The 110,862-nt window shown below is 75.3% G+C and carries 112 protein-coding genes and 1 pseudogene (1 of these 113 only partly in view); 56 read left to right on the top strand and 57 right to left on the bottom strand.

Annotation, left to right across the window (positions count from 1 at the left end):
* The 6 genes in view from Sya03_RS23060 to Sya03_RS23035 are tightly spaced (each overlapping or abutting the next) and all read right to left on the bottom strand, a layout consistent with a single transcriptional unit that may run on beyond the window.
* Window positions 1-269 carry the start of an NAD-dependent epimerase/dehydratase family protein gene (locus tag Sya03_RS23060; RefSeq protein ID WP_239107783.1) on the bottom strand. Its footprint begins 655 nt before the window's first position, so the window shows 269 of its 924 coding nt (coding positions 1-269); the start codon lies at window positions 267-269; the stop codon falls past the left edge of the window.
* Window positions 266-1,333 carry a cytochrome P450 gene (locus Sya03_RS23055; protein ID WP_203940462.1) on the bottom strand — a complete coding sequence of 356 codons (1,068 nt, stop codon included), beginning with the start codon at window positions 1,331-1,333 and terminating at the stop codon, window positions 266-268. The genes Sya03_RS23060 and Sya03_RS23055 overlap by 4 nt, the downstream gene beginning before the upstream one ends.
* Entirely contained in the window at window positions 1,330-2,061 is a 732-nt protein-coding gene (locus tag Sya03_RS23050; RefSeq protein ID WP_203940461.1) for a glycosyltransferase, read from the bottom strand. Before Sya03_RS23050 ends, Sya03_RS23055 begins: the two co-directional genes overlap by 4 nt.
* Window positions 2,058-3,494, bottom strand: coding sequence for an AMP-binding protein (locus Sya03_RS23045; RefSeq protein ID WP_203940460.1), 1,437 nt, complete (start codon window positions 3,492-3,494; stop codon window positions 2,058-2,060). Before Sya03_RS23045 ends, Sya03_RS23050 begins: the two co-directional genes overlap by 4 nt.
* Window positions 3,494-4,216: a glycosyltransferase family 2 protein gene (locus Sya03_RS23040; protein ID WP_203940459.1), complete on the bottom strand. Its 723-nt coding sequence runs from the start codon at window positions 4,214-4,216 to the stop codon at window positions 3,494-3,496. Before Sya03_RS23040 ends, Sya03_RS23045 begins: the two co-directional genes overlap by 1 nt.
* Window positions 4,213-5,223, bottom strand: a complete 1,011-nt coding sequence (locus Sya03_RS23035) for a 3-oxoacyl-ACP synthase III family protein (protein WP_203940458.1) — start codon at window positions 5,221-5,223, stop codon at window positions 4,213-4,215. Before Sya03_RS23035 ends, Sya03_RS23040 begins: the two co-directional genes overlap by 4 nt.
* Window positions 5,224-5,338: 115 nt before the next feature.
* Between Sya03_RS23035 and Sya03_RS23030 the strand changes: the two genes are divergently transcribed.
* The 3 genes from Sya03_RS23030 to Sya03_RS23020 are packed head-to-tail and all read left to right on the top strand — an operon-like array spanning window position 5,339 to window position 7,697.
* Window positions 5,339-6,904, top strand: a complete 1,566-nt coding sequence (locus Sya03_RS23030) for a Na+/H+ antiporter (RefSeq protein ID WP_203940457.1) — start codon at window positions 5,339-5,341, stop codon at window positions 6,902-6,904.
* Between the two features lie 28 nt (window positions 6,905-6,932).
* On the top strand, window positions 6,933-7,196 hold the full coding sequence (locus Sya03_RS23025) for a UBP-type zinc finger domain-containing protein (protein WP_203940456.1): 264 nt from the start codon (window positions 6,933-6,935) through the stop codon (window positions 7,194-7,196).
* 51 nt (window positions 7,197-7,247) lie between these two features.
* Window positions 7,248-7,697, top strand: coding sequence for a hypothetical protein (locus Sya03_RS23020; RefSeq protein ID WP_203940455.1), 450 nt, complete (start codon window positions 7,248-7,250; stop codon window positions 7,695-7,697).
* Window positions 7,698-7,703: 6 nt separating this feature from the next.
* On the opposite strand, the gene Sya03_RS23015 is transcribed toward Sya03_RS23020, so the two are convergent.
* Both Sya03_RS23015 and Sya03_RS23010 read right to left on the bottom strand, forming a co-directional pair.
* Window positions 7,704-8,972: a glycosyltransferase family 4 protein gene (locus Sya03_RS23015; RefSeq protein ID WP_370872064.1), complete on the bottom strand. Its 1,269-nt coding sequence runs from the start codon at window positions 8,970-8,972 to the stop codon at window positions 7,704-7,706.
* A complete protein-coding gene (locus tag Sya03_RS23010) occupies window positions 8,969-10,864 on the bottom strand; it encodes a glycogen debranching enzyme N-terminal domain-containing protein (RefSeq protein WP_203940454.1) in 1,896 nt (631 codons plus the stop codon). The genes Sya03_RS23015 and Sya03_RS23010 overlap by 4 nt, the downstream gene beginning before the upstream one ends.
* 183 nt (window positions 10,865-11,047) lie before the next feature.
* Between Sya03_RS23010 and glgX the strand changes: the two genes are divergently transcribed.
* Genes glgX through treZ form a run of 3 tightly spaced genes read left to right on the top strand, consistent with a single transcriptional unit; the run spans window position 11,048 to window position 17,168 of the window.
* Complete coding sequence (gene glgX, locus Sya03_RS23005; protein WP_203940453.1) at window positions 11,048-13,159, top strand: glycogen debranching protein GlgX; 2,112 nt, start codon at window positions 11,048-11,050, stop codon at window positions 13,157-13,159.
* Window positions 13,160-13,167: 8 nt separating this feature from the next.
* Window positions 13,168-15,438: a malto-oligosyltrehalose synthase gene (treY, locus tag Sya03_RS23000; protein WP_203940452.1), complete on the top strand. Its 2,271-nt coding sequence runs from the start codon at window positions 13,168-13,170 to the stop codon at window positions 15,436-15,438.
* Complete coding sequence (gene treZ, locus Sya03_RS22995; RefSeq protein WP_203940451.1) at window positions 15,435-17,168, top strand: malto-oligosyltrehalose trehalohydrolase; 1,734 nt, start codon at window positions 15,435-15,437, stop codon at window positions 17,166-17,168. The genes treY and treZ overlap by 4 nt, the downstream gene beginning before the upstream one ends.
* On the opposite strand, the gene Sya03_RS22990 is transcribed toward treZ, so the two are convergent.
* Window positions 17,149-17,841, bottom strand: coding sequence for a hypothetical protein (locus Sya03_RS22990; RefSeq protein WP_203940450.1), 693 nt, complete (start codon window positions 17,839-17,841; stop codon window positions 17,149-17,151). The genes treZ and Sya03_RS22990 overlap by 20 nt on opposite strands.
* A 44-nt stretch (window positions 17,842-17,885) precedes the next feature.
* Here Sya03_RS22990 and Sya03_RS22985 point away from each other — a divergent pair, with 44 nt between their 5' ends.
* Complete coding sequence (locus Sya03_RS22985) at window positions 17,886-18,842, top strand: TIGR03885 family FMN-dependent LLM class oxidoreductase (protein ID WP_203940449.1); 957 nt, start codon at window positions 17,886-17,888, stop codon at window positions 18,840-18,842.
* A 7-nt stretch (window positions 18,843-18,849) separates the two neighbouring features.
* Here Sya03_RS22985 and Sya03_RS22980 read toward each other — a convergent pair whose 3' ends face one another.
* Window positions 18,850-19,299: a DUF3307 domain-containing protein gene (locus Sya03_RS22980; RefSeq protein ID WP_203940448.1), complete on the bottom strand. Its 450-nt coding sequence runs from the start codon at window positions 19,297-19,299 to the stop codon at window positions 18,850-18,852.
* Between the two features lie 73 nt (window positions 19,300-19,372).
* Window positions 19,373-20,014: a class I SAM-dependent methyltransferase gene (locus tag Sya03_RS22975; protein WP_203940447.1), complete on the bottom strand. Its 642-nt coding sequence runs from the start codon at window positions 20,012-20,014 to the stop codon at window positions 19,373-19,375.
* Window positions 20,015-20,102: 88 nt separating this feature from the next.
* On the opposite strand from Sya03_RS22975, the gene yidD reads away from it, so the two are divergent.
* From yidD to Sya03_RS22945, 6 genes are all read left to right on the top strand, one after another.
* A complete protein-coding gene (gene yidD / locus Sya03_RS22970) occupies window positions 20,103-20,468 on the top strand; it encodes a membrane protein insertion efficiency factor YidD (RefSeq protein WP_203940446.1) in 366 nt (121 codons plus the stop codon).
* A 74-nt stretch (window positions 20,469-20,542) separates the two neighbouring features.
* Window positions 20,543-21,538: a transporter substrate-binding domain-containing protein gene (locus Sya03_RS22965; RefSeq protein WP_203940445.1), complete on the top strand. Its 996-nt coding sequence runs from the start codon at window positions 20,543-20,545 to the stop codon at window positions 21,536-21,538.
* Window positions 21,535-22,524 (top strand): hypothetical protein, encoded by a 990-nt coding sequence (locus tag Sya03_RS22960; RefSeq protein WP_239107782.1) that lies wholly within the window; start codon window positions 21,535-21,537, stop codon window positions 22,522-22,524. The genes Sya03_RS22965 and Sya03_RS22960 overlap by 4 nt, the downstream gene beginning before the upstream one ends.
* Window positions 22,525-22,639: 115 nt before the next feature.
* Window positions 22,640-23,359, top strand: a complete 720-nt coding sequence (locus Sya03_RS22955) for a PP2C family protein-serine/threonine phosphatase (protein ID WP_203940443.1) — start codon at window positions 22,640-22,642, stop codon at window positions 23,357-23,359.
* 124 nt (window positions 23,360-23,483) lie between these two features.
* Window positions 23,484-25,703: a putative bifunctional diguanylate cyclase/phosphodiesterase gene (locus Sya03_RS22950; RefSeq protein WP_203940442.1), complete on the top strand. Its 2,220-nt coding sequence runs from the start codon at window positions 23,484-23,486 to the stop codon at window positions 25,701-25,703.
* Window positions 25,704-25,820: 117 nt separating this feature from the next.
* Complete coding sequence (locus tag Sya03_RS22945) at window positions 25,821-26,219, top strand: MmcQ/YjbR family DNA-binding protein (RefSeq protein ID WP_203940441.1); 399 nt, start codon at window positions 25,821-25,823, stop codon at window positions 26,217-26,219.
* A gap of 28 nt (window positions 26,220-26,247) precedes the next feature.
* Here the strand turns inward: Sya03_RS22945 and Sya03_RS22940 are convergent, their stop codons facing one another.
* On the bottom strand, window positions 26,248-27,009 hold the full coding sequence (locus Sya03_RS22940; RefSeq protein ID WP_203940440.1) for a DinB family protein: 762 nt from the start codon (window positions 27,007-27,009) through the stop codon (window positions 26,248-26,250).
* A 416-nt stretch (window positions 27,010-27,425) separates the two neighbouring features.
* On the opposite strand from Sya03_RS22940, the gene Sya03_RS22935 reads away from it, so the two are divergent.
* Window positions 27,426-27,797 (top strand): iron chaperone, encoded by a 372-nt coding sequence (locus tag Sya03_RS22935; RefSeq protein ID WP_203940439.1) that lies wholly within the window; start codon window positions 27,426-27,428, stop codon window positions 27,795-27,797.
* Between the two features lie 186 nt (window positions 27,798-27,983).
* Window positions 27,984-28,649 (top strand): Type 1 glutamine amidotransferase-like domain-containing protein, encoded by a 666-nt coding sequence (locus tag Sya03_RS22930; RefSeq protein ID WP_203940570.1) that lies wholly within the window; start codon window positions 27,984-27,986, stop codon window positions 28,647-28,649.
* 259 nt (window positions 28,650-28,908) lie between these two features.
* Here the strand turns inward: Sya03_RS22930 and rnhA are convergent.
* The 6 genes and pseudogenes from rnhA to Sya03_RS22900 form a co-directional block, all read right to left on the bottom strand.
* Window positions 28,909-29,361, bottom strand: a pseudogene (gene rnhA / locus Sya03_RS31200) (ribonuclease HI); the annotation flags it as partial.
* Between the two features lie 9 nt (window positions 29,362-29,370).
* A complete protein-coding gene (locus Sya03_RS22920) occupies window positions 29,371-30,255 on the bottom strand; it encodes an NmrA/HSCARG family protein (RefSeq protein ID WP_203940437.1) in 885 nt (294 codons plus the stop codon).
* A 137-nt stretch (window positions 30,256-30,392) separates the two neighbouring features.
* Window positions 30,393-31,091 carry a cyclase family protein gene (locus tag Sya03_RS22915; RefSeq protein WP_203940436.1) on the bottom strand — a complete coding sequence of 233 codons (699 nt, stop codon included), beginning with the start codon at window positions 31,089-31,091 and terminating at the stop codon, window positions 30,393-30,395.
* On the bottom strand, window positions 31,091-31,393 hold the full coding sequence (locus tag Sya03_RS22910; protein WP_203940435.1) for an MmcQ/YjbR family DNA-binding protein: 303 nt from the start codon (window positions 31,391-31,393) through the stop codon (window positions 31,091-31,093). Before Sya03_RS22910 ends, Sya03_RS22915 begins: the two co-directional genes overlap by 1 nt.
* Window positions 31,390-32,643, bottom strand: a complete 1,254-nt coding sequence (locus Sya03_RS22905; protein ID WP_203940434.1) for an enolase C-terminal domain-like protein — start codon at window positions 32,641-32,643, stop codon at window positions 31,390-31,392. Before Sya03_RS22905 ends, Sya03_RS22910 begins: the two co-directional genes overlap by 4 nt.
* On the bottom strand, window positions 32,640-33,482 hold the full coding sequence (locus tag Sya03_RS22900; protein ID WP_203940433.1) for an NAD-dependent epimerase/dehydratase family protein: 843 nt from the start codon (window positions 33,480-33,482) through the stop codon (window positions 32,640-32,642). The genes Sya03_RS22905 and Sya03_RS22900 overlap by 4 nt, the downstream gene beginning before the upstream one ends.
* Before the next feature lie 138 nt (window positions 33,483-33,620).
* Here Sya03_RS22900 and uraD point away from each other — a divergent pair, with 138 nt between their 5' ends.
* The 8 genes from uraD to Sya03_RS31635 are packed head-to-tail and all read left to right on the top strand — an operon-like array spanning window position 33,621 to window position 40,411.
* On the top strand, window positions 33,621-34,115 hold the full coding sequence (gene uraD / locus Sya03_RS22895) for a 2-oxo-4-hydroxy-4-carboxy-5-ureidoimidazoline decarboxylase (RefSeq protein ID WP_239107781.1): 495 nt from the start codon (window positions 33,621-33,623) through the stop codon (window positions 34,113-34,115).
* Window positions 34,105-34,461 (top strand): hydroxyisourate hydrolase, encoded by a 357-nt coding sequence (gene uraH, locus Sya03_RS22890; RefSeq protein ID WP_203940432.1) that lies wholly within the window; start codon window positions 34,105-34,107, stop codon window positions 34,459-34,461. The genes uraD and uraH overlap by 11 nt, the downstream gene beginning before the upstream one ends.
* Window positions 34,462-34,463: 2 nt before the next feature.
* Window positions 34,464-35,321, top strand: coding sequence for a factor-independent urate hydroxylase (pucL, locus tag Sya03_RS22885; RefSeq protein ID WP_203940431.1), 858 nt, complete (start codon window positions 34,464-34,466; stop codon window positions 35,319-35,321).
* The gene (locus Sya03_RS22880; protein WP_203940430.1) at window positions 35,321-36,172 is read left to right on the top strand and encodes an FAD binding domain-containing protein; all 852 of its coding nucleotides are present in this window, start codon (window positions 35,321-35,323) and stop codon (window positions 36,170-36,172) included. The genes pucL and Sya03_RS22880 overlap by 1 nt, the downstream gene beginning before the upstream one ends.
* A complete protein-coding gene (locus tag Sya03_RS22875; protein WP_203940429.1) occupies window positions 36,169-36,630 on the top strand; it encodes a (2Fe-2S)-binding protein in 462 nt (153 codons plus the stop codon). The genes Sya03_RS22880 and Sya03_RS22875 overlap by 4 nt, the downstream gene beginning before the upstream one ends.
* Window positions 36,627-37,982: an 8-oxoguanine deaminase gene (locus Sya03_RS22870; protein ID WP_203940428.1), complete on the top strand. Its 1,356-nt coding sequence runs from the start codon at window positions 36,627-36,629 to the stop codon at window positions 37,980-37,982. Before Sya03_RS22875 ends, Sya03_RS22870 begins: the two co-directional genes overlap by 4 nt.
* Window positions 37,979-40,282 (top strand): xanthine dehydrogenase subunit D, encoded by a 2,304-nt coding sequence (gene pucD / locus Sya03_RS22865; RefSeq protein WP_203940427.1) that lies wholly within the window; start codon window positions 37,979-37,981, stop codon window positions 40,280-40,282. Before Sya03_RS22870 ends, pucD begins: the two co-directional genes overlap by 4 nt.
* Before the next feature lie 6 nt (window positions 40,283-40,288).
* Entirely contained in the window at window positions 40,289-40,411 is a 123-nt protein-coding gene (locus Sya03_RS31635) for a hypothetical protein (RefSeq protein ID WP_275411475.1), read from the top strand.
* A gap of 72 nt (window positions 40,412-40,483) precedes the next feature.
* Here the strand turns inward: Sya03_RS31635 and Sya03_RS22860 are convergent, their stop codons facing one another.
* Window positions 40,484-41,569, bottom strand: coding sequence for a fibronectin type III domain-containing protein (locus tag Sya03_RS22860; RefSeq protein WP_203940426.1), 1,086 nt, complete (start codon window positions 41,567-41,569; stop codon window positions 40,484-40,486).
* 198 nt (window positions 41,570-41,767) lie between these two features.
* Here Sya03_RS22860 and aceB point away from each other — a divergent pair, with 198 nt between their 5' ends.
* The 4 genes from aceB to alc are packed head-to-tail and all read left to right on the top strand — an operon-like array spanning window position 41,768 to window position 46,765.
* Window positions 41,768-43,300: a malate synthase A gene (aceB, locus tag Sya03_RS22855; protein ID WP_203940425.1), complete on the top strand. Its 1,533-nt coding sequence runs from the start codon at window positions 41,768-41,770 to the stop codon at window positions 43,298-43,300.
* Window positions 43,300-44,406, top strand: a complete 1,107-nt coding sequence (locus tag Sya03_RS22850; RefSeq protein ID WP_203940424.1) for a DUF6986 family protein — start codon at window positions 43,300-43,302, stop codon at window positions 44,404-44,406. The genes aceB and Sya03_RS22850 overlap by 1 nt, the downstream gene beginning before the upstream one ends.
* A gap of 35 nt (window positions 44,407-44,441) precedes the next feature.
* Window positions 44,442-45,749 (top strand): allantoinase AllB, encoded by a 1,308-nt coding sequence (gene allB / locus Sya03_RS22845; protein ID WP_203940423.1) that lies wholly within the window; start codon window positions 44,442-44,444, stop codon window positions 45,747-45,749.
* Window positions 45,746-46,765, top strand: coding sequence for an allantoicase (alc, locus tag Sya03_RS22840; RefSeq protein ID WP_239107780.1), 1,020 nt, complete (start codon window positions 45,746-45,748; stop codon window positions 46,763-46,765). The genes allB and alc overlap by 4 nt, the downstream gene beginning before the upstream one ends.
* Here the strand turns inward: alc and Sya03_RS22835 are convergent.
* From Sya03_RS22835 to Sya03_RS22825, 3 genes are read right to left on the bottom strand one after another with little or no spacing between them, the layout of a single operon-like run.
* Complete coding sequence (locus Sya03_RS22835) at window positions 46,657-47,934, bottom strand: MFS transporter (RefSeq protein ID WP_239107779.1); 1,278 nt, start codon at window positions 47,932-47,934, stop codon at window positions 46,657-46,659. The genes alc and Sya03_RS22835 overlap by 109 nt on opposite strands.
* A 24-nt stretch (window positions 47,935-47,958) precedes the next feature.
* Window positions 47,959-48,405, bottom strand: a complete 447-nt coding sequence (locus tag Sya03_RS22830) for a hypothetical protein (RefSeq protein ID WP_203940422.1) — start codon at window positions 48,403-48,405, stop codon at window positions 47,959-47,961.
* 32 nt (window positions 48,406-48,437) lie between these two features.
* Window positions 48,438-49,223 carry a transglutaminase-like domain-containing protein gene (locus Sya03_RS22825; RefSeq protein WP_239107778.1) on the bottom strand — a complete coding sequence of 262 codons (786 nt, stop codon included), beginning with the start codon at window positions 49,221-49,223 and terminating at the stop codon, window positions 48,438-48,440.
* A 137-nt stretch (window positions 49,224-49,360) separates the two neighbouring features.
* Between Sya03_RS22825 and Sya03_RS22820 the strand changes: the two genes are divergently transcribed.
* Window positions 49,361-50,548, top strand: a complete 1,188-nt coding sequence (locus tag Sya03_RS22820; protein ID WP_203940421.1) for a phosphotransferase family protein — start codon at window positions 49,361-49,363, stop codon at window positions 50,546-50,548.
* Window positions 50,545-51,690: a protein-L-isoaspartate O-methyltransferase family protein gene (locus Sya03_RS22815; protein ID WP_239107777.1), complete on the top strand. Its 1,146-nt coding sequence runs from the start codon at window positions 50,545-50,547 to the stop codon at window positions 51,688-51,690. Before Sya03_RS22820 ends, Sya03_RS22815 begins: the two co-directional genes overlap by 4 nt.
* On the opposite strand, the gene Sya03_RS22810 is transcribed toward Sya03_RS22815, so the two are convergent.
* The 3 genes from Sya03_RS22810 to Sya03_RS22800 form a co-directional block, all read right to left on the bottom strand.
* Complete coding sequence (locus tag Sya03_RS22810) at window positions 51,639-53,216, bottom strand: phospholipase D family protein (RefSeq protein ID WP_203940420.1); 1,578 nt, start codon at window positions 53,214-53,216, stop codon at window positions 51,639-51,641. The genes Sya03_RS22815 and Sya03_RS22810 overlap by 52 nt on opposite strands.
* 247 nt (window positions 53,217-53,463) lie before the next feature.
* Window positions 53,464-54,414 carry a pirin family protein gene (locus Sya03_RS22805; protein ID WP_203940419.1) on the bottom strand — a complete coding sequence of 317 codons (951 nt, stop codon included), beginning with the start codon at window positions 54,412-54,414 and terminating at the stop codon, window positions 53,464-53,466.
* A gap of 13 nt (window positions 54,415-54,427) precedes the next feature.
* Window positions 54,428-54,889 carry a MarR family winged helix-turn-helix transcriptional regulator gene (locus Sya03_RS22800; RefSeq protein WP_203940418.1) on the bottom strand — a complete coding sequence of 154 codons (462 nt, stop codon included), beginning with the start codon at window positions 54,887-54,889 and terminating at the stop codon, window positions 54,428-54,430.
* A 59-nt stretch (window positions 54,890-54,948) separates the two neighbouring features.
* Between Sya03_RS22800 and Sya03_RS22795 the strand changes: the two genes are divergently transcribed.
* The gene (locus tag Sya03_RS22795) at window positions 54,949-55,869 is read left to right on the top strand and encodes an aminoglycoside phosphotransferase family protein (RefSeq protein ID WP_203940417.1); all 921 of its coding nucleotides are present in this window, start codon (window positions 54,949-54,951) and stop codon (window positions 55,867-55,869) included.
* Here the strand turns inward: Sya03_RS22795 and Sya03_RS22790 are convergent.
* A complete protein-coding gene (locus Sya03_RS22790; RefSeq protein ID WP_203940416.1) occupies window positions 55,858-56,550 on the bottom strand; it encodes a copper homeostasis protein CutC in 693 nt (230 codons plus the stop codon). The genes Sya03_RS22795 and Sya03_RS22790 overlap by 12 nt on opposite strands.
* A gap of 51 nt (window positions 56,551-56,601) precedes the next feature.
* Between Sya03_RS22790 and Sya03_RS22785 the strand changes: the two genes are divergently transcribed.
* The gene (locus tag Sya03_RS22785; RefSeq protein ID WP_203940415.1) at window positions 56,602-56,979 is read left to right on the top strand and encodes a nuclear transport factor 2 family protein; all 378 of its coding nucleotides are present in this window, start codon (window positions 56,602-56,604) and stop codon (window positions 56,977-56,979) included.
* Here the strand turns inward: Sya03_RS22785 and Sya03_RS22780 are convergent.
* The 3 genes from Sya03_RS22780 to Sya03_RS22770 form a co-directional block, all read right to left on the bottom strand.
* The gene (locus tag Sya03_RS22780) at window positions 56,976-57,545 is read right to left on the bottom strand and encodes a Clp protease N-terminal domain-containing protein (protein WP_203940414.1); all 570 of its coding nucleotides are present in this window, start codon (window positions 57,543-57,545) and stop codon (window positions 56,976-56,978) included. The two genes, Sya03_RS22785 and Sya03_RS22780, sit on opposite strands and share 4 nt — an antisense overlap.
* A complete protein-coding gene (locus Sya03_RS22775) occupies window positions 57,545-57,781 on the bottom strand; it encodes a helix-turn-helix domain-containing protein (protein WP_203940413.1) in 237 nt (78 codons plus the stop codon). The genes Sya03_RS22780 and Sya03_RS22775 overlap by 1 nt, the downstream gene beginning before the upstream one ends.
* Before the next feature lie 79 nt (window positions 57,782-57,860).
* On the bottom strand, window positions 57,861-58,079 hold the full coding sequence (locus Sya03_RS22770) for a DUF3072 domain-containing protein (RefSeq protein ID WP_203940412.1): 219 nt from the start codon (window positions 58,077-58,079) through the stop codon (window positions 57,861-57,863).
* A gap of 82 nt (window positions 58,080-58,161) precedes the next feature.
* Between Sya03_RS22770 and ybiA the strand changes: the two genes are divergently transcribed.
* A complete protein-coding gene (ybiA, locus tag Sya03_RS22765; protein ID WP_370872063.1) occupies window positions 58,162-58,755 on the top strand; it encodes a riboflavin biosynthesis intermediates N-glycosidase in 594 nt (197 codons plus the stop codon).
* Here ybiA and Sya03_RS22760 read toward each other — a convergent pair.
* A complete protein-coding gene (locus Sya03_RS22760) occupies window positions 58,676-59,953 on the bottom strand; it encodes a cation:proton antiporter domain-containing protein (protein ID WP_203940411.1) in 1,278 nt (425 codons plus the stop codon). The two genes, ybiA and Sya03_RS22760, sit on opposite strands and share 80 nt — an antisense overlap.
* Window positions 59,954-60,052: 99 nt before the next feature.
* Here Sya03_RS22760 and Sya03_RS22755 point away from each other — a divergent pair, with 99 nt between their 5' ends.
* Entirely contained in the window at window positions 60,053-60,277 is a 225-nt protein-coding gene (locus tag Sya03_RS22755) for an SDR family NAD(P)-dependent oxidoreductase (RefSeq protein WP_203940410.1), read from the top strand.
* Window positions 60,278-60,316: 39 nt separating this feature from the next.
* Here Sya03_RS22755 and Sya03_RS22750 read toward each other — a convergent pair whose 3' ends face one another.
* Both Sya03_RS22750 and Sya03_RS22745 read right to left on the bottom strand, forming a co-directional pair.
* On the bottom strand, window positions 60,317-60,775 hold the full coding sequence (locus Sya03_RS22750) for an SMI1/KNR4 family protein (RefSeq protein ID WP_203940409.1): 459 nt from the start codon (window positions 60,773-60,775) through the stop codon (window positions 60,317-60,319).
* 17 nt (window positions 60,776-60,792) lie between these two features.
* Entirely contained in the window at window positions 60,793-67,683 is a 6,891-nt protein-coding gene (locus tag Sya03_RS22745) for an RHS repeat-associated core domain-containing protein (RefSeq protein ID WP_203940408.1), read from the bottom strand.
* A 459-nt stretch (window positions 67,684-68,142) separates the two neighbouring features.
* Here Sya03_RS22745 and Sya03_RS22740 point away from each other — a divergent pair, with 459 nt between their 5' ends.
* Together Sya03_RS22740 and Sya03_RS22735 are read left to right on the top strand one after the other, a co-directional pair.
* Window positions 68,143-69,204, top strand: a complete 1,062-nt coding sequence (locus Sya03_RS22740) for a Dyp-type peroxidase (RefSeq protein ID WP_203940407.1) — start codon at window positions 68,143-68,145, stop codon at window positions 69,202-69,204.
* Between the two features lie 130 nt (window positions 69,205-69,334).
* Window positions 69,335-69,886, top strand: a complete 552-nt coding sequence (locus tag Sya03_RS22735) for an SDR family NAD(P)-dependent oxidoreductase (RefSeq protein ID WP_239107776.1) — start codon at window positions 69,335-69,337, stop codon at window positions 69,884-69,886.
* Between the two features lie 12 nt (window positions 69,887-69,898).
* Here the strand turns inward: Sya03_RS22735 and Sya03_RS22730 are convergent, their stop codons facing one another.
* A complete protein-coding gene (locus Sya03_RS22730; protein ID WP_203940406.1) occupies window positions 69,899-72,040 on the bottom strand; it encodes a SpoIIE family protein phosphatase in 2,142 nt (713 codons plus the stop codon).
* Between the two features lie 525 nt (window positions 72,041-72,565).
* Between Sya03_RS22730 and Sya03_RS22725 the strand changes: the two genes are divergently transcribed.
* Window positions 72,566-74,461 carry a cellulose binding domain-containing protein gene (locus Sya03_RS22725; RefSeq protein ID WP_203940405.1) on the top strand — a complete coding sequence of 632 codons (1,896 nt, stop codon included), beginning with the start codon at window positions 72,566-72,568 and terminating at the stop codon, window positions 74,459-74,461.
* Window positions 74,462-74,495: 34 nt separating this feature from the next.
* Here the strand turns inward: Sya03_RS22725 and Sya03_RS22720 are convergent, their stop codons facing one another.
* Window positions 74,496-74,849 carry a DUF6401 family natural product biosynthesis protein gene (locus Sya03_RS22720; protein ID WP_203940404.1) on the bottom strand — a complete coding sequence of 118 codons (354 nt, stop codon included), beginning with the start codon at window positions 74,847-74,849 and terminating at the stop codon, window positions 74,496-74,498.
* A gap of 103 nt (window positions 74,850-74,952) precedes the next feature.
* On the opposite strand from Sya03_RS22720, the gene Sya03_RS22715 reads away from it, so the two are divergent.
* The gene (locus tag Sya03_RS22715) at window positions 74,953-75,390 is read left to right on the top strand and encodes a hypothetical protein (RefSeq protein WP_370872062.1); all 438 of its coding nucleotides are present in this window, start codon (window positions 74,953-74,955) and stop codon (window positions 75,388-75,390) included.
* A 13-nt stretch (window positions 75,391-75,403) separates the two neighbouring features.
* On the opposite strand, the gene Sya03_RS22710 is transcribed toward Sya03_RS22715, so the two are convergent.
* Window positions 75,404-75,625, bottom strand: coding sequence for a hypothetical protein (locus tag Sya03_RS22710; protein WP_203940402.1), 222 nt, complete (start codon window positions 75,623-75,625; stop codon window positions 75,404-75,406).
* A gap of 67 nt (window positions 75,626-75,692) precedes the next feature.
* Between Sya03_RS22710 and Sya03_RS22705 the strand changes: the two genes are divergently transcribed.
* Together Sya03_RS22705 and Sya03_RS22700 are read left to right on the top strand one after the other, a co-directional pair.
* Window positions 75,693-76,364: a toast rack family protein gene (locus tag Sya03_RS22705; RefSeq protein WP_203940401.1), complete on the top strand. Its 672-nt coding sequence runs from the start codon at window positions 75,693-75,695 to the stop codon at window positions 76,362-76,364.
* Between the two features lie 33 nt (window positions 76,365-76,397).
* A complete protein-coding gene (locus tag Sya03_RS22700) occupies window positions 76,398-77,567 on the top strand; it encodes an MFS transporter (RefSeq protein WP_203940400.1) in 1,170 nt (389 codons plus the stop codon).
* Here Sya03_RS22700 and Sya03_RS22695 read toward each other — a convergent pair.
* From Sya03_RS22695 to Sya03_RS22680, 4 genes are all read right to left on the bottom strand, one after another.
* Window positions 77,564-77,857 carry a DUF2218 domain-containing protein gene (locus tag Sya03_RS22695; protein ID WP_203940399.1) on the bottom strand — a complete coding sequence of 98 codons (294 nt, stop codon included), beginning with the start codon at window positions 77,855-77,857 and terminating at the stop codon, window positions 77,564-77,566. The genes Sya03_RS22700 and Sya03_RS22695 overlap by 4 nt on opposite strands.
* Before the next feature lie 9 nt (window positions 77,858-77,866).
* A complete protein-coding gene (locus tag Sya03_RS22690) occupies window positions 77,867-78,103 on the bottom strand; it encodes a hypothetical protein (protein WP_203940398.1) in 237 nt (78 codons plus the stop codon).
* Between the two features lie 88 nt (window positions 78,104-78,191).
* A complete protein-coding gene (locus Sya03_RS22685) occupies window positions 78,192-78,656 on the bottom strand; it encodes an SRPBCC family protein (RefSeq protein ID WP_203940397.1) in 465 nt (154 codons plus the stop codon).
* A gap of 28 nt (window positions 78,657-78,684) precedes the next feature.
* Window positions 78,685-79,047, bottom strand: coding sequence for a DUF2795 domain-containing protein (locus tag Sya03_RS22680; protein WP_203940396.1), 363 nt, complete (start codon window positions 79,045-79,047; stop codon window positions 78,685-78,687).
* A 113-nt stretch (window positions 79,048-79,160) separates the two neighbouring features.
* Between Sya03_RS22680 and Sya03_RS22675 the strand changes: the two genes are divergently transcribed.
* Window positions 79,161-80,753, top strand: a complete 1,593-nt coding sequence (locus Sya03_RS22675) for a phytoene desaturase family protein (RefSeq protein ID WP_203940395.1) — start codon at window positions 79,161-79,163, stop codon at window positions 80,751-80,753.
* Window positions 80,754-80,763: 10 nt separating this feature from the next.
* On the opposite strand, the gene Sya03_RS22670 is transcribed toward Sya03_RS22675, so the two are convergent.
* Genes Sya03_RS22670 through Sya03_RS22650 form a run of 5 tightly spaced genes read right to left on the bottom strand, consistent with a single transcriptional unit; the run spans window position 80,764 to window position 83,993 of the window.
* Window positions 80,764-81,774, bottom strand: a complete 1,011-nt coding sequence (locus Sya03_RS22670) for an SDR family oxidoreductase (protein WP_203940394.1) — start codon at window positions 81,772-81,774, stop codon at window positions 80,764-80,766.
* Entirely contained in the window at window positions 81,771-82,214 is a 444-nt protein-coding gene (locus Sya03_RS22665) for an SRPBCC family protein (RefSeq protein WP_203940393.1), read from the bottom strand. Before Sya03_RS22665 ends, Sya03_RS22670 begins: the two co-directional genes overlap by 4 nt.
* 10 nt (window positions 82,215-82,224) lie before the next feature.
* On the bottom strand, window positions 82,225-82,653 hold the full coding sequence (locus Sya03_RS22660; protein WP_239107775.1) for a VOC family protein: 429 nt from the start codon (window positions 82,651-82,653) through the stop codon (window positions 82,225-82,227).
* Window positions 82,643-83,485, bottom strand: coding sequence for a helix-turn-helix domain-containing protein (locus tag Sya03_RS22655; RefSeq protein ID WP_239107774.1), 843 nt, complete (start codon window positions 83,483-83,485; stop codon window positions 82,643-82,645). The genes Sya03_RS22660 and Sya03_RS22655 overlap by 11 nt, the downstream gene beginning before the upstream one ends.
* Before the next feature lie 4 nt (window positions 83,486-83,489).
* Entirely contained in the window at window positions 83,490-83,993 is a 504-nt protein-coding gene (locus tag Sya03_RS22650) for a hypothetical protein (RefSeq protein WP_203940391.1), read from the bottom strand.
* A 103-nt stretch (window positions 83,994-84,096) separates the two neighbouring features.
* On the opposite strand from Sya03_RS22650, the gene Sya03_RS22645 reads away from it, so the two are divergent.
* The 3 genes from Sya03_RS22645 to Sya03_RS22635 are packed head-to-tail and all read left to right on the top strand — an operon-like array spanning window position 84,097 to window position 89,329.
* Window positions 84,097-85,662, top strand: a complete 1,566-nt coding sequence (locus Sya03_RS22645; protein WP_203940390.1) for a death domain-containing protein — start codon at window positions 84,097-84,099, stop codon at window positions 85,660-85,662.
* 24 nt (window positions 85,663-85,686) lie between these two features.
* A complete protein-coding gene (locus tag Sya03_RS22640; protein WP_203940389.1) occupies window positions 85,687-87,558 on the top strand; it encodes an ABC transporter ATP-binding protein in 1,872 nt (623 codons plus the stop codon).
* Window positions 87,551-89,329, top strand: coding sequence for an ABC transporter ATP-binding protein (locus Sya03_RS22635; RefSeq protein ID WP_203940388.1), 1,779 nt, complete (start codon window positions 87,551-87,553; stop codon window positions 89,327-89,329). The genes Sya03_RS22640 and Sya03_RS22635 overlap by 8 nt, the downstream gene beginning before the upstream one ends.
* Here the strand turns inward: Sya03_RS22635 and Sya03_RS22630 are convergent.
* Genes Sya03_RS22630 through Sya03_RS31630 form a run of 3 tightly spaced genes read right to left on the bottom strand, consistent with a single transcriptional unit; the run spans window position 89,326 to window position 92,127 of the window.
* Window positions 89,326-90,966, bottom strand: coding sequence for a RecQ family ATP-dependent DNA helicase (locus Sya03_RS22630; protein ID WP_203940387.1), 1,641 nt, complete (start codon window positions 90,964-90,966; stop codon window positions 89,326-89,328). The two genes, Sya03_RS22635 and Sya03_RS22630, sit on opposite strands and share 4 nt — an antisense overlap.
* A 50-nt stretch (window positions 90,967-91,016) precedes the next feature.
* Window positions 91,017-91,967, bottom strand: coding sequence for a TIGR03557 family F420-dependent LLM class oxidoreductase (locus tag Sya03_RS22625; RefSeq protein ID WP_203940386.1), 951 nt, complete (start codon window positions 91,965-91,967; stop codon window positions 91,017-91,019).
* Window positions 91,968-91,998: 31 nt separating this feature from the next.
* Window positions 91,999-92,127: a hypothetical protein gene (locus tag Sya03_RS31630; RefSeq protein ID WP_275411474.1), complete on the bottom strand. Its 129-nt coding sequence runs from the start codon at window positions 92,125-92,127 to the stop codon at window positions 91,999-92,001.
* A 187-nt stretch (window positions 92,128-92,314) separates the two neighbouring features.
* Between Sya03_RS31630 and Sya03_RS22620 the strand changes: the two genes are divergently transcribed.
* On the top strand, window positions 92,315-93,877 hold the full coding sequence (locus Sya03_RS22620) for a glycoside hydrolase family 3 protein (RefSeq protein ID WP_203940385.1): 1,563 nt from the start codon (window positions 92,315-92,317) through the stop codon (window positions 93,875-93,877).
* A gap of 4 nt (window positions 93,878-93,881) precedes the next feature.
* Here Sya03_RS22620 and Sya03_RS22615 read toward each other — a convergent pair whose 3' ends face one another.
* Window positions 93,882-94,163, bottom strand: a complete 282-nt coding sequence (locus Sya03_RS22615; protein ID WP_203940384.1) for a GNAT family N-acetyltransferase — start codon at window positions 94,161-94,163, stop codon at window positions 93,882-93,884.
* A 90-nt stretch (window positions 94,164-94,253) separates the two neighbouring features.
* Here Sya03_RS22615 and Sya03_RS22610 point away from each other — a divergent pair, with 90 nt between their 5' ends.
* The 7 genes from Sya03_RS22610 to Sya03_RS22580 all read left to right on the top strand — a co-directional run bounded on the left by Sya03_RS22610 (window position 94,254) and on the right by Sya03_RS22580 (window position 98,181).
* Window positions 94,254-94,589, top strand: a complete 336-nt coding sequence (locus Sya03_RS22610) for a hypothetical protein (RefSeq protein WP_203940383.1) — start codon at window positions 94,254-94,256, stop codon at window positions 94,587-94,589.
* Between the two features lie 60 nt (window positions 94,590-94,649).
* Window positions 94,650-95,471 (top strand): DUF1206 domain-containing protein, encoded by an 822-nt coding sequence (locus Sya03_RS22605; RefSeq protein ID WP_203940382.1) that lies wholly within the window; start codon window positions 94,650-94,652, stop codon window positions 95,469-95,471.
* A 20-nt stretch (window positions 95,472-95,491) separates the two neighbouring features.
* Window positions 95,492-96,655: a mechanosensitive ion channel family protein gene (locus Sya03_RS22600; RefSeq protein WP_239107773.1), complete on the top strand. Its 1,164-nt coding sequence runs from the start codon at window positions 95,492-95,494 to the stop codon at window positions 96,653-96,655.
* Between the two features lie 51 nt (window positions 96,656-96,706).
* Entirely contained in the window at window positions 96,707-97,141 is a 435-nt protein-coding gene (locus Sya03_RS22595) for a phage holin family protein (RefSeq protein ID WP_203940381.1), read from the top strand.
* Window positions 97,138-97,488 (top strand): DUF3618 domain-containing protein, encoded by a 351-nt coding sequence (locus tag Sya03_RS22590; RefSeq protein WP_203940380.1) that lies wholly within the window; start codon window positions 97,138-97,140, stop codon window positions 97,486-97,488. Before Sya03_RS22595 ends, Sya03_RS22590 begins: the two co-directional genes overlap by 4 nt.
* Window positions 97,485-97,754, top strand: a complete 270-nt coding sequence (locus tag Sya03_RS22585; RefSeq protein WP_203940379.1) for a DUF4235 domain-containing protein — start codon at window positions 97,485-97,487, stop codon at window positions 97,752-97,754. Before Sya03_RS22590 ends, Sya03_RS22585 begins: the two co-directional genes overlap by 4 nt.
* Before the next feature lie 223 nt (window positions 97,755-97,977).
* Entirely contained in the window at window positions 97,978-98,181 is a 204-nt protein-coding gene (locus tag Sya03_RS22580) for a cold-shock protein (protein WP_067306996.1), read from the top strand.
* Between the two features lie 135 nt (window positions 98,182-98,316).
* Here Sya03_RS22580 and Sya03_RS22575 read toward each other — a convergent pair whose 3' ends face one another.
* Together Sya03_RS22575 and Sya03_RS22570 are read right to left on the bottom strand one after the other, a co-directional pair.
* Window positions 98,317-98,514, bottom strand: coding sequence for a hypothetical protein (locus Sya03_RS22575; protein WP_203940378.1), 198 nt, complete (start codon window positions 98,512-98,514; stop codon window positions 98,317-98,319).
* A gap of 10 nt (window positions 98,515-98,524) precedes the next feature.
* Entirely contained in the window at window positions 98,525-99,508 is a 984-nt protein-coding gene (locus Sya03_RS22570) for an aldo/keto reductase (protein ID WP_203940377.1), read from the bottom strand.
* 55 nt (window positions 99,509-99,563) lie between these two features.
* Between Sya03_RS22570 and Sya03_RS22565 the strand changes: the two genes are divergently transcribed.
* The gene (locus Sya03_RS22565) at window positions 99,564-100,358 is read left to right on the top strand and encodes a trans-aconitate 2-methyltransferase (RefSeq protein WP_203940376.1); all 795 of its coding nucleotides are present in this window, start codon (window positions 99,564-99,566) and stop codon (window positions 100,356-100,358) included.
* Window positions 100,355-101,374 carry an adenosine deaminase gene (locus Sya03_RS22560; RefSeq protein ID WP_203940375.1) on the top strand — a complete coding sequence of 340 codons (1,020 nt, stop codon included), beginning with the start codon at window positions 100,355-100,357 and terminating at the stop codon, window positions 101,372-101,374. Before Sya03_RS22565 ends, Sya03_RS22560 begins: the two co-directional genes overlap by 4 nt.
* Window positions 101,375-101,381: 7 nt before the next feature.
* Here Sya03_RS22560 and Sya03_RS22555 read toward each other — a convergent pair whose 3' ends face one another.
* The 4 genes from Sya03_RS22555 to Sya03_RS22540 form a co-directional block, all read right to left on the bottom strand.
* Window positions 101,382-101,645 (bottom strand): hypothetical protein, encoded by a 264-nt coding sequence (locus Sya03_RS22555; RefSeq protein WP_203940374.1) that lies wholly within the window; start codon window positions 101,643-101,645, stop codon window positions 101,382-101,384.
* Window positions 101,646-101,670: 25 nt separating this feature from the next.
* The gene (locus tag Sya03_RS22550) at window positions 101,671-103,833 is read right to left on the bottom strand and encodes an RICIN domain-containing protein (RefSeq protein WP_239107772.1); all 2,163 of its coding nucleotides are present in this window, start codon (window positions 103,831-103,833) and stop codon (window positions 101,671-101,673) included.
* A gap of 388 nt (window positions 103,834-104,221) precedes the next feature.
* Window positions 104,222-105,610 carry a sensor histidine kinase gene (locus tag Sya03_RS22545; protein ID WP_203940373.1) on the bottom strand — a complete coding sequence of 463 codons (1,389 nt, stop codon included), beginning with the start codon at window positions 105,608-105,610 and terminating at the stop codon, window positions 104,222-104,224.
* Between the two features lie 17 nt (window positions 105,611-105,627).
* Complete coding sequence (locus Sya03_RS22540; protein WP_203940372.1) at window positions 105,628-106,317, bottom strand: response regulator transcription factor; 690 nt, start codon at window positions 106,315-106,317, stop codon at window positions 105,628-105,630.
* A gap of 174 nt (window positions 106,318-106,491) precedes the next feature.
* On the opposite strand from Sya03_RS22540, the gene thrS reads away from it, so the two are divergent.
* Complete coding sequence (gene thrS, locus Sya03_RS22535) at window positions 106,492-108,504, top strand: threonine--tRNA ligase (protein ID WP_203940371.1); 2,013 nt, start codon at window positions 106,492-106,494, stop codon at window positions 108,502-108,504.
* A gap of 34 nt (window positions 108,505-108,538) precedes the next feature.
* Here thrS and Sya03_RS22530 read toward each other — a convergent pair whose 3' ends face one another.
* Window positions 108,539-108,865 (bottom strand): TraR/DksA family transcriptional regulator, encoded by a 327-nt coding sequence (locus Sya03_RS22530; RefSeq protein WP_203940370.1) that lies wholly within the window; start codon window positions 108,863-108,865, stop codon window positions 108,539-108,541.
* Window positions 108,866-108,990: 125 nt separating this feature from the next.
* Here Sya03_RS22530 and Sya03_RS22525 point away from each other — a divergent pair, with 125 nt between their 5' ends.
* Together Sya03_RS22525 and Sya03_RS31195 are read left to right on the top strand one after the other, a co-directional pair.
* Window positions 108,991-109,575 carry a dihydrofolate reductase family protein gene (locus Sya03_RS22525; RefSeq protein WP_203940369.1) on the top strand — a complete coding sequence of 195 codons (585 nt, stop codon included), beginning with the start codon at window positions 108,991-108,993 and terminating at the stop codon, window positions 109,573-109,575.
* 154 nt (window positions 109,576-109,729) lie between these two features.
* Complete coding sequence (locus Sya03_RS31195; protein WP_239107771.1) at window positions 109,730-109,888, top strand: hypothetical protein; 159 nt, start codon at window positions 109,730-109,732, stop codon at window positions 109,886-109,888.
* Window positions 109,889-109,955: 67 nt separating this feature from the next.
* Here the strand turns inward: Sya03_RS31195 and Sya03_RS22515 are convergent, their stop codons facing one another.
* Both Sya03_RS22515 and Sya03_RS22510 read right to left on the bottom strand, forming a co-directional pair.
* The gene (locus tag Sya03_RS22515; protein WP_203940368.1) at window positions 109,956-110,603 is read right to left on the bottom strand and encodes a maleylpyruvate isomerase family mycothiol-dependent enzyme; all 648 of its coding nucleotides are present in this window, start codon (window positions 110,601-110,603) and stop codon (window positions 109,956-109,958) included.
* The coding region (locus Sya03_RS22510) for a MarR family winged helix-turn-helix transcriptional regulator (protein ID WP_203940367.1) at window positions 110,600-110,862 on the bottom strand (263 nt) is incomplete at its 5' end. The genes Sya03_RS22510 and Sya03_RS22515, both read right to left, overlap by 4 nt.

Here is a 110,862-nt window from a genome sequence, read left to right as displayed (position 1 = left end):
TCGACGTTGACCGCGCGGAACGCCGCCTCGGCCGCCGCGCCGCGCCCCGGGTCGCCCACGGCGGCGGCCAGGTGCACCACGACGTCGGCGCCGGTCAGGTCCGGCGGGTGCGCCGACGCGTCCCACGGCACGTGGGCGCCGACCGGTCCCGGCCGGCGGCCGAGGCACACCACGTCGGCGCCGGCGGCCGCGGCGAGCCGGGCCACGGCGGCCCCGCAGAACCCGCTGGCCCCGGTGACCGCCACCCGCACCCCCGCCAGCGGGCTCACCGGACCACCAGCGACGCCCAGCCGGGCAGGGCCGCGCGCCGGTCCGCCCGGGCGCGCACCACGGCCGGGCGGTGCGGGGCCAGTGCCGCCAGCACGTCGGTGAGCTGCAGCCGGGCCATCCGGGCGCCCGGGCAGGCGTGCGCGCCCGCCCCGAAGACGAGGTGCGCGACGCGGGCGGGCGCCGGGTCGGCCGGGTCCGGGTCGCGGGTGTGCGCGCCGACGGCGTGCCGGGCCACCAGCGCCAGCCGGTCGCCGGCGCGCACCGGGCAGCCGCCCACCGTCCCGTCCGCCGCGGCCACCCGGGGCAGCAGCGGCGTCGGCGCGACCACCCGCATCAGCTCACCGGCCAGCGCCGCCGCGTCGTGGTCCCACAGCCGCGCGTCGGCGCACCACGCCACCGCCCGCGGCAGCGCCGCGACCGTCGTGTTCACGGCGGCCACCGCCAGCATCACGGCGAGCGGGTCGCCGCCGGCCAGCGCGGCCAGGTCGGCGGCGGCCTCCGCCAGGCGCCGTTCCGTCCGGGCCCGGTGCGGGCCGGGCAGCCGGTGCGGGCCGGGCAGGTGCGCCCGGGCCGCCGTCGCGCCGACCCGGCGGGCCGCGGCGGCCAGCGCGACCGGCGGCACCCGCAGCCCCAGCAGCGCGACGGCGGTCGCCCCGGCCAGCTCGGCCGCCACGGGCACCAGGTCGACGGCGCCGCCGGAGCGCAGCGGCGCCAGCCGCTCGGCCAGCAGCGCCGTCCACACCGGGCGCAGCCGGTCCGTGCCCGCGGCGCCGAGCAGTTCGGCGACCTGGCGGCGGGTGCGGCGGTGCGCGTCGCCGTCCTGGTCGAACAGCAGCCCGCCGCCCGCCAGCCGGCTCGCCGCGCCGCCCGTGGTGCCCTCGGCGGTGCGGTCCAGCGGCAGCCGGGTCAGCGCCTCGGCATAGGCGTCGCGGCCGTGCACCAGCACCGTCCCGCCGACCCGCCGCACGGGCGCGGCGCGGGTGGCCGCCAGCAGGCCGAACAGCACCGGGTGGCTGAGCAGGTAGACGCGCCGGTCACGGCGCCGGGCCCGGGCGTGGCTCACCGGACGTGCACCTGCGCGGCGGTGGCGGGCCGCCACCGCCGGTCCCAGTGCCACAGCAGGGTGCGGCGGGCGCCCCACGCCCGCAGCCGGCGCAGGCTGGACTCCACCACGAGGTGCTCCGCGCGGCGGATCGCGGCGGTGTGCCGGCGGGCCCGGTTGAGCAGGGTGACGTCCTCGGCGCCGTCCTCCAGCCGCTCGCGCGGGGCGCCGCCGCAGCGCACGTACAGGTCGGCGGTCAGGGCGATGTTGTGGCCGTGCACCAGCACGTACGGGTGCAGCGCCGCCGGGTCGCGCTGGATCCACCGGCCGGCCAGGGCGGCCAGCCGCACCGCGGCCGGGTACGCGTGCCGCTCCAGCGCGGACGGCCGCTCGTCGCGGCGGGGCACGCTGCGCCCGCACACGAACTCGGCGCCCCCGGCGAGCAGCCCCCGGGCGGTGGCGACCCAGTCGGGCCGCGGCCGGCAGTCGGCGTCGGTGCGCAGCAGCCCCGTCGCGCCGAGGGCGATGGCGTGCCGGAACCCGGTGTCCGCGGCCGTCCCGGCCCCCATCGCCGGCTCGGCGACGACCCGGGCGCCGGCCGCCGCCGCGATCGCCGCGGTGTCGTCGGTGGACGCGTTGTCGACCACGACCAGCGTGAAGTCGCGGTCGGTCTGCGCGGCCAGGGCGGCGAGCAGCCCGGGCAGCTCGGCCGCCTCGTCGTGGGCGGGCACCACCACCGCGAGCCTCATCGGATCCGCTCCGCCGCGAGCCGGGCCGCCGCCGCCCGGTCCGGCTTGCGGGACCGCCCGGCGAGCGGGACGGCGGCGAGCACCACGGCGTCCGGCCGGGCGGCGCCCATCCGGTCCAGCGGGCCGCGCAGCGCCGCGCGCACCGCGGCCGGGTCCGCCCCGCCCGCCGGCTGCACGACCGCGACCAGCCGCTCGTCGCCGTCGCCGCCGGGCACGCCGACCAGCACGGCCAGCTCGACGCCCGGCACGTGCAGCGACGGCTCGTACAGGCCGGGGTAGATGTTCTCCGCGCCGCGCAGCACCATGTCCTTCAGCCGTCCGGCCAGGACGATGCGGCCGCCGTCCAGCCGGGCCGCGTCGCCGGTGCGCTTCCACTCGGCGGGCTCCTCGCCCAGGTAGCGGTCGGCGGCGTTCGGCCCGGCCAGCAGCAGCTCGCCGTCGCCGGCCAGCCGGGTGCGCACCCCGGGCAGCGGCGCGCCGACCAGGTCGCCGTCGCCCGTCCACGCCGCCTTCTCGGCGGCCTCGGCCGCGGCGGCGGGGAACATCTCGGTGAGCGCGTACACGCACCACGCCTCGTCGGCGCCCGCCGCCCGCACCGCCCGCAGCAGCGGCGCCCCGACCGGGGCGGAGCCGCTGTAGACGCGCCCGGTGAACCGGGTGCCGGCCGCCAGCGCCGCCCGCAGCTGCGGCGGGGTCAGGTAGGTGGCCTGCGGGCGCAGCGCCGCCGCCTGCCGGGCCAGCGCCGCGGGGCGCCGGGCCGGCAGCGCCACCGGGGCGCCCGCGGCCAGCACCGGCACCAGCACGAAGAACGTGCCGCCCAGCACCGGCGCGTCCGGCCGCGGCCGGACCAGGTCGTGGGCGGCGCGCATGCCCGCCGACACGCTCGCCCGGGTGTGCACGACGGCGCGCGGCCGGCTCGTGGTGCCCGAGGTGAACACCACCACGGCGTCGCCGTCGCCGTCGTGGCGCGGGGCCGGCCCCGCCTCGGGCGCCAGCCGCGGCGCGCAGCCGGGCAGCCGCCGGCCCGCCGTGACGGTGGGCGCCAGTGCCGCCAGGTCCGGCAGCGCCAGGTGGGCGCGGCGGGCCAGCGGCGCCGCCCAGCCCGCCACCGCCTGCGCGGCCGCGTCGGCCACCACCAGGTCGGGCGGGGCCGCGGCGAGCCGGGCCGTGAGCACGTCCGGGCCCGCCGTCGGGTCCAGCACCGCGATCCGCACCCCCAGCCGGTACGCCGCCAGCAGCACCGCCAGCGCGTGCGCCCCCGGCCGCACCGCAAGCCCCAGGGTGCCGCCGGGGCCGAGCCCGCGCCGGTGCAGCGCCGCCGCGTACCCGCCGGTCAGCTCGGCCAGCTCGCCGCGGCGCAGCACCCGCCGGCCGCGCAGCAGCGCGGGGGTGTCGTCGCCGGGCCGCAGCCCGGTCAGCAGCTCGTCCAGCATCAGCGCGGGTCCGCCGTCAGGCCGCCGGCGCCCCGGTCCAGGTACCAGCGGGCGGTGCGCACCACCCCGTACGCGCGGATCCGCCGGGTCGAGTTCTCCACCACCATGTCGCGCCGGTGCGTGATGACGTCGGTGGTGCGCCGCACCCGGTTGAGGAACGTGCGGTCGGTGGGGGAGGGGCGGCGCGGCATCCCGCCGCACGCCTCGTACAGCTCCGCCGTGATCGCCATGTTGTTGCCCGCGTGCATCCGGTACGGCGCCTTGTAGCCGGCGTCGCGGTGCGCGGGCCGCAGCCGCCCGAACGCCGCCGCCGTGCGCACCAGCGCCGCGAACACGAGCCGGCCCAGCGGGCCGTGCTCGTCGCGGCGGGCGGTGATGTGGCCGCAGACCAGCCCGCCGCGCTCGGTCAGGGCGGCCCGCGCGGCGGCGACCCAGCCCGGCCGGGGCAGGCAGTCGGCGTCGGTGCGCACCAGGAACCGGGCGCCGTGCGCGATGGCGTGCCGGAAGCCGGTGTCCACCGCCGACCCGACGCCCTTCTCGGGCTCGACCAGCACCTCGTCGGCGTACCGGCGGGCGATGTCCGCCGTGGCGTCCGCCGAGCCGTTGTCGACCACCAGCAGCGTGAAGTCGCGGTCGGTCTGGGCGCGCAGGGCCCGCAGCGTCGCCTCGATGCGCCGCTCCTCCTCGTAGGCCGGCACGATCACCCACAGCTCGGTGCTCACGGCGTCTCCCACACCATCGTCATGACGCTGACGCCGCCGCCCAGGCCGACCAGCAGCACCTTCTCGCCGCTGCGGGGGCGCGCCCGGGCCAGCTGCACCCCGAGCGTCGCGCTGGCCATGTTGCCCAGCCGGTCGACGGTCACCACCAGCTTGTCCCGGGGCACCCCGGTCACCTCCACGAACCGCTCCAGGTACGGCACGGTGACCTGGTGCACCAGCACCGCCGCGTAGTCGTCCCAGCCGAGGCCGGTGCGGTGCCGGACCCGGTCGAGGATGCCCATGCCGATCTTCTCGAAGACGCCGCGCAGGGAGTGCCCGTCGCCGGTGAAGTAGGTGTGCTCGTCGCCGCGCGGGTGCCGCGACCCGCCGCCGAAGATGCCGCCGACCGCCCAGTGCTCCGAGTGCGTCTCGCTGTCGACGTCGAGGATGCCGCCGGAGGTCACCGGCTCCACCAGCACCGCCGCGCCCGCGTCGCCGAACGTGTAGCCGGCGAACGCGCGGCGGGCCTGCGCCATCCCGTCGAGCTGCCAGCGCATCGCCCGGGTCGGGGTCTCGCCGGTCACCACCAGGGCGCGGGTGGCCCGCCCGGCCAGGATCATCGCCCGGGCGACGTCGATGCCGTTGACGAAGCTGTTGCAGGCGTTGGTCACGTCGAAGGCGTGCGCCCGGCCGCCCAGCGCCGCCTGCACGATGTGCGCGGTGGCCGGCTCGATCACGTCGCGGGTGGCCGAGGCGTAGACCAGCAGGTCGACGTCGGCGATGTCCAGGCCGGCGTCGGCGAGCACCTGCCGGGCCGCCCCCACCGCCAGGTCCGAGGCGTACTCGCCCGGGCCGGCCAGCCGGCGGCGGGTGATGCCGGTGGCGGCGGCGAACATGCCGGGCGGCAGCGCCAGGCCGCTCGCCGCGGCGACGCGGTCCTGCAGGTCGTCGGTGTCCAGCTCGGTCGGCGGCAGGCACGACGCCGCCGCGGTGATGCCCACCCGGGACGGGGCGTTCGGCGCGATCATGCGGTCAGCCTTCCGGTCCGCCGGGTCGGGCGGCATGAGTAGGGACGCTCATTGTGCGGGGGGCCACGCCCCCAGCCACGGCCGGGAGCGCCGCGCGGCGCATAGGCTGCCGACCGTGGAGAGCATCGTCGACGCCGTGCTGCTGCTGGCCATCGCCACCATCGGCGCCGCCCTGGCCCGCCGCCTCGGGCTGCTGGCCCCGCTGCTGCTGCTGGTGACCGGGCTGATCCTGTCGTTCGTCCCGGGCCTGCTGGAGATCCACCTGGATCACGAGCTGGTGCTGGTCGGCATCCTGCCGCCGCTGCTGTACGTGGCCGCGCTGCAGACCTCGCTGCCGGCGTTCCGGTTCAACCTGCGCCCCATCCTGTCGCTGGCCGTGGGCCTGGTGGTCGTCACCGCGGTGGTGATCGGGTTCGCCCTGCACGCCATCGTCCCGGCCGCGCCGCTGTGGTCCTGCCTGGCGCTGGGCGCGATCGTCGCCCCGCCCGACGCCGTCGCCGCGACCGCCGTGGCCCGGCGCATCGGCCTGCCCCGGCGGGTCGTCACGATCCTCGAGGGCGAGAGCCTGCTCAACGACGCCACCGCCCTGGTGATGCTGCGCGTCTGCCTGGCCGCCGCGGCCGGCGCCGTCGGCGTGCTCGACATCGGCCTGGAGATCGCCCAGGCGGCCGGCGGCGGCGTGCTGCTCGGCCTCGCCGCCGCGGTGCTCGCCGCCAAGCTGCACCGGCGCATCGAGGAGCCGCTGCTCGACGACGCCGTGTCGCTGCTCACCCCGTTCGTGGTGGTGCTCGTCGCCGAGGCGCTGCACCTGTCGAGCATCGTCGCCGTCGTCGTCGCCGGCCTCTACCTGGGCCACCGCATCCCGCAGCTGCTGTCGGCGGCGGCCCGGCTGCAGATGGACGCGGTGTGGCGGCTCATCACGTTCCTGCTGGAGGGCACCGTCTTCCTGCTCGTCGGCCTCCAGGTGCGCGACGTCCTGCGGGCCATCGAGACCCCGGCGCCGACGGTGGTGCTGGCCACCGCCGTGACCATCGCGCTGCTGCTGGCCGTCCGGTTCGCCTGGCTGCTGCCCGCCGCGTACCTGTCGCGGCTGGTCCCGGCGATGCGCCGCCGCGACCCGGCGCCGGACCCCGGCGCGTCCGCGGTCATCGGCTGGGCCGGGATGCGCGGCGTGGTCACCCTCGCCGCCGCGCTCGCGCTGACTCCGGTCGAGGTCCTGGGCGTCGAGTACCCGCGCGAGCTGCTCATCTGGATCGCCTTCGCCACGATCGTGGTCACCCTGCTGCTGCACGGCACCACGCTGCCGGCGTTCGCCCGGCTGATGCGGCTGCGCCGCGACGACCCGATGCAGGACGTGCTCGCCGAGGCGGGCGTCCAGCAGCAGGCCAGCGCCGCCGCCCGGGCCCGGCTGGACGCGCTCGCCGACGGCGCCCCGGAGGAGGTCGTCGAGCGGCTGCGCAGCCTGTCGGAGATCCGCGCCAACCTGGCCTGGGAGCGGCTCGGCAGCCAGGAGCAGGAGACCCCGTCGCGGGCGTACGCCCGCCTGCGCCGCGAGATGATCGACGCCGAGCGCGAGGTGTTCCGGGTGGCCCGCGACGAGGGGCGCATCGCCGAGGAGGTGCTCGACCGGGCACAGCGCGGCCTCGACCTCGAGGAGACCCAGCTGCGCAAGTACGAGTGACGCCGGGCGCTGAGGCACAATCGTCGCCATGAGCTGTCAGCACCTCACCGCGGCCGGCGACCCCGCCCCGCAGGTGTCCTTCGCCCACGGCTGCCAGGACTGCGTCGCCGCGGGCGAGCGCCGCTGGGTCCACCTGCGCGTCTGCCTCGACTGCGGCCACGTCGGCTGCTGCGACTCCTCGCCGGGCCGGCACGCGTCGGCGCACTACCGCGCCGACGGCCACCCGGTGATGCGCTCGTACGAGCCGGGCGAGACCTGGCGCTGGTGTTTCGCCGACGACCAGCTGGGCTGACGCGGAAACGGGGCAGCGGGACGCGGTCCTGCTGCCCTAGGCTGCCCGGCCGTGGGATTCCTCGGCAAGATCAGTGAATGGCGGGCGAAGATCTTCCTCTGGGCAGGTCTGCCGCTCATCGCCGCCGGCGGCATCATTTTCGGCGGGCTCGACGTCGTGCCCGCGTGGCAGGCGCACAACGGTGCCGGCACTGCCGGGGTGTTCACCGCGCTGCGTGAGGAGTGCGGCCGGCGCTCGTGCAGCTTCCACGGCTCGTGGACGGCCGCCGACGGCGGCTCGTCGCGGCCCGACGTGATCCTCTACGACGAGCCGGCCTCGCTGGCGGTCGGCGGCACCACGCCGGCGATTGACTCCGGCGCGCGCACGGGCGTCTTCGCCACCGCGGGCGGCCCGACGTACCTGTTCGTCACGGCCTTCCTGGTGGCGGGCCTGGCGGCCGCGGCCGGCTGGGTGTTCGTGCTGCGCCGGGCGCTGCGCCGGCGGCGGGCCGCGGCGGCCTGACCCTCGTCAGGCCCGCCCGGCCTCCTGCAACCGCCCCGGCCGGCCGGCGGGCTCGGCCGGCGGCTGAGCCGGCGACTCGGCCGGCCGGGCCTGCGGCGCCGGGCCGGCCGCCGCGGCGTAGACCGCGGCGGTGCGGGCGGCGATGGCCGGCCAGTTGAACTCGTCGCGGACCCGGCGCCGGGCGCGCCGGGCCAGCGCCCGGGCGTAGTCGGTGTCGAGCAGCAGCGAGCTGACCGCGTCGGCGAGGCCGTCGGGGTCGCCCGGCGGGAACTGCACGCCCGTGCCGCCCGGCTCCACGATCTCGGCGAGGCCGCCGGTGGCCGCCACCGCGACCGGGGTGCCGGCGGCCGCGGCCTCCAGCGCCACCATGCCGAACGGCTCGTAGATGCTCGGCACGACGTAGCAGTCGGAGGCGGCCATCAGCGCGGGCAGGTCGTGGCCGCCGAGGAAGCCGGTGAAGTCCACCGCGTCGGCGACGCCCAGCTCGGCGGCCTGCGCCTGCAGCGCCGCCCGGTGCGGGCCGTCGCCCGCGACCACGAGCCGCAGCCCGGGGTGGCGCAGCCGCAGCCGGGGCACCGCCGCGACGGCGTGCTGCACGCCCTTCTCGTAGACGAGGCGGCCGGCGAACGACACGAGCGGGGCGCCGGCGGGCGCGAACCGGGCCCGGGCGGCGGCGACCGCGCGCGGCCGGGCCTGCCAGCGCAGCGCCTCGACGCCGTTGGCGACGACGTCGATGCCGTCCGCGGGCACGTCGAACTGCCGGGACACCTCGGCGCGCATGTAGTCGGAGCAGACGATCACCCGGGCCGCCGACGCGGACAGCCAGCGCTCGACGCCGTCGATGGTGCGGTTGTGCGGGTGGGGCAGGTGGCCCTGGTGCCGCCCGGCCTCGGTGGCGTGGATGGTGGCGACCAGCGGCGTGCCGGCCGCCTCGTGCACGGTCATCGCGGCGTGCGCGACGAGCCAGTCGTGGGCGTGCACGACGTCGTGGCCGCCGCCGGCGCCGAGCGCGGCCCGGGTCAGCGCGTGGTTGAACGCCAGCGCCCAGGGCAGCAGGTTCGCCGGGTCCATGGGCAGGCCGACGGGGTCGGGGGTGGCGCGGACGACCCGCACCCCGTCGGCGACCTCGTCGGCGGGCGCGCCGGGCGCCTGCCGGGTCACCACGGTCACGGCGTGGCCGGCGGTGGCGAGGCTGGTGGCCAGGGCGTGCACGTGCCGGCCGAGGCCGCCGACCAGCGCGGGCGGGTACTCCCACGACAGCATGAGGATCTTCACGCCGCGTACCCCCGGACCCGCAGGACCTCGGCGACGGCGCGGGCGGAGAACGGGCTGCCCGTGGCCCGGTGCGGCGCGTCGCCGTCGGCCGACTCGCTGATGGACCCGACTCCCCACTCGCGCACGTGCGCCTCCAACCCGGCCAGCAGTCCCTCGGTGGGCAGCCCGGTCGCCCGGCAGGCGTCCGCGTACGGCCCGATCAGCCAGGGCCACACGGTGCCCTGGTGGTACGCGATGTCGCGCTCGCCGGGCGGGCCGGCGTGGGCGCCCTGGTAGCCGTACTCGCCGGGGGCGAGCGTGCGCAGGCCCATGGGGGTGAGCAGCGCGGCGCCGGCGGCGCGCACCCCGCCGGCGTGGGTGCCGGCCAGCGGGGCGTGCGGCAGCGACCAGGCGAGCAGCTGGCTGGGCCGCAGCGTGGGGTCGTCGTGGGTGGCGCCGGCGCCGAGCGGGTACGGCGCGGGCGGCCCCTCGACGACGTCGTGCAGCCAGCCGTCGGGCGCGGCGAACTTGTCGGTGAACGCGGCCGCCGCCACCCGGTGCCGGGTGCGCAGCCTGCCGCCGTCGCGCCCGGCCTCCTCGCTCAGGGCGGCCATCGCGCCGAGCGCGTTGACCCACAGCGCGTTGATCTCGACGGGCTTGCCGGTCCGCGGGGTGCCCGGCGCGAGGCGCACGAGCTGGTCGGCGGGGTCGACGGTGAGCGGGCCGGTGCCGTCGAGGCTCGCCCGCAGCAGCCGGCCGAGCGGGCGCAGCAGGGCGGCGGCCAGGTCGGTGTCGCCGGTGCGGGCGACGTGCCGGTCGACGGCGTGCACGAGCCACAGCGGCGCGTCGGGGGAGGCGGCGGACCGCCACGGGCCGGGCTCGGGCGCCTGCCCGGTGACGGCGGCGGTGAGCAGCTCGCGGCCCTCGCCGGCGCGCCCGGTGCACAGGAACAGGCCCTCGTAGGCGGCCATGGTGTCGCCGGCGTGGCTGCCGGACCAGGGGTAGGCGGCGACGACGTCGGGGCCGGTCACGACGAATGCGTCCGCGGCCAGGACCAACTGCGCGGCGAGGTCGTCCACCGGCTTGGCGGCGGCCACGAGCCGGTGCGCCCGCTCCCGGGCGGCGGCCACGACGGTGGCGGCGGGCGGCGGCTGGACGGCCAGGTCGCCGGCCCAGGCGGAGATCTCCATGGCCGCGCCGGCGCCGAGCCGGGCGGTGAACCGCCCGGCCAGCCACAGGTCCTCGACGGCGTCGTGGCCGCGGGCGGCCTCGGCGCGGGCGAAGGCGTCCAGGTACCACTCGCCGGTGGGCTGCCAGCCGGGCCCGGCCAGCCGGTAGGCGTCCTCGACGACGACGCCGCCGGCGACCTGCCGGGTGACGGGGGCGGGGCCGGACGCGCGCCGGGTGCTGTGGGCGTCGCGCCAGGTGCACAGGGCGGCGACGCTGAGCCCGACGGGGCCGGGCGCGGCGACGACCCGGTGCACGACGGCCAGCGACGGTGACCCGTGCGCGTACGCCAGCTCCCGCTCGACGACCACGTCGCCGACCCGCCAGCGCCACCGGGGCAGGCCGTCGGCGAGGGTGAACGTCTCCAGGTGCCGGTGGCCCTGCGGGGCGACGGCGCCGGAGGCCCACTCGTGGGTGTGCAAGGCTACGGTGGCGCCGGACGGCAGCGTCACCGTCAGGTCGAGGCTCGCCAGGCCGGCGTGGCGCACCCCGGTGCGCGGGTCGGCGACGACCAGCAGCGCGTGGTAGCGCCGGGTCCGCAGCCCGGAGACGGTGCCGGTGGCGTAGCCGCCGAGGCCGTCGGTGACGAGCCATTCGCGGTCGGCGCCGCCGCCGGACAGGGTGGCGCAGGTCTGCGGTCCGACGGTGACCGGCGGCGTGAGCGGCACGGGCCCTCTGTTGATCATGTGAAAACTCCAGCGAACCCGGCCGGGGAAAGTATCTGTGTGTGACCGGTCGGTCGCGCAGACGGTAGCAGGCTGATCGGTGAGAATGACCGCTGACGCGGCCGCGCAGGATTAATCCGCACCCCCACAGGGAATGTGCGGCACCCCGGGCGGGACCGGGCGACGATGGGAGCACGAACCGACATGCAGGTGTGGCCAGGCCAGCGGTACCCGCTGGGCGCGACGTACGACGGCACCGGGACGAACTTCGCGATCTACTCCGAGATCGCCGAGGCCGTCGAGCTGTGCCTGTTCGACCCGCAGGGCAACGAGCAGAAGGTCCAGCTGCACGAGGTCGACGCCTTCGTCTGGCACGCCTACCTGCCCGGCATCGAGCCCGGCCAGCGCTACGGCTACCGCGTCCACGGCCCGTACGACCCGGCGCGCGGGCTGCGCTGCAACCCGCACAAGCTGCTGCTCGACCCGTACGCCAAGGCCGTCGACGCCGACATCGACTGGCACCCGTCGCTGTACGCCTACGAGTTCGACAACCCCGACGTGATGAACGACGAGGACTCCGCGCCGCACATGGCCAAGGGCGTCGTCGTCAACCCGTACTTCGACTGGGGCAACGACCGGCGGCCCGACACCCCGTACCACCACTCGGTGATCTACGAGACGCACGTCAAGGGCCTGACCCAGCGGCACCCGTCGGTGCCGGAGGAGATGCGCGGCACGTACGCCGGCCTCGGCCACCCCGACGTGGTGCAGCACTTCCTCGACCTGGGCGTGACCGCGGTCGAGCTGATGCCGGTGCACACGTTCGTGCACGACCACCGGCTCGTCGACCTGGGCCTGCGCAACTACTGGGGCTACAACACCCTCGGCTTCTTCGCCCCGTACCACGGCTACTCGGCGATGGGCTCGCTCGGCCAGCAGGCCCAGGAGTTCCGCGGCATGGTCAAGACGCTGCACGCCGCCGGCATCGAGGTCATCCTCGACGTGGTCTACAACCACACCGCCGAGGGCAACCACCTGGGCCCCACGCTGAGCCTCAAGGGCATCGACAACCGGACGTACTACCGGCTCGTCGACGACCAGCCGCAGTTCTACATGGACTACACCGGCACGGGTAACAGCCTCAACGTGCGCAGCCCCCACAGCCTCCAGCTGATCATGGACTCGCTGCGCTACTGGGTGCAGGAGATGCACGTCGACGGCTTCCGCTTCGACCTCGCCTCCACCCTGGCCCGCGAGTTCTACGACGTCGACCGGCTGAGCACGTTCTTCGAGGTGGTGCAGCAGGACCCGATCGTCGGGCAGGTGAAGCTCATCGCCGAGCCGTGGGACGTCGGCCCCGGCGGCTACCAGGTCGGCAACTTCCCGCCGAACTGGACCGAGTGGAACGGCAAGTACCGCGACACCGTGCGCGACTTCTGGCGCGGCGAGCCCGCCACGCTGGCCGAGTTCGCGTCCCGCATCACCGGCTCCGCCGACCTGTACCAGGACGACGGCCGCAAGCCGTTCCACTCCATCAACTTCGTCACCGCCCACGACGGCTTCACGATGAACGACCTGGTGTCGTACAACGACAAGCACAACGAGGCCAACGGCGAGGAGAACCGCGACGGCGAGAGCCACAACCGGTCGTGGAACTGCGGCGTCGAGGGCCCCACCGACGACAAGGCGGTGCTCGCCCTGCGCGCCCGCCAGCGGCGCAACTTCATCGCCACCCTGATGCTCAGCCAGGGCGTGCCGATGCTCTGCCACGGCGACGAGCTGGGCCGCACCCAGCTCGGCAACAACAACGCCTACTGCCAGGACTCCGAGCTGAGCTGGATCGACTGGGACGAGCACGACGAGCAGCTGCTCGCGTTCACCCGCAAGGTGATCCACTTCCGCCGCCGGCACCAGGTGTTCCGCCGCCGCCGGTTCTTCACCGGCCTGCCCGTGGTGGCCCGCGGCGCCGGCGCCCCGCTGCCCGACCTGGAGTGGTTCACCCCGGACGGGCGCCAGATGACCGGCGACGACTGGCACAACGACTTCGGCCGGGCCATCGCCCTGTTCGTCAACGGCGAGGGCATCCGCGAGCGCGGCCAGTACGGCCAGCGCCACGTCGACCACTCCTTCCTGCTGTGCTTCAACGCACACGACGCGCCGATCGAGTTCGTCACGCCGCCGGCCGAGTACGGCGAGAAATGGGAGAAGGTGATCGAGACGGCCGAGCCGTCCGGAGACAAGCTGCTCGTCATCGAAGCCGGTGCCACGATCAAGGTGCCGGATCGCTCACTCGTCGTTCTGGACAGGACGGTCTGACGAACCCCATGACGCCCCCCACCGGCACCTACCGCATCCAGGTCCGCCCGGAATTCGGCCTCGACGCCACCGCGCAGCTCACCGGCTACCTGCGCGACCTCGGCGCCAGCCACCTCTACACGTCCCCGCTGCTCACCCCGGCGCCCGGCTCCGAGCACGGCTACGACGTCGCCGACCACCGCGGCGTCGGCCCCGAGATCGGCGGGGAGGACGGCCGGCGCGCGCTGGTCGCCGCCCTGCGCGACGGCGGGCTCGGGCTGGTCGTCGACATCGTGCCCAACCACGCCGGCATCGCCGCCCCGCACGCCAACCCGGCGTGGTGGGACGTGCTGCAGCACGGCCGCGACGCCCACCACGCGTCCTGGTTCGACATCGACTGGTCGCGCGGCCGGCTGCTCGTGCCGATCCTCGCCGACGAGCCGGACGCCCTGGCCGCCCTCAAGGTCGAGGGTGAGGAGCTGCACTACTACGAGCACCGGTTCCCGATCGCGCCCGGCACCGGCGGCGGCTCGCCGCAGGAGATCCACGACCGGCAGCACTACGAGCTGGTGGCGTGGACCCGCGGCGACGCCGAGCTGAACTACCGGCGCTTCTTCGCGATCACCACCCTGGCCGGGCTGCGCGTCGAGGACCCGGCCGTGTTCGAGGCCACCCACGCCGAGATCCTGCGCTGGTACGCCGACGGCGAGCTGCAGGGCATCCGCGTCGACCACCCGGACGGCCTGCGCGACCCCGGCGACTACCTGCGCCGGCTGCGCGAGTCCGCCCCGGACGCGTGGCTGGTCGTGGAGAAGATCCTCGAGCCGGGGGAGAAGCTGCCGGACTGGCCGGTCGACGGCACCACCGGCTACGACGCCCTCGGCGAGGTCGGCGGCGTCTTCGTCGACCAGACCACCGAGCAGTTCTTCAGCACCCTCGACCACCACCTGACCGGCGACATGCGCTCGTGGACCGACCTGGTGCACGACTGCAAGCACGCCGCCGCCACCACCCTGCTCGCCGCCGAGCTGAGCCGGATGGCGGCCCTGGCCCCGGAGATCCGCAACGCCAAGGAGGGGCTGGCCGAGCTGGCCGCCTGCTTCCCGGTGTACCGGTCGTACCTGCCGTTCGGCGGCCGGCACCTCGCCGCCGCCCGCAGCGAGGCGGGCCGGCGCCGCCCGCACCTGTCCGCCACCCTCGACCAGCTCACCGGGCGGCTGCGCAACCCGGCCGACGAGCTGGCCGCCCGCTTCCAGCAGTACACGGGCGCGGTCATGGCCAAGGGCGTCGAGGACACCGCGTTCTACCGCTGGACCCGGTTCACCGCCCTCAACGAGGTCGGCGGCGACCCATCCCGGTGGGGGCTCAGCGTGGACGAGTTCCACGCCGCCGCCCACGAGCGGCAGGAGCGGTGGCCGGCGTCGATGACCACCCTGTCGACCCACGACACCAAGCGCGGCGAGGACGTGCGGGCGCGGCTCGCGGTGCTCGCCGAGGTGCCCGGCGACTGGACGACCGTGGTGCGCCGCTGGGTGCGCCAGGCGCCGCTGAGCGACCCGGCCCTGGCCCACCTGGTGTGGCAGGCCGCCGTCGGGGCGTGGCCCATCGAGCGGGAGCGGCTGCAGGCGTACGCGCTCAAGGCCGCCAAGGAGGCCGGCGCCTCCACCACCTGGCAGCAGCCCGACGCCGACTTCGAGCGGGCGCTGCGGGAGATGGTCGACCGCATCTACGACGACCCGGACATCGGCGCGGACGTCGCCGCGTTCGCCGCCGAGATCACCACCGCCGGCTGGCACAACTCGCTCGGCCAGAAGCTGCTGCAGCTGACCATGCCGGGCGTGCCGGACACGTACCAGGGCACCGAGCTGTGGGACAACTCGCTGGTCGACCCGGACAACCGGCGGCCCGTCGACTTCGCGGCCCGCCGCGAGATGCTGGCCTCCCTCGACGGCGGCTGGCAGCCGCCCGTCGACGAGACCGGCGCGGCCAAGCTGCTCGTCGTCAGCCGCACCCTGCGGCTGCGCCGGGACCGGCCCGACCTGTTCACCGGCTACACCCCGGTGTACGGCGACGGCGTCTGCGCCGAGCACCTCGTCGGCTTCGACCGGGGCGGCGCGGTCGCCCTCGCCACCCGGCTGCCCGTCGGGTTGTCACGCCGCGGTGGCTGGCAGGACACCACCGTGACGCTGCCCGGACACACGTACACGGAAGTCTTCACCGGGGCCACCGTCGCCGGCTCGCGGACCTCCGTGGCGTCGCTTCTCGAGACCTACCCCGTCGCGCTGCTGGTGAGGCAATGACAACGTTCGAAGTATGGGCCCCCGCGAAGCGGGTCCGGCTGCGCGCCCTCGGCGCCGACCACGACATGACCCGCCGCGACGACGGCTGGTGGGAGGCCGAGGTCGAGGGCGCCGGCCCCGGCACCGACTACGCCTACCTGCTCGACGACCACGACACGCCGCTGCCCGACCCGCGCTCGCCGTGGCAGCCGCAGGGCGTGCACGGCCCCAGCCGGCTCTACGACCACGGCGCGTTCGCGTGGTCCGACGACGCGTGGACGGGCCGGCAGCTGCCCGGCGCGGTGCTGTACGAGATGCACGTCGGCACCTTCACCCCCGAGGGCACCTTCGACGCCGCCGTCGAGCGCCTCGACCACCTCGTCGACCTGGGCATCGACCTGGTCGAGCTGCTGCCGGTGAACGCGTTCAACGGCGAGTACAACTGGGGCTACGACGGGGTGTGCTGGTACGCGCCGCACGAGGCGTACGGCGGCCCGGACGGGCTGAAGCGCTTCGTCGACGCCTGCCACAACCGGGGCATCGGCGTCGTCCTCGACGTCGTCTACAACCACTTCGGCCCCAGCGGCGCGTACGCCCCGATGTTCGCGCCGTACCTGGCCGAGGCCGGCAGCAACCCGTGGGGGGCGTCGATCAACCTCGACGGGCCGCAGTCGGGCGAGGTGCGCCGCTACATCATCGACAGCGTGCTCATGTGGCTGCGCGACTACCACGTCGACGGCCTGCGCCTCGACGCCGTGCACGCCCTCGTCGACCACACGGCCACCCACCTGCTGGAGCAGCTCGCCGCCGAGGTGGAGGTGCTGTCCACGCACGTCGGGCGGCCGCTGACGCTGGTCGCCGAGAGCGACCTCAACGACCCGCGGCTCATCACCCCGCGCGAGGGCGCCGGCTACGGCCTGCACGCCCAGTGGGACGACGACGTGCACCACGCCCTGCACACGCTGCTCACCGGCGAGCGGCAGGGCTACTACGCCGACTTCGGTTCGCTGGAGTGCCTGGAGGCGGTGCTGACCGGCGCGTTCTTCCACGCCGGCACCTGGTCCAGCTTCCGCCAGCGCATCCACGGCCGGCCCGTCGACCGCAGCCGCACGCCGGGGCACCGGTTCGTGGCGTACCTGCAGAACCACGACCAGATCGGCAACCGGGCGATCGGCGACCGGCTGTCCGCGTCGCTGTCGCCCGGCATGCTGCGCGTCGGCGCCACCCTGCTGCTCACCTCCCCGTTCACGCCGATGCTGTTCATGGGCGAGGAGTGGGCGTCCAGCGCGCCCTGGCAGTTCTTCACCAGCCACCCCGAGCCGGAGCTGGCCGCGGCCGTCAAGACGGGCCGGCGCCGCGAGTTCGCCGACCACGGCTGGGCGGAGGCGGAGGTGCCCGACCCGCAGGACCCGGCCACCTTCGAGCGCTCGAAGCTCGACTGGCAGGAGCTGGGCAAGCCCGGCCACGCCGAGACGTACGACCTCTACCGGCGGCTCATCGCGCTGCGCAAGGCGCACCCTGACCTGTCCGACCCGCGCCTCGACACGGTGCGGGTGCGCCACGGCCACCAGCACCTGGTCATGCAGCGGGGCCGCTGCGCCGTCGCCGTCAACCTGGCCCGCGAGCCGCAGACGGTGAGCCTGCCGGGCGCGCCGCGCGCGGTGCTGCTCGCCACCGAGCAGGGCATCGGCCTGCAGCGCGACCGGGTCGAGATGCCGCCGGAGTCGGCGGTCATCGTCGCGTTCCGCTGACCCGCCCGTCCGCCGCGTCCCCGCTCCCGCGGGTGACGCGGCGGGCGCCGCGCCACCACTGCGACAGCGGGTACGCGTACCTCCGCGAGCCGTGGATCAGCCCGGCCGGGTGCAGCCCCGGCGTGGTGTTGCGGACCGGGTCGAACGTCAGCGCCGCGTCCGCCTGCTCCGTCAGCGGCTCGCCCAGGGTCACCCGCCCGTACACCCGCCGCTCGCGGTGGTCCTGCGCGCTGAGCAGCATCCGGCCCGGCAGCGGCCCGCGCGCGGCCGCCCCGGGCTCGGGCGCCGCCCACAGGTACACGTGGCCGCCGCCGGTGCGGTAGCCCATGATCGAGCCGTAGTCGGTGTGGAAGTCACGCCGCGGCGTGGGCAGGTGCCGGGTGAACCGGCCGCGCCCGGCGGTCGAGTACAGCAGGTCGCGGTCGCCGCCGGGGGCGTGCACCCGCACCGCGAAGCCCAGCAGGTCCGCCCGGCCCGGCCGCAGGCCGACGCCCTTGGAGAACCGCACCGTCGCCGGGTACCGGCCGGCCGCCTCCGCCGCGTCGCCGAGCGCGCCCCACAGCTCCACCTCGCCGGCGAACGTGCGCCCCGCCGGGTGCAGCACCCGCCGGCGCCGCCCCCGCACCGCCACGGCCACGACCAGCGCCGCCCCCACCGCCAGCTTCCATCTCATGACAGGGCGCGTACCCGGCACGCCGCGCGGGTAACGGGACCCCCATGACGGAGTACGGCATCCACGCCTCCCACGAGCAGATCCACCCCTCCGCCCTCCTCGAGGCGGTCACGGCCGCCGAGCGGGCCGGCTTCACCCGGGCCATGTGCTCCGACCACTTCTCGCCGTGGAGCGCCCGGCAGGGGCAGTCCGCGTTCGCCTGGTCGTGGCTCGGCGCCGCGCTGCAGGCCACGAACCTGCCCTTCGGGGTCGTGAACGCGCCCGGCCAGCGCTACCACCCGGCGATCATCGCCCAGGCCATCAGCACGCTGGGCGCCATGTACGAGGGCCGCTTCTGGGTCGCCCTGGGCACCGGGGAGTTCAGCAACGAGCACATCACCGGCGAGCGCTGGCCCCGCAAGGAGGTCCGCAACGCCCGCCTGCTGGAGTGCGTCCAGATCATCCGGGCGCTGCTCGCCGGCGAGGAGGTCAGCCACGACGGCCTGGTCACCGTCGACCGCGCCAAGCTGTGGACCCGCCCGCAGACCACGCCCGCCCTCATCGGCGCCGCCGTCAGCGTGGAGACCGCCCGCTGGTGCGCCTCCTGGGCCGACGGCCTGGCCACCGTGAACGCCCCCGTCGATCACCTCAAGGCGATGATCGGCGCCTACCGGGACGCCGGCGGCGCCGGGCCGCTCGCCCTGCAGGTGCACCTCAGCTGGGCCCCCGACGCCGAGGACGCCGAGCGGATCGCCCTCGAGCAGTGGCGCAGCAACGTCTTCCCGCCGCCGGTCTGCTGGGACCTCGACACCGCCGAGGCGTTCGACGTGATCAGCGAGAACGTGACGATCGACCAGGTCCGCTCGTCGGTCAACGTGTCGTCCGACCTGGGCCGGCACACCGCGCTGCTGCGCGAGTACGCCGACCTCGGCTTCGACCACATCTACCTGCACCACGTCGGGCAGGACCTGACCCCGTTCATCGAGACGTTCGCCGCGGAGGTGCTGCCGCAGCTGCGCTGAGCGGGCCCTACAGGGTGGCGATGAGCAGGGCGGAGATCAGCAGGCACAGCCAGTGCAGGGCCTGGTCGGCCACGTACATGCCGCACACCGGCGTGGTCTGCTCGGCGAACCGCGGCGACCCGGTGCGCTGCAGCACCACGCGCACCAGGTGCCGCCGGTCGAGCAGGCCGTGCGTCACCGCGGAGAAGGCCAGGCCCGCTACCACCCCCGGCACGCTCAGCGGCAGGTGCAGCACGAACGCCACCACGGCCAGCACCGCGCCGACCGCCAGGTGGTAGGCGAGCAGGTGCCCGGCCATGGCGCGCAGGGCGGCCCGGCCCGGGCCGCACTTCTCGGCGGCCTGCCGGTCGCTCTGCAGGACGTGGTCGCCGACCTGGTGGCCGACGAGCAGCGCCAGCAGCGTCACCACGAAGGTGACCTGGCGGGCCAGGTCGGCGGCGTCGAGCGACTCGGTCATCCTGCGATGGTGCGCGTCCGGCGGCCGCGCCGCCACGGATTGTGACGCGCGCCAACCCTGCGTGTGATGGAGGTCAAACGCGCCTGGCCAGCACGAACAGCTGAACCTCCGGCGGGGCGGCGGGGTGCGCGGGCGCGTACGAGCGGACGTCCTCGGCGAGCACGGCGAAGCCGGCGCCCGTCACGACCCGGCGCAGCTCGTCGCGCGGGAAGCCGCTGACCCGCACCGGCCGGCCAAGGAACGGCACCTCCACGTCGTCCATGTCCGCCTCCACCATGCCGAGCGCCAGCAGCCCGTCCGGGTGCAGGGCGGCCCGCAGCTCCGCCAGCGTCCCGGCGATCTCGGCGCGCGGCAGCATCAGCAGCGAGAAGTACGCCACGATCGCGTCGAACACGCCCAGCGCGGACACGTCGACGGCGTCGTGGACCACGACGGTGGCCTCCGGGACGTTCGCGCGGGCCAGGTCGACCATCACCGGCGAGATGTCCGCGGCGGTGACGGCGCACCCGGCGTCGGCGAGCCGGCGGGCCGTGGGCAGCCCCGTGCCGCAGCCGAGGTCGAGCACCGCGGCGCCCGGCTTCAGCTCCGCCAGGAGCCGGTCGGTGAGGTCCCGCTGGCCGTCCTTGTGCGGGAACACGTCGTCGTAGCGGGCGCCGATCGCGTCGAACGCGGCCGCCTGCGCGGCCTGACGGGCCGCGAAACCATCCGTGGTCATGGCGACCATCGTGCCATCACCCCCGGCGCGCCGCGCCGGACGTTCCGATCTGGACGGTGGGCTGTTCGGCCGGTGGCACAATCCCGGCATGCACGTGCGCAAACACAAGAACAAGAAGAAGAAGAAGGACCACTGGTACGACGGCTGCGACTGCGACGGCTGCGACGGCTGCGACCTGCCCTGCTGCGACCTCGGCCTGCTGTCGACGGCGCTCACGGCGGTGGCGGTGCTCGCGCCGCGGGCCGACCGGTTCGGTGCGGGGGCGATCCGGTTCTACCGCCGGCGGGTGTCGCACCGGCTGCCCGTGTCCTGCCCGTACACCCCGTCGTGCAGCGCGTACGGCCTCGAGGCGGTGCAGCGCCACGGCATGGGCGCCGGCGGCCGGCTCGCGGCGGCGCGGCTGCGCCGGTGCCGCCACGGCGTCCCCCGGGGGACGGCCGACCCGGTGCCCTAGGCCGGGCCGGAGTCCATGGTGCACGATGGGGCGCGCCGGGGCACGGGCCCCGGCGCGCGGGGGAGGGGCGGCACATGGTCGAGCGGGCAACGGGCACCGACGAGCCCGGCACCGGCCCCGGCCCGCTCGGCTCCGGCCGGGCCATGGCGGTCCGGCTGGTCGCCGTCGCGGTCACGCTGCTGCTGGCCCTCGTCGTCGCGTACGTCGTGGTGATCCTGTCCGGCCCGCCCACCGTTGACGACCTACGCGACCGGGCCGGCCTGGACGGCAAGCGCGAACTGCTGGTCGGCGTCAAGGACGACCAGCCCGGCGTCGCCGAGTACCGGCCCGACGGCACGTGGGCCGGTTTCGACATCGACATCGCCCACCTCATCGCCGAGGAGCTGGACTTCCGGCGCAGCGAGGTCCGGTTCCTGGCGATCGAGAGCGAGGACCGCGCCCGCATGCAGGCCGTCGGCACCGACCGGCGCCGCATCGGCGTCGACCTGGTGATCGCCAGCTACAGCATCACCCCCGAGCGGGAGGCCACCGCGGGCGTGACCTTCTCTGCGCCGTACCTCTACACCGAGCAGTCGGTGGTGACGCTGAAGGCGCACGCCCCGGTCGCCACCCTGGAGGACCTGCGCGGGCGCAAGGTGTGCAGCCTGGCCACGGCCACCAGCGAGGGGCCGGCGCAGCGGGCGGGCGCGCAGGTGATCAGCCGCAAGCGGATCAGCGAGTGCTTCCGGGCGCTCGACGCGGGCGACGTGGAGGCGGTCAGCACCGACGCGGCGATCCTGGCCGGCTTCGTGCACCGCGACCCCGGCAAGTACACCCACCATGACATCGGGCTCGACGCGATCGAGGCGTGGGGGGTCAACGTGGGCGAGAACGAGGCCCTGCGTGACCTGGTGGACCTGGCGCTGTACCGCAGCCGCAACGACGCCGGCGACGCCCGCTGGGAAGAGGCCTACGACCGGCACCTGCGGCGTGAGCAGACCGCCGACGACACCGCCTCGATCGCGGTGGACCAGCAGCCCACCGTCGGCGAGGTCGCGGTGCGGCAGTGGCCGTGGGAGCGGGTCGGGTGAGGCGGAGCCGGGCGCAGCAGAACTGGCTGCTCTCCGTCCTGCCGGCGTTCCCGCTGATCCTGCTGGCGCTGCGGCTGTGGTACCTGAGCCGGCAGGACCTGCCGACGATGCTGCTGCTGGTGCAGTACGTGAGCCCGTTCGGGCTGATCAGCGCGCTGGTCATCACGCTCATCTGGACGGTGCCCGCGGTGGTGCTGCCGCTGCGCGCGCTCGGCGGGCTGCTGCTGGTCAGCGCCCGCGACCCGCTGGACGCCGGGCGCAGCCTGCTGGCGGTGACGGCGTTGCGGATGCCGGACTGGGTGGTGGTGCTCGCGGCGCTGCTGGCGGCGCTGACGTGGCAGCTGCGGTTCCTGCCGGCGCTGGTCATGCTGCTGGTGGCGATCATCGGGCTGACGGCGTGGCAGCGGCACCGCGACGAGCGGCTGGTGCTGGTCGTGCTGACGGTGGCGGTGCCGGCCGCGGCGGCGCTGCTCGTCTACGCCTGGGTGGGGCCGGGCGTCGTCGCGGCCCTGCGGGAGCGGGAGTGGAGCACCGCGGTGCTGCTGGCCGTGCCGCCCGCGCTGGCGCTGCTGCTGACCGGGCCGGTGCCGGCGCGGTCGGCGCGGCTGGCCACGCACTGGCCGGCGGTGGGGGCGGCGCTGCTGGCGCCGTTCGCGATCGGGGCGGTGTTCCTGCGCGCGCCGATCCTGCCCAGCGCCGCCGTCGAGCTGGACCGGCCCGGCGGCCCGCCGGCTGTCCTGAACGGCCACATCGTCACCGTGGACGACACCACCACGACGCTGCTGGACCGGGCCGGGCGGGTGCGGTTCCTGCCGAACGGCGAGGTGCGCTCCAAGACGCTGTGCCCGGAACGCGCGCAGGCGCCCGCCGCGGCGGTGCGGGTGCGCGGCTGGCACGTCGAGCAGTCGGCGCTGGAGTGGATCGCCCCGGCGCGGCGCCCCGAACCGGCCGATCCCCGCTGCCTCGGCCGCCCGCTGACCCCGTGACACCGCCCGTGACACCGCCCGTGACCTGCGCCGGGAGTGCCGAGTTGAGCACGGCGACCCGTCGATGTCCGACCGCGTGCAGACACCGTGCGCGGAACCTGGAAAGCTGCACGCCATGACCTTGCACCTTCGCTGGGCCGCCCGCACCGACCGTGGTCTGGTCCGCAGCGGAAACCAGGACTGCCTGTACGCCGGGCCGCGCCTGCTGGCGGTGGCGGACGGCATGGGGGGCATGGCCGCGGGCGACGTGGCGAGCCGCATCGTCATCGAGTCGCTGGCGCCGCTCGACGTGCAGGTCGACGACGACCACCAGATGGAGGCGCTGCACAAGGCGCTGGAGACGGCGAACGGCCGGATCGCCGAGCTGGTGGCGGGCGACGCGGCGCTGCAGGGCATGGGCACGACGCTGACGGTGGTGCACTTCAACGGCACGCAGGCCGCGCTGGCGCACGTCGGCGACTCGCGGGCGTACCTGCTGCGCGACGGCACGCTGAACCAGCTGACCAAGGACGACACGTACGTGCAGATGCTCGTCGACCAGGGCGTCATCCAGCCCGAGGAGGCGAACAGCCACCCGCGGCGCGCGGTGGTGACCCAGGCGCTGCAGGGCGAGCCGGTCACCCCGGCCTACCTGGTGGTGCCGCCCCGGCCCGGCGACCGCTGGCTGCTGTGCAGCGACGGCCTCACCACGGTCGTCTCCGCCGACAGCATCGCCGACACGATGCGTGAGCACGCCGACACCGAGGCGTGCGCAGCGCGGCTGCTCGATCTGGCGCTGCGCGGCGGCGGGCCCGACAACATCACGGTCATCCTGGCCGATGTGATCGACGGGTGACGTAACCCGCCAGAACGCCCGCGACCTGCGGATCGACCGAATCCCGATACGCCGGCCGGGCCGGCGCTGCGGTAGGTTACGCACGGCCGCGCGGGTGCGGCCGCCGGCGCACGGTGGGTGGGTGATGACGGTCGTCCTGGACGGTGGCGTGCAGCTCGCCGCAGGGCTCGGCGCCGCCGCGGCCTGCTGGCAGGCCACCCGCTCGCGCCCCGGCCCCGGCGACGTGTGGCGCCGGCTGATCCTGGGGGGACTGGCCGCCTGGTCCGCGGGGCAGGCCGTCGCCCTCGGCTACGACCTGGCCGACCCGGGCGGCGACCACGTCCCGTCCGCCGCCGACGTGGGCCGGCTGGCGCTGCCGGTGTGCGCGCTGCTGGCCCTGCTGGCGATCGTCGGCCGGGCGCACCGCCAGCCGGGCGGCTCGCCGCGGCGCGAGCGGGTCGTGCTGGTGCTGGACACCCTGCTGGTCTCCGGGTCGCTGCTGGCGCTGACGTGGTCGGCGCTGCTCCGCCCGCACCTCGCCGAGGCGGGACCGGCGGTGGCGTACCCGGTGCTCGGGGTCTTCCTCGTGGTCATGGTGCTGCTGCTCCTGCTGACCCGGCCCACCCCGCCGCCGCTGCGGCGCAACCTGGCGCTGCTCGGCGCCGGGTTCCTCGCCCTCGCCGGCGCCGACCTGGTGCGGGTGCGCGAACTGGCCGCGGGCGGCCCCGGCCCGGCCGGCACCGCCCTGGCGGTCGCCGCCGTGGCGCTGCTGGCCGTGGCGGTGCGGCTGCCCGAGGGCGCCGACGGCCCGCCCGCCCGCACCCACGCGGCGGCGCTGCTGCTGCCGTACGTGCCGGTGGCCGCCACGGGCGCGTTCATCGCGGTGCGGGCGTTCGCCGGGCGGCCGCTGACGGCGTTCGAGGCGTACCTGGGATGGTTGGGCCTGGGTCTGGTCGTGGCCCGGCAGTGGCTGACGATCGTGGACCACAGCACGCTGCTCGCCCGGCTGGCCGAGGGCCGGCTGCGCTTCATGCACCAGGCGCACCACGACCCGCTGACCGGGCTGGCGAACCGCACCCTGTTCAAGGACCGGCTGGCCCACGCGGTCGAGCGGCACCGCCGCCAGCGGCTGCCCGTCGCGGTGCTCTTCGTCGACCTGGACGACTTCAAGCAGGTCAACGACCAGCTCGGGCACGCCGCGGGCGACCGGCTGCTGCGCGAGGTCGGCGACCGGCTGCTCGGCTGCGTGCGCCGCGACGACCTGGTGGCCCGGCTCGGCGGCGACGAGTTCGCGATCCTCATCGAGGGCCAGGCCGCCGACGTGGAACCGGTGGGCCAGCGCATCCTGGCGGCGCTGCGCGAACCGTTCGCCATCGAGTCCAGGGTTGTGACGGTCGGCGCCAGCGTCGGCCTGGTCATCCCCGACGACGGCGACGGCGACGGCCTGTCCGCCGACGCGCTGATGCGCCGCGCCGACACCGCCATGTACGCGGGCAAGCGCCGCGGCAAGGGCGCGCTGGTCCGCTACGCCGGCGGCGGCCGCACCGACCTCGACCTGCCGCTGCTGCTCGCCCGCGCCCTCGCCGACACCCCGGCGTCGTCGGGCTTCGAGGTCCACTACCAGCCGGTGGTGCGGCTGACCGACGGCGCGACGGTGGCGGTCGAGGCACTGGCCCGCTGGCGCGACCCGGTGGCCGGCGTCATCGACCCCGACGTCTTCGTGATCGTGGCCGAACGCACCGGCATGGTCGCCGCCATCGACGACTTCGTCCTGGACCGGGCCTGCGCCGACGCGCCCCTGCTGGCCGAACGCCACGGCACCCCGGTCGACCTGCACGTCAACGTGTCCGCGGGCCGCCTCGGCGAACCGGAACTGGAACGCGCCGTCGCGGCCGCCCTGCGCCGGCACGCCCTCGACCCCCACCGGCTCGTCCTGGAGATCACCGAAACCCGCCGCATCCACGACCTGACCGCCGCCGCGGCCGCCGCGACCCGCCTGCGCGCTCTCGGCGTCCGCCTGGCCCTGGACGACTTCGGCAGCGGCTTCAACGCCCTCGCCCAGCTGCACGCCCTCCCGGTCGACATCGTCAAGCTCGACGCCTCGCTGACCGCGGTCGAACGGGAGCCGGACCGGGCGGGCGCCCTGGTCCGCTCCGTCGTCGCGATCTGCGCCGAACTGCGGGTGGCGGTCGTGGCCGAGGGGATCGAGCGGGAGGACCAGGCGGGGGCGCTGGCCCGGCTCGGGCTCGACCTGGGGCAGGGCTACCTGTTCGGGGCGCCTCGGCCGGTGGACCGCGGGCCCGCGCCGATCGCGCCGGTTCCGGCGCCTTCGCCGGCGGCCGCGCCGGCCACCGAGCCCGCCTGAGCCGAGCCCGGGCCCGAGCAGCCCGTGTCGGGTTCAGCCTCGCAACGCTTGAGCCCCAACATTCATCCCCAGCATGCATGTCGTACCCGGCGGGGAGGATGGGCGCGGGAGGTACAGATGAGCGACATCGCGGACGTTCCACCCGCCGTTGTGGGCCGGCTTCGGGTGATCTGCGGGGAACTGCCCGAGGCGTACGAGGAGCCGGCGTGGATCGGCCTGCGGTGGCGGATTCGCCGGCGGACGTTCCTGCACGTCTACACCACCGACGAGAGGCGGTCGGCGTACATCGATCTGGACGATCCGGCCATCCTGATGACCTTCCGGGCGCCGCCCGGAGAGTTGGCCGCGCTGGCGCATGCCGGCCCTCCGTTCTTCCGGGCCGACTGGGGTTTCAATGTCGTGGGAATGGTGCTGGACGACGACACGGACTGGGTCGAGGTTGCCGAGCTGGTGACGGACAGCTATCGCGTACAGGCGCCCCGCCGCCTCGCATTCCGGCTGAAGGCAGGTGAATGAACCGCCGGCTACCTCCCCACGTTTTCGCTCATCCAGGTTCGGCCTCGAGCACGGTGAGGTCGCGCACCGCGTACCGGTGATGCTCGGCCTCTTCCTTGAGCACGACGCTGAGGCAGCGGCGTACGACGTAGTCCTTGTCCGGGTAGTGGTCGGCCGGCTTGCGACCACAGACCCGGTCCAGCTCGGCCTCGGTGAGCTCGTCGACGACCCGGCGCACCGTGGCCATGCGGGCGAGCCGCGGCGCGAGTACCTCGTCGAGCGTCGGGATGGCGTCGAGGGTGAGCCCGAGGAGCTTCGCCGATGCTTCGGCCGGCGTGCCGCCGCCAGGAAGGCCCAACGGGTGGTACGGCGCATCCTCCTCGAGCACGGCGTTGCCGATCCAGGCATCGCCGGCCATCAGCAGATGCCGCTGCGTTTCGACGAACGACCACTCGCCGTCGATTCGCTCCTGCAGCTTCGCCTCCGGTAGGCGCCTGGCACGGTCAAGCGTCTCCCGCCATTGCTTCTCGATGGCATCCCAAGCGGCCCGGTATTCGGCGACGGACGTTGCCTCACGGGCCAGCACCCGGTTGGGATGCAGCCGATCGAGCTCGGCCTCGACGTAGGCGGTCACGTCGACGTCATTGACAACGACACGCTCGAAGCCGCCACCAAGGGAGACGTCACCCCCATAGCAGTCCACAATCTTCAGACCGGTGACGTCGCAATCGCGAATCTCGAGATCAGAGAGGTCGCACAGATGGATGCGGGCACCACGGAACTGGTCACCTTGGGTGTACTCAGCTGGCATCGGGACAGCTTTCCGTAGCCGTCCCGCCCCCGCAAGTGAATGGCACAACGTGAGGGTTGCGTATTCGTCCGGGTGGGAGAGTGCGGGATCGAGCATCGGTGTCCTCGCGCAACAGTGCCGCCGCGTCGACCACGCCTCGGCATGCGCGCGGGTTGTGCTCCACCTCGCCGATCTCGACCCGGCTGAAGCCGAACGTGCGGCCGGGATGGCCGAGACAGCCTCTGGCAAGACCGGCGCCGGCCAGGTACATCTGGCCGCCGCGACGCGCGCGTTCGGCCAGGCTCCCAGACGTCCGACTCTGCCGAGATCCGGATGTCCGTCGAGACCGTCGACCGGTGAGCTGAAACAGCAGGTGAACCCGGCACGCCTCGCTCACTGCGGGCGCTGAGCCGGGCAGAGCGTGCCACACTGGCGCCATGGCCAGGCCTCAGACGGTCGACGAGTACATCGACGGCTTCACCGGACCGGGCCGCGAGCTGCTCGAGCAGCTGCGGGCACTGGCCCACGAGGCGGTTCCGGAGGCGAGCGAGGCGATCAAGTGGGGTTATCCGGCGTGGGTGCACCCCTCCGGAACGATCCTCTTCATGGTCAGTGGTCACGCTGGACACGCCGGCGTCGCGTTCACGCCCAGCACTCGCGAGGCGTTCGATGCCGAGCTCGCCGGCTTCGCCACCGGTAAGGGCACGGTCAAACTGCCCTACGGCCAACCTGTGCCGGGCGATGTGTTGCGCCGGATGATCGCGTTTCGCGTCCGCGAGCACGAGGACGATGGCGTGCTGTGGATGTGAAGGTCAGGGAGGCGCAGCCGTCGGTGTCGATGTCACCGCCGCCACGGTTTGCGCTGTCGAGTCCTACAGCCCGCCGCACCTCACGACCAGCGCCGGTCCCGCGCGCCGTGGCCGCGTACCCGTGTGGACGAAGCAGGATTGGTGCCGGCGCGGCCCTTGGTCGCCGGTGACGATTGCGGAGGCATCGTGAAGCTGTTGCTCACGTCCGGTGGTGTCACGAATCCGAGCATCCGTGCGGCGCTCGTGCGGCTGCTCGGCAAGCCGATCGAGGAGTGCCGCGCCCTCTGTGTGCCGACCGCCCAGTGGGGTCATCCGATGTGCGGTCCGGCGTCGGTGCGGGGCTTCGTCGCCGCCGAGCCCGAGGACAACTGGCGGTACCTGTCCGGGCTGGGCTGGGCGTCGCTCGGTGTCCTGGAGCTGACGGCGCTGCCCACCATCGGTGCGCAGCGGTGGGTGCCCTGGGTGCGGGAGGCCGACGTGCTGCTGGTCGACGGTGGTGACGCGACGTACCTGTGTCATTGGATGCGGGAGTCGGGGCTGGCCGAGCTGCTGCCGTCGCTGCCCGACACGGTGTGGGTGGGGGTGAGCGCCGGGAGCATGGTGATGGCGCCGCGGATCGGGGACTACTTCGTCGAGTGGCCGTCGGCGCCGGACGATCGCACGCTGGGCGTCGTCGACTTCGCGATCTTCCCGCACCTGAACCTGTTCCCGACGAACACGATGGCGGATGCGCAGCGGTGGGCTGCCGATGTCGGTGTGCCGGCGTACGCGATCGACGAGCAGACGGCCATCGCGGTCGTTGGCGGCTCGGTCGAGGTGGTGTCCGAGGGGGAGTGGACGAAACTCGCGTGATCGGCCGTCGTCAGGCGTGGGCGGGGCAGCGGCCGCCGCCGGTGGCGACGCCGCACCGGGTGCCGCGCCGGGTCGGGGCGCCGCAGAGGACGGCGGGGTCGTGGACGTGGCAGAAGCCGGACGGCCGGGCGGTGATCGGGCACGGCTTCCCGAGCTTCGTCGTGGCCCGGCATCTAGCCCCGTCGCCGGCCACCGTGGCCGGCCGTGCGGCTCGGCGCTGCGCTTTCGGCGGCGGCGGGACCGGGATGCCCGCGGCTTCCATGGCCTCCCGTTGGCCCCGGGCGGCGAGCCGGTCGGCGCGTTCGTTCTCGACGTGGCCGGCGTGGCCCTTCACCCAGTGCCAGGCGACCTCGTCGTGGCGGGCGACGGCGGCGTCGAGGTCGCGCCACAGGTCCTCGTTCTTGACCGGCTGGCCGTCCCGGGTGCGCCAGCCGTTGCGTTTCCAGTTCGCCACCCACGACATGATGCCGTTGCGGACGTAGGTGCTGTCGGTGTACAGGTCCACGACGGACGCCCGGGTCAGGGCGGTCAGCGCCCGGATGGGGGCGGTGAGTTCCATCCGGTTGTTCGTCGTGGGGGACGACTCGCCGCCGCACAACTCCTTCTCGACGTCGCCGTAGCGCAGCAGGGCGCCCCACCCGCCGGGGCCCGGGTTGCCGCTGCACGCGCCGTCGGTCCAGATCTCGACCCGTACCGCTCCCAGCCCCGCCACCCGGACAACCTACCGTGACCGTCCGCCTGCGCTGCGGACCAGCCGCCGGGTCAGCCACTGACGTACCGTCAGAGCCGCCGGAAGCAGTTCGCGGGTCGGCTCCGGGTCGATGTCGAACTGTGCCGTCCGCAGCCACCGCCACATCGTGATCAGGTCCGGGCCGACGATGCGCCGGAACATCCACGCCGGCATGGGGACGCGGCGCGGCGGGCGGCCGTGCAGGTCACGCCAGATCTCGCGGCACTGTGAGATCGACCGGACGTCCGCGGCGAGGGCCAGGTCGGCGCCGGCGAACCGGTCGGGCTCGGCGAAGACGCGGGCGGCGATCGCGCCGAGGTCGTCCGCGCAGATCCAGCCGACCGGCCGGTCGGGACCCATCAGCTTCGGCATCAGCGACCACGTCGACACCGGCGGGACGAAGTCCCGGTCGGTCATCAGCTCCATGAAGGCCATCGGCCGCAGCACGGTCAACGGCAGCCCCAGTGCCCGGATGTGCGCCTGCACGACGAGCTTGGAGTTCCACGAGCCGATGCCGGTGTCCGCCGCGCCCGTGCCGGCGGAGCCGTACACCACGTGTTCCACGCCGGTCGCCCCGGCGGCGTCCGCCACGTTCAGGCCCTGGGTGATCTCGGCCTCCGTGCCGCCCGGCAGGAAGTTCTGCACGCTGTACAGGCCGTACGCGCCGCGGAACGCGGCCACCAGGTCCGCGGGGGCCGTCATGTCGGCGCGTACCACCTCGGCGCCCAGCACGCCGAGGGCGCGGGCCGCCGGCCCGTCCGGCCGGCGGGTCAGCGCCCGCACCCGCCACCCGCCGGTCAGCAGGTGCCGCGCGACGGCGCCGCCCTGGCGGCCGGTGGCCCCGGTGACGGCGACGACGCGGTCACGGCCGGCCATCGGCGCTGCCCGCGGGACTCGCTTCCGTCGTCATGTGCCCATGGTGCGCCCTGGCCGGTCACCGCCGAACCGACGTCCGGCCGGACCCGGGTGGGTCGTTCGCCCGGCGTCGCCGTGCGACTGCGGGGCACCGCGGGTCAGGCGCGGTCGGGGATGAGGCCGTAGACGGTGGCGGGGCTGCCGCTGCCGCCGCGGTTGCGGACCCCGCCAGCCAGCACCCACGCCCCCGCCGGCGGCATCCGGTCCAGGTGGGCCAGGTTCTCCAGGGTGATCCGGTGTTCGCCGTAGAGGAGCCGGGACACCGCGTACGTCGGGTCGGCGCCCGGGTCGGGGCCGAACGTGTCGGTGCCCAGGGCGCCCTGCCGGCCCAGTCGGCCGGTGTCCAGCAGCCAGCGCACCGCGGCGACGCTGAAGCCGGGCTGGTGCGGCGTGCCGGACGCGTCGGCGTTGGCGTACGCGGGCGTGCCCCAGCGGGTGTCCCAGCCGGTCCACAGCAGCACCGCCGCGCCGTCGGGGATGCGGCCGTGGGACACCTCGAACGCCTGGAGTTCGGCGACGGTCACCGCGTGGTCGGGGTCGGCGGCGGCCTGCTCGCGCACGTCGACGACGACGGCCGGGCGGCACAGGTCGGTGGCGTCGAGCTGGTCGGCGGCGCGGCCGTCCGGGTCGAAGTGGACGGGTGCGCCCCAGTGGGTGCCGGTGTGCTCGCCCTGGTCGACGCGCTGCAGGTAGTAGCCCTCGGCGTGCACGGCGGTCAGCGTGAACGGCGGGTCGCCCGGGAACAGCGGCGTGGTGTCCGGGTCGTTGACGTGGGACAGGAAGACGGGGCGGAACATCAGCGGCCGCCGACGAACGCGGCCGCCTCGCGGGCGAGCGGTTCCCACGTCCGCGGGTCGGCGACGGTGACCCACTCGCGCATGGGGGCGCCGCGGCCGGACGCGAACGGCTCGCCGGCGCCGGACGCGATCAGCTCGCGGACCCGGTCGGCGGGCAGCTTGACGGTGAGCCCGCCGGGCATCTCCATCGCGAAGATCCGGCCGTGCACCTTCAGCGCGGACGCCCCGAAGGCGCGGCCGGCGCCGGGCGGGGTGACCCCGGGCAGCGCGGTCAGCGTGGTCACCAGCTCGGCCCAGGTCACGGCGCCTCGATGCCGCCGTCGGGCCGGCGCACCCGGGCGGTCCAGCGCTCGTGGGCGTGGAACACGGGCGGGTGCGCGGCCGCCAGCTTCTCGTCGAGGTCGACGCCCCAGCCGGGCGCGTCGGAGGCGTACGCGTAGCCGGCCTCGATGAGCGGCGTGCCGGGGAACATCTCGTGCACCGCCTCGGAGTAGACGGTGCCCTCCTGGATGCCGAACGCGGGGCTGCTCAGGTCGAGCGCCAGGTTGCAGGCGGCGCCGACGGGGGACACGTCAGCGGGGGCGTGCCACGCCGTCTGCACCCCGGTCAGCTCGCACAGGCCGGTGAGCTTGCGGGCCGGGGTGAGGCCGCCGACGGCGGACACGTGCAGCCGGATCAGGTCGACGCCGCCGCCGGTGATGAGCCGGGCCGCGTCGGGCACCGAGCCGGCCAGCTCGCCCACCGCCAGCGGCACGGGCGACGCGGCCCGCACCTCGGGCAGCCGGTCGTAGTGCTCCGGCGCGATCGGGTCCTCCAGGAAGAACAGCTGGTACGGCTCCAGCGCGCGGGCCAGCACGACGGCCTGCTTCGGGGTGAGCCGGCTGTGCACGTCGTGCAGCAGCTCGACGTCGTCGCCGAACCGGTCGCGGGCGGCCGCGAACAGCTTCGGCGTCTGGCGCAGGTACACCCCGACGTCCCAGCCGTCCGGGTAGGGCGCGCCGGGGTACGCGCCGGCGGTGCCCGGCGCGCCGTACGTGCCGAGGCCGGGCCCGCCGGTCTGCAGCCGCACGTGCCGGTAGCCGGCCTCGACCAGCGCGGCGGCGGCGTCCAGGGTGTCGCCGATGGTGGCACCGGACGCGTGCAGGTAGACCGGCACCGCGCCGCGCACCCGGCCGCCGAGCAGCTCGTACACGGGCATCTGCGCGCGCTTGCCGGCGATGTCCCACAGCGCCATGTCCACGCCGGACAGGGCGCTGTTGAGCACGGGCCCGTGCCGCCAGTACGACGAGAAGTGCACCAGCCGGGCGATGTCGGAGATGTCGGCGGGGGAGCGCCCGATCAGCAGCGGCGCCACGTGCTCCTCGACGGCGGCGACGACGGCGGCGAAGCGCTGGGTGAACGTGGCGCAGCCCAGCCCGTACAGGCCGGGCTCGTTGGTGTCGACCCGGACGACGACGAGGTTGACGCCCTCGGGCGCGGTGACGACGGTGCGCACCCCGGTGATGCGCAGCCCGTCGCGGGCGGGCCAGGGCGCCTGCGCCTCGTCGATCATCGGGTGCCCTCCACGGGGTAGGGGTGCGCGGCGGTGAAGCCGAGCAGGTCACGGGCGGGGTCCAGGTCGATCGGCACGGCACGGCCCGGGAAATGCGGGCGCGGCACGTCCGGATGGAACGCGTCGAGCAGCTCGTCGGTGGGCCGGTCGGTCAGTGTGTCGGGGGCCGCCACGTAGACGACGTGGCAGCCCGGCTCGGCCGGGGTCAGCGCGCGGACCAGGGCGTCGGCGGCGTCGCGGGCGTCCAGGTAGCTCCACACGTCGGACGCGCCGCTCGCCGGGTCGGCCGCGTACCGCCGGGCCATCGCCGGCAGCCGGTCGTCCACGGTGCCGACGAACGGCAGGCGCAGCGCCACCACCGTCGTCCCGTAGGTGCGGTGGACCATGTCGGCCGTCAGCTCGTCGGCCCGCTTCGCCAGCGCGTACGGGTCGGTGGCCTGCAGCGGCAGCGCCGCGTCGACCGGCAGGTACGGCATCCGCAGCGGCCGGGTCGCGAACGGCAGCCCGCTGATCGCGTAGCTCGACGCGATCGCCGCCGCGCGCACCCCGGCCCGGCCGGCGCCGTCGAGCACCGCGAACGTGGCCTGGGTGTTCGTCGCGAACAGCTCGACCGGCTCCACGCCGATCGGCGCCGGGATCGCCGCCAGGTGGATCACCCGGTCGACGCCGTCGAGCGCGTCGGCCACCACCGCCGGGTCGGCGGCGTCGCCCACCACCACCCGGCCGGCCGGCAGCTCCGCCGGTTCGCGCACCAGCGCGGTGACCTCGGTGCCGGACAGTCGGTCGAGCACCGCCCGGCCGATCAGCCCGGCGGCGCCGGTGACCAGGACCCGACCCACCCCGCGAACCTATCAACATCGGCGATCGGCGGCCGATACGTCGCGCCGTCGTTAATTCGTGCGCAAACCCGTGCACCGGGCGCGCACCGCTGCTTGACTGGCAGGGCGCGCAGGGCGGTCACGAGGGGGTGACGCGGGTTGCTGGAGGCGTTCAACGGGCTGCCGGCCGAGCACGCCGAGCGGGAGCTGCTGGCGTGCTGCGCCGCGCCCGCCTGGGCCGCCGCCGTCGCCGCGGGCCGCCCGTACCCGTCGACGGCGGCCCTGCTCGCCGCGGCCGACGCCGCCGCGCGCGACCTGAGCTGGGCGGACGTCGAGCAGGCCCTGGCCGCGCACCCGCGCATCGGCGAGCGCCCCGCCGGCGACTCCCGCGAGGCCGCCTGGTCGCGCCGCGAGCAGGGGGCGGCGGACGCCGGCGCCGCCATGGCCGCCGCGCTGGCCGAGGCCAACCGGGCGTACGAGGAGAAGTTCGGCCGGGTCTTCCTGATCTTCGCCTCCGGGCGCACGGCGGACGAGCTGCTCGCCGCCGCCCGGGAGCGGCTCGGCAACGACGAGCGCACCGAGCGCGCCGTCGTCGCCGGCGAACTGCGCAAGATCGCACTGCTGCGGCTGGAGAGGCTCATCGATGAGCGGTGACGGGACCACCGGGCACGTCGTGACCGTGTCCACCCACGTGCTGGACACGGTGCGCGGCGCGCCCGCCGCCGACGTGTACGTGCGGCTGGAGCGGCGCGACTCCACCGGCTGGCGGCAGCTGTCCGAGGGGCACACCGACGCCGACGGCCGGGTCGCGCACAGCGTGCCCATGCGCAGCTGGCAGGCCGGCGGCTACCGGCTGGTGTTCTACGTGGAGCCGTACCTGGGCGGCGGCGCGTTCTTCCCCGAGATCATCGTCGCGTTCCAGCTCACCGACACCAGCCGCGACTACCACGTGCCGCTGCTGCTCAGCCCGTACGGCTACACCACCTACCGCGGGAGTTGACAATGGCGATCGTGCTCGGGCCCAACCGCTACGGCAAGGCCGAGACCCGGCTCGTGCACGTCGCCCGCGGGCCCGGCCGGCACGCCCTGACCGACCTGAACGTCAGCACCAGCCTGTCGGGCGACCTCGCCGCCACCCACCTGACCGGCGACAACGCCGGGGTGCTCGCCACCGACAGCCAGAAGAACACGGTGTACGCGTTCGCCCGCGAGCACGGCGTCGGCGAGCCGGAGGCGTTCGCGGCGCGCCTCGCCCGCCACTTCACCGGCGCCCTGCCCACCATCACGGCGGCCACCGTCGCGATCGAGCAGTACGGCTGGACCCGGCTCGGCCCCCACTCGTTCCAGCGCGACGGCGGGCACACCCGCACCTGCCGGGTCACCGCGGACGGCGACGGCGTGACGGTGGTGTCCGGGGTGACCGGCCTGGTGCTGCTCAACACCACCGACTCGGAGTTCCACGGCTTCCCGCGCGAGCGGTACACGACCCTGCCCGAGACCACCGACCGGGTGCTCGCCACCGCCGTGGACGCCCGCTGGCGGCACCTGGGGGACGACGCCGACTGGGCGGCGTCCTGGGCCGGGGTGCGCGACGCGCTGGTGGAGGCGTTCGTGGACACCTACTCGTACTCGTTGCAGCAGACCCTCATGGCCATGGGCACCCGGGTGCTGAAGCGGCGGCCCGAGGTCGCCGAGATCCGCCTCGCCCTGCCGAACCGGCACCACCTGCTGGTCGACCTGGCGCCGTTCGGCCTGGACAACCCCAACGAGGTGTTCGTCGCCGCCGACCGGCCGTACGGGCTCATCGAGGGCACCGTGACCCGCGACGACGTCGCCGCCGCACCGGGACAGTGGTGGTGATGGATTTCCACGCACCCGGCACCCTCGCCGACGCGCTCGCCGTCAAGGCGGCGCACCCGGACGCGCTGCCCATCGCGGGCGGCACCGACGTCATGGTCGACCTGAACTTCGACCGGCGCCGCCCGCCCGCGCTGATCGACCTCACGCGGGTCGGCGAGCTGCGCGCGTTCGGCGCCGACGGCGCGCACCTGCGCATCGGCGCCGGCGTGCCGTACCGGCAGATCATCGACCAGCTCGCCGCCCGCGCGCCCGGCCTGGCGCTCGCGGCCCGCACCATCGGCTCCCCGCAGATCCGCAACCGCGGCACGCTCGGCGGCAACCTCGGCTCGGCGTCGCCCGCCGGCGACGCCCACCCGCCGCTGCTGGCCGCCGGGGCGGTGGTCGAGCTGGCGTCCGTGCGCGGCACCCGCACGGTGCCCGCGGCCGAGTTCTTCACCGGCCCCAAGCGCAGCGTGCTGGCCGCCGACGAGCTGGTCACCGCGGTGCTGCTGCCGGTCGCGCCCGGGCCGCAGCAGTTCGCCAAGGTCGGCACCCGCACCGCCATGGTCATCGCCGTCTGCTCGTTCGCCGTGGCCCTCGACCCGGTCGCGCGCACCGTCGGCACCGGCATCGGCTCGGCCGGGCCGACGCCGCTGCGCGCCACCGCCGCGCACGACCTGCCGCTGCCCTGGGACACCGCCGGGCCGCTCGACGACGACCTGGTCCGGCGCTTCGGCGAGCTGGTCGCGGCCGCCGCCCGGCCCATCGACGACGTGCGCGGCACGGCCGCGTACCGCCGGCACGCCCTCGGCGTGCTCGCCCGGCGCACCCTGACCTGGGCGTGGGACGACTACCGGAAGGGGCGCGCGTGAGGGTCACCTGCACCGTCAACGGCGAACCGCGCGAGGCCGACGACGTCTGGCCCGGCGAGAGCCTGCTCTACGTGCTGCGCGAGCGGCTCGGCCTGCCCGGCGCCAAAAATGCGTGCGAGCAGGGCGAGTGCGGCTCCTGCACCGTGTACCTCGACGGCACCCCGGTGTGCGCCTGCCTCGTCGCCGCGGGCCAGGCGCAGGACGCCGCGATCGTCACCGTCGAGGGGCTGCCCGCCGCCGGGGCGCTGGACCCGGTGCAGCAGGCGTTCCTGGAGACCGGCGCCGTGCAGTGCGGCTTCTGCACGCCCGGCCTGATCGTCGCCGTGCACGACCTGCTCGCCCGGGTGCCGCACCCCGCCGACCCGGAGATCCGCGAGGCGCTCGCGGGCAACCTGTGCCGGTGCACCGGCTACGAGAAAATCATCGACGCGGTCCGGCTGGCGGCGAGCCGCGCGTGATCGTCATCGAGAACTGCGCCGTCGCCACGGTGGACGCCGCGGGCACCGAGCACGCCGACGGCCACGTCGTCGTCGGCGACGACGGCCGCATCCGCGCGGTCGGCTCCGGCCACGCCGGACGGTTCCCGGGCCCGGTGCGCCGCATCGACGGCACCGGCTGCCTGCTCACCCCCGGCCTGGTGAACACCCACCACCACCTGTACCAGTGGGCCACCCGCGGCCTGGCCCAGGACGAGACCCTGTTCGGCTGGCTGAAGGCGCTGTACCCGATCTGGGGCCGGCTCGACGCCGAGGTCGTCGGCTCCGCGGCGGCCGCCGGGCTGGGCTGGCTGGCCCTGTCCGGCTGCACGCTCAGCACCGACCACCACTACGTCTTCCCGAACGACGGCGGCGACGTGCTGGAGGCGGAGATCGCGGCGGCGCGGCAGATCGGCCTGCGGTTCCACCCGTGCCGCGGCTCGATGGACCTCGGCGCGAGCGACGGCGGGCTGCCGCCCGACCGGATCGTCGAGGACACCGACGCCGCCCTGGCCGCCACCGAGGCGGCGATCGGCCGCTGGCACGACCCCGCGCCGGACGCCATGCTGCAGATCGGCGTCGCGCCGTGCTCGCCGTTCTCCGTCACCCCGCGGCTCATGACCGAGGCGGCCGAGCTGGCCCGCCGCACCGGGGTCCGGCTGCACACCCACCTCGCCGAGACCGCCGACGAGAGCGACTACTGCGCCGAGCAGTTCGGCTGCACCCCCGCCGAGTACGCCGAACGGCTCGGCTGGCTCGGCGACGACGTGTGGCTCGCCCACGGGGTGCACCTCGACGACGCCGCCGTCGCCCGGCTCGCAGCCACCGGCACCGGCGTCGCGCACTGCCCGTCGTCCAACGCCCGGCTCGGCGCCGGCATGGCCCGCCTGCGCGACCTGCTCGACGCGCGGGTGCCCGTCGGCCTCGGCGTCGACGGCGCCGCCTCCCAGGAGGCCAACCAGCTCTCCAGCGAGCTGCGCCAGGCCCTCTACACCGCCCGGCTGCGCGGCGGGCCCGCGGCGCTGACCGCCCGCGAGGCGCTGCGGCTCGGCACCGCCGGCGGCGCCCGCCTGCTCGGCCGCGACGCCGACCTCGGCTCCATCGAGCGCGGCAAGCTCGCCGACCTGGCGCTGTGGCGGCTCGACACCCTCGGCCACGAGGGCATCGACGACAAGGTCGCCGCGCTCGTGCTCGGCCCGCCCGCCCCGGTCGAGCTGCTGCTCGTCGGCGGCGCCCCCGTCGTCGAACGCGGCGCGCTGGTCACCGCCGACGCCGACGCCCTGGCCCGCGGGGCGCGGCGCGCCCACCGCAAACTCATGAAGGCGGCGCGATGACGACCACCGTGTCCACGACCCGCGGCGGCGTCGGCGACAGCGCCCTGCGCCCCGACGGCACCCTCAAGGTCACCGGCGAGTTCGCGTTCTCCTCCGACCTGTACGCCGACGACATGCTGTGGGGCGCCACCCTGCGCTCGCCGCACCCGCGCGCGCTCATCCGGTCCGTCGACATCGGCGCCGCCCTCGCCCTGCCCGGCGTGTACGCCGTCCTCACCGCCGACGACGTGCCCGGCGAGCGCCGCTACGGCCTGGAGGTCGTCGACCAGCCCGTCCTGGCCGGGCGCTCCGTGCGCTACCAGGGCGAGCCCGTCGCGATCGTCGCCGCCGACCACCCCGAGACCGCCCGCCGGGCCGTCGCCCGGATCACCGTCGACTACGAGGTGCTGGCGCCCGTCACCGACCCGGAGGCCGCGCTGGCGCCCGGCGCGCCGCAGGTGCACGAGGACGCCGACGACGACCCGCGCGCCGGGCACAGCGAGCCCGGCCCCGACCAGCCGCTCGGCACCGGCAACCTCACCCGGCACGTCCCGGTGCGCCGCGGCGACCCGGCCGCCACCGCGCCCGTCGTCGTCGCGGGCCGCTACGAGATCGGCATGCAGGACCAGGCGTTCCTCGGCGTCGAGTCCGGCCTCGCCGTGCCCGCCGAGGACGGCGGCGTCGACCTCTACATCGCCACCCAGTGGCTGCACGTCGACCAGAAGCAGGTCGCCGCCTGCCTCGGCCTGCCCGCCGACAAGGTGCGGCTCACCCTCGCCGGCGTCGGCGGCGCGTTCGGCGCCCGCGAGGACCTGTCCATGCAGGTGCACGCCAGCATGCTGGCCCTGCGCACCGGCCGCCCGGTCAAGATGGTCTACAGCCGTGAGGAGTCGTTCTTCGGCCACGTCCACCGCCACCCCGCCGTGCTGCACTACGAGCACGGCGCCGACACCGACGGCACGCTGGTCTACGTGCGGGCCCGGATCGTGCTCGACGGCGGCGCGTACACCTCCAGCACGCCCGCCGTCGTCGCCAACGCCGCCACCCTCGGCGTCGGGCCGTACACCGTGCCCAACGTGGCGATCGACGCCTACGGCGTCTACACCAACAACCCGCCCTGCGGCGCCATGCGCGGCTTCGGCGCCGTCCAGGCTTGCTTCGCGTACGAGTCGCAGATGGACGCCCTCGCCGCCGCCCTCGGCATGGACCCCGTCGAGCTGCGCGCCCGCAACGCCCTCACCACCGGCGGGCTCATGCCCACCGGCCAGCTCGTCGAGGGCCCCGCGCCCGTCGCCGAGCTGCTGCGCCGCGTCCGCGACCTGCCGCCCGCGCCCGCCGGCGCCGACTTCCTGCCCGGCGGCGTCGCCAACACCACCCGCGGCGAGGGCGTCGTGCGCGGCGTCGGCTACGCCATCGGCATCAAGAACGTCTGCTTCAGCGAGGGCTTCGACGACTACTCCACCGCCCGCGTCCGCCTGGAGGTGATCAACGGGCGGGCCGTCGCGCTCGTGCACACCGCCGCCGCCGAGGTCGGCCAGGGCCTGGTCACCGTCCAGCAGCAGATCGCCCGCACCGAGCTGGGCGTCGACCAGGTCACCGTCGCCACCGCCGACACCCGCGTCGGCAGCGCCGGCTCGTCGTCGGCGTCGCGCCAGACGTACATGACCGGCGGCGCCGTCCGCGCCGCCTGCCGCCTGGTCGCCGACCGCGTGTACGCCCGCGCGGGGGTCCCCGAGGGGCGGTTGCGCGACGGCGCCGTGCTCGACGCGTCCGGCGCGGTGGTGGCGTCCCTGGCCGACGTCGTCGGCGACGACCCGATCGAGCAGACCACCGAGTACCGGCACCGCCCCACGTCCCCCCTCGACCCGGAGACCGGCCAGGGCGACGCCCACGTCCAGTACGCCTTCGCCGCCCACCGCGCCACCGTCGACGTCGACGTGGAGCTGGGCCTGGTCAAGGTCGTCGAGATCGCCACCGCCCAGGACGTCGGCAAGGCCGTCAACCCGCAGGCCGTGGTGGGCCAGATCCAGGGCGGCACCGCGCAGGGCATCGGCCTGGCCCTGATGGAGGAGATCCAGGTCGTCGACGGCCTGGTGCGCAACCCGTCGTTCACCGACTACCTGATCCCCACCATCCTGGACATGCCACCGACCCGCGTGGACGTGCTCGAACTCGCCGACCCGCACTCCCCGTACGGCCTGCGCGGCGTCGGCGAACCCCCGACGATCTCGTCGACCCCGGCGGTGGTGGCGGCCATCCGCGCGGCCACCGGCCGGCCCCTGCCGCGCGTCCCGGTCCGCCCGGAACACATCGTCGGCTGACGGGCGGTGTGCCACGTCCGGCCGGTCGCCGGGGCGGGGGCGGCGCAGCTGCCGGTCACGCCGGAGCCGGTGCTGCACGCCGTCGCCGACGGGCAGCCGCCCGCGGGCGTGGCGCCCGCCGCGGCCTGACGGTGCCGGGCCCCGCCCGGGCCGCGCGCTCGGCGGGGCGGCGCGACCCGGACAGGGCGTTCCGGGGCGGGGTCAGGCCGGCAGCGTCGTCGCCCAGCTCGGCGCGGACCGCGGCGACTCGCCGCGCGCGTTGACCCCGGTGGCCTCGACGCGGTAGGTGCGGTCCCGGGCCAGGCCGTCGAGCTGCAGCGCCGGGCCCGGCACGCGGCGGGCGAGGACGCCGTCGACGTACACCGCGTAGCCGTCCGTGGCCGCCGCGACGGCCTCCCACGCCAGCCACAGCGTGCCGGCCGGGCCGGGCGTGGCGATCAGGTAGCGGGGGCCGGAGGGGGCGCTGTCCGCGTCGGCGGGGGTGGTGACCGTGACCGGGTCGGAGACGCCGCGCGCCAGGTACCAGTTCTCCGCGACGACCCGCAGCGTCTGGGTGGTCGCCTCGCCCACCGTGACGACCGCCGACGTGGCGCCGCCCGGGGCGCGGGCCACGACGGCGCCGGTGCCGTCGACGACGGCGTAGCCGGCGGCGCGGGCGGCGGGCTGCCACGACAGCACGACCGCCCGGCTGAGCACCCGCTCGGCGGTGACGCCGGTCGGGCGGGCCGGGGCGCCGGTCGGCGGGTCGCCGCGCAGCCAGATCTCGTCGGCGGCGTAGCGGCCCTGCGCGTACCAGCCGGAGACGGCGATCTCGACGGTGTGCGCGGTGGCGGCGGTGCGGAACGTGTGGGTGACGAACGTCCAGTCCGGCGCGGCGGGCACGCTGGTGGCGGAGCCGTAGCCGGTGACGCCGAGGTGCACCCAGTCACCCTTCACCCACGCGGACAGGGTGTAGGCGGTGTCCGGCCGGACGGCGACCGTCTGCGCGCACCGGCCGGTGGAGTTGGTGCTGGTGGTGCCCTCCAGCGCCCCGCGCCCCCAGCGGGCCGCGCCGGTCACGCGGGCGTCCTCGCAGGTCCAGTCGGCGAGGCCGCCGCTCTCGAAGCCGCCGCCGCGCACCAGCACCGGGGCGGGCGGGGTCGGCGGGGCGGGCGTCATCCGCGGCGCCGGCCGCGCGGGTGATCCGGCGGGTGATCCCGCGGCGGAGGCGGCGGGGGCGGCGAGGAGGCCGGCGGCGAGCGCCGCGGCGGCGGTCAGGGTGGCCAGGGCGGTGGCGGGTCGGTTCATGCGGGGCCTCTCCGGCCGGTGGGGGCGGGACGCTCGCAGTCAACGGTGTCGATGCCCGCGCGGTCCAGGGTCCTAAGGGAACAGTGCCGGGCCCGTTCGCGCCGCCCGCAAGGGCAGCGGCACATCGATCGCTTCCGGCCCGGCGCGCACACTCGACGGATACGGTACGGAGGCAGTCCGCGAAAGGAGCCGGGTCCCGTGACGGAGATCCTCACCGACGACGCCGTGGCGTTCGTCCTCGACCTCAACCGCCGCTTCGCCGCCCGCCGCGACGAGCTCGTGGCCCGCCGCGCCGGCCGCCGCTCCCGGCCGTTCGACTTCCTGCCCGAGACCGCGGACATCCGCGCCGGCGACTGGACGGTGCCGCCCGCGCCCGCCGACCTGACCGACCGGCGCGTCGAGATCACCGGCCCCACCGAGCGCAAGATGACGATCAACGCGCTGAACTCCGGCGCCAAGGTGTGGCTGGCCGACCTGGAGGACGCCAACACGCCGCACTGGTCCAACGTGGTCGACGGCCAGCGCAACCTGTACGAGGCCGTCCGGCGCACCATCGCCCTGGACACCCCGACGAAGCGCTACGAGCTCGGCGGCGGCCCGTACCCGACGATCGTGGTGCGTCCGCGCGGCTGGCACCTGGACGAGCGGCACCTTCCCGTGGACGGCCGGCCCGCCGTCGGGGCGCTGGTCGACTTCGGGCTGTACTTCTTCCACAACGCCCACGAGCTCCTCGAGCGGGGTTCCGGCCCGTACTTCTACCTGCCGAAGATGGAGTCGCACCTCGAGGCGGCGCTGTGGAACGACGTGTTCGACCACGCCCAGGACGCCCTCGGCATCCCGCGCGGCACGATCCGGGCGACGGTGCTGATCGAGACGATCCCGGCCGCGTTCGAGATGGACGAGATCATCTGGGCGCTGCGGCCGCACCTGGCGGGGCTGAACGCCGGCCGCTGGGACTACCTGTTCAGCATCATCAAGAACTTCCGCGACGACCCGGCGAAGATCCTGCCCGACCGGGCCGCGGTGACGATGACGGCGCCGTTCATGCGCGCGTACACCGACCTGCTGGTGGCGACGTGCCACCGGCGCGGCGCGTTCGCGATCGGCGGCATGGCCGCGTTCATCCCCAGCCGCCGTGACCCGGCGGTGAACGAGGTGGCCCTGGCGAAGGTCCGCGAGGACAAGGAGCGCGAGGCCGGCGACGGCTTCGACGGCTCCTGGGTGGCCCACCCCGACCTGGTGACGGTGTGCCGGGAGGTCTTCGACCGGGTGCTCGCCGGCCGGCCCAACCAGCTCGACCGGCAGCGCCCCGACGTCGCCGTCACCGCCGCCGACCTGCTCGACACCGCGTCGGCGGGCGGCGCCGTCACCGAGGCCGGGCTGCGCTCCAACGTCACCGTCGCCCTGCAGTACCTGGAGGCGTGGCTGCGCGGCAACGGCGCCGTCGGCATCAACAACCTGATGGAGGACGCCGCCACCGCAGAGATCTCCCGCTCGCAGGTGTGGCAGTGGATCCACAACGGGGTGCGCCTCGACACCGGCGCCACCGTCACGCCGGAGCTGGTGCACCGCATCGAGGACGAGGAGCTGGCCGCGCTGCGCGACGCGCTCGGCGAGCCCGCCTGGGCGCAGTCCCGGTTCGCCGACGCCCGCACCCTGTTCGAACGGGTCGCCCTCGCCGACGACTTCGCCGACTTCCTGACGAGGCCGGCGTACGAGCTGATCGACTGATGTCGCTCGACGACGAGGTCGACGCCCTCTGCGCGCCCGCCGACGCGGCCCTGGCCCGGTTCTACCCGGGGCCGCGCCGCGGCCGGCAGCCCGTGCACACCGTGTACGTCCCGGCCGACCGGATCGGCCCCGGCCTGGTGGACGAGTGGGGCGCGGCGGCGCTCGGCCTGACCGGCGCGCTCGGCGACGGCGACGTCCGGGCCCGGGTCGAGGCGAAGCTGCGCGCCGAGCCGATCGAGGACCTGCGGGTCGACTGCGAGGACGGCTACGGCCCCCGCGACACCGAGGACGCCGACGTGCGTGCCGCCGCCGCCGCCCTGCGCGACGCGGATCGCCGGCCGCCGTTCGTGGGGGTGCGGATCAAGTCGTTCGAGCCGCCGACGCGCCGCCGTGGCCTGCGCACCCTGGCGCTGTTCGCCGAGGCGTACGGCGGGCCGTTCACCGTCACGCTGCCCAAGGTGAGCCACCCGGCGCAGGTGGAGGCGCTGGTGCTGGCCTGCGACCGGCTGGCGCCCGGGGCCGTGTCCGTCGAGCTGCAGGTCGAGCTGCCCGCCGCGGTGCTCGGGCCGGCCGGGGCCGCCACCGTCGCCGAGCTGATCACCGCCGCGCGGGGCCGCTGCACCGGCCTGCACTACGGCACGTACGACTACAGCGCCGCCGTGGGCGTCGCCGCCGCGTACCAGTCGATGGAGCACCCCGCCGCCGACCACGCCAAGGCGGTGCTGCAGGTGGCCGCCGCCGGGCGCGGCGTGTGGGTGTCCGACGGCTCCACCAACGTGCTGCCGGTCGGCGACCCGGACGCGGTGCGCGCCGCGCAGCTGCTGCACGCCCGGCTGGTGCGCCGCTCCCTGGAGCGCGGCTTCTACCAGGGCTGGGACCTGCACGCCGGCCAGCTCCCGACCCGCTTCGGCGCCACGTACGCGTTCTTCCGCGACGGCCTGCCCGCCGCCCGGCAGCGCCTCGCCGACTACCTGGCCCGGCGCAGCGGCGGCATCGCCGACGAGCCGGCGACCGCCCGCGCGCTCGCGGGGTACCTGCGCCGCGGCCTCGACTGCGGCGCCCTCGACGCCGCCGAGGTCGGCATCGATCTGGAACCACTGCTCTGAGCTGTTACGCCGCCACCGGGCGTTAAGGTGATCGCATGGCGTTCGACCTCGTGGTCCGGTCGCGGCGCGCGGTCACCCCCGACGGGGTCCGCCCGGCGGCCGTCGCGGTCGCGGCCGGCCGCATCGCCCACATCGCCGCCCACGGCGACCCGCTCGACACCCGCGCCGAGCTGGACCTCGGCGACGTCGCCCTGCTGCCCGGCCTCGTCGACAGCCACGTGCACGTCAACGAGCCCGGGCGCACCGAGTGGGAGGGCTTCGCCACCGCCACCCGCGCCGCCGCCGCCGGCGGGGTCACCACGATCGTCGACATGCCGCTGAACAGCGTGCCGCCCACCGTGGACGTCGAGGCGCTGGCCGTGAAGCGGCGCGCCGCCGCCGGGCAGTGCCACGTCGACGTCGGGTTCTGGGGCGGCGCCGTGCCCGGCAACGCCGGCGAGCTGCGCGCCCTGCACGACGCCGGGGTGTTCGGTTTCAAGGCGTTCCTCGTCGACTCGGGCGTGCCCGAGTTCCCGCCGCTCGACCCGGCCGGCCTGGACGACGCCATGCGCGCCGTCGACGCGCTGTTCGCCGTGCACGCCGAGGACGCCGGCCGGCTCGCCGCCGCGCCGCGCTCGGCCGCGTACGCCGACTTCGTCGCGTCCCGCCCGCCGGACGCCGAGGTGGACGCCGTCGCCACCGCGATCGCCGCCGCCCGGGCCACCGCCGCCCGCCTGCACATCCTGCACCTGTCGTCCGCCCGCGCGGTGCCGCAGATCGCCGCCGCCCGCGCCGACGGCATCCGGGTCACCGCCGAGACCTGCCCGCACTACCTCACCCTCACCGCCGAGGACGTGCCCGACGGCGCCACCGAGTTCAAGTGCTGCCCGCCCATCCGCGACGCCGCCAACCAGGAGGCGCTGTGGCGGGCGCTCGCCGCCGGCCTCGTCGCCGTCGTCGTGTCGGACCACTCGCCGTGCACCCCCGAGCTGAAGCGGGGCGACTTCGCGTCGGCGTGGGGCGGCATCGCGTCCGTCCAGCTCGGCCTGCCGGCGGTGTGGACCCGGGCCCGCGCCCGCGGCCACTCCCTGGCCGACGTGGTGCGCTGGATGGCCACCGGCCCCGCCGACCTGGTGCACCTGCCGCACAAGGGCCGGCTGGTCGTGGGCGCCGACGCCGACCTGGTGGCGTTCGACCCGGAGGAGCAGTTCGTCGTGGACCCGGCCGCCCTGCACCACCGGCACCCCGTCACCCCGTACGCCGGTCAGCGGCTCACCGGCGTCGTGCGGCGCACCTGGCTGCGCGGCACGGAGGTCACCGGCGACGACCCGCGGGGCCGGCTGCTCGTCCGGGGGTCGCGGTGAGCACCGACATGCCCGACCTGGCCTCCCGCGCCCTCGGCGGCACGGTCGTCACCGCGAACGACGAGTTCTTCGCCGCCGCCGACAACCTCGTCACCCCGGCCCCGCCCACGTTCACCGCGCAGACGTTCGGCCCCAAGGGCCAGGTGTACGACGGCTGGGAGACCCGCCGCCGCCGCACCCCCGGCGACGACCACGCCGTCGTCCGCCTCGGCGCGCCCGGCGTCGTGCACGTCGTCGTGGTCGACACCGCGTTCTTCACCGGCAACTACCCGCCGCACGCCACCGTGGAGGGCTGCGCCCTGCCCGGCTACCCCGGCCCGGACGAGCTGGCCGCCGCGGCGTGGTTCCCGCTGGTGCCCCGCGCCGACCTGGACGGCGACACCCGCAACGTCTTCCCGGTGTCGGTGCCGTACCGGTGCACCCACGTCCGGCTCACCATCCACCCCGACGGCGGCGTGGCCCGCCTGCGCGTGCACGGCGAGGTGCTGCCCGACCCGGCCCTGCTGCCGGACACCGTCGACCTGGCCGCCACCGAGCACGGCGGCCGCGTCGCCGGCTGCAGCGACATGTTCTACGGCTCGCCGCAGAACCTGCTCGCCCCCGGCCTGGCCCGCGTCATGGGGGAGGGCTGGGAGACGTCGCGGCGCCGCGACGCCGCCAACGACTGGGTCACCGTCCGCCTCGGCCTGCCGGGCACGATCGCGTTCGCAGACCTGGACACCAGCCACTTCAAGGGCAACGCCCCGGGCAGCGCCCGCCTGCGCGGCGCCGACGCCCGGGCCACCCCCGACCTGGACGCCCCGTCGGCGTGGTTCGACCTCCTCCCGCCGACCCCGCTGCGCCCGGACACCCGGCACCGCTTCCCGACCCTGGGCACCCCGGCGGCCACCCACGTCCGCCTGGACATCTACCCGGACGGCGGCATGGCCCGGCTGCGCCTCCACGGCCGCCCCGACCCGGCGGCCCTGTCCGCCCTCGCCGCTCGGCTCGACGCCACCCGCCCGCCCGCCTCCTGACCGCCGCCGGGCGGGTGGGTCACGAGCAGCCGGACCGCCGTGCCCGCGCACGCCGCCGCGGCGAGCAGCAGGGGAGGGGCGCTGCCCAGGGTCACCGCGGCCGAGCCCAGCGGGATCGCCGCCGCCACCGGGGCGAACAGCAGCGTGCTCGCCGTGGCGGAGACGCGGCCCAGCAGGTCGCCCGGGGTGCGCAGCTGGACGGCGGTCATGGCGGCGACGAGCGTCAGGGGCAGGCCGACGCCGGCCAGGACGCTGCACGCCACGGCCGCCCAGCCGGCCGGGACGAGGCGGCCCAGGCAGCTCGCCGCGAACAGGGCCGCGCCGAGGGCCCCCGTGACGGCGGGGCCGCGGCGGGTCAACAGGGCGCCGGCGGCGAGGCTGCCCGCGATGGAGCCGGCGCCCTGGGCCGAGCCGAGGACGCCGGCGAAGCTGGCGGGCAGGCCGATGTCGCCGGTGATGGTCTCGTAGACGGCCGCGGTGACGAAGCCGGAGGCGCCGATGGTGACGCCGCCGGTCAGCACGAGGGTGCGCAGCGGCCGGTCGGCGCGCAGGAACGCCATGCCGTCCCGCGCGCGGACGCGGCGCCGGGCCGGGGCGGGCGGGTCCGGCGGCAGGCGCAGGAGGCGGTACAGGGTGGCGGCGCCGAGCAGCAGGGTGGCGCAGAGGGCGGCGACCGGCCAGGCGCCGTGCCAGGCGTACAGGGCGGCGCCGGCGGCGGGGGCGACGAGTTTGGTGCCCTCCTGGGCGGTCATCCGCAGGCCGTTGACCGCGCCGAGTTCCGCCGCGGCGACGGCGGCGGGCAGCAGGGCTGACTCGGCGGCGTCGACGAGGACGTAGCTGACGCCGTAGACGAGCATGACGGCGAAGATCAGCCAGGCGTCGCGGCCGGTGCGCACGAGCGGCAGCAGGAGCAGGGCGGCGGCGGTGAGCAGCGCCGTGGTGACGAGCAGGGCGCGGCGGGGGAGGCGGTCGGCGGCGGCGCCGAGCAGCGGGCCGGCGAGGGTGGGTGCGAAGACGCCGAGCCCGACGAGCCCGGCGAGGGCGCTGGAGCCGGTCAGGTCGAGGACCCACACGCCGGCGGTGAGGGACATGGCGGCGCCCCCGAAGCCCGACAGCAGGGACACCGCCACGAAGATCCGGGTGTTCCGCGTCAGGGACTTGAGCCGCACGGGCTCAATCCTGTCGCCACCCGCTCACCGGGTCAAGGCCGCGGCGGTGAAGCGGGCCGCCGCGGACCGGGTGGCGGCGGGCGCGGCGGTGAGGTCGGCGGCAGTCAGGTCGGCGGCCACGTGGGCCGCCAGGGAGTACAGGGCGCCGGGCGGGGCGGTGGCCGCCGCGTCGAGGGTGGCCAGGGTGAGCGCCGGGCCGGTGCCGGCCAGGGCGGCGCGCAGCCCGGCCGCGGCGGCCCGCAGCTCGGTCACCGGCGGGGTGTCACCGTCGTGGTGACGGGTGGCGCGGAGCAGGCGGGCGTGCCGCTGCTCGGCGGCCTGCCGGGTGGCGACGCCCAGGGCCGCGGCGATCTGGGCCCAGGTGGCGCCGGCGGCCCGGGCGGCGGTCAGCAGCTCCAGCTCCTCGGCGTCCAGCTGGGCGCGGCGGGCCCGGAGGCGGGCGAGGCCGGTCAGCGTCGGTTCGGCGGGCATGGGGTCGAGCGTGCGCACCGGTGGCGCGATTGTCAACGCAACGTTGACAAGGTGGTGTGGTCGTCGACCGGCAGGTCGCCCGCCGCCACCGCGCTGATCTCCATGCCGGTCATCGTCATTGCGCCCGTGACGCTGGTGGAGAACGCCACGTCGGCGGCGTCGCGGCCGGTGGCGATGCGCATCAGGGTGGGCCGCGGGGCCAGCCGGGTGGCGTCCACCACGCGCCAGGCGCCGTCGACCGCCGCCTCGGTCACCAGGTGGAAGTCCATCGGGGACAGGCCGGGGGCGTACACGGCGGCGACCCGCGCGGGCACCCCCGCCGCGCGGCACAACGCCGTGGTGAGGTGGGCGTAGTCGCGGCACACCCCCTGGCCGGCGAGCAGGGTGTCGACCGCGTCGGTGGTGGGCCCGCTGACCCCCGCGACGTACCGCAGCCGGTGGTGCACCCAGGCGGCGATGGCCGTGATGTCGCCGCCGACGTCGCCCAGCTCGCCGAGGGCGAAGCCGGCGATGCGGTCGCTCGGGCAGTAGCGGCTGGGGCGCAGCGCGCGGATCCGGTCCACGTCGGTCACCGGCGGCGGGCCGTCGCCCGCGCTCACCTCGGCCGTGTACGTCACGCTCAGCGGGCCGGCCGGGGCGTGCACGACGTGCTGGCGGCCGCCGTCGTCGGGCAGTTCGGTGACGTCCAGCGGGCGGCCGCCGGAGGTGACGGAGAGGCGTTCGCCGGCCGGGTGCGGCACGGCCACCCGCAGCACGATCTCGGCGGCGGCGGTGACGTCGTAGGACAGGGCGGCGGTGACGCTTCCGAGCACGGGCACGCCGCCACGCTAGATCGTCCGGGCCCGCCCGGCCAGCGGACCGGGGGTGCGGCACGGGCCCGGCGGGGCGGGCGCGGCGCGGATCGCCGGGCCGGCGCGGTGGCGGTGGTTGCGCGACCGGGATAGCGTCCGATCTCGTGGGCCGCACCGTCACTCTCGTCCTCGTCGACGACGCCGGCGTGCCGCTGGGAGCCCTCCCGCCGTTCAAGGTCCAGACGCCCTGGTGGCAGGAGGTCGGCGACGTCGTCGCCGGCGCCCGGCTGCGCTACGGCGTCGACGTGGACGTGCTGCGCCTGGTCGACGCCGAGCAGGCGGCCCCGCCCGGCGGTCCCGTGACGTACGCCGCGCAGCTGCGCTCCGGACGCCCCGACCGGCTGCTGCCGGTGCCGATGCCGATGGGCGTGCACCCGGCCCGGGCCGCGTACGCGCACCCCAACGGCCCCCGCGCCTCGGTGGACTGGGCGGCCGGGCAGCTCGCCGGGCTCGGCCGGCCCGACGTCACGGCCGTGCAGCTGCGCACCTGGAACCTGTCCGCGATCTGGCGCCTGGACGCGCGCGGCCGCCCGGTGGCCTGGCTGAAGCAGGTGCCGCCGTTCTACGAGCACGAGGCCGCGGTGCTGCGCGCGGTGGCCGACGCGCAGCCGGGCATCGTGCCGCGGGTGCTCGCGTCGGGCGAGCACGGCCGCATCCTGCTGGCCGACGTGGAGGGTACCGACCGCTACGGCGCCGACGCGGGGGAGTGCGCCGCGATCGCCGCCGACTGGCACCCGGTGCAGGTGGCGCTCGCGGACCGGGTCGACAAGCTGCTCGCGCACGGCGTGCCGGACCGGCGCGACCCGGTGGCGCGCATCCGCCAGGTGGCCGCCACCCGGCGCATCGACGTGCCCGGCCTCGCGGAGCTGGTCGACGGCCTGGACCGGCGGCTGGGCAAGGTCGCCGAGTGCGGGCTGCCCGACACGCTGGTGCACGGCGACCTGCACCCGGGCAACGTGCGGTCCGGCGGGCAGCGCCGGGTGCTGCTCGACTGGGGCGACGCGGGCGTGACCAACCCGGCGTACGACGTGATCCGGCTGACCGAGGGGCTCGCCCCGGCCGGCGCGGAGGAGGTCGTCCACGGCTGGGCGCTGCGCTGGCGCGCCGACGCCCCGGGCAGCGTGCCGGAGCGCGCGGTGGACCTGCTGCGCCCGGTGGCCCAGCTGCGGGCGGCCGTCACCTACGCCGACTTCCTCGGCGCCATCGAGCCGTCGGAGCGCCCGTACCACGCCGGTGACGTGCTGCGCTGCCTGCAGGCGGCGGTGACGGCGGCCCGGGCGGTGCGGCCGTGAGCGCCGACGCGCGGGCGCGGCTGGTCGCCGAGCTGCGCGAGCAGGTGCCGGGGATGAGCCCGGCGCTGGAGAAGGCGTTCGCCGCCGTGCCCCGCGAGGTGTTCCTGGCCGGCGGCTTCCACCGGCGCGAGGGCCGCGGGCGGGTCGCGCCGGGCGACAAGGACTTCCTCGGGCTCGTCTACACCGACGACGCCCTGGTGACGAAGAAGCGGGGCGGCGTGCCCGTCAGCTCGTCGAGCCAGCCGTCGCTGATGGCCACGATGATCGCCGCGCTGGACGTCGAGCCGGGCATGCGGGTGCTGGAGATCGGCGCCGGCACGGGCTACAACGCGGCGCTGCTGGCGGCGATGGGCGCCGAGGTGGTCAGCATCGACGTCCAGGCCGACGTGGCGCACCGGGCGGCCGTGGCGCTGGAGCAGGCGGGCGTGCGCGGCGTGACGGTGCGCGCGGGCGACGGCTACGAGGGCGTGCGCGGCGAGCACGTCGACCGGGTGATCGTCACCGTCGGCGTGGCCGGGGTGTCACCGCACTGGCTGGCGCAGTCGCGCGGCGGCCCGATCGTGGCCCCGGTGCGGCACGCGGGCACCAACCCGGTGATGGTGGTGCGCACCGAGGCGGGCGAGCACGTCGCGGAGCCGGTCTGCTCGGCGGGCTTCATGACGGCGTCCGGGCCGCTGACCGCGCATCATCCGTGGGCCCACCCCGACCCGGCGGCGCGCGGCGAGCTGCCGCCGCTGGACCCGGCCGGGCCGCCGCGCTGGGACCCGCCGCTGGGCCTGGTCGCCTACCGGGACCTGTGGTTCGCGGCCGGGGTGTGGCACCGCCGGGCGACGTTCGCCGCGGTGCCGGGCGTGCCGTTCGGCCGCCTGGCGCTGCTGGACGAGCACCGCTCCGGCGGGGCGGTGATCGAGCCCGACGGCCGGGTGCTGGCCGGCGGGGAGGACGCGGCCCGGTACGCGGGCGACGCGGTGGCCCTGCTGAACCGCTGGGAGGCGGCGGGCCGGCCGGAGCTGACGGCCTGGCAGGGCACGCTGAGCCTGGGCGGCGAGCCGGCCGCCCCGATCTTCGTGCCGGTCGACTGGAGCGCCGGTCACCAGACGCCGTTGCGCCGGTCCCGCCAGCCGCGCCCGTCCGGGTCGTAGATCAACCGGTACGCGGGCACCGCCCACAGCCGCTGCCACCACGGCAGCCGCTCGGGCTCGTGCGGCACCAGCCGCCCCGGCGGGCGCGGGCCGGTGCGGCCGCCGCGGTGCCACGCCTGCAGCGCGTCGGCGGCGTGCGAGATGGTGCGCACGGCGTCGTCCGGGTCGACGAGCCCGTCGTCGGTGTCCCGGTCGAGGTGCTCGCGCATCAGCTGCAGCCGCAGCTCGCGGGCGTAGCGGCGGGCGCCGTCGCCCAGGCCCGCCGGGTCGGCCGGGGCGCGCCCGTCGGGGGTCTCGTCGAGCACGGCGCAGGACAGCTCGCTGTCGTGCGTCCACGAGCGACGGTTGAAGTTGTCGCTGCCGACGCTGGCCCACACGTCGTCGACGACGCAGACCTTGGCGTGCACGTACACCGGGGTGCCGGCGTGGTTCTCCACGTCGAAGACGTGCACCCGGTCGCCGCCGGCGCTGCGGCACAGCGCGATGGCCTCGGCGCGGCCGACCTTGTTGGGCGGCAGCGCGAACCGGCCGTCCACATCGGGGTGCCGCGGCACGACGGCGACGAGGTGCAGGCCGGGGTTGTCGCGCAGCGCGTCGGCGAACAGCTGCGCGACCTCCTTCGACCACAGGTACTGGTCCTCGAGGTAGATGAGGCGCCGGGCGCGCTGGACGGCCTTGGTGTAGCCGCGGGCGATGGTCTGCTCGCCCTGCTTGGCGAAGTCGTACCCGGGGCGCATGGCGGGGTAGGTGCGCAGCACCTGCACGGCGTGCGGGCCGCACGCGGGCGGGTCGGGCGGCTGCGGCGGCAGCTTGTCGGCCTTCAGGTCCTCGCCGGCGAAGCGGTCCCGCACGTAGGCGATGGGGCTGGTCACGTCGAGCGAGGTGGGGTCGATCCAGCGCTCGCGGAACGTGGTGTCCAGGGCGCCGACGACGGGCCCGCGCAGCGCGAGCTGCACGTCGTGCCAGGGCGGGCGCTCGCCGTACGCGCTCGACATGGTGACCGCCTGCGGGTCGCCGCCGTGCCCGGCGTCGTCGCGGCGGCTGTGGCACAGGTCGATGCCGCCGGCGAAGGCGACGTCGGCCTCCGGGTTGTCCGGGTGGCGCAGCACGACCAGCTTCTGGTGGTGCGAGCCGCCGCGGCGGACCCGCTGGTCGAGCAGCACCTCGCCGCCGGCCTGCTCGATGGCGTCGCCGAGGTGGCGGTTCTCCTCCTCGCTGTAGGCGAGCTTGTCGAGGTGGGAGCGCCAGATCAGGCCCTTGACGACGACGCCGCGCGCGGCGGCCGCGGCGAACAGCTCCGCCACGGTCGGCCCGTCGTCGCGCATGCGCTCGTCGGGGTCGCCCCGCCAGTCGGTGAAGAACAGGTGGTCGCCCTTCGCCAGGGCCTCGACCTCGGTGACGAGCCGGTCGAAGTACGTGACGCCGTGCACGAGCGGCTCGGCATGGTTGCCCTCGACCCAGGTGGGTACAGACGTGTCGCCGTTGTCCCGTTCATCTGCGGTCAGGAACCACTCCTGCAGTGCCACGGGCAGCCCTCCGAGGTCGACGAAGCCCTCACCGTATGCCCGCCGCCCGCGGGTCCGCACGTCCGGCGTCCCGTCCGCCGTGATCTGGAAGGAATCGTCCCACCGTGAGCAGCGAACCCCTCGCCACCACGCCCGCCGACACCGCCGCGTCCGCCGACCGTGGCCTGCTGATCGCCGTCCTGCTGATGGTGCTGGCGGGCGTGGCGGGCATGTTCATGATCTAGCCCACGTCCGAGCCCGCGCCGGCTCAGTCGGTGTGCGGGAGCCGCCCGGCGGGAATGACGCCCAGCCGGCCCTTCTGGAAGTCCTCGAACGCCTGCATCAGCTCCGCGCGGGTGTTCATGACGAAGGGGCCGTAGTGGGCGACGGGCTCGCGAATCGGCTGGCCGCCCATGACGAACAGGTCGAGGGTGTCGGTCGCGTCGACCCGGATCGCCTCGCCGGGCCCGTGCACGGCGAGCTGGCCCTGCTGGATCGGCCGCCGCTCGGCGCCGACGGTGCCGCGGCCGCTGAGCGTGTAGACCAGCGCGTTGAAGGCGGAGTTCCACGGCAGGTCGAGCCGGGCGCCCGGCTGCAGCGTGATGTGCGTGATCGTGATGGGCGTGTGGGTGGTGCCCGGCCCGGCGTGCCCCGCGACCTCGCCGGCGATGACGCGGATGAGGCCGCCGCCGTCGGGCGTGGTCAGCAGGGCGGCCGCGCGCCCGCGGATGTCCTGGTACTTCGGGGCGATCATCTTGGCGACCCGGGGCAGGTTGACCCACAGCTGCAGGCCGTGGAACAGCCCGCCACTGGTGACCAGGTGCTCCGGCGGCGCCTCGATGTGCAGCAGCCCGCTGCCGGCGGTCATCCACTGGGTGTCGCCGTCGGTGATGCTGCCGCCGCCGCCGTGGGTGTCCTGGTGGTCCATGATCCCGTCGATCATGTAGGTGACGGTCTCGAAGCCGCGGTGCGGGTGCCACGGCGTGCCCTTGGGCTCGCCCGGCGCGTAGTCGACCTCGCCCATCTGGTCGAGGTGGATGAACGGGTCGAGCTCGGGCACGGGCACGCCGGCGAAGGCGCGCCGGACGGGGAAGCCCTCGCCCTCGTAGCCGGTGGGCGCGGTGGTGAGCCGGCGCACCGCGCGGAACTCGGTGGTGGCCGGGTCGAGCCGCGGCAGGCGCGGCAGCACGAGGACGTCGTCGACGGTGATGGCGGGCATGACGGACCTTCTCTCAGGTGGCCGACGGGGCGCGCAGGCGCGCGCCGAGGCGGGTGAAGACGCGGTCGAGGACGGCGATCTCGGCGTCGTCGAGGTCGTCGACGAGGGTCTGGCGGACGGTGGCGAGGTGCAGCGGGGCCGCGGCGCGCAGGGCGGCGAGGCCCTCGGCGGTGAGCACGGCCTCCTGGCCGCGCCGGTCGCCGGGGCAGTTCTCCTTCGCGACCAGGCCGCGGCGCACCATCGAGCTGATCTGGTAGGTGCACCGGCTCGGCGAGAAGACGAGCCGGCCGGCCAGCTCGCCCATGCGCAGCCGCCGCCCGGACGCCTCGGACAGCACCACGAGCACGTGGTAGTCGGACATGCTCAGCCCGGTCTGCGCCCGCAGGTCGTCCTCCAGCCGGTCGTGCAGCGCCCAGCTGCCCTCGATGAAGGCGCGCCAGGCCCGCTGCTGCGACTCGGTGAGCGGTTCGGCCATGCTCGAACCATACTTCTTTCAAATCTGAAATACCAGGGGGTACGGCTAGAGTCCGGCCGGTGATCTCCGTCCCGCCGCGGCTGCGCGCCCGGGCCGCCGCCGTCTGGGGCGCCGAGGGGGCCCGCTGGGCCGACGCGCTGCCCGCCACCGCGGCCGACGTCGCCGCCCGGTGGCAGCTCACCCTCGGCCCGGCGTACCCGCCGAGCCTCAACTGGGTCGCCCGGGCCCGGCGCGCCGACGGCACCCCCGCCGTGCTCAAGCTCGGCGTACCGTCCGCCGGGCACCTCGCCGGGGAGGCCGCGGCTCTCGCCGCCTGGGCCGGCCGCGGCGCGGTGCGGCTGCTCGCCCGCGACGACGAGCGCGGCGCGCTGCTGCTGGAACGCGCCGAGCCCGGCGGCACGGCCGCGGCGCTGGTCCCGGCCGACGACGACGCCGCCACCGACGCCCTGATCGCGGCGATCCGCCGGCTGCACCGGCCCGCGCCGCCCGGCGTGGCGCTGCCGGAGCTGGCCGCGCGGCGCGGCGCGTTCGCCGCGAACCTGCGCGAGTGGCCCGGCAGCGTGCCCGTGCCGCTGGTCCGCCGCGCCGACGCGCTGTTCGGCGAGCTGGTCGCGGCGCCCACCGGACGGGTCGTGCTGCACGGCGACCTGCACCACGACAACCTGCTGCGCGCCGGCCGCGAGCCGTGGCTGGCCATCGACCCGCACGGCCTCGTCGGCGACCCGTCGTACGAGCCGGCGGCCCTGCTGTACAACCCGCTCGGCGCCGCGGCCGGCGCCGTCGGCGCCGTCGACGCCGTCGCCCTGCTGCCCCGGCGGATCGAGCGGCTGGCCGCCGGGCTGGGCGCCGACCGCGACCGGGTCGTCGCCTGGGGCTTCGTGCAGGCGGTGCTGTCGGAGGTGTGGACGGCCGACACCGGCGGCCCGCCGGACGGGCGCCCGCTCGCCGTCGCTGAGGCGCTGCTGCCGCTACTGCGCTGAGGCGGCCGAGGTGATCGCCGCGCGCCAGCCCCGGACCAGCGCCGCGTCCACGGGCGCCGACCAGTCCCCGCCCGGCCGGGCCGCGCCGCCGGTGTGGAACGCGTCCACGCCGCCCGCGCGCAGCGGCCCGACGTGCTCCTCGCGCAGCCCGCCGCCCACCAGCACCCGCACCCCGTGGCGCTCGGCCACGTCGGCGAGCAGCACGCCGACGCCGTCGCCGACCCCGCCCGGGCAGCCGGACGTCAGCACGCAGTCCAGCCCCGGCAGGCCGCGCAGCGCCGCCCAGGCCGCCGAGCGGTCGGCCGCGTGGTCGATGGCCCGGTGGAACGTCCACGGGCTGCCGTCCAGGACCTCCAGCACGGCCGTCACCGCGGCGACGTCCACCGCGCCGGCCGGGTCGAGGAAGCCGAGCACGAACTCGTCCGCGCCCGCGTCGCGCAGGTCGCGGGCCGTGCGGCGCAGCGCGTCCACGTCGCCCGCCGCGAAGCCGTCGTCGGCGCGCACCATCGTGCGGATCGGCAGGCTCGTCGCCGCGCGGACCGCGGCCACCGTGCCGGGCGACGGGCTGAGCCCCGCCCGGGCCATGTCGCTGACCAGCTCGATGCGGTCGGCGCCGCCCTCCTGCGCCTGCCGCGCGTCCTCGGCGTCGAGCGCGATGACTTCCAGGAGGACCGGTTCCATGGTCGACATGGTCGCATCCGTGCCCGGGGGCGCGCTTGGTACGGTCCCGGGATGGAGGCGGAGGACTCACTGCGCGAGGCCGAGCGCCGGTTGCAGGCGGCCCAGCTGGCGGGGGACACCGCCGAGCTGGACCGGCTGCTCGACGACCGGCTCATCTTCACCGGCGGGCCGGACGGGGGCACCTACTCCAAGGCCGACGACCTGGCCAACCACCGCTCGCGGCGGCAGGCGATGACCCGCGTCGACGAGGAGGAGCTGACGGTGCTCGTCGCCGGCGACGCCGGGGTGACGTGGTTCCTCGGCACCCTGGAGGGCACGTTCGACGGCGTGCCGTTCGCGGCCCGGCTGCGCTACACCCGCACCTGGCTGCGCGACGGCGTGGGCGACTGGCGGATCGTCGCCGCCCACGCCAGCCCCGCCGCGGGCTAGGCGGCCCGGGCCGACAGGGCGCGTTCCAGCTCGCCGCGCACGACCGCGGGTTCGACGCCGGCGTCGGCCATGATCAGGGCGGCCAGGCCGCCGTCCTCGCGCAGCACGCCGAGCATGATGTGCTCCGGGGCGATGAAGTTCTGCTTGAGCCGGATCGCCTCGCGCAGCGACAGCTCCAGCACCTTCTTCGCCCGCGGCGTGAACGGCACGTGCCCGGACGCCCGCCGCCACCAGCTCTTCTTCGGCGCCGGGCGGGGCAGGTGCAAGGCGCCCACGCCGAAGTTCTCCTCGATGGCGCGGCGCACCTGGTCGAGGTCGATGCCGATGGCGCGCAGGGCGGCCGCGTCGGCCTCGTCGCGGTCGGGCTGCACGTCGGGGGTCACCCGCACCCGGTCGCGCACCTCGGCGCGTACCCGTTCGTAGGTGAGCCCGGGCACGGCGAGCCCGGAGCCGAGCAGCGCGAGCAGCAGGTGCTCGGTGCCGATGTGCCCGTGGTCGAGCGAGCGCGCCTCCGTCTGGGCGCGCACGACGGCGTCGCGGGCCGCCTGGGTGAATCGTTCGAACATCACGCCTCCCGGGGATCCTGCGCCGGCACCCGGCCGGCGTGCTTCTTGTGGACGCCCTGGCGGGTCACCTCGAGCGCGTCCGCGATCTCCTGCCATGACCAGCCCTGCCGGCGCGCGTTCGCCACCTGGAGGTTCTCCAGGCCCTCGAGCAGGCGGCGCAGCGCCACGACGGCGCGCAGCCCGACTCGGGGATCGGCGCTGCCGGCGGCGGCTGCCAGGTCCGTTGCCTCGGTCATGACTGTCAACTTACGTTGACGGGGGCGGCGCTGTCAACCATAGTTGACGGCACCGCCCCCTCCCGGGAGTGCGCGAACGTCAGCGGCCGCGGCCGGTGCGCTCCTGCAGCTCGTCGATCGCGCGCGAGGCGTCCGCCTTGGACAGGTCCGCCGGCACCTCCTCGTGCGCCTCCTCGGCCAGCGTCTGCAGGTACGAGCGCTGCGCGCCGGTCGCCGGCTCGTCGCCGGTCACCCAGTCCTCCGGGTCCTTGACGGTGTTCGAACCCGGGTCCTGCTCCTGCTTCACGTTGTCGCTCATCGCGGCACCCCTCCATCGATCATGTCGAACGGATGTTCCAATACCCTGGCGCGTCCGGCCCAATCCTTGGCAGGCTGCCCCCGTGACGAACGACGCGCTGGCCGCCCGCACCGCCGAGGAGCTGTGCGCCGCCGTGACCCGCGGCGCGCGCATGAAGTACCTCGCCTTCTGGGGCCACCGCCCCCGCTACCCCGGCGAGGTCGGGCCGTCCTGCCTCAGCCAGTGGTACGAGGCGCCGTTCGAGGCCGGCGGCGTGCGCTACCCCACCGCCGAGCACTACATGATGGCCGGCAAGGCCCGGCTGTTCGGCGACCACGCCGTCGCCGAGCAGGTGCTCGCCGCGCCCAGCCCCGGCGCCGCCAAGGACCTCGGCCGCCGGGTCGCCCGGTTCGACGAGGACACCTGGGTACGGCACCGCTTCGCGCTCGTCGTCGCCGGCAGCGAGGCGAAGTTCGGCGCGCACCCCGAGCTGCTCGGCTACCTGCTCGGCACCAGCGGCCGGGTCCTCGTCGAGGCGAGCCCGCTCGACCGCGTCTGGGGCATCGGCCTGGCCGCCGACGACCGGCGCACCGCCGACCCGCGGCAGTGGCGCGGGCTCAACCTGCTGGGGTTCGCACTGATGGAGGCGCGGACCCGGCTGTCGAGCGCTCGTGCGCCCGGTCCAGCATCCGCATGACCGGCGTCGCCGCCACCCCGTGCAGCACCACCGAGACCACCACCACCAGGCCCGCCGTCGCCCACACCAGGTCCGCGCGCGGGAACTCGGCGTGGCTCACCGCGTACGCGATGTAGTAGAACGTGCCGATCCCGCGGATGCCGAACGCGCCGATCACCCAGTGCTCCGCGCGGTGCCCCGGCGACCCCAGCAGCGACAGCCGGCCCACCAGCGGCCGCACCACGAACACCAGCGCCAGCGCCACCGCCACGGCGCCCCACGTCAGCGGCGCGAGCAGTCCGTCGATCAGCGCGCCGCCGAACAGCAGCAGCAACAGCATCGTCAGCAGCCGCTCGATCTGCTCGGCGAAGTCGTGCAGCACCTGGTGGTAGTCGTGGGACCGCTCCGCGCGGCGGATCGCCCGCGCGGCGATGAACACGGCCAGGAAGCCGTAGCCGCCCGCCACCTCGACGACCCCGTACGCCAGGAACGTCGCGGCGACCGCCAGGAACCCCTCCGAGTGCCGCGCCAGCCGCAGCGCGTCGTTGCGGGACCGGAAGAACAGCCGGCCGAGCAGCTTGCCGATGACGATGCCGCCCACCACGCCCACGACGCCCTTGATCAGCACGTCCTGAAGGACCCAGTCGCCGAACCAGCCCATGCCGGCGGTCGCCGCCATCGCGACCGCCGCGTAGACGAACGGGAACGCCAGCCCGTCGTTGAGGCCCGCCTCCGAGGTCAGCGCGAAGCGCACCTCGTCCTCCGAGTCCTCGTCGTCGGTCGGCTCGCCCACCTGCACGTCGGCGGCCAGCACCGGGTCGGTCGGGGCCAGGGCGGCGCCCAGCAGCAGCGCCGCCGCCGGCACCAGCCCGCCCCACCACCAGCCCAGCAGCGCCACCGCGGCGATCGTCGCCGGCATCGCGATCAGCAGCAGCCGCCACGTCGACATCCACCGCTGCCAGCCCAGCGGCCGGTCGATCTTCAGGCCCGCGCCCATCAGCGCCACGATCACGCCCGCCTCGGTGAGGTGCTCGGTGATCTTCGGGTGCGCCAGCGGGTCGACCGTGGGCAGGCCCAGCGGCAGCGCGAACACCAGCACGCCCAGCCCGAGGAACGCGATCGGCAGCGACAGCGGCCGCCGTTCCACCAGCCGCGGCAGGATCCCGGCGAGCAGGGCACCGACGCCGATCAGGGCGAAGATGACGTCGGACAACTGCATGCGGGGCCTCCGGGCGTTGAAGTCCACCTCTTCTGCCCCCGCGCGGGCCGCGCCATGCGCGCCGGACTGAGACGTCCCGCACGGGGTACGGCGCACGCCATGACTCCTCAGGACCCCCACCGCCGCGTGGCCGTCGTCACGGGCGCCGAGTCCGGCATCGGCCGGGCGATCGCCGCCGCCCTCGCCCGGGCCGGCTGCGACGTCGGCATCGCCTGGTACCGCGACGAGCGGCACGCCACCGACACCGCCGGGAGGCTGGGCCAGGGCGCCCAGCCGCACATCGCGGTGGACAACGCGATCGCCATGGCAAGCGAGCAAGGCTGACAGGAGTGCAGGGCGAGAAGCGGGGGCTGCGGTGAGCCGCTACCCCTCGGCCGGTTGCAGCCGGGCGAGGAACTCGCCGAACGAGGCGGCGACCCTGCGCGGCACGCGGTCCTCGTCGATGTAGGCCACAGCCGGCTCGTCCAGCGGTCCGCAGCCGGTGTAGTCGAGCATCACGGTGTCGTGGCCACCCGACGGCGTGTCGCAGATGACCACGCCGATGTCCGGGTAGTCCCACTCGCCGATCAAGTACGGCGATTCGGTCTCGATTCCCTCGGCGCCGCCGATGCCGCGCAGCCGCAGCACCTCAAAATGGTCCGGCGCCCACGACGTCGGGAACGGGGTCGGGTAGCAGCGGCGGGCCAGCCGACCCCCATTCCTGATGCGCAGGGCGGCCACGTACGACCCTGGCAGCCGGACGCCGAGGAGCTGCTCGGCCCGCCGCACCGCGTCGTCGTCCAGTGGCGGGCCGGTGTACGGGTCGTCCTCGTCGGCGAACACGCGGGGTGGCCCTCCGTTCAGTCCCACAGGCTGAAGCCGCCGGTGTGGCCGGTCTTGTCGTGCACCCATTCCTCGATGAGCTGCATGCGGCCCTTCTCCTGGTGATGGTGCCACTTGTAGCCGGCCGGGGTCTTGTCCCAGCCCATCTGCTTGTTCGCGGCGGCCGCGTCGCGGGCGCGGTTGTAGGTGGGCGTGATGAACACGTCGTTCTGCACGTCGGGGTGTCGCCAGCCGGAGAAGTCGGGAAAACCGCTCTGGTCGAACGGCACCTTGGTCCGGTCGTGGTGGCCGCCCGCCAGGTGCCCGTTGCGAATCTTCGTCGGGCCGCAGTTGTGCACCAGGACGTCCGCGGCGCCCGCGACCACGTAGTAGGTGTGGAAGTCCTCGACGGTCAGGTTGTGCACCCGCTCGTTGCGGGTTTCCCGCTCGATCGCGGTGACCTGGACGAACGTGCCGGCCGACGTGCGCAGCCACTGCCCGTTCCGCAGCTCGGCAGCCGTCACCCAGCGGGCCAGGTCCTGCACCCAGAACGGATGGCCGTCCGTGGCCGTCAGCGTGCCGCCCCCGTCGGTGGAGACGTGCACGAGGTTTTTCTCGCCGTCGCCGACGATGACGGTCTGCACGGTGCGGGCCTCCGAGCGCCCGCCGCGCACGTCGTCGTCCGGGGTGGCGAGCACACGGTCGCCCGCCTTGACGTCGGCGATCGGCCGGCGCGTGCCGTCGGCCATCACGACGAGTGTGTCGCCGGTGAAGCTGTTCACCGCGCACGAACCAAGGCCTTTGGTTGCCTTCGCCCCGTCGAGGAACGCGTCGAACCATGCGCCCGCCGCGCCCGCGGCGCAGCCCAGCGCTGCCGCCCCGCCGACGCCGCCCCATCCCCAGTCGACCTTGCGGCCGGACAGCCGTTGGCCCGCCCACTCCATCGCGCCGTCGGTCAGGCCACCGAGCAGGCAGCCGACGAGCAGCGGGTTGTTGCCCGACGGGTCGGTGTAGTTGGTGGGCGAGTTGGCGGCGTACGCGTACAGGTTGCCGCCGCCCGCGAACCCGATCGGGTCCTCGGAGACGAACCGCTGCAGCGCCGGACTGTAGTACCGGGCCCGGTAGTACATCAGGCCGGTGCCGTCGTCCTCCCGCCCGGTGTAGGTGAAGGCGTTGGTGCTTGCGTCGCCGGTGGTGGCCGCCGCCCCGAACGGGTCGTAGGAGTACTGGGTCCTCAGCGCCCCGGCCGCGTCGCCGAGCGCGATCGTCGACCCGGCCAGGTCGGTCAAGTACGCGCGGCCGCCGTCCTCGGAGCGGTGGAACCACCGGTCTGTCCCGCCCGCGAGCAGCGACGTCGCCGCGGCGCCACGCTGCTCGACGGCGGGCTGGCCGCGTTCGGTGAGGAACGTGGTGGCGGCGCCGGCGACCGTCCGGCCGGTCCGTTCACCGGCGGGTCCGTATGTGAAGCCAGCCGTGCCGCCGCCGGTGATGGCGGTGAGCTGGCCGCGGGCGTTCCAGGTGTACGTGCGGGCACCGTCGGTGCGCAGGTTGCCGTCCGCGTCGAAGGCGATGGTCGCGGGGCCGACGGTGCGTAGCCGGTTCCCGTCGTCGTAGGTGGCGGTGCGCGCGGCCGGCAGGGCGACCTTTGCCAGGGAGCCGGTGGTCGAGGCGATCCGCCCGGCGGCGTCGTAACCGTAGGTGAGAGCGCCCTTGGTCGCGCCGTTGTGCTTGTACGTGAGGCCGGTGACGCGACCGATCGTGTCCCGGGCGACGGTCTCGGTCCAGCCGCCCGGCAGCGTCACTGTCGTCAGGTCGCCGCCGGCGTCGTACCCCAGGGTGGTCTGCACCGCGCCGCGGACCACAGCCTCCCGCGCGCCGGCGGCGTCGTACCGGTACTCCACCGCGCCTTGTCCGCCTGCGGTGGCCGTACGAACCTCGCCGGTGGGCCGGTATGTGTAGCTGGTGACACCCTCAGGCTTGGTGATCCGCTCGATCCGGTCGAGCTTGTCGTAGTCGAACGTGGTGACGCCGGCGGCCGCGGTGTCCGAAAGGGTTTTCAGCCGACCGAGATCGTCGTACGTCGGGGTGATCGTGGACTCGGCCGTGTTGCCGACGACGCCGGACGACACCAGCCGCACCCGGTCGAGCAGGTCGTGCTCGACGCGGGTGGTCTTGGCGGTGCGCGAGGTGGCGGTGCTCCACTGTGGTCCGTAATCGCGCCGGACGACGGCGTTGAGCGGGTCGGTCCAGGTCCTCAGTCGGTCGGAGTGGTCGTACGTCCACGAGTTGATCTTGTTGCGTGGGTCGGTGAGACGCTCCAGGTTGCCGTTGGCGTCGTAGTCGAGCTTCGTGACGTTGCCCAGCGGGTCGACGACCTGGCGGACCTGGTTGAGCGCGTCGTAGACCACCCGGGTGACGCTGCCCGCCGGATCGACGACCCGCGACGGCCGACCGAGCGCGTCGACGAACTGGCGGGTCGCGCGTCCCGCGTGGTCGGTGACCGAGGTCAGGTCGCCGTCACGGTAGTGCAGCGTCGTGGTACGGCCGGCCGGGTCGGTGACGGTCTTGAGTTGCCCCTGGCCGGTCCAGGCGTACCGGGTGACGCGCCCCAGCGGGTCCTCCACGGACTTCAGGTCGCCGTCGGCCTCGTACGCGAACGTGGTGACCTTGTCACTCTGGTCGGTGTAGGTCAGCGGCTGGCCAAACGGGCCGCCGTAGCCGTACACGCCGCTACGGGCGGCGTCGGCGGTGCCGGCCAGCGCCGTCGCTTGACGAAGGTTGCCGTCGTCGTCGTAGGTGTAGGTCGTCCTGCGCCCGCCGTGGTCGGTGACCGCGGTGACGACGTTCTGCCCGTTGCGCTCGTACGTCGTAGTCTGCGCCAGCGGGGAGCCGTACGCCTGCGTGTCGGTGAGCACCGCACCGACCGCGTTGAACGTCACCCGGCGCACCGCCGTGTTTGGCTGAGTCACCTCGGTCGCCGTGATCCGGCCGTTCGCACCGATGGTGTAGCGGAACTCGTAGACCTGACCGTCGGTGAGGATCTGCTTGCGGACCCGGCCGCCGTCGTCGAACTCGTTCGTCAGGTAGGTGACGCCCCGTGCGTCCGTGGCGCTCCGCAGCCGCCCGGCGGCGTCGTAGGTGTAGCTGAGCGAGCGGGTCCCCGGTCCGGCCACCGACGCGAGGCGGCCGGTGGCGTCGTAGCCGTACGTGACGACCCGGCCACCCGAGTCCCGCGCCGTTGTGATCCGGCCCGCCTCGTCGTGGGTGAAGGACAGCCACTTGCCGTTCGATGAGCGGACGTCGGCGACGTTGAGGTTCGGGCCGCGGGTGATGGTGGTCCGGTTGCCGTGCCGGTCCTCGATGGCCGACACCGCGTTCGGGCCCCACGGGAAGAACAGCTTCGTGCCGTCGCGGCGGGTCAGCTTCCAGCCGGGACCGCCGAAGCAGGTGTCGGACAGGCATTGCAGGACAGCGCCGCGCCACTCCCCGGCCACCGCGTCCGCGGCGAAGGCAACACCCGCCCAAGCTGTGCCGGGCGTCGTCCGGGCGAAGTGGACCTTTTTGCCGCCGGGAAGGTACAGGTCGACGCTGGCCGCGTTGTTCGTCGCGCTGCGCAGGAAGATGTGGTACTGGCTGGACTGGCCGACGCCGAACTCCCGCGGCCGCGTGTCGCCCTGGAAATAGTTGCGGGTGACCGCCAGGGGCGTGACATCGGGCACGGTCAGGTCGGTGTGCGAGTCGACCATCATGCCGGTGGACAGATCAACGGGGTCACCCGACAGCCATTCGGCCAGGTCGTCGAAGATGCCCAGATCCCAGCCGCCGAGATTGACGTCCTTGAACGCGCTGAACATCTGGAACGACCAGATCCTCGACGCGCCGTCTGGCACGATCTGCCGGCCGTCCTTGCTCACCGTGCCGGTGCCGTAGACGTGCCACCCCGTGCCCTCCGGGTCGTACGACTCGAAGTCGACGACCGCGCCGGGCCGCAGCCCGTGCTGGTTCGGGTAGATGACCTGGGCGCCGTCGGGGAAGACGAAGGTCCCGCCCGGCTGCACGGTGAAATAGACGGGCACCGCCGAGCCGGGCGGAATGGGGAACGGCGCGCGGTCGACCGGGATCGGCGTGATGCCCAGCTCGGTGACGACGTTGCCGGCCGCGTCGCGGACCACCGAGCCGGCCGGGATGCGGATCTCCAGGCCGGGAATCTTCGGCGTGGTCAGGACCGTCTCGGCGGTGGTCGGCGAGGCCAGTTTCACCGTGTGCTGCGTGTCGAGCGCCTGCATCCAGATCGTGTACGGCAGCACAGTGGTGCGGCCGCGGCGCACGTCCGCGCGGACGGTGTAGACACCGAACGTGCGGCTCGCCGGACCGGCGGCGGTGCCGTCGACGGTGAACGTGGTGGCGCCTGCAGGCAGGCCGGTGAGCAGGAACCGTCCGGTGCGGTCCGTCGTCGCCTTCGCGCCGCCGGCGGTGACGGTCACGCCGGCCAGCGGCATGCCATCGATCGTGTACGTGTGCCCGGACAGCGCGGTGGTGCCCTTCTTCGCGCGCAGCGGCCTGGGCGCGGCGACGGCGGGACGGCGGGTCGACCAGTCCTTGCCGAGCAGGTTGTCGCGATCGGGAGTCCAGGTCAGGTCGTCGCCGGCCGGGGGCGGGGCCGGGGTTTGTGGCGCCCGCCGGCTGGCGGGCCTGGCGGCCGGCGTGCTGACGGGAGCGGCGGCGCGGCCCGTCGGCTGCCGGGCGAGCAGGCGCAAGCGCAGCTCGCCGGTCACGCCGTCGTGCGGGTCGAGGATCAGCTGGTGGGTACCGGTCTTGGTGAGGTCCGGCATGGCGACGTCGGTGTCGCGGACCGAGGGGAGGTGGCGCTCGACGCCGTCCGGTTCGATGAGGCGCGCCTGCGTGTAGTCGGTGAGACCGTTGCTGACCACGCCGAGGGTGAACTGCGCGGTCCCCGGCCGGTTGAACGTGAGCCGGGCGTTCTGCCCGCGCCGAGTCACCGCGACGGTGCGCACGGCGCCGCCCACGCTCAGCTCACCGGCGTCGAGCCGGGCCGACAAGATCAGCTGGGCGGTGCCCGTGGCCGCCCTGTCGGACCTGAACAGCACGGTGTGCCGACCGGCCGCGGTCAGGGCCGGAAGGTCGATGTTGCCGTAGGACGTGGCCAGCACGCCGGCGGTGTGCACGCTGGCTCCGGTCGGGCCGAGCACGACGACGCGGGTGTTCGTCGAGAACGTGTTGCCGGTGACACCGATGCTCAGCGCATCACCCTGCGCGGCGTCGAACGTGAAGGCGATGTCCTGGCCGGGGCGGCCGATCGTGGCGGCTGCGGCCTTACCGGTGGTGGTGAGGGCGCCGCCGTCGATCGGCGCCGACAGGGTCACCTTGAGCTGCCCCGTGCCCGCCCGCTGCGGGTTGATGCGCACGGCGTACGTGCCGGTCGCCGACAGCGCTGGCAGCCGGATGCTGTCCGCCGACCGGGCCAGCGTGGTCGAGCTGTAGATGGTCCGGCGTTCCGGATCGGCCGGATCGAACAGGTGGAACTCGACGTTACGGTCGAACTGGTTGTCGGTGACGCCGAGGTTCAGCCGGGCGCCCGAGGCGCCGGTGAACGAGAACACGGCGTCCTGGCCCGCTCGCGTGACGACGAGGTTGACGGCGGTGCCGGTGATCGTGGCGACGCCGGCGTCCACCCGTGCCGACAGCGTCGTGGTGACCGCGCCCATCCCGGCGTACCGGGGATCGAGCACCAGCGTGTACCGGCCGGTGGCCGCCAGCGTCCCGAGGTCGATGCTGTCGTCGGCCTGAATGCCCAGCCTCGAGTCGATCAGCTTGGTGCCGTCTGGCCGCAGAACGGTCGCGTTCCACCCCTCGGTGAGGGTGCTCCCGGTGAGGCCGAGACTCAGCGCCTGCCCGGCCGTGCCGTCGAAGGCCAGCCGCAGGTCCTGGCCCGGCACCGCCAGGCTCGCCGGCACGGCGGCCCCCGTCGTGGTCACGACCCCGGTGACCGGCTCCGAGAGGTGCGCGGTGAGGGCGCCGGTGCGATTCTCGCGCGGCATGACGAGCAGCTGGTACGTCGGTCCCGGCCGTAGTCCGGTCATGTCGATCTGAATGTTGCGCTGCCCGTACTCGGTGCGGCCGGCGCCGGGTACCGGCACGCCGTCCGGGTCGAAGAGCGAGACCTCAACGCCGGCGGCGAATGTGAGGCCGGTCAGGCCGACGCTGGCCATGCCGGAATCGGGAGCGCTGAACAGGACGACGGAGGCGTGCCCGGCGCCGTCGATCCGGACCGGACGCGACGACCCCGGGTATACGCGATCCCAGCTCTCGATGAGGTCTGGATTGACGCCCACCGAGGGCACGAAGAAGTCCGGCCCGGAGAAAGTGCCGTTCGGAGTCTCGACGCGCAGCCGGCCGCTGGTGGTACGCGGGATCCGGATGGTCAGCGACGTCACGCTCGCGGCTGTGACCTCGGTCCGGACGCCGTTGATCGAGACGACGTTGTCGGTGGGCGTCGTGTCGAAACCGAGCCCGGTGACGACCGCCTCCGTGCCGGGCGGCCCGCTGTCCGGTTCGATCCGCGTCACGCTCGGGGCGCCCGGCGTGAGGGTGAAGACCGGCCCGGTGACCGTGCTGGCGCCGACCTGGACGGTGACCGGCCCGGTGCCGCTCATCGCCGGGATGGTGAGGGTGAGGGTCGTCGCCGTCGCCTTCGACACCGGCATCGGCGCTCCGCCGATCTTGACGGTGTTCGCCGCCGGATCGGTGGAGAACCCCGTGCCGTGAACGGTGACTGTCTCACCGCGCCGGGCGGACATCGGCACGACGCTGACGAGGGAGAGCCGCGTCGACGGGTACCGCTCGACCTTGGTGATGTTCCCGGCCGGGTCGTACTCGTAGCGGGCGGTCTCGCCGCCGGTGTGGGTCACGGCGGCCAACCGCCCGGCTGCGTCATACGCATAGTGCGCGGGGGCCGCGACGGCCGCAGGAGTGGGTGCCGGTGCCGGGGCCTGCGCCGGCGCAACCGCCGCCACGGCGGGGCGCTGTGCGGGTGCGGGAGCGGCGGCCGCCGGAGGCGGCGCGCAACCGAGCCCGGCCAGCAGCGCTACGGCGGGCAGCAGGGTCCAGATTCCACGTACGCGTGCCAACGGGACTCCTCGGTCGGGCCTGACGATCGAGGCCGATCGTGGCGACCGTGCCGGCCCGTTGGAAGGGAGATCGACCGAAGCGGCACCATCGGGAGGCAGTCACCGCTCTCGATGACCCATGGGGTGTCGCAGACCGGCCCGGACCTCCGCGCGAAAGGGCGGGATCGCCGCGGCGCGTTGCGGCGGCCGTCCTGGGTGACCAGAATCCGCCTCGCCCAATGTTCGACCTCGGAGCACCCCATGAAGCTGAGCCGTCGCACGGTCGTCGCCGGTGGCGTCGCCGCGGCAGCTGGATGGATGACCAACGGCTGCGCGGCGTCGCCCGCCGGGCGCCGGCCCGAACAGACCGGCCTGCTGGCCGAGCCGCCTGCGCCGCACGCCGTCGTCGCGGCGCTCGACATCGGCGTCACCGGCCGGCAGGCCGTCGCCGACGCGCTGCGCGGCCTCGCCGAGCGGGCCGCGGCCGCGCCCGCCGAGGTGCGCACGATGGTAGGGCTCGGTGCAGGCGTGTTCGAGCGGGCAGGGCTTACCGCCCGGCGGCCCCGGCTGCTCGCGCTCATGCCGTCGTTCCCCGGCGACGTGCTGGACCCGGCCCGCACCCACGGCGACCTACTGATCCAGGTGGAGGCGCCGGACGCCGACGCCGCCGAAAAGGCGTTAGGGGCGACCGTGGGCGACCTGACCGTCCGGTGGCGGATGGCGGGGTTCAGCGATGTCCGGCCCGCCGGCATGGGACGGCCCGTGGCGACGAACCTGTTCGGCTTCACCGAGGGGCACAGCAACCCGCCCACGACCGACGTCGCCCGGGTCGGCTCCGGTCAGGGCGAACCCCTGTGGGCGGTGGGCGGCAGCTACCAGGTGGTGCGGATCATCCGGTTCGCCACGGCGCTGTGGGACAGGGACCCGGTCGAACGGCAGGAACAGATGATCGGGCGGCGCCGCGACGGGCGGTGGCTCGACGGCACGGCGGCGGACGCGGACCCGCTGTTCGCAGCCGACCCGCACGGCCGCCGCACCCCGTTGGACTCGCACGTGCGCCGGGCGAACCCGCGCACCGGACCGCCGCCGCCGATGCTCCGGCGCGGATTCTCCTTCCGAGGAACAGACCGGGCCGGGCGTACCGAGGAGGGCATGTTGTTCATCGCCTTTCAGCGCGACATCCGGGACGGTTTCGAGGCGGTCCAGCACCGGCTGGCCGGCGAACGCCTCGGCCGTTACGTGCTGACCGTCGGCGGCGGATACTTCTTCGTGCCGCCACCCGGCCACGACGGCTGGTGGGGGGACGGCCTCTTCGCCGCCTGACGTCTCATGGGCGCTGTGGCGGGCCCGGCCGGAACGTTGCAGCACTCCGCACCCAGAATCCGTCCCCTCCGCCTGCGATCGGACCGCCTGCGGAAACCTCGTACTGGCGCCTCGACTGGCGCGGGCCGAGGTGCACCACGCCGACCTCAGCCGGCTGCCGGGGGCGGCGCAGGTCGTCGACGAGCTGGCCGACGCGCTCCGCGGCCGCCTCGACGTGCTCGTCAACTGCGCCGGCACCGGCACCGGCACCCCCGCGCTGGACATCGGCTACGACACCTGGCGCGAGGTCCTCGCCGTCGACCTGGACGCGCCGTTCCTGTGCAGCCAGCGCGCCGCCCACCGGATGATCGCCGGCGGCCGCGGCGGCCGGATCGTCAACATCACCAGCGTGCACGAGACCGCCCCGCGCGTCGGCGCGGCGCCCTACCGCGCCGCCAAGGGCGGGCTCGGGCTGCTCACCACCGTGCTGGCGCTGGAGCTCGCCGAGCACGGCATCACCGTCAACGCCGTCGCTCCCGGCGAGATCGCCACGCCCATGACGGGCCAGGAGGACCGGGACCCGCACGGCGAGCGCCGGCCCGGCGTGCCGCTCGGGCGACCCGGCGACGCCCGCGAGGTGGCCGCCGTCGTCGCGTTCCAGGCCGGCTCGCACCTGGACAGCGACGGCTGGCGGCGGCCCTGACCGCGCGCCGGGTCAGGGGAGCAGCAGCTCGAACCACACCGTCGTGCCGCGCACCGTCGGGTCCGTGCCCCAGGCGTCGCTCATCTCCTCGATGAGCCCGAGGCCGCGGCCCCGGCTGCTCAGCGCCTCGGCCCGGGCCCGCACCACGCCGCCGCGGGTGCCGGTGTCCGCCACCGACACCAGCAGCCGCTCCGCGCTCAGGTCGATGTGCACCGTCGCCGCCGTCCCCGCGTGCAGCAGGGCGTTCGTCGTCAGCTCGCTGGCGCACAGCACCGCCGCGCCGATCACCGGCTCCGGCACGCCCCACGAGCGCAGCCGGCTCGTCATCCAGTGCCGCACCCGGCTCGGCGCGGTCGGCTCCGCCGGCGCCGCCATCGTCGCCGACCGGCTCGGCGTCACCGCGTACTCGATCGCCAGGACCGCCACGTCGTCGTCCGTGGCGCCCGCCACCGCCCGCGTCGCCAGCGCGCACAGGCTGCGCGGGTCGCCGCTCGGCGCCGCCGCCACCGTCTCCTGCAGCGCGGCCAGCCCGTCGCTCAGGGCGCGACCCCGGCGCTCGATCACCCCGTCGCTGAACAGCAGCAGCGCGTCGCCCGGGATCAGCCGCACCACCGTCGGGCGCCACCGCCCGCCCACCCCCAGCGGCGGGCCCGGCGGCAGCTCCACCAGGCTCGTCGCGCCCGGCACCGGGCCCGCGGCGTGCCGCACCACCGGCGGCGGGTGCCCCGCGCTGGCCAGGCTCAGCGTGGCGTCCTCCGGGTCCAGCAGGCCGTACACCACCGTCACGAACCGCTCCGTGTTGCGCGCCTCCGCGCCCAGCGACGCCACCAGCCGGTCGAGGCCCGTCAGCACCGCCGACGGCTCCGGGTCCGTCAGCGCCAGCGCCCGCAGCGCCGCCCGCACCTGGCCCATCAGCGCCGCCGCGTGCACGTCGTGGCCCGCCACGTCGCCCAGCGCCACCGCCAGCCGGCCGTCGGTCAGCATGAACGCGTCGTAGAAGTCGCCGCCCGCCGCGTTGCCGTCCACGCCCACGTCGTAGCGGGCCGCGATGCGGAACCGGTCCAGCTCCGGCAGGTGCTCCGGCAGCATGCTGCGCTGCAGCAGCTGCGCCGTGCCGTACTGCGCCTCGAACCGCCGCGCCCGCTCCGCCGCCTGCGCCACCAGCTCCGCGGCGGCGCGCAGCACCGCCCGCTCCGCCGGCCGCCACGTGTGCGCCACCCGGTACCCGATGCCGATCGCGCCGCGCAGCGACGGCGTCACCAGCGGCAGCGCCGCGAACGCGCGTACCCACTGGTCGTGCCGGTCCGTCGCCACCTGGTGCAGCGGGGCGCCGTCGTCGGTGAAGCCCGCCACGCCCGTCGCGGCCGCCTCCGCCAGCGGCGACGGCGAGTTGCCCGGCATCCGCCGCCACACAGGCGGCAGCCGCTCGTCCGCCTCGTCCAGGATCTCGCCGCGCAGCCGCCGCACCGCCCGCCACGACGGGCCGTCGTCCACCACGACCGTCGCGTGGTCGACGTCGAAGGAACTCGTCACGTACGCCAGCGCCACCCGCGCCACGTCGTCCAGGTTCAGCGTCGCCGCCAGCGACGACGCCAGCTCGCCGAGCGTCTGCAGCCGCCGGGTGACCTGCGTCGTCTCCGCCGCCACCGTCAGCACGCCCACGATCGCGCCGTGCCGGTCGCGCACCGCCGACATGCCCTGCGTGAAGAACGCCGTCTCCGACTCGCCGGGCAGCTGCGTCTCCGCCTCCAGGTACGGCCGCCCGGTGCGGAACACCCGCTCCAGCGCCGGCCCCACCCCCGGCTCGCCCCACAGGTCCGCGAAGACCTCCCGCGCGCACCGGCCCAGGGCCTCCGGGTGCCGCGCGCCGAGCAGGTCCGCGTAGGCGTCGTTGTAGACCATCGTCAGGTCGGCCCCGAACGCGAACGCCATCGCCACCGGCGACGCCAGCACCAGGTCGACCGTCGCCCGCACCGCCGGATCCCACCGGTGCGCCGGCCCGAGCGGCGTGCGCTCCCACGCGGCGGCCCGCACCAGCCGCGCCATCTCACCGGCCCCCGCGGCGACCGCCTCGGCGGCGCGCTCGTCCGCCACGACATCCCGCACGGGGACCGCGGACACGATTGCGGGCACAGGGCCGCCGGCTCCGGCCATGACGGCAAGAGTAACCGCACTCGTCCGATCGGACGATCCCAGACCCATACGTACGGCCAATCGGTCGGCTAACGGCCGGTTTGGACTGAACTCGCCGAATGATCATCGCCAGCGCGATGTAGCTGTGTGTAGCTGGACGGTATGAGAAGTGACCTTGTCCCGTGCTCATGACCGGCTCTTATAGTCGCTGCCATGACCGATGACCGGCCTGTCGACAACGCTGCGTCACCAACGCCGCGTCCGCATGACGGCACAGCGGACACCGCCCCCGGGCCCGACCGGCCCGCGCCCGGCACCCCCGCCACCCCGCCGACCCCCACCGCCGCCGACCCCGCACCGCCGCACGTGGTGGGGAAGGGCGAGCTTGCCACGGCCCCGGACGGGACCGGCGAACCACTTACGGCCGCGACCGCCGGCCCCTCCGCCGACTCCTCCGCCGAGCCCTCCGCCGACTCCTCCGCCGGGTCGGAGGCTGCCGCCGGATCCGGTCCTGGCGCGAGTGCAGAGCACTCGGTCTGGACCGAGGTGCCCGCCCGCGTCGACGACGACCTGCGGGACAACCCCTTCGCCGGCCAGCACGTCCTCGACGAGCCCGTGGTGTGGAGCCCCATCGTCTGGAGCCCGCTGGTCGAGACCGTCGCGGCCGAGGCGGAAGCGGACGGCACCGACCTCTCTACCGGCCGCCCACCGGCTGCCGGCACCGATCCGTCCCTCGACGGCACCACCGAACGCCTGCCGGCCGCCGCCCACCCTGCTGCCGCCGGCCACCTGCCCGCCGCCGCGGCCGGCCATCGACCGGCGGCGGCCGACCCGCCGCCGGCCGCCGCCGGCCCCCGGCCGGCCGCCAGGGACTCTCGGCCCGCCGCCGACCCGCTGCCGGTCGCCGGGAACCCTTCGCCTGCCGCCGCCGGCCCTCGGCCGGTCGCCGACCACCGGCAGCCCGCCGCCCCCGGCCACCCCCCGCTCGTCGGGGAGACGGCCACGGTGGACCTCAGCTCCGGCCGGTCGCCGTCGCTGATCGGCGAGGCCGTCACGCACCGCCTGGCCGTCCCGGCCCAGCGGCCGGCGCCGCCGGCCGAGGGCCCGGTCGCCGCCGGCCCGGGGGAGGCGGTCACCCGGCGGCTCGCCGTCCCGGCGGCCCGGCCGCCGTCGGCGGCCACGCACGCCGAGGCCCGCGACGACACCGTCACCCCCGCCGGGCCCCTCCGGGACACCCCGCCGCCCGCGACCCGCCTCGCCGCCTCCGCGGCGGCGAGCCTCGCGGCCGGGGCAGCCGCCGGGGCCCCGCGCCCACGCGCCGTCCTTCTACCCACCGGCCCCGTCGCCGGCCCCCTGTCGGGCCCCGCGCCGAGCCGGGAGGCGGATCCCGCGGCAACGACGGTCCTGCCCGCGACCCCCGACCGGCCCGCGACCGCCGGCAAGGCCGCGACCGCCGACCGGCCCGCGACCCTCGACCGGCCCGCGACCGGCGACAAGGCCGCGACCGCGGACCGCGCCGCGGTCGCCGAGCCGCACGCCGTCGGCGGGCGGGACACCAGCAGTGACACCGTCGAGTTCGCCGTCACCAAGATCGTCGAGCCCGTGGCGCAGCAGCCCACCCGGCAGCAGGCGCGGGAGGCGTCCGGGGCGCTGGCCGCCAGTGCCGCCGCCGACCGGGCCGCGCGGCGGTTGCGGCTGGCGCTGCTGTGCGGGGTGTTCGCGGCGGTGCTGGTGGGGGTCGGGGTGGCGTGGGCCGCGCTGGAGGAGCCGGGGCGGCCGAGCGGGAGTCCGCCGGTCACCGGGTCGCCGAGCATCGCGCCGACGACCGGGCCGCCGTTCAGCACGGGGGCCCGGCCGGGGGCTGTGCCGGTGCAGGGGTCGCCGTCCGGGTCGCCGTCGGGGACGCCGTCGTGGTCGCCGTCGCTGCCGGCCGCGCCGGTGACGAGTGTGCCGGGCGCGCCGCCCGGCGGTGACGGTGGTTCCGGAGGTGCGATCCCGCCGGACCGTACGGACGACCCGCAGGTGTGGCCGCCGTTCCCGCCGCCGGCGGAGCCGCCCGCGCCGCCGCCCGCGCCGCGGCCGGAGGAGCCGGAGATGCCGCAGCAGCCGGTGGCGCCGCCGATGCTGTCGGCGACGCTGACCCGGGAGGCGAACGACGTGCCGCTGGGGCTGACCGGCTACGAGGGCACGGTGCGCATCGACAACCCTGGGTCGCGCGCGGCCGACGGGTGGCGGGTGACGGTGACGCTGCCGGGCGACAACCCGGTGCGGCACGTGCGCGGCGCCAGTGTGCAGCAGGACGGCTCGACGGTCGTGTTCACCCCGGCCGGCGACACCGCGACGGTGCCCGCGTGGGGCTCGGTGACGTTCAGTTTCCGGGTCGGCGGCGTGCTGCCGGGCGACCCGACGGGCTGCACGATCGACGGCCGCCCCTGCGGCTGACGGCACACGCGCCGCGGGGGTGCCGCGGAACGGCTCAGGCGGTGTGCAGGGCGTGGCCGAGCAGGCACACGGCCAGCAGGCGGTGCAGCACCCAGTCGTCGGTCGACCAGTCGATGGCGCCGGACGGGGCGCGCCAGCCGTGCCGGTACGCCGCGTCGCGCACGCCCTCGGCGTACGCGGCCAGCGCGACGACGCTGAGCGGCCGGGCGTCGCCCTCGAGGCTCTCCCGGATCGCCGCGGCGTGCTGGTCGACGGAGGCGAGCAGGGCCGGCATCTTGCGGGCGGTGGACAGTCCGGAATAGCCGATCGAGGCCATCAGCCCGTGCAGGGCGGACAGCGCGGAACGGTTCGCGGCGCGTGCGGCCAGGCCGCCGAAAAGGCCCATCATGGGTGAGAAATTTAGCGGCGCTCGGGTTGCCGCCGGTACGCCCGATCGGTGCAGCTCGGTTGAACCGGGAATGGGAGGCGGGCCGCGGGGTAACCCGCTAGGCGTGACGAACGAGGGACCCGACGAGGCGCACCGGCGGCCGGCCGGACTGGACGACGCGACGGTGCAGGCGCTCGGCAAGCTGAGCGAGGCGCTGGAGACCACCGAGCGGGTGCGCGGCCACCTGTACTCCCTGCACCAGCTCACCGGCCACGCCGACCTGCAGCTGGACGACGCGGTGGAGCTGTTCCGCAAGGCCGGGCACGACGCCGTGGCGGACCGGATCGAGCGCGAGCTGATCGGCCGCAACGTGATCGCGGGGCGGTGGACGTTCCAGATCGTCGAGGACTACGACGACGCGTACTGGTCGGTGTTCCGCGCGATCGAGCGGGATGCCCGGGACGGGCTGGCGGGCGGCCGCCGGCACCTGTACGAGGCGGAGATGAAGGAGCGCCGGCGCACCCACGGCGAGCCGGGCCACGAGGCGCTCCCCGAGGCGTGAGCGGGCGGGGGCGCTACTCCTGCGAGTAGTTCCGCGACCGCACCTCGGCCGGCTGGCGGCGGCGGGCGTCGTCCGCGAGGATGACGGTGGCCACCAGGACGGCGACGACGACGGCGAACAGCCACGAGGCGTCGTCCACGAGGATCGCGGCGACGGGTGCCTGGACGGCGGCGAGCATGAAGCCCAGCCAGGCGAGCCGACGCTGGACCAGAGTGAGGAAACCGGCAGGACGCATCCGGCCAGTTAACCCGTTGAGTCCGTTTTCGCCGTCACCCGTTCGGACGATCTGGCGTTGTCCGACCGTGCCCACTGCGCAGCGTTGCCGCCTCGGGACGGCCCGTCTGACCCGCCGCGGGTGGTTCGGGGCGGCGCTGGCGCTGGCCGCCGCGGGCTGTGACGAGCGGGTTCCGGTGGGTGTCCCGGAGCCGCCGGGGCACGTGGCGCGCGGGCGCGGCGACGGCGGCCGGTTCGCCAAGTTCGAACTGGTGAGCCCGGCGGCCACGGTGACCGTGCGGGCCGCCGACCTCGCGGGCGACCTCTACCGGGTGACCACGCCCGCGGGCGGCGGCGTGCGCCCGGTGGTGGGGTCGCGGGGCGGGCTGGTGCGGGCGGCGCTGCGGCCGACGGGGGCGGCCGGTCCGGACGCCGTGGAGATCACCCTGCACGCCGGCGTGCGGTGGGCGCTGCTGCTGCGGGCGGGGGCGGGGGAGGTGCTGCTCGACCTGGCCGCGGCCGCGCTGACGGGGGTCGCGGTGGTGGGCGGCGCGGGCCGGTTGCGGCTGTTCCTGCCGCGTCCGGCGGCGGTGGCGGGGCGGGTGTGGCTCGCCGCCGGCATCGGCCGGGCCGAGGTGTGGGCGCCGCCGGGGGTGCCGGTCGTCGTCCGCGGCGCGGCCCGGGCCGCGCGCCCCGGCCTGGGCGGTCCCGGGTACGTGGTGGAGGCGCGCAGCGCCCTCGGCGAGCTCCTGCTGCACTGACAGGTGTAAGTGCCGTGGGGCAGGATCGGGGGCATGCCCTCCACCCGCGGCTCCCTGCTGCTGCTCGCGTACCTCGGCTTCGTCAGCCTCGGCCTGCCCGACGGCCTGCTCGGCGTCGGCTGGCCGTCGATGGCGGAGTCGCTCGGCGTGCCCACGTCGGCGGTCGGCCTGCTGCTGGTGGCGGGCACGGCCGGTTACCTGGCGTCGAGCGTGGCGGCCGGGTTCACGCTGCGCCGCCTCGGGGTGGGCGCGCTGCTGGCCGGCAGCACCGGCCTGGCCTGCCTGGCGCTGTCCGGGTACGCCTCCTCGGGCGTCTTCGCGCTGACCGTGGCCGTCGCGTTCGTGCTGGGCCTGGGCTCGGGCGCGATCGACTCGGGGCTGAACGCGTACGCGGCGTCGGCGTTCGGGGCCCGGCACATGAACTGGATGCACGCGTTCTTCGGCCTGGGCGTGGCCATCGGCCCGCTGATCATGACCGGGGTGCTGCTGGCGGGCTGGTCGTGGCGGTGGGGGTACGTGACCGTGGCGGTGGCGCAGGCGGCCCTGGCGACGGCGTTCGCGCTGACCGCCCGCCGGTGGGCGCGGACCGCGCCGCCGCCCGAGGCGCACGACCGGTCCGGCGGGTCCACGCTGCGGCTGCCCGCGGTGTGGCTGGGGGCGCTGGTGTTCGCGCTGTACGTGGCGATCGAGGCGGGCGCCGGGCTGTGGGCGTTCCTGCTGCTCACCGAGGCGCGCGGGCTGTCCGCCGGGGCGGCCGGGCTGTGCGTGTCGCTGTACTGGGCGATGCTGTTCGCCGGGCGCATCGTGTTCGGGCCGGTGTCGGAGCGGGTGGGCAGCCGCACCGTCCTGCTGGGCTGCCTGGTCGCCCTGGTGGCGGGGGCGGCGCTGGTGGCGGTGCCGGGGGTGGCCGCGCTCAGCGTGCTGGGCCTGGCGGTGCTGGGGTTCGCGGCGGCGCCGGTGTTCCCGCTGCTCATCCTCACCACGGCGGACCGGGTCGGCGCGGCGCACGCGGACCGGACGATCGGCGTGCAGGTCGGCGCGGCGGCGCTCGGCGGGGCGCTGGTGCCGGCCGGGATCGGGCTGGCGCTGGGCGGGGCGGGCGAGCGGGCCGGCCTGCTCGGGCCGATCCTGCTCGCGCTCGCCGTCGCCCTGCTGGTGCTGCACCTGACGACCGGGCGGAGGCCCGCGCCGGTGACCGCCTAGGACGCCTGGGACGCGTCGGTCCAGGCGACCGGCTCGTCGCGGCCCATGAAGCGGATCAGGTGACCGCCGACCACGTGCTGGACCCGGGCCAGGGTCTCGGCGTCGGCGGCCGTCGCGGTGCACCGCAGCCCGTCGCCGTCGACGACGGCCGCGCCCACCGCGGTGTCGCTGAGCCGGAACGTGGCGCCGCCGTCGGCCTCCTCGACCGGGATCTTCCGGCCGACGTGGGAGACGAGCTGCTTGAGGTAGCGGGCGGGCCGGTCCGTCGCGATGTACGCCGTGGTGTTCATGAGCCAACCCTAATTCGGGCCGGTGCGTCCCGTGGTGCTCGGCCGGGCGGCCCGGTGCGGGTCCGTGGCGTCCGGGTCGGGCGTCTCCCGCGCCTGCGTGCCGTGGCCGAACGCCTGCTCGGCGCCCGCGTCCTCACCCGTCCCGTCGTCGTGCTGCCCGTCGGTGTCCCAGCTGGCCATCGCGGCGCTCAGCTCGGACACGGGCAGCTTCTCCTCGTCGCGCCACACGGCGTTGTCGTCGGTCATGCCGTGTGCCGTACCCGGGGCGGCCCGGCACAAACGACGGGGCCGCCCCGAAGGGCGGCCCCGGCCGGTACGGCGGTGGTGCGACGGATCACGGGTTCGGGCGGTCCACCTGGCCGCGCCAGGCGCCGGTCTCGACGCCGCCGCGGCCCTCGATGAACTCCTTGAACCGCTTCATGTCGCCCTTGACCCGGCGGTCCACGATGCCCAGCTTGTCGCCCGCCTGCTCGGCGACGCCCTCGGGCTCGAAGTCGAGCTGCACCGTCACGCGGGTGTGGCTCTCGTCGAGGCGGTGGAACGTCACGACGCCGGCCTGCTTGGTGCCGCCGGTCGACGTCCACGCGACGCGCTCGTCCGGCAGCTGCTCGGTGATGGCGGCGTCGAACTCCCGCTTCACCCCCGCGATCTCGGTCTTCCAGTGGGTCATCGTGTCGTCGATCTGGCGGATCTCGACGACGCCCTCCATGAACTGGGGGAACTCCTCGAACTGCGTCCACTGGTTGTACGCGGTGCGCACCGGGACGGCGACATCGACGGACTCGGTCACACTGCTCATGGTCAACTCCTCCTCGGATGGACGCGCGTCAGACCTGCTGGCCGAGCGCGTCCCAGATCTCCACCACGGTGTCGTAGGTCGTGCCCTCGGGCAGCCGGTCCAGCGCTGCCAGGACGTCGTCCGGGGCGCCCAGGGTGCGGGCGCTGGCCAGCAGCGCCTCCCGGTCGCCGGGCAACGCGGAGGGGCCGATGTGGCGGCCCAGCCGGCTCAGTTCCTCCTGGGCTCCCGACTCGCCGCCGTGGATCGTGGCGGGCGGCTGGTCCTCACCGGCCGGCTCCGCCTCCTTCCACTCCTCGGCGCGGCCGCCCGCGGTGCCCTGAACGACGCCGCGGACCTCTTTCTCCATCTCGCCGTCGAGGCGAGGCCCGTGTTTCGTGTTCCCGCGTTCCATGACCATCCGCTACCCGGGCGGCCCGGCGGTAAACGGCGCCGCGTCGGTTCGCACCCCCCGGGCGGGGGTAGTGCCTACGCTGACCGTGGGGTGGACAAGGGGAGGGGCACGCCGTGGCCGACGCGATCGTGATCGGGGCCGGGCACAACGGCCTGGTGGCCGCCAACCTGCTCGTCGACGAGGGCTGGGACGTGCAGGTCATCGAGGCCGCCCCGCAGCCGGGCGGCGCGGTGCGCTCGGACGTCATCACCGCCCCCGGCTACCTCAGCGACCTGTTCAGCTCGTTCTACCCGCTGAGCTACGCCAGCCCCGTGATGAACGGGCTCGGCATCACCGACTGGGGCGTCACCTGGACGCACTCGCCCGACGTCCTCGCCCACCTGCTGCCCGACGGCCGCGCCGCCGTACTCAACCGCGACCCGGAGCGCACCGCGTCCTCGGTGGAGCGGTTCGCGCCCGGCGACGGCGAGAAGTGGCACCACGCCTACGACGACTGGCGCGAGGTGTCGCAGCAGATGCTCGACGTGCTGTTCGCCGGGTTCCCGCCGGTGCGCGGCGGCATCGGGCTGCTGCGGCAGCTGCGCACGGCCGGCGCGCTGCGCCTGGCCCGCCGGCTGGTGCTGTCGGCGCGCGAGCTGACCGGCGAGCTGTTCGACGGCGAGGGCGCCCGGCTCATCATGACCGGCTGCGCCCTGCACACCGACCTGTCGCCGGAGGAGGCGGGCGGCGGCGTGTACGGCTGGCTGCTCGCCATGCTGGGCCAGGAGTACGGCTGGCCGGTGCCGGTCGGCGGCGCGCAGAAGATCACCGACGCGCTGGTGTCGCGGCTGGAGTCCAAGGGCGGGCGCATCACGTACGGCAACGCGGTCGAGCGGGTCCTCGTGGCCCGCGGCCGCGCGATGGGCGTGCGCACCGCCGACGGCCGCGACTGGCGCGCCACCCGCGCCGTGCTGGCCGACGTGCCCGCCCCGGCGCTGTTCCTCGACCTCGTCGGCGGCCGGCACCTGCCGCCGCGCTTCGTCGAGGACCTCGCGCACTTCCGGTGGGACGGCGCCACCGTCAAGGTGGACTGGGCGCTGGACACGCCGATCCCGTGGGCGAACAAGGAGGTCGCCGGCGCCGGCACCGTGCACCTGGGCGCCGACCTCAACGGCCTCACCCACTACTCGGCGTCGCTGGCCGCCGACGAGGTGCCGGACAAGCCGTTCATGCTGCTCGGCCAGAACACCGTGGCCGACCCCACCCGGTCGCCCGCCGGCACCGAGTCGATGTGGGCGTACACCCACCTGCCGCACCGGGCCCGGTGGGAGCCCGACATCATCGCGGCGCACGTCGAGCGCATGGAGCAGGTCGTCGAGGACGCCGCGCCCGGCTTCCGCGGCCACGTCGTCGGCCGGCACGTGTACTCGCCCGCCGACATGCAGGCGGAGAACCCCAGCCTGATCGGGGGAGCGCTGGGCGGCGGCACGGCGGCGGCGTTCCAGCAGCTGTTCCTGCGCCCGATCCCCGGCCTCGGCCGGGCGGACACCCCGGTGGACCGGCTGTTCCTGGCCAGCGCGTCCGCGCACCCGGGCGGCGGCGTGCACGGCGCCCCCGGCGCGAACGCGGCCCGGGCCGCGCTGGCCCGGGCCTCCCTCGCCGGCGGCCTGTACCGCGGCGTCATCGACGTCGCGCACCGCGCGATCTACAAGCAGTCGAGCGCCTGACCCGCCCCACCTAGCGGCGGCGGGCGATGCCGACCGCCGCCGCGGCGGCCAGGCCGAGCCCGGTCGCGGCCGCGGCCAGCGCCGGGCGGTGCATGGTCGCCCACAGCGTCACCGAGTACGGCTTGGAGGTGTCGTCGAAGACGCCGTGCGCGCCGAAGTCGCGGTCGTCGTCGCGCGGCTTGTCCACGTTGTCGTGCCACTGTGCCGGGTCGACCGGGTCGGCGGTCTGCTGCGCGTCGTACCCCTGCTTCGTGGTGGACAGCAGGCGGTCGAGCAGGCCGGGCGCGACGATGTTGCCCAGCCGGGTCTTCCACGTCGCGCTGGCGACGTTGACCTCCCGCTTGCCGTAGTCCGCCGCCCACAGCACGGCTGTGGCGGCCACCTCCGGCTGGTAGATCGGCGGCACCGGCTGCGGGTGGCGCGGCAGGCGCGTGCGCACCCAGGAGAACTGCGGCGTGTTGACCGCCGGCATCTGCACCATCGACAGCGTGACGCCGGGGCAGTCGTGCAGCAGCTCGGCGCGTAGCGAGTCGTTGAAGCCCTGGATGGCGTGCTTGGTGGCGCAGTACGCGGCCTGCAGCGGGATGCCCCGGTACGCCAGCGCGGAGCCGACCTGCACGATCGCGCCGCGCCCGGCGGCGCGCATGTGCTCCAGCGCCGCCAGGGTGCCGTGCACGGTGCCGAGGTAGTTGACCTCCATCACCCGGCGGTACTCCTCGGGCGACACCTCCCAGGCGGGCGCGAACACCGACACGAACGCGTCATTGATCCACACGTCGAGGCCGTCGAACGCCGCCGCCGCGTCGGCCGCCGCCGCCCGCACCGCCTCGTGGTCGGCCACGTCCAGCTGGTACGTGCGCACGTCGGCGGCGCCGCGCTCCCGGCAGTCCTGGGCGGCGCCGTCCAGCCCGGCGCGGCCCCGCGCCATGAGCACCAGCCGGTCGCCGCGCTCGGCGTACGCCTGGGCGACGGCCCGGCCGATGCCGGCGCTGGCGCCGGTGATGACGACGGTCTGTGTCACGAGGTGTGCTCCCTGGTGGCGATGTCGGACAGCCGCCGCAGCGACTCGATGTTGCGGCGGTGCAGGACGAGGTCGTTCAGCTTGCTCTGGATCAGGCGCAGCGGGCCCTTGGCGAACTCCTCGAACATCGTCACCTTCGTGGCCGACGGCCCGGCGGGTTCCAGCTCCAGGTGCACCGTCGCCTCGCCCAGCGGCCACAGGCCGGCACGCAGCGTCAGCCGGCGGTCCTGCTCCACCGCCAGCACCGTCGACTTGTCGTGCAGCGACAGCGGCCACGGCCCGGCCTTGTGGTACAGGTGGGTGCCCACCGCCGGCCAGCCCGGGTCGACGTCGCGGATGTGCACCGTCCCGACGACCCAGTCGCTGTAGGTCCACCCGTCCGACAGCACGCTGAACACGCGCTGGGGCGTTGCCTCGATGATGCGCCGCACGACAGCCACGTGCGGTCAGTTACCCGGCCGCGCCACCGCTAACCCGCGCCTCGCCCCGATAGGTGCCGAACGACCACAGGTTGCCCTCCGGGTCGCGCACGGCGAACTCGCGCGAGCCGTGGCCGGTGTCGTACGGCTCGCGCAGCACCTCGGCGCCCGCCGCGGCCGCCCGGGCGCAGAGCTCGTCGGGCCGGTCGGTCACCACGTACGCGCCGAACGTGCCCGGCGCCAGCGGCCACGCGTCGCCGTCACCCGGGCGCACCGAGCCCAGCATGATCCCGCCGCCGGGCGGCCAGGCCAGCTCGGCGTGGTCGACCCGGTCGTCCGAGCCGTACACGACGGTCACCTCGAAGCCGAACGCGTCGACGAGGAAGCGGATGAGGGCGCGGGCGTCGGTGGCCCGCAGCGTCGGCCACACCTGCGGTGGCGGCACGGATTCAGTGGTCATGCTCCCCATCGTCGGCCGCGCCGGCCGCCATGGCTTGGACGAATGGGAACTCCTCGGCGCGCAGCACGCTGAGCGGCACCCCGGCGAACGCCCGCACGTCACGGGCCAGGTGCGCCTGGTCGGCGTAGCCGCAGGCGGCCGCCACCGCGGCCAGCGGCCCCGGCATCCGGCGCGCCCGGTCGAACCGGGCCACCATCGCCGCCGTCTTCGGCGACAGGCCCACCTCGGCGCGGAACCGCCCGGCCAGGTGCCGGGCGCTCCAGCCGGTGCGCGCGGCGATCGCCGCCACCGGCACCGTGCCGCGCCCACGCTCGATGACCCGCCACGCGTACGCCACCTCGGGCCGCACGGCGGCGTCGCGCAGCCGGGCGGTCAGCGCGGCGTCCAGCACCGCGAACCGCGCCGGCCAGTCCGCCGCGGCCAGCAGCCGCTGCCGCACCTCGGCCACGGCGGGCCCCAGCACGTCGGCGGCGTCGACGTCGGCGTGCGCCAGCTCGCCCGCCGGCAGCCCCAGCAGCGCCCGGCAGCCCAGCGGCCGCAGCGCCACCTGCACCCCCGACTGCCGCCCGTCGTGCGCGATCAGCGCGGGCCGGGTGTGCAGCCCGCCGACCAGGCCGGTGTAGCTGCCCGGCCGGTCGAGCGGGTCCGGGTGGGCGCGCATCACCAGCGGGTCGTCGAGGGTCAAAATCAGTGTCAGGTACGGCGACGGCAGCCCCCGGTGCGTCGCGGGCGGCACCCCGCGCTGCCGGTACCCGGTGTACCAGGCGACGTGCGGCCGCAGCGGCGGCGCGGGCGTCCCGCGCATGTACTCGTCGACCATGCCGCCGCCCACGGCGTCAGTCCGTCAGCACCCGGGACAGCCGGTCGCGGAAGCTGCGCTCCTGCTCGGTGACCGTCTCGCCGCCGAGCCCGAACGCCCCGCCCGTCGACGACGCCGTCACCACGTCCTCGGCGATCTCGACCAGCCAGTGCTTGTACGCCCCGGCCTCACCCTCGGACACCTTCGCGGCCAGCAGCGCCGCCGCCTCCCCGGCCCGCCCGAGCACGTCCGCCGCGTACCCCCGCGGGTCCGGCGGCTCCGGCACGGCCAGCTCCTCGCCGCGCTCCGGGTCCCCGACCCGGGTGATCAGCTCCGCCGCGACGGCCGACACCAGCGGACTGGCCGACTGCCGCCCGTCGGAGATCCTGTCCAGCCCGGCCGCGGCCTCCGCCCGGGTCCGCCGGGTCCCGTCCGCCTCGGCGGCGCTGGCCGCGGTGAGCACCGACTGCGGCAGGCCGGAGATCAGGCCCCACTCCGCGTCCGTGAAACCGAACTGGGCGTACACCGGCTCATCCGTCACGCGACGTTCCTCCCTGCACGAATCTGTCGGGCCGAAGCCTAGAACAGCGCCCCCACTACCCACCCTGCGCACGGGTCACACCGCAGCCACCCGATCGGCGAGGATGACCGCCGTGCCCGTCACCCTCGACGACCTGCTCGACGATGCCCTCGCGGAGCCCGGCAACCGCCGCATCGCCGCCGCCGAAGGCCTGCTGCCGTACCTGACCGCTTCCCAGCGCTCCCGCGTGTGGGGCGCGGCGACGGCCGCCGCGGGCTTCCACCGCACCGCCGTGCTGTTCACCGCCCTCGCGCCCACCGCCGCGCCGCACGAGCTGCGGCCGGCGCTCGCGGCGCTGCGCGCCCTGCCGCCGTCGTCGTCCGCCCGCGCCCACGGGCTGGCCGCACTGCTCCCGCACCTGGCGGACAGTGACCGGCCGGCGGTCGAGGACGAGCTGATCGCGACCGTGGCGACCACCCCGGATCGGTCCGAGCTGCTGCACGTGCTGGCACCCGGGCTCTCCCCGGGCGGCCTCGCGCGCGCGGTCCGCGCGGCCCTCGACGCGGGCGACCCGGTGGCGGCGACGCGGCCCGCCCAGCTGCCGGCCGACCTGCGGCGGGCCGTCCTGGCCGCGTGCGCCGCCCTCGCCGACGAGCAGGCCCGGGCCGCGGCCCTCGGCGCGTGGGCGCCCTGGCTGTCGGCGGCGGAGGCCGAGGCCGTCGCGCCCGCGGCGCGCACGATCACCGCCCCCGACCGGCGGGCGGCCCTCCTGACCGGGCTCGCCGGTCCGCTGCCGGCCCTGGCGGCCGAGGCGCTGGATGCGGTCCTGGAGTTCCGCGGCGACGACCAGTGGCTGTGGTTCCTGCCGGACCTGGCGGCGCGGCTGGTCCCGGGGCAACTCGATGTCCTGCTGGACCGCCTCGCCGCGGCCACCCGCGCCACGACCCGGATGTGGACGATCGGCGCCCTGGCCCCGCACCTCGACGCCGCGCAACACCGGCGGGCGCTGGCGGCGGTCGGCCTTCCGGACCCGCCGGACATCTGGCTGGTCGGCGCTGCGCGGTTTCTGCCGTACCTGCCGCCGGACCTGCTGGCCGACATGCAGGACTTCGTCGTGCGGCTGATGACCGACAGCGGGGTGGGCGGTGGCGTCGGGGACCTGCTGCCGCACCTGCGCCCGGAGCAGCTCGACCGGGTGCTGCGGCTGACGACGGCACCGGGCGGCGACCTCGCCGCGCTGGGGGAGCTGGTGCCGCACCTGTCCGCCGAGCAGGTCACCCGCACGCTCGACGCGGTCCTCGCGCGCCCGGACCCGGCGGAGCGCGCCTGGGCCGTCGCAGACCTCGCGCCCCGCCTCGACGCGGCCCAGGCCCGGCGGGCGGCCGCCGCCGTGCCCGACGACGGCGACCCGGTCGCCGTCGTCGCCGCTCGCACGGCCCTTGCGCCTCGCCTGGGCGGCGACGCCCGGCGGTCCGTGGTCGGCGCGGGCGCCCGGGCCGCGGAGCGGCTGCCCGGCGATGCCGGCGCGGTGGAGCTGGTCGAGCTGGCAGGCGTGTCGGTGGACGAGGCGCAGCGCGACGAGCTGTTGCGGCGTGCCGTGCGGGGCGGGGGCGCGGTCGTGCGCGGGCGGATCGCGGCGCTGCTGGCCGGCTGTGGAAACCGGGGAGCGCGCCCGGCCGTCGATCTATAGGGTCACCCCCTTCGGGGGGTGATCGTGAGCGATCGATCGGTGTGGGCCGAGCTGTTCGCCGGGTTCGGGGAGCGGCGGGCCGAGCGGGTGCGACTGCTGCGGCTCGTGCCGCGGGCCGGGCGGGGGCTGGTGGCCGGCGCCGTGGCCGTGCAGGTGGCGGCGGGGGTCCTGCCGGTCGGGTTCATCGTCGCCACGTCCGCGGTGGTGGCCGGGGTGCTGGCCGCGGTGGCCGGCGGGTTGTCGTCCGCCGCGTGGGCCGATCTGCGGGGGCTGCTGGTGCTGGCGGCCGCGACGTTCTTCGGCACCCAGTTGCTGCTGCCGGTGCAGGAGCTGCTGGGGGACCTGGTCCGGCGGCGGATCGACGACGGGGTGCGCGACCGGCTGATGGCGGCGGCGTTCAGCGGCCCCGGGGTCGGTGCGCTGGAGGATCCCGACGTGCTCGACCACACCGCGGACGCGGTGCACCGGATGCGCAACGAGATGTGGACGCCGGGGGCGGCGGCCGCCGGGCAGGTGGCGCTGGTGTCGCGGTACCTGCAGACGGTGCTCGCGGCGGCGGTGGCCGCGGTGGCGTACGCGTGGTGGGCCGGGCCGGCGCTGCTGGTGGCGGCGCTGACGATCCGGTTCGGTTACCGGCTGGGGCTGGCCGCGTTCACGGAGGTGCTGCGGGTGACGGTGCGCACCCGGCGGCGGGCGTCGTACTTCCGGGAGCTGCTGCTGCACCCGTCGGCGGCGAAGGAGCTGCGGGTGTTCGGGTTCCTGCCGTGGCTGCAGGACCGGTACACGGAGGCGTCGCTGGAGGCGGCGCGGCCGATCTGGCGGGCCCGGCGGCGGCTGTTCCACGGCCCGTACGTGCTGTACGTGCTGGTGGCGTTCGTGCTGCTGGCGCTGGTGCTGGTGGGGACGGCCCGGGCGACGGCGGCGGGGCTGCTGGGTATCGGCGGGTTCATGCTGGTGGTGCAGGCGGCGTCGGCGGCGCTGCGGATCGGCGGGTTCATCGCCGAGTCGGACGTGCAGACCGAGCAGGGGCTCAACGCGTACCGGGCGGTGCAGCAGGTGGAGGCGCTGACGGCGCGGGAGCCCGCGACGGGCGGCGCCGACCCGGCGGGGCTGCCGGTGGCGCGGCTGCGGTTCGAGAACGTGTCGTTCGCGTACCCCGGTGGCAGGCCGGTGCTGGACGGCCTGGACCTGACGATCCCGGCCGGGCGGTCGCTGGCCGTGGTCGGCCTCAACGGCGCCGGCAAGACGACGCTGGTGAAGCTGCTCGCCCGGCTGTACGAGCCGACGTCCGGGCGGATCACCGCCGACGGCACCGACATCCGCGACTTCGACGTGCGCCGCTGGCAGCGCCGGGTGGCGGCGATCTTCCAGGACTTCGTGCGGTTCGAGCTGCCGGTGCGCGACAACGTCGGGTTCGGGGCGGCGGAGCTGCTGGCCGACGCGGAGCGCGGGGACGCGGCGGTGCGGGCGGCGCTGGCGAAGGTGGGCGCGACCGGGTTCGTCGACCGGCTGCCGCGCGGGCTGGACACCCCGCTGTCGCCGCAGTACACCGGCGGCGCGGACCTGTCCGGCGGGCAGTGGCAGCGCATCGCGATCGCCCGGGCCCTGATGGCCGTCGAGGGCGGCGCCGGGGTGCTGGTGCTGGACGAGCCGACCGCCAATCTGGACGTGCGGGCCGAGGTGGCGTTCTTCGACCGGTTCCTGGAGCTGACCCGGGGCGTGACCAGCCTGGTCATCTCGCACCGCTTCTCCACGGTGCGCCGTGCCGACCGCATCGTCGTGCTGGAGCACGGCCGGGTGGCCGAGGACGGCACCCACGACGAGCTGCTGGCCCGCGGCGGCCGGTACGCGGAACTGTTCACCCTCCAGGCGGCGAGGTTCACCGGCGATGAGTGAGGTCCTGCGCAGCATCGGCAGCACGCTGGTCTCGGCGTGGCGGATCAGCCCCGGCAAGCTGCTCGCCGCCGCCGTGCTGATGCTGCTCGGCGCGGTCAGCGGGCCGCTGCTGGCGCTGTTCCTCGGCGTCGCGGTCGACGCGGCCCTGGCCGGCGACGCGGGCGTCGCGGTGGCGGCGACCGTCGCGGCCGCGGCCGGCATCCTGCTCGGCCTGACGATGGAGCACTTCGCGCACATCTACTTCTTCGAGCTGGGCGACCTGCACGAGCAGGCGACCGAGCGGCGGCTGGGGGAGCTGGCGCACGCGCCGGTCGGGCTGGCCCTGCACGAGCGGCGCGACGCCGCCGACCGCATGGAGCTGCTCCGGCAGGAGTCGTGGGCGCTGGGCCAGGGCGTGCAGACGGTCCTGCACGTCGCGGTGCTGTTCACCCAGATCGGCCTGACCGCCGTGCTGCTGGCCCGGGTGCAGCCGTGGCTGCTCCTGCTGCCGCTGTTCGCGGTGCCGCCGGTGCTGGCCGGGCGCCTCGCCGAGCGGCGGCGCGAGCGCGCCGAGCTGGCCACCGCGGAGCCGAACCGGCTCAGCCGGCACCTGCTCGACCTGGCGATGAGCGCCGCCGCCGGCAAGGAGGTGCGGCTGTTCGGCCTGGGGACGCTGCTGCGCCGCCGCCAGGCGCAGGTGCGCCGTGAGGTGGACGCCGGGCTGCGCCGCGCCGAGATCGCCGGCACCTTGCTGCGCCTCGGCGGCCAGCTCGTCTTCGCCGTCGGCTACATCGGCGCCATCGTGCTGGTGGTGCGCGCCGCGATCGGCAACGAGCGGTCCGTCGGCGACGTGGTGCTGGCCATCACCCTGGCGGTGCAGACCAACGCCCAGGCCGCCGGGGCGGTCGCGCTCGCGCACGCGTTGCAGCGCAACGCCCGGGCCCTGTCGTGGCTGCGCTGGCTGCGCGACGCGTCCCCGCCGGAGGAGCCGGCCGACGCGCTCCCGCCGGCCGCCCTGCGCGACGGCATCGAGCTGCGGCACGTCGCGTTCCGCTACCCGGGCAGCGACACCGACGTGCTGGTCGACGTGAACCTGCGCATCCCGGCGGGCACGACGGTGGCGATCGTCGGCGACAACGGCGCCGGCAAGAGCACCCTGGTCAAGCTGCTGTGCCGGTTCTACCGCCCGGCCGCCGGCACGATCGGCGTCGACGGCGCCGACCTGGAGCGGCTCGACCCGGTGGCGTGGCGGGAACGCATCGCCGCCGGCTTCCAGGACTACGTGCGGCTGGAGGTGCCCGCCCGCAGCAGCATCGGCGTCGGCGACCCGCCGCGGCTGGACGAGCCGGGCGCGGTCGAGCGGGCGGTGGTGCGGGCCGACGCGCAGCAGGTTGTCGACCGGCTCCCGGACGGCCTCGACACCCACCTCGGCAAGGCGTACGCCGACGGCGCGGAGCTGTCCGGCGGGCAGTGGCAGCGGGTGGCGCTGAGCCGGGCGATGATGCGCGACGAGCCGCTGCTGCTGCTGCTCGACGAGCCGACGGCGGCGCTGGACCCGCTCACCGAGCACGCCCTGTTCGACCGCTACGCCGACTCCGCCCGCGCGGTGGGGGCCCGCACGGGCGGCGTCACGGTGTTCGTGTCGCACCGCTTCTCGACGGTCCGGATGGCCGACCTGATCCTCGTCATGGCGGACGGTCGGATCGCGGAGTCGGGCAGCCACGACGAGCTGATGGCGCTGGGCGGCACCTACGCCGAACTGTTCACCCTGCAGGCGGCCGCGTACCGCTAGACCTTCACGCGCTCCAGCAGCTTCTGCTCCGTGACCACCGGCACCGACAGGGTCTTGTAGCCGACCTCGTCGAACAGCACGGTCATCCGCTCGTCCTCGTAGCCCATCACCATGCCGGTGCCCCACTCCGGGTGCCGGACGTGGCTGTGCACGGGGAACGGCCCGTCGGACTGCTCCGCGATCGGCTCCGCCTCGCCGGAGACGCAGTTGTCGCAGTGCCCGCACGGCTTCTTCAGCTCCTCGCCGAAGTAGGCGAGCAGGGTCTGGCCGCGGCAGGCCCGGGTCTGGGCGAACGCGCGCATCATGTCGGTGCGCGAGCGCTGCACGGTCTGCTGGCGCTCGTACAGCGCCACGGCGGCCTCGGCCGCCTTCGCCGGCAGCGGCGCGTACTTCGGGGCGCAGAGGCCCTGCCCGCTGCCGGTGGCGACGGCGCCGACCTCCTCCAGCAGGCCCAGGTACGCCCCGAGCTTGCGCGGCCCGAGACCGGTGCGCTCGCGCAGCGCGGTCTTGGTGTGCGGGCCGTCGTGCAGGGCGCCGGCCAGGTCGCGCAGCTCCACCGGGTCGGGGCTGCCGCCGGTGAAGAAGCGCTGGATGGCCTCGTCCTCGGCCCGCCACAGCAGCACGGCGCGCGCGGGGGCGTCGTCGCGGCCGGCCCGGCCGATCTCCTGCAGATAGCTGTCGGGGGAGTCGGGCAGGGCGACGTGGGCGACCCAGCGGATGTTCGGCTTGTCGATGCCCATGCCGAACGCGGACGTGGCGACCATGATGTCGACCTTGTCGTCGCTGAACGCCTCGTGCGCCTCGCGGCGCGGGCCCGCCGGCATGCCGCCGTGGTAGTAGTGCGCCGGGTAGCCGGCGCCGGTGAGCCGCTCGGCCAGCTCCTCGGCGGCCCGCCGGGTCGGCACGTAGACGATGCCGGGGCGTTCGCCCTCGTCGAGCAGGGCGGTGAGCCGCCGCCAGCGGTAGTTCTCGTCGGGGCACTGGGCGACCTCGAGGAACAGGTTGGCCCGGTCCAGCCCGGAGACGTGGATCTTCGGCCGGTTGAGCTGGAGGCGCTCGATGATGTCGTCGCGCACCGGCGGCGACGCGGTCGCGGTCAGCGCCAGCACCGGCGGGCGGCCGATGCCGCGGATGAGGTGGCCCAGTTGGAGGTAGTCCGGCCGGAAGTCGTGGCCCCACGCGGAGATGCAGTGCGCCTCGTCGACGGCGACCAGCGCCGGGCGCAGCGCGCGCACCTGCGTCATCCGGTCGGGGTCCGCCAGCTGCTCCGGGGTGATGTAGAGGAAGCGGGCCTCGCCGTCGCGGACCTGGCGCAGCGCCTCGGTCTGCTGCGCCGGGGTCTCGGCGGAGCTGACCCGCACGGCGCGCACGCCGTCGGAGCGCTGCTCGTTGAGGAACTGGATCTGGTCCTGCTGCAGGGCGAGCAGTGGCGAGATGACCACGGTCGGGCCGGGCAGCAGCGTGGCCGGCACCTGGTAGATGGCGGACTTGCCGGCGCCCGTGGGCAGCACGACGAGCGCGTCGCGGCGCTTGAGCACCGCGCGCATGGGGGCGAGCTGGCCGGCCCGCAGGCTCGGCCAGCCGAAGTGGGTGCGGGCGGCGCGGCGCAGGCGCGGACCGTAGATCGGCAGTCTCATGGCCCGCCCATCCTGCCCCCGCGCCGCCGGCGGCAAACCACGGGTGTCGATCAGCGGATCTTCGGCAGGACGTGCTGCGCGTACAGGTCGAACAGGCCCTGCCAGTGCGGGCCGGTGTTGGCGACGTACACCTCGTCGAAGCCGGCCTGCCGGTACTGCTCGATCATCTGCAGGTGCGCCTCGGGGTCGTTGCCGCAGACGAACGCCTTGCGCACCATGTCCCGGGTGACCAGCTCGGCGGCCTGCTGGAAGTGCTGCGGCGTGGGCAGCACCTGGGACAGCTCGCCGGGCACGCCGGCGTTGGGCCACTTCTCGTACGCCAGGTCGGCGCCGGCGTCCTCGCTGTCGGCGTACGCCGCCTTGAACCCGGCCTGGGTGGGCTTGCCGGCGCCGCCGGCCTCGCGGAACGCCTTGACCAGGTCGGCGTCGGGCATCGTGCTGACGTAGCCGTCGCCGATGCGCCCGGCCAGCGCGGTCGCCCTCGGCCCGAACCCGGAGACGTAGATCGGCGGCGGGGTGTCCGGCCGGGTGTAGATGCGGGCGTTCTCGACGGTGTAGTGCTTGCCGCGGTGCGAGACCACCTCGCCGGTCCACAGCCGGCGGATGACGTCGAGGGCCTCCTCGAGCATCTCCAGGCGCACCTCGGTCTCCGGCCAGGCGTCGCCGAAGATGTGCTCGTTGAGGGCCTCGCCGGTGCCGACGCCGAGCACGAACCGGCCGTCGAGCAGCACGGCGCTGGTGGCGGCGGCCTGCGCGATGACGGCCGGGTGGATCCGGACCGTGGGGCAGGTGACGGCGGTGGTCACGGGCAGCCGGCAGACCTGGCTGAGGGCGCCGATGGTGGACCACACGAACGGGCTCTGGCCCTGGGCGTTCGTCCACGGGTGGTAGTGGTCGGAGATCCACAGGGCCTCGAAGCCGGCCCGCTCGGCGCCGCGTGCCTGGTCGAGGAGGTCGGCGGGGCCGTACTCCTCGCTGGAGAGGAAATATCCGATGCGCATGCCCGCGGGTACCCGGGGCCGCGCCGGTCATTCAGCGTTTGCGGCCAAACATCGCCCGGATGGCCCAGAGCAGGATGAGCGCGCCGCCGACGGCGCCGAGGAGCTGCACGGCGTGCACGTCGTTCCAGTCGACGTCCGCCGCCAGGGTGTAGGGGGTCACCTTCGGGACCTTCTCACGTGGTTCCGGAAACGCACCAGGCCCGCAGGTTAATTGGAAGGTTTGTTGACTGTTACCAGTCCGGGATGTGACGATGGCTGCACAGCCGCAACCGGTTCCGGAGCGGCTGTCCCTGTAGGCGTTGCCGCCGTGGCAGCGCTCCCATGACTCCCCGGAGGTACGGCCGCCCATGCCGGATCAGCACGGCGACCTCACCGAACTCGCCGCCGCGGTGTTGCAGCCCGGATTCGTCGGCACCACCGCCCCCGACTGGGTCCGCCGGTGGATCGGCGACGGCCTCGGTGGCATCGCGCTGTTCGCCCGCAACGTCCAGAGCCCCGCCCAGGTGGCCGCGCTGACCGCGCAGCTGCGCGCGGAGCGCCCGGACGTCATCGTGGCGATCGACGAGGAGGCCGGTGACGTCACCCGCTTCGAGTCGCAGCTCGGCAGCTCGCGCCCCGGCAACCTCGCCCTCGGCGCGATCGACGACGCCGCCCTGACCGAGGAGGTCGCCCGCGACCTCGGCACCGACCTGGCGAACGCCGGCATCACGCTCGACTACGCGCCCGACGCCGACGTCAACTGCAACCCCGACAACCCGGTCATCGGGGTCCGCTCGTTCGGCGCCGACCCGCAGCTGGTGGCCCGGCACAGCTCCGCGTTCATCCGCGGCCTGCAGGCCGCCGGCGTCGCCGCCTGCGCCAAGCACTTCCCCGGCCACGGCGACACCGCCGTCGACTCGCACCACGACCTGCCGGTCATCCCACGCAGCCGCGCCGAGCTGGAGGAGTGCGAGCTCATCCCGTTCCGCGCCGCCATCGCCGCCGGCTCCATGGCGATCATGACCGGCCACCTGGCCATCCCCGCGCTCGACCCGGTGCTGCCCGCCACCCTGAGCCGGCGCATCCTGCACGACCTGCTGCGCGTCGAGCTCGGCTACGACGGCGTCATCATCACCGACGGCATCGAGATGCAGGGCGTGCGCCGCGCCTACGGGCTCGAGGGCGCCACCGTGAAGGCCCTCGCGGCCGGCGCGGACGCCATCTGCGTCGGCGGCGACCACGCCGACGAGCGCACCGCCATCGCCCTGCGCGACGCGATCGTCGCCGCCGTGCGCAGCGGCGAGCTGCCCGAGGCCCGCCTTGTCGACGCCGCCGCCCGGGTCCGCCGGCTCGCCGCGTGGACCCTGCAGACGCAGACGGCGGTCGGCTCCCGGGCCGTCGCCGACGCGGCCGCCGACCTGGCCGGCGCGCCCGCCGGCGAGCTGGCCTCCGTCATCGGCCTCGGCGCCGCCCGCCGCGCCATCAAGGTGACCGTCGCCGAGGGCGCCGTGCCGCCCCCGCTGACCGGCGCCCCGCACGTCGTCGAGTTCGCGCCGCCGATCAACTTCGCGATCGGCCCGGAGACGCCGTGGGGCGTCGCCGGCGAGCTGGCCGAGCTGCTGCCCGGCACCACCACCGTGCGGCTCAGCGCCGCCGAGCTGGAGGGCCGGCCCGACATGGCCGCGCCGGTGCTGGCCGGCGCCGCCGGGCGCCCGCTGGTGCTGGTCGTGCGCGACGCGCACCGCCACCCGTGGATCGCCGACACCCTGCGCCACGTCCTGTCGGTGCGCCCGGACGCCATCGTGGTCGAGATGGGCCTGCCCGCCAGCATCACCGGCGGCGTGCACCTCGCCACCTTCGGCGCCACCCGGGCCTGCGGCCGCGCCGCCGCCGAGGTGCTCGCCGGGGCGTCCGTGGGCGTGCCCGCCTGAGCCGTCAGGCGGCGACGACGTCGGCGTGTTCGGGGTGCTCGCGCAGGTAGCGGGCGAAGAACGGGCACACCGGCACCACCGTCCGGCCGCTGTCGCGCAACGCGCGCAGGGTCTCCTCGGCGAGCAGCTGGGCGAGGCCCTGCCCGCGGCGCGCCGGGTCGACCTCCGTGTGCAGCACGACGACGCGGTCGCCGTCGACGCGGTACTGGGCGAACCCGGCCACCTCGCCGTCGGCGAGCACCTCGAACCGGCGGCGGTCGGCGTTCTCCTGCACAGTGGCGGTCATGACCCGAGCCTAGTGCGGCGTCCGGCCGCCGCACCGGGCTGGAGATCACCGGCGCGCGGGCGCTGGCGGGGCACCCGTACCCTTGAGCCCGTGACGACGACCCGACGCGCGAGGCTCGCGCGCCCCGCCGCCCTCCTCTCCGCCGCCGCCCTGACCGTCGCGCTGCTCGCCGGCTGCGGCTCCGACGACGTCTCGTGCGGCCTGGACGCCTGCACGGTCACCTACGAGCGCGGCGTCGAGGCCAGCGCCAGCGTCCTGGGCGTCGAGGCGAAGCTCGTCAGCGCCGACGACAACACCGTCACCGTCGAGGTGGCGGGCGAGCAGGTGCAGCTGACCAAGGGCCAGCAGGCCGTCGACGTCGCCGGTCTTCAGGTGAGCCTGGCGAGCATCACCGCAGACCAGGTGCAGGTCCGGATCGGCAGATAGCACATCGCGCCGCGGCGCCGGGAGCGTTTCGAAAAACGCGCGGCGGGAGAATGGGGGCCCATGTCCCTCACCTCGAACGCCCACGGCGCCGCGTCCCGCGCGGCCGACAGCAAATGGCTGGAGCGCCTCACCCGCGGCGGCTTCATCGGCTACGGCATCATCCACCTGCTCTTCGCCTGGCTCGCCCTGCAGCTCGCCTTCGGCGGGTCCGGCGCCGACAGCGACCAGTCCGGCGCGCTGCAGACGATCGCGAAGCAGCCCTTCGGCACCTTCCTGATCGTGCTCATCGTCGTCGGCCTCATCGCCATGACGATCTGGCAGGCCTTCGAGGCCGCCATCGGCCACCGCGACTCCTCCGGCGGCAGCCGGGTGACCAGCCGGGTCATCAGCGCCGGCCGCGCCGTCGTGTACGCCTACTTCGCCTGGACCGGCGTCAAGGTGCTGCAGGGCAAGAACGCCTCCAGCGCCGACAGCCAGCAGAAGGCCAGCGAGCAGCTGATGTCCTCCGGCGGCGGCCGGTTCGTGGTCATCCTGGCCGGGCTCGTGGTCGCCGGCATCGGCGTCGGCCTGGTCGTCTACGGCGTCAAGAAGAAGTTCGAGGAGCACCTGAAGACCGGCCAGATGAGCGCCAAGGAGCGCGACCTGTCGCGCAAGCTCGGCATCGCCGGCTACGCCGCCAAGGGTGTCGCCTACGCCATCGCCGGCGCGCTGCTCGTCGCCGCCGCCGTGCAGTACGACCCGGAGAAGGCCCGCGGCCTCGACGGCGCCCTGCGGCTGCTCGTCGAGCAGGCGTACGGCAAGTGGCTGCTGGCGCTGGTCGCGCTCGGCATCGCCGCCTACGGTGTCTACTGCTACTTCCAGGCCAAGTACCGCAAGGTGTAGGCCCCGGCCGGGGAGGGACCGTGCCCGACCCCCTGCGCGCCGTGCTCGCGGTGCTCGGCGCCGCCCTGCTCGCCGTCGTCGTGGTGCAGATCGTGCACCGCGCGGTGGTGCGGCTGGGGCGGCGCAGCCCGTTGCTGACCGATCTCGCCCGCACGGCGCACCGCCCGTTCCAGGCGGCCGTGCTGGTCTACGCCGTCCAGCAGGGCGTCCGCTCCGCCGCCGGGGACTTCCCGCTGCGCGGCGGGGTGCTGCACGCCCTGGTGCTGGCGGTCATCGCCGCGCTGGCCTGGCTGGTGGCCGCGCTGGTGCTCGTCGTCGAGGACGCCTCGCTGGCCAAGTGGCGCACCGACGTCCCCGACAACCTCAAGGCCCGCCGGCTGCGCACCCAGGTGGTGGTGCTGCGCCGGGTCACGGTCGCCGCGATCGTCGTGCTGACCCTGGGCGTCATGCTGATGACGTTCCCGGCGGTGCGCGCGGTCGGCGGCGGCGTGCTGGCCTCCGCGGGTGTGGTCAGCGTCGTCGTGGCGCTGGCCGCCCAGAGCACGCTCGGCAACCTCATCGCCGGGCTCCAGCTCGCCTTCTCCGACTCGCTGCGCCTGGACGACGTCGTGGTCGTCGAGGGGGAGTGGGGCCGGATCGAGGAGCTGACCCTGAGCTACGTCGTCGTGCAGATCTGGGACGACCGGCGGCTCGTGCTGCCCACCTCGTACTTCACCACCAAGCCGTTCCAGCACTGGACCCGCACCGGCTCGGCCGTGCTGGGCACCGCCGAGTTCGACGTCGACTGGTCGGTGCCGGTCGAGGACGCCCGGGCCGAGCTGCGCGCGGTGTGCGAGGGCTCGGAGCTGTGGGACGGCCGGGTGTGCGTCCTGCAGGTCACCGAGGCGGTCGGCGGCACGGTGCGGCTGCGCGCCCTGGTGAGCGCCCGGGACGCCGGCAGCCTGTGGGACCTGCGCTGCCTGGTGCGCGAGCGGCTGGTCGGCTGGCTGCGGGAGCACCACCCGGACGCGTTGCCGCGCTGGCGCACGGAGCTCAGCGGCGCGGCGGCGGGCGCCTCGCCCGGGCTGCCGCCGCCGCCCGCCCAGACCCGGGCCGGCGACGACGCGCGGGTGTTCGGCGGCAGCCCGGACGGCATCGCCCGCAGCGGGACGTTCGCGGGCAAGGAGGACGCCGCGCCGCGATGATTGACCGTGCCGCCAGCGGGGCATACAGGCCGCAGAGGAAAGGAGGACACGATGGCCGATGTCCTGAACGGCGCGACGGCCCGGTCCAGCGCCGACCAGTCCACCTCGGAACTGGTGCAGCGCGCCAGCGAGCAGATCTCCCGGCTCGTTCGTGACGAGCTGGCGCTCGCCAAGGCCGAACTGACCGAGAAGGGCAAGCACGCCGGGATCGGGGTGGGACTCTTCGGCGGTGGCGGCGCTCTGGCCCTGTACGGCCTCGGCGTCCTGATCACCACCGCGATTCTCGCGCTCGACCTGGTCATGCCGGCGTGGCTCGCCGCCCTGATCGTGGCCGTGGTGCTGTTCGCCGCCGCCGGTGTTCTCGCGCTGGTAGGAAAGAAGCAGGTGCAGCAGGCGGTGCCGCCGATGCCGACGGACGCCACCGAGAGCGTGAAGGCGGACGTGGACGCGGTGACCGCCGCCGTCAAGGAAGGGCGACGCGCGTGACAACGAACGGGACGCCGCAGGGGAAGCCCGACGTCCAGACCCTCCGGGCCGACATCGAGCAGACGCGGGCCGAGCTGGGGGAGACCGTGCAGGCCCTCGCCGCCAAGGCCGACGTCAAGGCCCGGGCGAAGGAGCAGGTCGAGCACACCAAGCAGAAGGTCCGTGACCAGGTCGCCCTGGCGACCGGCCGGGCCAAGGAGACCGCGACCCACTACGGCCACACGGTGGCCGAGCAGGCGCAGGGCACGACGGAGCGCGTGAAGCGCAACCCGGTGCCGATCGCCGCGGTGGCCGCCGCGGCGGTCGCGCTGGTCGCCATCCTCGTCGTCATCCGGCGGCGCCGATGAGCAAGCTGAACAAGATCGCCTATCGGCCGGTCGGGCTCCTGCTCGGCATCGGCGCGGGCGCGCTGGCCGGCGCGCTGTTCAAGCAGGCGTGGAAGTGGACGGGTCACGACGACGACGCCCCGAACGCCACCGACGAGGACCGCGGCTGGACCGAGATCCTCGTGGCGGCGGCCCTGCAGGGCGCCATCTTCGCCGTGGTCAAGGCCGCGGTCGACCGCGGCGGGGCGGCCGGCGTCCGCAAGCTGACGGGCGAGTGGCCCGACTGATTCGTCGGACTTTTCGAGGCCCCGGCCGCCCCAGTGGCGACCGGGGCCTCGATGTCGTACCTGCCCGATCCGCCAGTTTCGGTACCTCCGAGGGGCAGCTATGTCGGCCCTTCGTCGGTTATGCTGGCCGAAGTTTTCGTGCTGGGCCATCGACTGGTTGCGGTACGGAGACGGGCATAGGCCCCAGCTGTAGCGGGGCCGGCATTTCTAAAGGAGAGTCAGCATGGCGCAGGGAACCGTGAAGTGGTTCAACGCAGACAAGGGCTTCGGCTTCATCACCGTTGACGGCGGGGGTGCTGACGTGTTCGTCCACTTCTCGGCCATCCAGTCGAGCGGCTACCGCTCCCTGGAGGAGAACCAGCGGGTCGAGTTCGAGATCGCCCAGGGCCAGAAGGGCCCGCAGGCGGAGCAGGTCCGGCCCCTCTGAGACAACTCTCCGGCGGCGACGCCGGACGCTGACGTACCTGGCGGGCGTCAGCCCTACCGAAGAGCCCCACATCCCGGCGACGGGATGCGGGGCTCTTTCTCGTCCGCGACCTGTCCGCGGCTCGTCAGCGGCGCGTCAGCGCCGGCCGCGGGCGCGCATCGCCAGCACGATCAGCACCACCCCGGCCACGGCCACGATCGGCCCGACGATCGCCCACAGGGTCACGCCGTCCATGACGCTGCCGCTGTCGAGCACACCGAGCCCCTGCAGCGTCCACACCGCACCGAGCACCACCGCGAGCATCCCGCCCGCGAACGGCAACCACCCCTTCATCGTGTTCCCCTCACCAGCGGTCGTGGATCTGCGGGCGGATCAGGTCGTCGTACACCGCGCGCACGGCGGCGTGGGTATCGGCGTCCAGCGGCGGCAGGTCGGCCGCGGCGGCGTTGGCGCGCGCCTGCGCCCCGTCGCGCGCCCCGGGGATGACGACCGTGACGCCGGGCTGGTCGAGGATCCAGCGCAGCGCGAACTGCGTCATCGTCCAGCCGTCCGGCACCAGCGGGCGCAGCCGGCGCACCGCGGCCAGGCCGGTCGCGTAGTCCACACCGGAGAACGTCTCGCCGACGTCGAACGCCTCGCCGTGCCGGTTGTAGGTGCGGTGGTCGTCGGCGGCGAACGTGGTGTGCTCGTCGTAGCGGCCGGACAGCAGGCCGCTGGCGAGCGGGACGCGGGCGATGATGCCGACGCCGGCCGCCGCGGCGGCGGGCAGCACCTCGTCGAGCGGCTTGTGCCGCACCGCGTTGAGGATGATCTGGACACTCGCGACACCCGGGCGCTCGATGGCGGCGAGCGCCTCGGCGGTGCGCTCGACGCTGACGCCGTACGCGGCGATGCGCTTCTCCTGCACCAGGGTGTCGAGCGCGTCGTAGACGGCGGGGGTGCTGAAGACCTCGGTGGGCGGGCAGTGCAGCTGCACCAGGTCGAGGGTGTCGACGCCGAGGTTGGCGCGGGAGCGGTCGGTCCACGCGCGGAAGTTGTCCAGTGTGTACGCCGCGGGCTCCTGCGGCACCCGCCGGCCCATCTTGGTGGCGACGGTGACGCGGTGCCCCGGCCGCGCGGCGAGGAACTCGCCGATGAGCTTCTCGCTGCGGCCGTCGCCGTACACGTCGGCGGTGTCGAGGAACGTCACCCCCGCGTCGACGGCGGCGGCGAGGGTGGCGTGGGCGTCGTCGGGCGCGACCGTGCCCCAGTCGCCGCCGAGCTGCCAGGCGCCGAGCCCGACCGCGCCGGCGTCGCGGCCGAGGCGGCCGAACGTGCGGTTCTCCATGGGACGAGCCTAGCGGTACGGTGTAGCAAGACGGACGTACGGTTTGGAGGCGGCGATGTGGGATCCCGGCACGTACTCGCGCTTCGGCGACGAGCGCTCCCGCCCGTTCCACGACCTGGTGGCGCGGATCGGCGCCGATGCCCCGCGCGAGGTCGTCGACCTGGGCTGCGGGTCCGGCGCCCTCACCGCCACCCTGGCCGGCCGCTGGCCGGGGGCGCGGGTCGCCGGGCTCGACGCCTCGCCCGAGATGATCGCCGCGGCCGCCGAGGCCGCCGGCCCGCGGGTCCGGTTCGCCGTCGGCGACGTCACCGCCTGGGCGCCCGGCCCGCACACCGACGTGGTCGTGTCGAACGCCGTGCTGCAGTGGGTGCCCGGCCACGCCGCGCTGCTCACCCGCTGGGCCGGGGCGCTGCCGGCCGGCGCCTGGCTGGCGTTCCAGGTGCCCGGCAACTTCGCCGCGCCGTCGCACGTCGCGCTGCGGGAGGTCGCCGCCGGGCCGCGGTGGGCCGGCCGGCTCGGCGGCCTGCTGCGCGAGGCCCCCGTCGACGACGCCGCCGGCTACGCCGCGCTGCTCACCCGCGCCGGGTGCGCGGTCGACGCCTGGGAGACTGTGTACGTGCACCTGCTGCGCGCCGGTTCCCCCGAGGCGCATCCGGTGCTGCGCTGGATGGAGGGCACCGCCCTGCGGCCGGTGCGCGCCGCGCTCGGCGGCGACACGGCGGACTGGGCGGCGTTCCGCGCCGAGCTGGGCGAGCGGCTCGCGGCCGCGTACCCGGCCGACGGGCCGGTGGTGCCGTTCCCGTTCCGGCGGGTGTTCGTGGTGGCGACGACGACAGGGGAGAACCCGTGACCGACCTGACCGCCTTCATCGCCGGGCTGCCGAAGGCCGAGCTGCACGTGCACCACGTCGGCTCGGCGTCGCCGCGCATCGTCGCGGAGCTGGCCGCCCGGCACGAGGGCCGCAGCCCGGTGCCCGCCGACCCGGCCGCGCTCGCCGACTACTTCGCGTTCCGCGACTTCGCCCACTTCGTCGAGGTCTACCTCAGCGTCGTCGACCTCGTCCGCGACGCCGCCGACGTCCGGCTGCTCACCTACGAGATCGCCCGCGACCTGGCCCGTCAGCAGGTCCGCTACGCCGAGCTGACCGTCACGCCGTACTCGCACGTCTCCCGCGGCATCCCCGCGTCCGAGTTCTGCGCCGCCATCGAGGACGCCCGGCGCAGCGCCGAGGCCGAGCTGGGCGTCGTGCTGCGCTGGTGCTTCGACATCCCCGGCGAGGCCGGTCTGCCCGCCGCCGAGCAGACCCTCGCCATCGCGCTCGGCGAACGCCCCGACGGCCTGGTCAGCTTCGGCCTCGGCGGCCCCGAGATCGGCGTGCCGCGCGCCCAGTTCAAGCCGTACTTCGACCGGGCCCGCGCGGCCGGCCTGCACAGCGTGCCGCACGCCGGCGAGACCACCGGCCCGCAGACCATCTGGGACGCCCTGCACGAGCTGGGCGCCGAGCGCATCGGGCACGGCATCGCCGCCGCCCGCGACGACGTGCTCTTGCAGCACCTCGCCGAGCACGAGATCACCCTCGAGGTGTGCCCGACGTCGAACGTGCGCACCCGCGCCGTCGCCTCGCTGGAGGAGCACCCGCTGCGCACCCTCGTCGACGCCGGCGTCTTCGTCACGGTCAACTCCGACGACCCGCCGATGTTCGGCACCACCCTGGAGGAAGAGTACGCGGTCGCCGCCCGCCTGCTCGGCCTCGACCACCACGGCGTCGCCGACCTGGCCCGCGGCGCCGTGCGCGCCTCGTTCATGCCGATGGCCGACCTGACCCGCCTGCTCGGCGAGATCGACGACTACGCGGCGACCGCCTGACCGGGCGTCAGGCGCGGGCCCGCCGCGAGCGGACGGTCGCCACCGCCGCGCCCGCGACCGCCGCCACGCCGCAGGCGCGGAGCATCGCCTCGCTCTCGCCGGGCTTGTCGCTCGCGCCCTGCGCGTAGCTCGGGTCCTGCCAGCACGCCAGCACCGCGACGATGCCGACGCCCACCACGGCGGCCCAGCGGATCAGGCGGCGCGGGGTGAGGAACGGCGCCTCGTCGTCCGGCCCCGCCTCGGGTGCGCGCTTCGTGTGCTCCGTCGTCATGTCCATCCGCATCCGTCCGCCGGGATCAGCCGGGCAGTGCCGCCCAGCTCTGGTGCCGTGACCCGTCAGGGTCCTGCAGGACCAGCAGCCGCGTTCCCCCGAACCGCTGCTCGCCCGCGCCGGCGACCAGGCCGCCGACCGTGGTGCTGAGACTGAAACCGTGCTCGGTCGGGACCACCGACCAGTGCTGCGAGGTGTCGTCGGGGGTGCAGGTCGCCTGCACCAGGGGCTGGCCGGGCGCCGGGTTGTTGCCCAGCGGCACGACGCACTTGCCGGTGGCGCGGGAGAACAGCAGGTACTCGCCCGCCCCGGCCGGGGTCAGCTTCCACTGCTGCTGCATGCCGCCCTCGGCGCGGTTCAGCACGATCGGGGTGCCGTCGGCCGTGCGGGCGCCGTACAGGTCGGCGGAGCCGCCCGTCAGCGCGTTCTCCAGGACGAACCAGGTGTCGTCCGCGGGGCGCGCCGCCGGGCCCGTGCGCACCTCCACCTTCGGCGTGTACGCCCGCCGCCCGGTGTCCAGCAGCACCCGCACCGCGTACGCAGTGTCCGGGCGCAGGCCGACCAGCCGGGCCCGGGTGGCGATGGTCGCGCCGATGACGCGCCCGTCGACCTCGACCGCGTACCGGGTGCCGATCGGCGCGGCCGTCCAGGTCAGCTGCGCGGACGTGCTGGTCGGGTTACGCGCCTCCAGGATCCTGTCCTGCGGCGGCGCGCTGGGCGCGGGGGCCCGCACCGGCTCGGCCCGCCCGGTGGACGCGGCGGCCGCCGACGCCGGCGCGGAGGGCTCCGCCGCCGGCGGCACCTCCGGCAGCTCGCTGGGCGGCGCGTCCGGACCGTCCGGGCCGGTCGCGCCGGACTCCTGCGGCAGCGGGTCCGGGGCGGCCGACGGGGTGGCCACCGCCGCCGAGGTCGCGGACACGATCGGGGCGGCCGGCTCCGCCGGGTCGACCGGCCCGCCGTCGCCGGAGAACAGGAACTGGCTGTCGGCCACGTTCCACGACCTGTCCAGGTAGCTGCCCGGCTTCGGGTCGGTGTGGAAGTAGTCGTCGTGGTTGCAGTCGAGCCGCTGCTCGTGGCCCCGCTCCGGGCACACGACGCTGACCGTCGTCTCGGTCGAGTCGCGCCAGCACATCAGGTCGTAGTCGTCGGTGCAGTGCCCGGCCACGCTGGCGTTCGGGGCGCCGCGCAGCACCCCGCCGAGGTTGTGGGTCAGCTCGTGCGCGGCCATCTGGGCGCTCCAGCAGCCCGCGTCGACCCGGCCGTACGACGGGCCGCCGTTGTTACGGTTGCCCAGCCCGGCCCGCCGGTCGTTGACGTACGTGCCGATGGCGCAGTACCGGTTGGCGTCGGCGAACATCAGGTATTTGCGGTCGGTGCGGTTGTAGCCGAGCTTGCGCAGCGCCGTGATGCTGCGCTCGAAAGTGCCCAGCGCGCCCGCCGGCACCTGCACCTCGGCGACGTCGACCTCGCAGCCGGCCGTGGTCACGTACCGGACGTGGCGGGAGCCGCCCGTCTCGCCCGCGCTGGCGTCGTAGATCGCGTCGACGCCGGCCGCCCAGGCCCGGAACGAGCCGAGGTAGTCGGCGTAGCGGCTGGGCTCGCCGAACTCGTACAGGTACAGCACCTGCACCCGGTTGCCGTTGACGCCGTTGCCGGCGCAGCCGACGCCGTGCGCGCCGAGCACGAAGGCGGCGTCGCCGGGGGCCGCGTCCGGCACCAGGGCGGGGCGGCCGGGCACCAGCGAGATGCCGTTCTGGTCGGCGATGACGGCCGCGTCCGACGGCGGCCCGCCCGCCTCGCGGGCCGGGTTGCGGGGCTTGGGCTCGGGCCCGGTGACCGGCGCGACGTCGCGCGCGACGCTCAGCCCGGGCGGCGCCAGGTCCGGCCCGTGCGTGCAGGTCTCGCGGGTCACCACCTGGTACGACCCGGCGCACGGGGCGTCGGTGCGGGCGGGCTCCAGGCCGTCGTAGAGCAGGCCGAGGGCGGGCTGGTCGTCTGGCACCGAGGCCAGGGTGATGCGCTCCTCGCCCGGCCCGCCGCCGCCCGGGGCCAGCCCGCCGACCACGCGCGGCGCGGCGACGGCCAGGACGCCGAGCACCACGACGGCGATGGCCAGCAGGATGTTGCGCTGGAGCCGGATCGCGGAGTCGCGCTGGCGGCGCCGGCCGGTGAGGTAGAGGCCACCCATGGGGTGTCCGGTGCGGTCGCGCCGGCGTTCCTGCCGGGGGACCTGACGGGCTGCCTGCCGGGGGGCCTGTCGCGGAGCGGGCCGTCGGTCCGGGCGCCGGTCGTGCCGGGAGGTGGCCGGCGCCGGGCGGTCGGGCCGTCGGTGCGCGGACAAGTCCTCTCCTCGGCGATGGGGCGTCCGGTGGGAGGGGGTTATGGGGTGACCCTCTCCCACCGGACGCGTTGGGCTCCACCGGACCGGGGTGTGGGGACGATCTGCGGGCGTTGGCCCGGGGAGCCGGATGGGATCGGATGCAACCCTGCCACCGCGCGCCCCCGTTAGGAATGCCCTTAATCGAGATCTAAGCAAGGCTTGTACCGTCCGGGTGGTCGTCGGCGGCGAACGTGCTTCAGTCGTCCGCCGATCGTTGCTTGGGCCACCGGCCGCGACCCCGCCCGACGAGGCCGAAACGGCTCGCCTGCCGGGGCTTGGCCTCCGCGTCGGTCAGCAGCATGACGACGCTCGCGCCGCCCATCGCGGCCCGGTCGATGCTCACCGAGCCGCCCGTGGACTGCGCCGCCCGCAGCGCGATGTCGAGGCCCAGGCCGGTCGAGCCGCGGCCGCTGGAGCCGCGGCGCAGCGCCCGCTCCGGGTCCGCGATGCCCTCGCCGGCGTCGTCGACACGCACCGCCACCCAGCCGTCGCGCCGTGAGACGCCGATCTCGAACGCGGTGCCCTGCGGCGTGTACCGGAACACGTTGCCGAGGATGGCGTCGAGCGCGGCGGCCAGCTCGGCGCGGGCCACGCTGACCGGGATGCGGGTGTTGGCGCCGACGACCCGGTACTGCCGGTTCTGGTCGCCGGCGAGGGCGGACCAGAAGACCATGCGCTCCCGGACCACCTCGCTGACGTCACACAGCCCATCCTCCGGGGCGGCGACCTGCGCGGCGACCGCCTTCCGGGTGGTGTTGATCAGCTGGTCGACCTCACCCTCCAGGGTGACGATCGCCTGCCGGATCCGCCGGACGGTCCGGCGCTTGTCCAGCTCGGCCGGGCTGAACGTGCCGATGCTGGTGTCGTCGGAGTCCAGCGCGTCGGCGTCCAGGCGCAGCACGGTCAGCGGCGTGCGCAGCCGGTGCGACAGGTCGGCCACCATCTCGCGCTCGCTGGTGCGCGAGGTGACCAGGCGGTCCGCCATCCGGTTGAACGCGTACCCGGCCTCGGCCAGCTCCCGCGGCCCGCTCGGCTGGATGCGCACCCCGAGGTCGCCGCCGCCGACGGCCATCGCCGCGTCGACCAGGCCGCGGGCGGAGCGCACCGCGCCCCGGGCCAACCGGTCCACCACGATGATCGCGCCGATGACCAGCAGCACGGCGATGCCGATCAGGGTCCACCACATGGCGGCGACGCCGTCGTTCAGCTCGTGCTCCGGCACGAACGCCTCGACCACGGCGGTGCGGTCGCCCACCCGGACCGGCCCGAGCAGCGCGGCGCCGCCGTCGACGTCGACCGTGATGCTGTCGGCGCCCGCGGCGGCCCGCTCGACGTCCGCGGCGGACGCCCGGGTGCCGGTCGTCTCCAGGCCGGTGCGGTGCACGACGACGGCCCCGGAGCCGCCCGCGGCCTCGATCGCCCGCTGGACGCCCTTGGCGTCGGTGCGGGCGACCAGCGCCCCGCCGACCGTGGCGGCGCGGCGCTCGGCGGCCGCGACGGCCTCGCGGTGGGTCTCGGTCTGCAGCTGCCAGCCCAGCGGGATGAGGAACGCGCAGGCGGCGACGGCGGTGACGGCGGCGCTCATGTACGCCAGCCGCAGCCTCAGTCCGGCGCCACCAACCGGAATCCGACCCCCCGCACGGTGCGCAGGTAGCGCGGCTTCGCCGCGGATTCGCCCAGTTTCCGACGCAGCCAGTACAGATGCACGTCGATCGTCTGGTCCTCGCCGACTGACGGCTGTCGCCACACTTCCTCCAACAGCTCCCGACGGGACACCACCCGCCCGGGCCGGGCGGCGAGGTAGGCCAGCAGGTCGAACTCCTTGCGGGTGAGCGACAGCGGCTCGCCGTCCAGCGCGGCGCTGCGCTCGCCCACGTCGACGCGCAGGCCGCCCACCTCGTGGACGGCCGGCTGGGCGGTGCGGCTGGCTCTGCCCACCCTGCGTAACACCGTGGTGATCCGGGCGTCCAGGTGGGCGCCCGTGAAGGGCTTCACCATGTAGTCGTCCGCGCCCGCCCGCAGCAGCCGCACGACCGTCTGCTCGTCGTCGCGCGCCGTGGCGATGATGATCGGCACGTCGGTGATGCCGCGCAGCATCCGCAGCGCGTCGGCGCCGTCCAGGTCCGGCAGCCCGAGGTCGAGAACGACGAGGTCAGGGGTCTCGGCGGCCACCCTGCGGAGGGCGTCGAGCGCGGTCCCGACGGCGTGCACGGCGTGCCCCCGGTCCGCCAGGGACCGCAGCATCGCGCCGCGCACGACGTGGTCGTCCTCGACGAGCAACACCGTGGCCATGCGAAGACCGTAGCGCCCGTGGCAAGCCGCTGGTAGCGCGGAGCGTAGTCGTGATTGTGCGGCACGCTACGGTTACGTACCGTGATCGGGGGCGGACCGGCCGACCCCCACATCGCGCCCGATAGCATCTTGACGGGCCGCCCGGCCCGTGCCAGCGACGTGAAGGAGAACACCGTGTCAGCACCCCGTACCCCTGCTGTGGCCGACCCCGTCGTCGTCCCGGCCGGGACGACGGCGGCGGACGCGGTGGCCGCGGCGGGCCTGCCCGCGGCCGGCCCGAACGCGATCGTCGTCGTGCGCGACGACGCCGGCCGCCTGCGCGACCTCGACTGGGCGCCGGAGGCCGACACCGAGGTCACCCCGGTCTCGCTCAGCGAGCCCGACGGCCTGAACGTGCTGCGCCACTCCACCGCTCACGTGCTCGCCCAGGCAGTCCAGGACGTCTTCCCCTCCGCGAAGCTGGGCATCGGCCCGCCCATCGAGAACGGCTTCTACTACGACTTCGACGTCGACAAGCCGTTCCAGCCCGACGACCTGGCGAAGCTCGAGAAGCGGATGCAGGAGATCGTCAAGAGCGGCCAGACGTTCCGCCGCCGCCGCTACGACTCCCTCGACGCGGCGCGCGCCGAGCTGGCGGGCGAGCCGTACAAGCTCGAACTGGTCGACATCAAGGGCGACGTCGACGACGAGATCATGGAGGTCGGCGGCGGCGAGCTCACCGTCTACGACAACATCGACCCCAAGACCGGCGATAAGCGCTGGGGCGACCTGTGCCGCGGGCCGCACCTGCCGTCGACCCGGCTCATCGGGGCGTTCAAGCTGATGCGCTCCGCCGCCGCCTACTGGCGCGGCAGCGAGAAGAACCCGCAGCTGCAGCGCGTCTACGGCACCGCGTGGCCCACCCGCGACGAGCTCAAGGCGTACCTGAAGCTGCTCGAGGAGGCCGCGCGGCGCGACCACCGCAAGCTCGGCTCCGACCTCGACCTGTTCTCGTTCCCCGACGAGATCGGCTCCGGCCTCGCCGTGTTCCACCCCAAGGGCGGCGTCATCCGCCGCGAGCTGGAGAACTACAGCCGCGAGCGGCACGAGCAGGCCGGCTACTCGTTCGTGAACACCCCGCACATCACCAAGGGCCACCTCTTCGAGGTCTCCGGCCACCTGGACTGGTACGCCGACGGCATGTACCCGCCCATGGAGATGGAGGGCGCGAACTACTACCTCAAGCCCATGAACTGCCCGTTCCACAACCTGATCTTCCGGTCCCGCGGCCGGTCCTACCGCGAGCTGCCGCTGCGGCTGTTCGAGTTCGGCAGCGTCTACCGGTTCGAGAAGTCCGGCGTGGTGCACGGCCTCACCCGGGTCCGCGGCATGACCCAGGACGACGCCCACATCTACTGCACCGAGGACCAGATGCAGGGCGAGCTGAAGTCGCTGCTGCAGTTCGTCCTCGACCTGCTCAAGGACTACGGCCTCGACGACTTCTACCTCGAACTGTCCACCCGCAACCCGGACAAGAGCGTCGGCACCGACGCCAATTGGGAGCGCGCCACCGAGGCGCTGCGCCAGGCCGCCGAGGACTCCGGCCTGGAGCTCGTGCCCGACCCGGGCGGCGCCGCGTTCTACGGCCCGAAGATCAGCGTGCAGGCCAAGGACGCCATCGGCCGCACCTGGCAGATGTCCACCATCCAGGTCGACTTCAACCTGCCGGAACGCTTCGAGCTGGAGTACACCGCGGGCGGCGGCGGCCGCGAACGCCCCGTCATGATCCACCGGGCGCTGTTCGGCTCCATCGAACGCTTCTTCGGCGTGCTCACCGAGCACTACGCGGGCGCGTTCCCGGCCTGGCTGTCGCCGGTCCAGGTCGTCGGCATCCCGATCCGCGACGACCACGCCGACTACCTGCAGTCCTTCGTGGAGCGCCTGCGCCGCGAGGGCATCCGCGCCGAGGTCGACGCCTCCGACGACCGGATGCAGAAGAAGATCCGCACCGCCCAGCAGCAGAAGATCCCGTTCATGGCCATCGCCGGCGACGACGACGTGTCCGGCGGCACCGTGTCGTTCCGCTACCGCGACGGCTCCCAGCGCAACGGCGTCCCCCTCGACGAGGCGGTCGCCCACGTGGTCGATATCGTGCGCTCCCGCGTCAACACCGGCCCGTCGGCCGCCGCCGACCAGCCGGCCGGCTGACGCCCGCGCCTCGCCGTTCGCCCGCCCCGGCGCGCTACGCGCACGCCATGCACAGGCGGGCGAACGGCCGCGCGGCGAGCCGCTCGTCCCCGATCGGCCGCCCGCACCCCTCGCACACCCCGTAGGTGCCGGCGTCGACCCGGCGCAGCGCCTCGTCCACCTCGGCCACCCGCTGCCGCGCCGCCGCCAGCAGCGCCGTCAGCTGTGCCCGCTCGAACCCGACGGTGGCGCCCTCCGGGTCGTGCTCGTCGTCGGCGTTCGAGTCCCGCGACGCCGCGAACAACCCCGCCAGGTCCGCGGCCAGCGTCGCCGCGTCGGACTCGGCGCTTTCGCGCAACCGCAGCAACTCGTCCCGGACCATCCCCGCAGCCTAACGACGCCCCCTCAGAAATCCGGCACGATGTGTCGGATCCGGATGCGACCGTTCGTGGCAGGGGTGAGGGCGCCCCACGAGGGGCGCCGCCGGCACCCGCGGAGGGAAACACCATGACCGCCACCTACACCTTCGACGTCTTCGCCACCGTCGACGGCTACGGCTCCTACGACGACAACGGCGACTGGGGCGGCTACTGGGGCAAGCAGGGCCCCGAGTTCCTCGACCGCCGCCTCGCCCAGTACCGCGAGGACCAGCGCCTGATCCTCGGAGCCGGCTCGTTCCGGGACTTCGTCCACCACCTCGGGGCGGGCTCCGAGCAGTCACCGGTCGACGACCCGATCAACACCAGGATGAAGACCATGCCGACCACGGTCATCTCCTCCACCCTGCGCGGCCCCCTCGACTGGCCCGACGCCACCCTGGAGAACGGCGACGCGGTGGGCATCGTGACCCGCCTCAAGCGGGAGTCGCCGGTGCCGCTGCGCTCGCACGGCAGCCTGTCGCTGAACCGGGCGCTGATGGCCGCCGGGCTGGTCGACCGCGTCCAGCTGACCGTCTTCCCGGTGATCAGCGGCCGCACCGGCACCCACCCGGTGTTCCGCGACGCGGCCGACTTCGACCTCGACCTGCTCGAGAGCCGCACCCTCGACGGCCGCATCCAGGAGCTCATCTACCGCCCGGCGCTGCACCCGTGAGCCCGTACACCACCGTCACCGAGCCGGCGTTCGTGGCGCGGTTCCTCCTCGACCCGGCCACCGAAACGGCGGAGACCGCGGCCTCCGTCGACGCGTTCGCCTCGGGTCGCTGACGATCCTCATTCGTCGACGAGGTCGGCCGGCTGCTGGCGCGGTGGCGGGAGACGGGGAGGTCGCCAACGGCAGCTACTTCTGGGCTTCCGGCCAGCTGATCGTCCCGGAGCCGGGGATACCGGCGATGACCGCGGCGATCCGGGAGCTGGTGCGCAGCGGCGACATCACGCAGGCCGGAATCCGCTGCGACGAGGCCTGACGTGGCACGGCGGCGCAACGATGCGGTTCGTCGACGCCGTCGCCCGGCGCAGCGGCGGCCGCGCGCGTCAGCGGCGCCGGAGCCGCCCCGCGAGGATGTCCACGCCGGGCCCGTGCAGGTCGGCGAGGGCGACCGCCCGCCCGGTGACGGCCATGGCGATGGCCTCGGCGGGCCCGATGACCTCCGCGCCCGTCCCGCCGCTCCACCCGGTGTCGGTGGCGACCAGGCGGAGCCCGGCGAGGCGGCCGGGTGGGACGAGGGCGGGTGCGGCCGACGGGGAGGCCAGGTAGGTCGTCAGGAGGCGCCAGTGGTCGAGCGGCACGTCGGCGTCGAGGCCGAGCGGCCGGGCGATGTCGCGCAGGTGGATGCAGGTGTCGGCGAACGGGCCCATCGGGCCGACCCGGGGTGGGTTCAGCCGGTCGGCGGCGTGGGCGCGCAGCAGCGCGATCAGGTCCGCGCGCGGGCGGCGGGCCAGGCGCCGGGTGAGGTGGTCGACGGTTCGGTCGGTGTCGCCGCGGTGGCGCACGGCGGTGAGGGCGAACCGGGCGAACCCGATGAGCATGGGCTGCACGAGGTGGGCGGCCAGGTGGGTGACGGTCCAGCCGGCGCACAGGGTGGGGGCGGCCCACTGGGTGTCGTCGAGGGTGTCGAGCAGGTCGGCCAGCTGCCGCCGGTTGCGGGTGGTGAGGCCGTGGACGTCGGGGTCGCCGGTCACCGGGTGCTCCGCTCGCGGACGTCGCGGTTGAGGGCGCGCAGGACCGTGGCCGCGGTGCTGATCTCGGCCGGTGTGCACTCGGGGGCCATCGCGGCGAGGTGGCGCAGCTCCTCGTCCCGGAGTTCGTGGAACACGTCGGCGCCCGTGCCGGTGAGGGTGATGAGGGCCGAACGCCGGTGGGCGGGATTCGGTCGCGGCGTCACGTAACCGAGCCCGATCAGGTCGTCGACGTGGCGCTGGACGCCCTGGCGGGCGAGGT

The sequence above is a fragment of the Spirilliplanes yamanashiensis genome (assembly GCF_016863475.1).
GTDB classification, from domain to species: domain Bacteria; phylum Actinomycetota; class Actinomycetes; order Mycobacteriales; family Micromonosporaceae; genus Spirilliplanes; species Spirilliplanes yamanashiensis.
Note: the sequence above shows the minus strand (reverse complement) of the source record. Positions and strands in the feature narration are given on the sequence as shown.

Bases quoted from the DNA above. Each gene is read 5' to 3' on its own strand.
- treY (WP_203940452.1), top strand. From the start codon at position 13,168: ATGACGCCCCCCACCGGCACCTACCGCATCCAGGTCCGCCCGGAATTC.
- Sya03_RS22940 (WP_203940440.1), bottom strand. From the start codon at position 27,009: ATGCCAGCTGAGTACACCCAAGGTGACCAGTTCCGTGGTGCCCGCATC.
- Sya03_RS22525 (WP_203940369.1), top strand. From the start codon at position 108,991: ATGACCGCCACCTACACCTTCGACGTCTTCGCCACCGTCGACGGCTAC.
- Sya03_RS22580 (WP_067306996.1), top strand. From the start codon at position 97,978: ATGGCGCAGGGAACCGTGAAGTGGTTCAACGCAGACAAGGGCTTCGGC.
- Sya03_RS22880 (WP_203940430.1), top strand. From the start codon at position 35,321: ATGGATTTCCACGCACCCGGCACCCTCGCCGACGCGCTCGCCGTCAAG.
- Sya03_RS22565 (WP_203940376.1), top strand. From the start codon at position 99,564: ATGTGGGATCCCGGCACGTACTCGCGCTTCGGCGACGAGCGCTCCCGC.
- Sya03_RS23025 (WP_203940456.1), top strand. From the start codon at position 6,933: ATGAGCTGTCAGCACCTCACCGCGGCCGGCGACCCCGCCCCGCAGGTG.
- Sya03_RS22595 (WP_203940381.1), top strand. From the start codon at position 96,707: ATGGCCGATGTCCTGAACGGCGCGACGGCCCGGTCCAGCGCCGACCAG.
- Sya03_RS22645 (WP_203940390.1), top strand. From the start codon at position 84,097: ATGACCGCCGTGCCCGTCACCCTCGACGACCTGCTCGACGATGCCCTC.
- Sya03_RS22965 (WP_203940445.1), top strand. From the start codon at position 20,543: ATGGTCGAGCGGGCAACGGGCACCGACGAGCCCGGCACCGGCCCCGGC.
- Sya03_RS23050 (WP_203940461.1), bottom strand. From the start codon at position 2,061: ATGAGGCTCGCGGTGGTGGTGCCCGCCCACGACGAGGCGGCCGAGCTG.
- Sya03_RS22690 (WP_203940398.1), bottom strand. From the start codon at position 78,103: ATGACCGACGACAACGCCGTGTGGCGCGACGAGGAGAAGCTGCCCGTG.
- allB (WP_203940423.1), top strand. From the start codon at position 44,442: ATGGCGTTCGACCTCGTGGTCCGGTCGCGGCGCGCGGTCACCCCCGAC.
- Sya03_RS22530 (WP_203940370.1), bottom strand. From the start codon at position 108,865: ATGGTCCGGGACGAGTTGCTGCGGTTGCGCGAAAGCGCCGAGTCCGAC.
- Sya03_RS22755 (WP_203940410.1), top strand. From the start codon at position 60,053: ATGACTCCTCAGGACCCCCACCGCCGCGTGGCCGTCGTCACGGGCGCC.
- Sya03_RS22790 (WP_203940416.1), bottom strand. From the start codon at position 56,550: ATGGAACCGGTCCTCCTGGAAGTCATCGCGCTCGACGCCGAGGACGCG.
- Sya03_RS22850 (WP_203940424.1), top strand. From the start codon at position 43,300: ATGTCGCTCGACGACGAGGTCGACGCCCTCTGCGCGCCCGCCGACGCG.
- Sya03_RS22780 (WP_203940414.1), bottom strand. From the start codon at position 57,545: ATGTTCGAACGATTCACCCAGGCGGCCCGCGACGCCGTCGTGCGCGCC.
- pucD (WP_203940427.1), top strand. From the start codon at position 37,979: ATGACGACCACCGTGTCCACGACCCGCGGCGGCGTCGGCGACAGCGCC.
- Sya03_RS22630 (WP_203940387.1), bottom strand. From the start codon at position 90,966: ATGAGACTGCCGATCTACGGTCCGCGCCTGCGCCGCGCCGCCCGCACC.
- Sya03_RS22915 (WP_203940436.1), bottom strand. From the start codon at position 31,091: ATGTTCCGCCCCGTCTTCCTGTCCCACGTCAACGACCCGGACACCACG.
- Sya03_RS22680 (WP_203940396.1), bottom strand. From the start codon at position 79,047: ATGGAACGCGGGAACACGAAACACGGGCCTCGCCTCGACGGCGAGATG.
- Sya03_RS23010 (WP_203940454.1), bottom strand. From the start codon at position 10,864: ATGATCAACAGAGGGCCCGTGCCGCTCACGCCGCCGGTCACCGTCGGA.
- Sya03_RS22730 (WP_203940406.1), bottom strand. From the start codon at position 72,040: ATGGCCGGAGCCGGCGGCCCTGTGCCCGCAATCGTGTCCGCGGTCCCC.
- Sya03_RS22695 (WP_203940399.1), bottom strand. From the start codon at position 77,857: ATGAACACCACGGCGTACATCGCGACGGACCGGCCCGCCCGCTACCTC.
- Sya03_RS22615 (WP_203940384.1), bottom strand. From the start codon at position 94,163: ATGACCGCCACTGTGCAGGAGAACGCCGACCGCCGCCGGTTCGAGGTG.
- pucL (WP_203940431.1), top strand. From the start codon at position 34,464: ATGGCGATCGTGCTCGGGCCCAACCGCTACGGCAAGGCCGAGACCCGG.
- uraH (WP_203940432.1), top strand. From the start codon at position 34,105: ATGAGCGGTGACGGGACCACCGGGCACGTCGTGACCGTGTCCACCCAC.
- Sya03_RS22575 (WP_203940378.1), bottom strand. From the start codon at position 98,514: ATGAAGGGGTGGTTGCCGTTCGCGGGCGGGATGCTCGCGGTGGTGCTC.
- Sya03_RS22570 (WP_203940377.1), bottom strand. From the start codon at position 99,508: ATGGAGAACCGCACGTTCGGCCGCCTCGGCCGCGACGCCGGCGCGGTC.
- Sya03_RS22720 (WP_203940404.1), bottom strand. From the start codon at position 74,849: ATGATGGGCCTTTTCGGCGGCCTGGCCGCACGCGCCGCGAACCGTTCC.
- Sya03_RS22685 (WP_203940397.1), bottom strand. From the start codon at position 78,656: ATGAGCAGTGTGACCGAGTCCGTCGATGTCGCCGTCCCGGTGCGCACC.
- Sya03_RS22660 (WP_239107775.1), bottom strand. From the start codon at position 82,653: ATGACCACTGAATCCGTGCCGCCACCGCAGGTGTGGCCGACGCTGCGG.
- Sya03_RS23035 (WP_203940458.1), bottom strand. From the start codon at position 5,223: ATGATCGCGCCGAACGCCCCGTCCCGGGTGGGCATCACCGCGGCGGCG.
- Sya03_RS22950 (WP_203940442.1), top strand. From the start codon at position 23,484: ATGACGGTCGTCCTGGACGGTGGCGTGCAGCTCGCCGCAGGGCTCGGC.
- Sya03_RS22805 (WP_203940419.1), bottom strand. From the start codon at position 54,414: ATGCCCGCCATCACCGTCGACGACGTCCTCGTGCTGCCGCGCCTGCCG.
- Sya03_RS22770 (WP_203940412.1), bottom strand. From the start codon at position 58,079: ATGAGCGACAACGTGAAGCAGGAGCAGGACCCGGGTTCGAACACCGTC.
- Sya03_RS22700 (WP_203940400.1), top strand. From the start codon at position 76,398: ATGCCCTCCACCCGCGGCTCCCTGCTGCTGCTCGCGTACCTCGGCTTC.
- Sya03_RS22985 (WP_203940449.1), top strand. From the start codon at position 17,886: ATGACGGAGTACGGCATCCACGCCTCCCACGAGCAGATCCACCCCTCC.
- Sya03_RS22860 (WP_203940426.1), bottom strand. From the start codon at position 41,569: ATGAACCGACCCGCCACCGCCCTGGCCACCCTGACCGCCGCCGCGGCG.
- Sya03_RS22710 (WP_203940402.1), bottom strand. From the start codon at position 75,625: ATGCGTCCTGCCGGTTTCCTCACTCTGGTCCAGCGTCGGCTCGCCTGG.
- Sya03_RS22740 (WP_203940407.1), top strand. From the start codon at position 68,143: ATGAAGCTGAGCCGTCGCACGGTCGTCGCCGGTGGCGTCGCCGCGGCA.
- Sya03_RS22760 (WP_203940411.1), bottom strand. From the start codon at position 59,953: ATGCAGTTGTCCGACGTCATCTTCGCCCTGATCGGCGTCGGTGCCCTG.
- Sya03_RS22620 (WP_203940385.1), top strand. From the start codon at position 92,315: ATGCCGGATCAGCACGGCGACCTCACCGAACTCGCCGCCGCGGTGTTG.
- Sya03_RS22555 (WP_203940374.1), bottom strand. From the start codon at position 101,645: ATGACGACGGAGCACACGAAGCGCGCACCCGAGGCGGGGCCGGACGAC.
- yidD (WP_203940446.1), top strand. From the start codon at position 20,103: ATGCACGTGCGCAAACACAAGAACAAGAAGAAGAAGAAGGACCACTGG.
- glgX (WP_203940453.1), top strand. From the start codon at position 11,048: ATGCAGGTGTGGCCAGGCCAGCGGTACCCGCTGGGCGCGACGTACGAC.
- Sya03_RS22800 (WP_203940418.1), bottom strand. From the start codon at position 54,889: ATGGCCGAACCGCTCACCGAGTCGCAGCAGCGGGCCTGGCGCGCCTTC.
- Sya03_RS22935 (WP_203940439.1), top strand. From the start codon at position 27,426: ATGGCCAGGCCTCAGACGGTCGACGAGTACATCGACGGCTTCACCGGA.
- Sya03_RS22905 (WP_203940434.1), bottom strand. From the start codon at position 32,643: ATGATCGACGAGGCGCAGGCGCCCTGGCCCGCCCGCGACGGGCTGCGC.
- Sya03_RS22605 (WP_203940382.1), top strand. From the start codon at position 94,650: ATGTCCCTCACCTCGAACGCCCACGGCGCCGCGTCCCGCGCGGCCGAC.
- Sya03_RS22945 (WP_203940441.1), top strand. From the start codon at position 25,821: ATGAGCGACATCGCGGACGTTCCACCCGCCGTTGTGGGCCGGCTTCGG.
- Sya03_RS22955 (WP_203940443.1), top strand. From the start codon at position 22,640: ATGACCTTGCACCTTCGCTGGGCCGCCCGCACCGACCGTGGTCTGGTC.
- Sya03_RS22550 (WP_239107772.1), bottom strand. From the start codon at position 103,833: ATGGGTGGCCTCTACCTCACCGGCCGGCGCCGCCAGCGCGACTCCGCG.
- Sya03_RS22540 (WP_203940372.1), bottom strand. From the start codon at position 106,317: ATGGCCACGGTGTTGCTCGTCGAGGACGACCACGTCGTGCGCGGCGCG.
- Sya03_RS22635 (WP_203940388.1), top strand. From the start codon at position 87,551: ATGAGTGAGGTCCTGCGCAGCATCGGCAGCACGCTGGTCTCGGCGTGG.
- Sya03_RS23045 (WP_203940460.1), bottom strand. From the start codon at position 3,494: ATGCTGGACGAGCTGCTGACCGGGCTGCGGCCCGGCGACGACACCCCC.
- Sya03_RS22585 (WP_203940379.1), top strand. From the start codon at position 97,485: ATGAGCAAGCTGAACAAGATCGCCTATCGGCCGGTCGGGCTCCTGCTC.
- Sya03_RS22775 (WP_203940413.1), bottom strand. From the start codon at position 57,781: ATGACCGAGGCAACGGACCTGGCAGCCGCCGCCGGCAGCGCCGATCCC.
- Sya03_RS22980 (WP_203940448.1), bottom strand. From the start codon at position 19,299: ATGACCGAGTCGCTCGACGCCGCCGACCTGGCCCGCCAGGTCACCTTC.
- Sya03_RS22785 (WP_203940415.1), top strand. From the start codon at position 56,602: ATGGAGGCGGAGGACTCACTGCGCGAGGCCGAGCGCCGGTTGCAGGCG.
- Sya03_RS22920 (WP_203940437.1), bottom strand. From the start codon at position 30,255: ATGGCCGGCCGTGACCGCGTCGTCGCCGTCACCGGGGCCACCGGCCGC.
- Sya03_RS22545 (WP_203940373.1), bottom strand. From the start codon at position 105,610: ATGAGCGCCGCCGTCACCGCCGTCGCCGCCTGCGCGTTCCTCATCCCG.
- Sya03_RS22990 (WP_203940450.1), bottom strand. From the start codon at position 17,841: ATGAGATGGAAGCTGGCGGTGGGGGCGGCGCTGGTCGTGGCCGTGGCG.
- Sya03_RS22975 (WP_203940447.1), bottom strand. From the start codon at position 20,014: ATGACCACGGATGGTTTCGCGGCCCGTCAGGCCGCGCAGGCGGCCGCG.
- treZ (WP_203940451.1), top strand. From the start codon at position 15,435: ATGACAACGTTCGAAGTATGGGCCCCCGCGAAGCGGGTCCGGCTGCGC.
- Sya03_RS22830 (WP_203940422.1), bottom strand. From the start codon at position 48,405: ATGCCCGCCGAACCGACGCTGACCGGCCTCGCCCGCCTCCGGGCCCGC.
- Sya03_RS22625 (WP_203940386.1), bottom strand. From the start codon at position 91,967: ATGCGCATCGGATATTTCCTCTCCAGCGAGGAGTACGGCCCCGCCGAC.